Below are 115,343 nucleotides of genomic sequence, written 5' to 3' on the forward strand. Positions count from 1 at the left end.
AACGGCTGTATTTTTTTATACCCTTTTTAGTCAGCCCCAGCAACACAAAAAAAATCCTGTTCAGCATACCGAACAGGATTTCCAATTTTATTTTTTTAAAATAATTATTCGTTTACAACGCCCATTTCGCAGAATTTTTCAATCCGCTGCTCAATCATTTTATCCGTTTTTAATTTACCCAGAGCAGTTAAATCTTTTACAATATACTCTTTCAAGGTTTTGCCCATCAATTCCGGATCCTGGTGCGCACCACCAAGCGGTTCAGGGATAATGCCATCAATCAGTTTGTTGCCAAACATATCATCAGAAGTTAATTTCAGGCACTCAGCAGCTTTCTCTTTAAAATCCCAGCTTCTCCACAAAATAGATGAGCACGATTCTGGAGAGATTACCGAATACCAGGTATGCTCCAGCATATATACTTTATCACCGATACCAATACCTAAAGCACCGCCCGAAGCACCTTCGCCAACAACAATACAGATGATTGGCACACGCAACACCGACATTTCCAGCAGGTTTCTGGCAATTGCCTCACCCTGGCCACGCTCTTCTGCTTCTAAACCCGGGTAAGCACCCATTGTATCGATAAAAGAAATTACAGGTTTGTTAAATTTCTCGGCCAAACGCATCAAACGTAAAGCTTTACGGTAACCCTCAGGGTTGGCCATACCAAAGTTGCGATATTGACGCTCTTTGGTATTTTTTCCTTTCTGGTGACCGATAACCATAACGGTTTGACCGTTAATGGAAGCAAAACCACCAATAATTGCCTTATCATCCTTCACGGTTCTATCGCCATGCATTTCGATGAAATCATCGCAAATCATGTTAATATAGTCAAGAGTTTGCGGGCGATCAGGGTGACGGCTCATCTGAACCTTGTTCCAACCGGTTAATTTTTTATATAAGTTATTGGTAGTTTCTTCTAATTTACCATCAAGCTCATCTAACGTGGCAGACATATCTACCTTTGTTTTTTCGGCAACTTGCTTAACCTTTTCTATCTGCTGAACTAAATCGGCAATAGGTTTTTCAAAATCGAATGATGTTTTTATCTGCTGCATAATTGAACCACAAAAATAAGTAATTATTTTTAGTTTGTAGCGAACAGTTTTTTGTTTGCGTTTTTAGAGGGGATAAATCGCTTTAGCAGGGTTGATAAAAGAGCGTTACAAATACGATTTATTTCTTTTTTTTGGAAAGCAGTTGCAGTGGTTATTGGGCTGGGTTCTGTCCTGCTCTCCCTCCTGCCAATGAAAAATTGGCATCCGTACGATCAGGTTTAAATTGCAATTTTTTGCTATTATCAAGGGCTTTTCTGCTGCCGCCCTTAATTAACCTACCAAACGTTCCTACGGAACGTTAACACCAATTGTACAATTGGCTACCCACGAAGCGTCCCGATGGGACGCACAGGTGATATTAGCGATATGCAGGATTTCAATGCCGCAAGGCCAATATCAAAAAAAAGGGTCCGTGACAACACGAACCCCGGTAATGTTTTTAATATGCCCTAATCTTAAAATCCTTAAATCTTCCTAATCCTGATCAGAACTTAGCCGCCTCGCCTGGTTTTGGCAATGCTTTTTTAATAAATTCACGGATGTGGTTATTAGCCGTTTTCAGGTCATCTTTACGCAGGTACATCATGTGTCCGCTACGATAGCCTTCCCAGCTCATCCTATCCTGTAGTTTACCCGCAGCATCCAGCTGCCACATGCTGTATTTCGCATTAAAATAATCGCAGGCACCATCATAATAGCCTGATTGCACCAATAAATGCAGATATGGGTTTTGTGCCATAGCCTGACGGAGATTATCGCCTGTTTGGTCGCCTGTTTTATCCCAGGGGTATACAGAACCGAACATATTATATTTTAAATCGGTTTTATAATTAAGTTCGTTGCGGATGTACATATTAATAGCCGGCGTAAACGAATGCAGCCACGACGTAAGTTCGGCGTTATAATCTGGTCCTTCGCCTGCGCCCATTTTATCGATACCACGGTAGCGCGAATCTAAACGGCCAACCGTAAAACCTTTATCTCTCAACAATTCTTTCCAGAAGAAATCGGTAGGTACATTGAGGTTGTAATCTAAAATCACTTTTTCTGAAAGGCCTGAGTAACGGGCCATTTTTACGGCAATGGCTTTCTTTTTATCGGCGCTTAACATTCCGCCCTGCGAAATGGCCGGAATTAGTTCGTTGATGGTAAAACTTTCTACTTCGGGCAACATCGCTGTCAAATCTTTGCCCTGTAAATCGGCAGCCAAAGCCTTGTGGTACCATGCGGTAGCTGCAAAATAAGGCAAACGCAGTGCCGCATCAATGGGGCCACTACGCTCAATACCCAGCTCAGTTGGCGATACGAGCACCACACCGTTTAAATACATCCATTGATTGTTCTGCAACTCTAAAGCCAAACCCGAAACGCGGGTGGTACCATAACTTTCGCCAATTAAAAATTTTGGCGAGGCCCAGCGGTTATTCCGCGTGACAAAAGTATTGATCCACTCAGCCAGGTATTTAATATCGGCACGTACGCCAAAAAATTTACTCCCGGGAATATCTTTGCTCACCGCTCTGGAATAACCGGTATTAACGGGATCAATATACACTACATCGGCTACATCTAATATAGAATACGGGTTTTCTTTATAACCGTAAGGCTGAACAGGATAACCTTCATCATCGATATTCAATACCACCGGACCGGTATAGGCAATGTGCATCCAGACTGAAGCAGAACCAGGGCCGCCGTTAAAAGAGATCACCAACGGGCGCTTATCACGGTTCTGCACATCGCTACGTTCGTAATAGGTATAAAATAAACCTGCAATGGGTTTTCCATCTTCATCCCAAACCGGCAGTGTACCCGTGGTAGCTTTATAGGGAACGGTTTTACCATCAATGGTTACCGAATGGTTAGTTACCACCGAGCTTTCTACTTTGATGGTTCTTTCGTTAGCTGCTGATTTCGGTTCGTCTTTAACCGTAACCTGTGTAGTCGTTACTGTTTCTTTCGATTGATTTTTTTTAGGTCCCTGTTGTGCACTTACGAACAAGGTGGCACACAGAAATGTGGTAAGTATAAATCTGAATTTCATTTAAAGTTAGTTTGGTGCATAAATATCAAATTAATGCGGCGTTAATCAAAAACAACAATGTAAATGTTACCATAAAAAAAACCGGTACTGCTTTTGGCTATACCGGTTGCGCAAAAAAACTCCTTCGATTGAAGCAATAGGTTCTTTTATTATAAAGATAATCTTTCCGTTGCCAGATTTTTACAACAAATAATGCGCAAACGTTTGCCCACAATCCGATCACATCAAAAAGCCGACAACGCAGTAATGCATTGTCGGCTGAGTTATAAACCGGGATGATTTATGTGTTATTTATCCCACCACACTTTACCTACCAGCTTATCGCCGCCAGGAACAGCTGCTGAAGCTGCTTTGTAATTGGTTGCGTTAGTAACACCTTCAAATAATGGGTATGGGAACCTGCGTGGAATGGTTCCGTTGGTTGCATTACCACTATAAACTACTGGGGTTAAAGCAGGCAGGCCTGTTCTGCGCCAGTTAGACCATGTTTCGTAAAAATCCAACATGGTAATGGTATGTGCCCAGTATTGGCTAGCAATCATATCCAAACCATTTGCGGGTACATAAGGATGGGCCACCAGATATGCAGCAGCATCAGTAGCACTTACGGCCATTGATGGGTCGTATTGCGATAAATACGTCATTGCCGAAGTTACACCTGCATTGTAATGCGTAGCAGCAGATCCCCCGATATTATAACGCTGTGCAGCCTCTGCCCAAAGCAGCTCTGTTTCAGCGTAGGTTAAAATAAAAGTATTACCATCCTTTTTCAACATACCGGGATTTGGTGATGAATAATCGGTAAAATCGGTGTAAGAAGGATCCTGACGCACATCCCTGCCTGCAATCCCGCTTAAATCTTTGCCATTCGGCATGCCCTTTTGTACTGCAGCCGTTGTAATGAAAGCAGGGTTTTGGTCCTTAGTTCCATCGGTTAAATATAGCTTAGTTACAGCAACCTTACCTAAACGCGGGTCGTTATTTGTTTTTAAATAATTGATAAAGGTGCTGCTCCAACGGGTATAAAAATTCTCTTGTCCACCATCTCCTAAAAGCACCTGCGAATTTCTGTTTTTTGTTACACGGTCGCCACTGGCATCGTGTTTAAAAAATGCATTATCGGCGTCGCTGGTCATGGTTTTGCCTACCGCTTTGTTAATATAGGTTTGTGCCATTGTTGCATCGGCTTTAGTAAGCCTCATGGCCATACGCAACATTAAACTATTGCCAAAACGTTTCCATTTGGCAATGTCTCCTGCAAAAACAAGATCACCCGTAACTTTATCACCACTTGCATTTAATGCTGTGCTGGCTTCATCAACCTCTTTTAACAGATCGGCATAGATAGCCTGTTGCGAATCATATTTTGGATATAAATTTGCAGTATAATAGCCTCTTCCCGCATCAAAGTAAGGTACGTCACCATAAAGATCGGTTAACCTTTCAAAAATTAAGGCTTTCCAGATCCTGCCCATCTGATAAACATTGTTGTACTGTGCTTTCCCTTTGGTAAATTCAACCAGATCAGCAGCATATTTAACCTGATCGGGATAAGCTTTTTCCCAATAAGCCGCAGTGTAACCTTCGTTCAGCAAATATTTATCACCGGCCCAGTAACTGATAACAGACGACATGCCCTGCATCATGGTTGAGGCATAGATTAAATTCCCCCTCCAGGTTTCGTAAGCAAAATCGATGCTCCCGGTATAATTTAACTGGGCAGTAGATAAAAGGAAATTTGGGTTATATTGGTCCTGACTGATAGCTGTTGGATTTGTATTAATTTTTTCAAAGTCTTTTGTACAACCAGTTATCAGGGTTAATCCAGATAATAAAAGTGGTACGTATAATTTTATGATCGTTTTCATTTTCAAATTCGTTTAAAGGATTATAACTTAACACTTAAATTTAAACCATAGGTACGCACTGGTGGCACACCGCCCAACTCCATGCCCGGAATGGTGGCGTTATAACTCGATTCGGGATCGATGTTATCGGTTTTCTTCATGAGGATAAATAAGTTACGCCCAACGAAACTTACATTTAAGCCTTTAATCTTATTATTAAATAGTTTTGCCGGGAAAGTATAACCTAAAATAACCTGACGGAATTTGATAAAACTTGCATCTTGTACAAACTGTTTAGATACATTATTAGCGAAATTACTATAATAAGTTGCCGCATTTGGTTTAGTAGGATCAGCAACTGCTGCTGCATCCAATGCATCACGGTTTTCGAGCGTTGCCTGATGCAAACCAAATACATAACCATAATAATCGGTGGCTGAGAAAATTTTGCCTCCCCATTTACCGTCGATTAAGAATGAAAGATTAACCCCCTTATAGTTGAACTCATTGTTCCAGCCTGCAGTCCATTTATTATATGCCGAACCATAAGGTTTCAGTTCTCCCCTTTCCGGAATCCCGTCTGCACCTTTTACAATATTGCCATTTGCATCGTACTTATAATCGTAAGCCATAACCTGTGCAATAGCCAGTCCTTCGAGGTTTTGCAAAAAGCCTACATTGCTTCTTGAGGTTGCCAATGGCTGCGAGGCGGTACCAGGAGCAAGCGTTAATACTTTATTATCGTTATATGAGCCGTTTAAAGTAGAGGTCCAGCTAAAATCTTTATTCTTTAAAACCACACCGGATATTAAAGCTTCCACACCCTTATTCTGTAACCGACCAATATTTAGAATTGCAGCATTATAACCTGTTGTTGTAGAAGCAGGAACAGCGAGAATTTCATCTTTCGATTTTTTATTGTACCAGGTAAAATCTACACTTAATCTATCGCCAAAGAATTTCATCTCCGTACCAATCTCTAATTCTGTAGCGCTTGATGCTTTTAATGAAGCATTTGGAATTGCGGGATTAACAATATTACCCAATGAATTTCCATTAACGGTTTCACTACGTAAATTATAGTATAGCTGGGTTTGGAACGGATCTGTAGCCTGTCCAACCATTGCATAACCCGCCCTAAGTTTACCAAAACTCAAAAAAGATGGTTTCCATAACTCCGAGAAAACAAATGAACCACTTACAGAAGGATAGATACTATTGAGTTTATTATCTTTACCAGGAGTTGCCAATGTAGAAAACCAGTCGTTACGTACACTTCCGGTTAAATATAAAACATCTTTATAGGTTAACTCCAAAGTACCATATACCGATTGTGTTTCCTGATCTGTTTGATAAATACCAACTGCTTTACCTCCTGTATTGGCTAAATTATAAACGCCAAAAATCTGGAAAGAACCACCTGTATTTGTAGTTCCGGCACCTTTGGTCCGGCGGTAACTGGCACCAAAATTCGGTGTGATTGAAAAATCATCGATTTTAAAAGATTTACCAATTAACGCATCCGCATTAATATCAGAAAACTTACTGATCTGTTCGGTATATCCTCCGTCAGCATCATAAGCAGTTCCTGATGGGGTAATGCCCAGATAATTATCATTATAAGAATCCCTGCCTGCACGTGCCTGTAAAAACAAACCGTTATCAAAGGTATATTTAGCATTTACCGAACTGATTAAACGTTCTCTTTTGGTATTGTGGATAAAATCGTAAGCAGCAAACCAGGGGTTGGTGGCATAGGTATTACCTGCATTATACGACAGTTCAGATCCGTCTGGCTTTTTACCTGGCTTTAAACTTTCAATATTTACACTGGTTGGTAAAAATGCTGCATTGTAATTGGCATTACCGGCACCATCTGAAACCATTGGGCGATTATTTGCCTGTTCTAAAATGTAGTTAACGCGCGCATCAATCACTAAATTTTTAATCGGATCGAAAGTACCCGATAAGGTAAAATTCTGTCTGTTTAAACCCGAATTTGGTACTACCGATCTGTTGGTCAAATCGCTTGCCGATAAACGCATTACTCCACCTGTAAATGATTTATTCAAGGCTAAAGTATTGGTCCAGCTGCCACCTGTACGGTAAAAATCCTCGATGTTATTTTTCTGTGCAGCGTATGGCCTGCTTACTCCATCGAACTGAACCACATTAGATCCGTCTAATTTTGCTCCCCAGCTCGAACCACCTACCTGGGCAGCTGCTGTTGCATCAGCAGGCTTTACACCGTTGGCTCCCTGGCCATAAACATATTGCCAGTTGGTGCGGTCCATTACCTGTTCGGCAACATAGTTACTGCTAAATTCGATGCTGTTCCCTTTTCCGCTTTTAGTGGTAATCAAAATTACACCTGCCTTTGCCCTGTTACCATACAATGCAGAGGCTGCAGCACCTTTTAACACCGAAATACTTTCGATATCATCAGGATTCAGGTTACTGATCGCATCTCCAAGATCTGGAGCATTATCATATTGACCGCCGTTATTTCCAATACCAATTGTACTTCCAAAACCAACGGGAGCGCTTTCCATCGGAATACCATTTACCACATATAATGGCTGTTTTGATGGCCCCATGCTCGATACCCCGCGGATGGTTACGTTTGTTGCGGCACCGGCACCACCAGAAGTACCGGCAATATCCAAACCTGCTACTTTACCCACTAAAGAGTTGGTCACATTATTTTCTCTCGCCTGGGTTAAGGTTTCGCCACCAATCTGCGTAACCGAATAACCTAAAGCCCTTCTTTCTTTTTTAATACCCAAAGCGGTAACCACCACATCGGTAAGTTGTTTGGTATCTTCTGTTAAAACAATGTTAATGCTTGTTTGTGAGCCAATGGCTACTTCTTTGGTCTGAAAACCGGCATAAGAAACCACCAAAGTTGCATTTTCAGGCGCGTTTAAGGCAAATTTCCCGTTTATATCGGTAGAAGTACCAATTCCGGTGCCTTTAACCCTTACACTGGCACCCGGTAAGTTGCCACCCTGGGCATCCTTTACCGTTCCGGAGATCGGAACTTCTTTATTTTTGCTAATGACAATCAAGCCACCATCCGAAACAGAATATTTCAGGTTTGTTCTGTTTAAAATGGCTGCCAAAACATCGGTAACCAAAGTATTGGTTACAGTAATGCTTACATCCTTATTAACAGGAACGTAAGAAGAGCTGTAAACAAAATGGTAACTGCTTTGCTGCTCAATAATCTGTAAAACCCTGGCCAGTTTTGTTTTTTTGACATCTAAAGAAATTTTTTCCTGGGAAAAAACTGATGCGGAAACATTAAGGCAGGTAATGAACACCATAATACAGGCTAGTTTCATTAGCATAATGAATTTTAGGAGCGCTTTATATTTTGGGCGCCCTTGCAGTAAGTAATAATAAATCATATTTTTGTTTTTTTGGTTGCATAAGTTATTGGCAGCAATCTGTTTGCGCATAAACTGCCATTAATTGATCAAAAAAGAAATTGTTAAGGGCGGTGCTCCAACACCGTCCTTTTTTTTCCTACTTTGAGATGATTACCTGTTTTCCCTTTATCTCATATTTAAAATTATTTTCGGTTGCTTTTAAGGCGTGTAATACCTCTTCTATACTTTCGTTGGTAATGGTTGCCGTAAAACGGTATTTTTCTAATGCCGGATCGGTAAAACTAATCTCCACATTGTACCATTTCTCCAATACGTTTTTTATTTCATCAAAATCCTGGTCGTAAATCTCGATGCGGTTTTGCGTCCAGGCTGTTTCTACAATGGTACTATCCTTAATTTTGGTGTAGTGGTTAATGGTTATTTCGGGCTGTGCCGTTGCAGGTTTAAGCAATCTGCTTTTTTGCTGCTGGGGTACCACTTTGTAAAAGGTAACTTTCTGACTTGGCTTTAAAGTAATTACACCACCGTTTCCGTTTACGCCTTCCATGGTAATTAAACCACGGATGAGCGTTGCTTCCGAGCTGGCTTCATCAGGATAAGCTTTTACGTTAAATGCAGTGCCTAACACATTAATGTTAAAATCGCCGGTATGTACCTTAAAAGCTTTATCCTTGTTATGTTTAACATCGAAAAAAGCTTCGCCGGTTAGGGTAACTTCCCTGCATTTATCGTTAAAATCTTTTGCCAGCGATAAAACACTCTTGGCATTTAAAAGTACCGAAGTGCCATCAGGTAAAATTATTTTTTTACGTTCGCCGCTTTTTGTGGCAAACGTGTAAACTATTTGTACTGCCCTATTTTTGCTGTTATTTTTATTGTAGGTATTATAAACCAGAACTGCCCCGAGTACCAAAACTATAGCAGCTGCAATTTTCAGCCATAAATAACGCTGTAGTTTTACCACCCTTTCTGCAGCAACAGGGAACATGTTTTCTTTAAAGTTTTCTACCTGTTTAACCAGCGGACGCTTATTTCCACTTAATATCGTATAGAGTTTTTTTGCTTCTGCTATTACGTCCGCCTGTTCGGGATGTGCATTAATATACTTCTCCCAATATCCAATGCATAGCTTATCTGTTCCGGCGCAATATTGCTGGAAAGTGCTATCGACTAAAAAGTCTTCCGCATTGAATTTACTTCTGTCAACCATTCTCGTTTGCCTTTTATATATCAGTGCCCAAAAGCTTCACTTTTTCCTAAGGAAATTTTAACTTTTTTTTAACATCACCGAATATATACCCTGAAATAGCTTTAAATAGAGAAATTTAATTTGCAGAAAGCGAACTTTCGAAGTCTGAAAGGGTTATTTTGCCGGAAAAACTTCCGAAGCTTAAAAGATATGAGCGCAGGGAACGCTTCGGAAGTTTCTGATTACTTTTTTGACGATTATCCTCGATTCCGCGCAGGGTGACAGGCAATCCCTATCCCACTTAATGAGAAACCTAATTTTTCATGATCTGGAAAGCAAGTGTATCACTTTTCGGTTTCACCCGCCCCGTGCTGCGTTACAAATCCTCGCCCTCATACTTCGGGCTGTGGGTTTTCCACTGCACCCGGGTTTAGCCTGCAGGGTGAGCAGAACTATTAAAGGTTTTTGGCTATCGCACTGGAACAGGACCTTGTTAAATAAACCTGACAGAGCGGGTAGCCCGCAGTAAAGCGCAGCGGAACGAGGACTACAAGCGATGGCAGGACTACAGCACCAATGAAAAACAGACGGTTGTTTTTCAGATAAAAAATATGTCACCATTCTATTAGACGCTGAATAACACAAAAAAAAGATACCACAACTGATCTCTTATAGCTCTCTCTATTCCGCTACGCTCCAATCGAGAGGACGGGGCGATTAGATTTGCAGGAACAGACTGTTGTTAATTAAACCTGACAGAGCGGGTAGCCCGCAGTGAAGCGCAGCGGAACGAGGACTACAAGCGATGGCAGGACTACAGCACCAATGAGAAACAGACCGCTGGTTTTCAGATAAAAAATGTCACCATTTTATTAGACGCTGAATAACACAAAAAAAGATGCCACAACTGATCTCTTATAGCTCTCTCTATTCCGCTATGCTCTAATCGAGATGATGACGGGGCGAATAGATTTACGAAGTCATCCTCTCGCTCAGGCCCCGTTAGACTTCGTAAATGGCACTACGAATTAAATTCCTTCCGAAGAATTTTAAGTGCATCGTAAATGGTATTATAGGCTGTTTTTATCGTTTGGTTGCTCTGCTCGGCAATCTGTTCGTAACTTAAGCCATCAAAAAATTTTAAATGGATCAGTTGTTTCTGCCGAAAGGTTAATTTCTCCAGCGCATTTTTAAGTTGGTGTTTCACCAGTTCATCGCTCTGTACCTTTACAATAAACTCTTCGTAACTCATCTCCATCCAATCGCCATCGGCCCCTGCATTACAAAGCGCATCGTTAATTTTGCGTTTCCGTTCGAGGATGCGCAGCAATTTCCGTTTTAAGAAAGTACGCAGGTAGGCTTCAACATTATCAACGCGGGTTAGGCTTTCATGTTTCTCCCAAATGGTGGTAAAAACCAGATCGGTGGCTTCGCTGGCGGTATCGGCATCGGCACAAACCCTGATCCCGAAATTAACCAAAGGATAATAAAGTGCTGAATACAGGTCAAAAAACGCATCTTTATCGCCAGTCCGTAGTCGTTCCCATAATAAGTGATGCGCTAATTTGTTATCCATTAAGTTGTTAGTTGTTATCACAATATTAACTAAAAACAACAAGATTATTACCTACAGATTTTGATGAAAGTGAATTTCTCGCCCTATTTGTATAAAAAACTTTTAATGCTGTAACATTTTTTGGGAATGGTATACTTATCGGGCAAAAATTAGATTTTGAAAAAGACAGACTTAGAAATAGAATTCGAAACCAAATTAAAAGATTATAAACTTTTGATTTATAAAGTTTGCCGCATGTATGCAAACAGCCACGATGACATTCAGGACCTGTACCAGGATATTATCATCCAGCTTTGGAAATCGTACGCTAAATTTAGGGGCGAGGCCAAATTCAGCACCTGGTTGTACCGTATAGCCATTAATACTGCGCTTACCAATTTCCGCAAACAAAAACGAAACATTCAAACCAGCGATGTGGAGCTGCAAAACATTCAGATACCCTACGAGGAAGACATAGGCTTGAAAGAAGAGCAGCATCAACAACTATATGCCGCTATCCAGCAATTGAACGATGTAGAAAAATCGATCGTAATGTTATACCTCGAAGATAAATCGTACGATGAAATGGAAGAAATCCTGGGTATCAGCAATGCCAACCTAAGGGTAAAAATGAACCGGATAAAAGATAAATTAAGAACCTTTACCAACAATAAATAATATGGAACTAGATCACTTAAAAAATAGCTGGAACAGCATATCTGCTGATTTAAACAGTAACGAATTTGATGTTTTAACAGCAACTAAAAAAGAAATGGAATCGCCGTTAAACGATCTGAAAGCCATGTCGAAAAGACAACTGATTACATTACCCCTGTTAATTATTTTTTTAGCCGTAATGACCACTATATTACCTGATATGAAAAACCAGTTATTGGTTTGGATGGCATTTATTATACTTCCACTAACAACGATTTATTATTATTTCAATCTTAAACTGATCAATAGCCTGGAAAAAAGTGAGGGTGCAGTTAAAAACGATTTTCAAAAAAAGGTAAAACAGCTGATCAGCAATAACAACTTATATCTTAACCTTACAAGAGCCGCAATTTTGATACTCGTTGTGACTACGGAAATACTAATTCAAAATAGCAATATGGGTTTAATACCAGGGATAGAGATGATGAAATCGCTTATGCTGCCATTACGTTTATTGATTTATGCTGGGGTAATAGGCGTACATTATATAGTGAGCAGGTATACCTTTAACCGATATTTCGGCCAGTACTTAAAAAGGTTGAAAGGCTTGCTGGCGGAAATGGAGTAATTTTTAACTTTCGGTTCGTGGCGCCACGAACCGAGGAGAAAAATTTTTGCACTCGTTTCCAAACGAGTGCAAAAATAGCTAAACGATTATATCGTTTGTAAACGATAAACTATTCAACGCTCGTTAAGAAACGAGCGTTAGCGAAAAATCTTAAAGCAAGCTTTAATAGCGATCGTTGTAAGATTGCTTCGTCGGCTGAAAAAGCCTTCTCGCAATGACGACTCCTCGCAGGTTTCGGAAACCTGCGAGGTCTTTTATACAAATTACTTCAAAGCAGTTTTACTAAAAACATGGTATTCTCCGGGAGCTAACGTTCTGGCATAAATACTCGTACTTAAATTAATGCTGGTACCAACAGCATCAACCCAGGCCCCAGCCGATCCGAAATCGATATTAGCAGTTTGGCTAACCACATCAAAATTACCCACCACCACAACGGTATTGCTGCCTTCGGTTAATTTGATGTATTTAATTCCGCCAGCCAGATCATACGTTGAAATAGCTGAATTAAAAATGCTGTTGTTCTTTTTTAACCGGATAAATTTTGCATAGGCATCGTACAATGCCTTGCGGTTAGGATCGCTGTAATAATCCCATTTAATTGGTTTTTCTCCTGTTCTACCATTAAAGTCGATATTGATATCGTAACCCAGCTCTCCAAATTGCCAAACCATTTTAGGTCCGGGGATGCTAAACAGAAACGCAGCTGCAAGTTCTTCCCTTTTTAATGAGGTGGCCAGATTTCCTTTTATAATATAACTGCCAGAAGCATTCCCATAAGTGATGTTCTTAAAGTTTAAACGTTCTTCATCGTGACTTTCGCCATAAGTAACCAAACCGTCAGATTTAGTAAAGCCGTGATTGGCATAAAAGCCCCACTGGAAATTTGAATTATCCAGCCAGCCCATCGTCGCTTCATTCATATTATAATTCAGGTTGTTCCAAAGCATCATACCATCATCGGCCAATACTTTTTCTTCTGATTGTTCTGCAAAATGCTCTAAAATCACGTAAAAATTAGGATCTAAACTTTTGATGTAAGCATTATAGTCTTTCCATATCGCAATGCGGCTGGCATCGTATAACCTGAATTGCGCATCGTCAGTAGATGCTTTCTGGGTAAAACCTTTAGAAAGGTCGAAGCGAAAACCATCAATTTTGTACTGTTGCATCCAGAATTTCATCACATCCTTTGAGAATTTTTTAGTGGCGGCACTTTCGTGATTAAAATCGTAGCTTACGTTAAAAGGATGTTTGGCATCAACATTAAACCACGGACTGTTTGCTGTGGGTTTTAAACCATCAAAATACAATTGTACCATCGGCGATTGTCCGAATGAATGGTTCAGCACCATATCCATAATCACCGCTATACCCCGGCCATGGCATTCATCAATAAAATTCTGTAAAGCGGTTTTGGTTCCGTAATATTTATCGGGTGCAAAATAAAATGAGGGATTATAACCCCAGCTAAGATTGCCTTCAAATTCGCTTACGGGCATTAACTCAATGGCATTTATACCCAGGCCGGTTAAATAATCGAGTTTGGCCAGTGTTGAAGCATAATTATGGTCGCTGGTAAAATCGCGGATCAGCAATTCGTAAATCACCAGGTTATTTCTATCCGGACGGGTAAAACTGCTATTTTTCCAGGTATAGGTGGGCTGATTTGCCTGCATTACACTAACAATACCTGTAGTTTTACCTGTGGGATAAGTTTTTAAATTTGGGTAAGTTGCTGCCGAAATGTACTGATCGTTATCAGGATCGAGCACTTTTTCGCAATATGGATCGGCAACTTTTAAGTTTCCATCCACATAAAACTGATAGGCATATTCGGTAGCAGGATTTAGGTTATCAATCTGCACCCACCAATAATTGCCATCCGTGGTATTTTTCATTGGTGATGCAGTTACAGACCAGTTGTTAAATTCCCCGATCAGTGCAACCGATGTTTTATTCGGTGCATACAAGGTTACAATGGCCGATGTTCCGTTATTGATAAATACTACACCATCTTTTGCACCTGCAGGTAAATCGGCTTTTTGGTTGGTTGGCGTTGGCTCAACACCACCATCTGATGCTTTTTTACAGGCGGTACTAAACGCTGTTATCAATAGCAATAGATAAATGATCGTTTTGGCTCTTTTTGTTTCGTGAAGACACGAAGCAATGCGGTTGATTATTTTTTTCATTTGGTTAAAATTTCAAGATTTAGCTTATACGGGTTCGTGTCGCCACGAACCAGAACGAGTTTTTTACCAGAGAGAACACTGGGTTTTTCACAGCGTGCACTAAAATAAATATGTATGTCATCGGTCTGTGTCGCCACAGGCCGAATATGGGAATGGTCTGTGAGGACACAGACCATGGAGTTAATGTTTTAGACTGATCTATTTTCTTCTACTTCGAGTTTCGAAGCTAAAGCATCATTTGTATTTTTAGTTTCTCTAATAAACACATAACAGATTACAGCGGCAAGAATCATCAAGCCACCTCCTAATTGTACAGCCAAGAGTCTGTCGTTATTGAGCACATTCCGCATTAACCAGCCAAAACCCAGTGAAGCGATAATTTCGGGCAATACAATAAAGAAGTTGAAAATCCCCATGTAAATCCCGATTTTATCTTTGGGCAGCGAACCGCTTAACATGGCATAAGGCATAGAAAGGATGCTGGCCCAAGCAATACCAACCCCCGTCATACAGAGATAAAGCATGTTTTTATCGTGCACCCAGGCTACGCTGATCAAACCGATTGCGCCACAGATTAAACAGAGTGCATGTGTGGTTTTACGTCCCAGCGCATCAGCAATTTTAGGTAAAACCAAAGCGAATAGAAAGGTAATTACACTATAATAAGCAAGGGTTAAACTTCCAAAATCGGCACCATTAGCATACGCTGTGTCTGCTGCATTTTTACCTCCAAAAACATTTACAGCTACAGCTGTGGTATAATAAAACCACATTAAAAACAAACCCGGCCAGGTAAAAAACTGAACCAAAGAAACAATCTGCATCCTTTTCGGCATATTCTTTAAGGCATGAAAAATTTCTCTTGCCCCGCCACCAAAACCTTTGTTACTTTCTTTTACTTTTTCTTTAAAATCTACATCCTGCGGAGGATATTCTTTGGTGGTAAAAACCGTCCATAATACGGCGGCAAAGAAGAAAAATGCGCCGATATAAAAAGAAAATTTAACATTATCCGGGATATTTCCCTGCGTTGCTGTATTAACTTTTCCAAATAATTTATTCATAATAATTGGCAATGAGGAAGCCACACTTCCGCCCAAACCGATCATCATACTCTGCATAATAAAACCACGATTAACCTGACTATCGGGTAATTTATCGGTAACAAAAGCACGGAAAGGTTCCATGGCAATGTTGCCGAAAACATCTAAAATCCAGAGTAATCCCGCAGCCATCCATAAGGCACTGCTATGTGGCATGAAAATGAGCGCGATACTACTCACAATCGCACCGATCATAAAATAAGGCCTTCTTCTACCCCATTTCGGGTGCCAGGTACGGTCGCTCAGATAGCCGATAATGGGCTGAACTAACAATCCGGTTAAAGGTGCAGCCAAAAACAACAAAGGAACCTGATCAGGGTTGGCGCCCAGGTTTTCGTAAATACGCCCCATGTTGGCCCGTTGTAAATCCCAACCGAACTGGATCCCGAAAAACCCCACGCTCATATTGATGATTTGTGCGAGTGTTAATTTGGGGTTCTCGAATATTGTTTTTAAGCTCATTTCGTATAGTTTAAGCGCTTAGCGCTAGGCGCAAGGCATTATAGTTTTGGTTCAATTTAATTGCTAGGCGCATGGCGTTGGGCGTTTAGCGATTAATTTTTCTACCACAGAGATCGCAGAGTTTAACACGGAGTACACTGAGAAATATACTCTGTGTATCTCTGTGAATTTCCCTCGGTGTTCTCTGTGGTTAATATCATATCATTTCGCTCAACGCATATCGCTAGGCGCATAGCCAAGTCGATTAAAACTCAATCACCTGAGCGCTAACCGGCGCCAAGGTTACAGGTATACTTGTTCCTGCAGGGATATTTAATTTTTTATCTGTTAACAGCTCGGTAACCGGCGATGAACTTTTAACCTTTAAAACCTGATCTGGAATTTGTATATCAGCATTTAAAGTTTGCGTTCTATCAAAATTGGCAACCACTAATAAGCGTTGTTTACCAGAGTAACGGACAAAAGCATACATGCGGTTATTCATATTGCCGCTAAGGGGCACTTCATAAATTTCACCATTAACAACGGCATCACTTGTTGAAGTTACTTTTAATAGTTGTTTATAATAAGTCCTCAAACTTTGCTGTGCAGCATTTAATTTATGGCCATCAAACAATCCGCCGTTCATCCATTTCTGATGATTGGGAACACCCCAATAATCGAAAATTGTGGTGCGGTTATCGTCGCCACCAAAACCCTCCTTACCTTTACCCGGTTCGCCAACTTCCTGTCCGAAATAAAGCATTACCGGACCAGCGCCCAATGTTGCCGAAACAACCATTGCAGGTAAAGCCAGTTCAGCTTTACCTGCAAATCCTGCCGATGCGATGCGTTCTTCATCGTGGTTTTCTAAAAAGCGTAACATGTGTTTGCCAAAACCAGCACTCTCTACCTGCCACACGTGTTTAATCGCCCCTACATCTGCAGTTGGTTCATTTCTGATTAATTTTTTAAGGCCATCGTATAAACCTACTTTATCGTACAGGTAATCGAATTTACCCTCTTCTAAATATTGCTGGTATACTTTTGGGTTATAGGCTTCTCCCAGGAAAATCAGGTCAGGGTTTACTTTTTTAACCTGTGGAATTACCCAGTTCCAGAATGCAATAGGTACCATTTCGGCCATATCACACCTAAATCCATCAACGCCTTTACGTGTCCAGTAGGTTAAAATATCCCTCATTTTAAGCCATACCGGCGGAATGGGCTCGAAATAAGTTTTCTCTCCGTTCTGATAATCTACCCCATAATTTAACTTGATGGTTTCGTACCAGTCATCATATTTGGGCTGGGCAGAAAATACATTGTTTCCGGTGGCTTTTGCCGGATTTTCCTCAAACTTTCCGTCCTGAAGTTCGGAAAGTGGTGTTTTTTGTCCATTGGTTGGAACCGTTAAAGCCTGACCGGGGATATAATAAAAGTCGTTTTTAGGACTAAATGCTTTAGTTACCTCATCCTGTGCGCCAAAATCAATAACTCCTGATGGTTTTGAATAAGAATGATAACTCCGTGCTACATGGTTGGGTACAAAATCGATTATCACCTTTAAGTTTTTGGCATGCGTTCTTTTAACCAGTGCCTCAAACTCTTTCATCCTGTTTTTAACATCTACTGCCAGATCGGGATCGACATCATAATAATCGCGGATGGCATAAGGCGAACCCGCCCTGCCCTTTACCACATCGGCATCATCAACTTTAATTCCATAAGCAGAATAATCGGTTAGGCTGGCATGGGCAATGGCCCCAGTATACCAGACATAATTTACATGCAGTTCTTTTATGCCATCAAGTGCTTTATCGGTAATATCATTAAACTTACCGGAACCATTTTGTTCAATGGTTCCGTAGGGGATATTGGTGGTATTTTTATTCCCGAACAAACGGGGCAATAACTGATAAATAACGATCTGTTTATCGTTCATTTTGGGACGTTTTTGTGCAAAGGATGATATGGAGAGTATAATAAAGATAGAAAAAAGCGCTCCTATCCTCCCCCTGCCCCCTCCAAACTGGGACAGACGAAATGTTGAGGAAGTGACATTTTCCATTTTACATTTTACCTCTACAATCATACCAACTCAGCGTTATTTACTTCAAGTTCGGTATTTCCGGCCAATTTATAAAACTGGTTCCTGATGCCGATTTCTAAATCTATAGCTGCATGGTTTTTAATGCTGATTCCGTTTTCAGCGATATTGATTTTCAAAGTTGCTCCCCTGAAACCTATGGTAAACGAAAATGATTTCCATTTGCCAGGCAAAAACGGGTTGAACTGCAGTTTACCATCGCGAACACGCATACCCGCAAAACCTTCTACCACGCTCATCCAGGTACCGGCCATAGAAGTGATGTGCAAACCATCTTCGGTATCGTTGTTATAATCATCGAGATCTAAACGGGCGGTACGTAAATAAAATTCGTAAGCACGGGCCTCATCGTTTAATTTAGCAGCCAAAATACTGTGTACGCAGGGCGATAAAGAACTTTCGTGCACGGTACGCGGCTCGTAGAAATCGAAATTACGTTTCAGCGTTTCGAGGTCGTAATCTTCTTCAAAGAAATATAAGCCCTGTAATACATCGGCCTGTTTAATAAAGTTGGAACGTAAAATCCTGTCCCAACTCCATTTCTGGTTAATCGGGCGTTCGCTGGCAGGTAAATCTTTAACCAGAACCTGTTCTTTATCTAAATAACCATCCTGTTGTAAGAAAATACCTAATTTTTCGTCCTGCGGATAATACATCTTCTCGATGATATCGGCCCAGTCCGCAAATTCCTTTTGCTCGAAATTTAAGCTTTTTAGCAGGCTGTTATATTTTTCTGGTTGTAGTGTTTCTACAATTTTTGCCGCTTCGGTGGCATATTTCATGCACCATGTGGCCAGAATATTGGTGTACCAGTTATTATTTACGTTGTTTTCATATTCATTTGGACCAGTTACGCCAAGCATTACATATTGCTGTTTATCGCTGCTCCAGTTAACGCGCTGTTTCCAGAAACGGGCAATACCAATCAGTACCTCTAGGCCGAAATCAGACAGGTAGCTTTCATCTCCGGTGTAACGGATGTAATTAAAAATGGCAAAAGCAATGGCCCCGTTACGGTGGATTTCCTCGAAGGTAATTTCCCATTCGTTGTGGCATTCTTCGCCGTTCATCGTTACCATCGGATAAAGCGCAGCCCCATCTTTAAAGCCTAATTTTGCTGCATTTTCGATGGCCTTACCCAATTGTTTATGGCGGTAAACCAACAGGTTTTTGCTTACTTCCTGAGGTGCAGTAGCGAGGTAAAAAGGCACACAATAAGCCTCGGTATCCCAATAGGTAGAGCCTCCGTATTTTTCGCCGGTAAAACCTTTTGGGCCAATGTTCAAACGGTCGTCTTTACCTGTATAGGTTTGGAAAAGCTGAAAGATATTGAAACGAATAGCCTGCTGGGCAGAAACATCGCCTTCGATAATGATATCGCTTTCTTCCCATTTGTTTGCCCATGCTTCAGTTTGTTCTTTCAATAAAGTATCGAAACCTTTGGCAGATGCTTTTGCAATTACGGATTTGGTTTCTTTTAAAAGTGATTCTTTTGCATAATTTTCGGAAGATAAATTGGCGGCGATTTTAACCAAAGTAATTTCTTCGTTTGCTTTAACTTCCACAACAAAAGTTTGTCCAACGAATTTCTCCCTACGTACCTCTTCCGGATTAATATCCAGTTTCTGGCCGTTTTTATATAATCCGGTGTTACTTCCGGTGCAAACTTCAAATTCGGTTTTCTTTGTCCTTAATTTGATATAAGCTTCAGTTCCACTGATTTCATCAGATACTTTATCCCAGAATTTTTCATCGTAATTACTATCCTGATTTTTAACATCACCATCAATAAAGGGTGTTAAAGTTAATTTTCCATCAAAATTTAAAGGACTGATGCTATAACGAATGGCCCCAACTTCATCATCGGCTATGCTGCAAAAACGGGTTGATTTTACCTTTAAAGTTTTACCGCTTTTTAATTTTGCCGTAAAGCTACGCTCCAGGTATCCGGCGTGCATGTTCAGTATACGTTTAAAATCGCTTACTTCGGCCGTTGCCAAATCAAGAATTTCATCGCCTATTTTCACTTCAATTCCTATCCAGTTGGCCGCATTTAAAACTTTTGCAAAATATTCGGGATAGCCATTTTTCCACCAGCCCACACGGGTTTTGTCGGGGTAGTAAACGCCTGCAACATAATTACCTGGTAAGGTTTCTCCGGTATAGGTTTCTTCAAAATTGGCACGCTGCCCCATACGGCCGTTGCCCAGGCTGAAAATACTTTCTGAAATTTTATTTAAATGTGGATCAAAGCCTTCTTCGATAATATTCCACTCATCTGCTTTAATGTAATTTTTCATAATATAGTATCAAGTAGGAGTAACTGGTATCAAGTAGTTGGTATCAGGTAATTAGTATCAGGTATCAAGATAAATTCATTGTTGATACTTGATTCTTCATACTTTATTGTTGATACTTGATACTCCTTTACAACTCTTCTAAATCTTTAACTGTTAATTTATCTAATCCGCTTACTACCACATCTGCCTGGGTGAGTATGTTTTTTTCGCCGATACCAATGGCTTTCATGCCACCTCTTTTTGCGGCTTCCACACCTGCAACAGCATCTTCAAAAACCACACATTCATCGGGTTTAAAACCTAGAAGTTCGGCTCCTTTTAAAAATACTTCGGGATCGGGTTTAGATTTGGTAACCATATTGCCGTCTACAATTTCATCGAAGAAATGGGCAAGCTCTGTTTTTTCTAAAATAATTCCGGAGTTTTTACTTGCCGAACCTAAAGCCAGTTTGTAGCCGGCTTTGTGTATTGCGGTTAAAAAATCAACCGTTCCGGGCAAAACTTCTGCAGGTGTCATTTTGGTGATCATATCTACATACCAGCTATTTTTTAAGGTAGCCAATTCTTCTTTTTCTGCATCGGTTTTATCCACTCCGCCCCAGGCCAAAATCTTATTCAAACTTTCTACGCGGCTCACTCCTTTTAACTGTTCGTTCTGCTCTTCTGTAAAATCGAAGCCCATGGTATTGGCCAAACGTTTCCAGGCTTTATAATGATAAACTGCAGTATCAACCAGTACGCCGTCTAAATCGAATAAACAAGCTTTAATGGAAGATGTAGGAGGTAATATGTTAGATGTATTATTTTGCATGTTTTTATAACTAGCCGTCGACTGAAGTCGACGGCAATAAATTAATTTAATTCGAGTACCAATGTTGTTTTTGCAGGTACTTTAATGTTTTTAAAATCGATGTTTTCGCCCAAGATTACATTTTTAGCAGTTGTAATTCCGGTTGTTCTTTCTGCAAAGCGATTGGTATTTAATGTTTTTTCTTTTTCTGTGTTGTTTACAATAACCATTACAGTGCCTTTTGGTTCGGCATTGTAGCGGAAATAAACATAAATATCATCCTGTGGTACAAATTGCATCAGCTTACCAGTTTGCAGGGCTGCGCTGTTTTTACGGAAATTAGCAAGCGTTTTTACAAAGTTGAAAGCCTCGTTTTCTTTATTTGTACGACCATCAGCAACAAATTTGTCTTTTTTATCACCTTCCCATCCGCCCGGAAAATCAGAACGGATTAAACCATCTGGGTTGGAAAAGTTTTTCATCAGGATTTCGGTTCCGTAATACATCTGTGGAATGCCCCGCATGGTTAACAGAATACTCATTCCCATTTTATATTTGTCGAAATCTTCGCCCACCATCGAGTAAAAACGGCTCATATCGTGGTTATCTAGAAAAATGCAGTTGGTATTTGGGTTTTTATACAGAAAATCGTGCGCCAGGGTTGCATACAAGCGGTTAACGCCATCAACCCAGCCGTTTTTACCATTTATGCCCTCGTAAATTGCATCTTTTAAGGTAGCATCGGTAATACCCTGAAGGTGCGTATCAAATCCACGGTTAACCGTATTGCCACCGGTAAAAAAAGCCTGATTGGCCACCGCAGTTACCAATGTTTCGCCAAAAACCGATAAATGCGGAAATTCTGCCTGAACTTTTAAAGCCCAGTCGGCCATGTAAACAGGATCGTTATAACCATAAGTATCTAAACGTAAACCATCAATACCGGCATACTCGATCCACCAGATGTGGTTTTGAGTAAGGTAATTTTGCACGTAAGGATTACGCTGATTTAAATCGGGCATTGAAGGGACGAACCAGCCATCTAGCATCTGTTTGCGGTCGGCTGCAGAAGCATGGATATCCATCACCGCCTGGTCGCGGTAACTGGTCTGTGTATATTTTGGCCATTGGTTTAACCAGCTTTTCATTGGTAAATCTTTATAAAACCAATGTTGGGTACCAATGTGGTTGTGTACAATATCTTTAATTACTTTTAAACCCCTGGCGTGGGCAACCTCTACATATTTTTTGTAAAGTGCATTTGTGCCGTAACGCGGGTCTATTTTGTAGTGATCGGTTACCGCATAACCATGGTAAGAAGCATGTGGCATATCGTTTTCTATCTCCGGGGTCATCCAAACGGTAGTTACGCCTAAATCTTTCAGGTAATCGAGGTGATTGATTACACCCTGAATATCGCCACCATGACGGTAGTACATGCTATCGCGGTTTAATGCGGTTTCAGTTAAACCCTGTACCACATCATTGCTTTTATCGCCGTTCGAAAAACGATCGGGCATTAAAAGGTAAATAAAATCTTTGTTGGTTACGCCCTGATTACGGCCTGCACTTTTATCGCGGTTCTTTAATTCGTAGGTGTAAGTAAATATCTTTTTTCCGTTAACCGAAAAGTTAACAGGGAATTTTCCGGCCCTGGCAGACGGAGCAATAGTTAAATCGAGAAAGAGGTAATTCGGATTTTCAACTTTATTAACTTTTACGAGTTTTACCCCCGGATAAGTTAAAGAAACTGAACTTGAAGCAATGTTTTCGCCATGAACGAGCAACTGCAATTTTGGATTATGCATCCCTGTAAACCAGAACATCGGCTCAATGCGTTCTAATTTTTGAGCAAAGAGATTAATGCCTGACAAAAGCATAATCAGGACGGCTAAAAATGTCCTTTTTAAAAAAGAAGCGTTAGTATGAGCATTAAATGGCAACTGAGAAATTGAAAAGGTATGAGATCTGTTCATGCTAAAACTTTAAGGATTTAAAAAGCCCCGCGGTTAAACCGCAGGGCAGATAATAAGGATTAATTTTTAACCATTGTAGCCTTTTTAGCCGCTACATCCAGGGTAATGGTGTAAGTTCCGGCAGCGGTAACGGCAATATTATCGCCACCATTGGTTAAGGTAGCTAAACTACCACCAAGGTTGGTTCCCCAATCGTGGGCAAACCTAAATTTGAATGCACCGGTAGTTAAAGTTGCTTTTATGGTATAGAAGTTTGATTTACCATCGTTGGTTACCTTCATATCAGTATCGGTTCCCCAGCCACCTGCTGTTGCATCACCAATAATCGACCACTCGCTCGGTGTACCAAAAGTATAGGTACCGGTATTTAAGTTAACAGTTACCTGTTTTACCAAAGCATCCGGAGATTTTAGGTTGTCGCCGGCAGCAGTACTGATTTTACCCGAACCTGCATCACCATAGGCAATATCCCATTTTTTTGCAGGGGTAATTTTAAATTCAAGGTTTCCAGGTGTAAAAGCAATCATACCGGTATAAATACCGTTGCTCGATGCTGATATCAAACTATCGGCTGTTGCTGGATCCCAACCCTGATAAGCACCAGGAACGTAAACCCATGCTGAAGCTAAATAAGGGGTGGCGGTTAATGTGATTACGTTTGAGTAAGTTAAATCGTTAACTGCAGCACCTGATTTTAACCTTACTTCTATCTGTGCCGCTGTTCCAACTTTGCCTCCCAACGCTAAAATCATATTGTTCACTTCGGTTATGGTTGGGGCATAAGTTTTAGCAGTTACGGCAATTTCCCTTACCGGAGAGAAATTAGTTCCTTTTAAACCAAATTGTAAACTGGTATTTACCGGCACCACATATCCTGTTGATGTTGATAAAGGATAACTCAGCGTAAGTGCAGCCTGTGCACCATTAGATTGTACCAGGTTTAACGTTGTTGCAGATGCTGTTAAAGTGCCTGCAGGTGTAATGTTCGAAACGGTTTGGGTTTCGTCTTTTTTACACGACCAAAGCGAGATTGCCATAAGGCCAACTGCCAGGGATTTGAAAAATATTGATTTCATCTCTTATTAAAAATTAAGATTAATAACCTGTGTTTTGAACCAAATTCGGATTGGCAATTAAATCGGCCAAAGGAAGTGGATAGAGATTACGGTAAGCTGGCAATGATGCACCTGCCTGTACGCCACCTTTAAAAGGCCACAAATAAGTTGAACCTGTAAATTTACCGTAACGGATTAAATCAGTACGGCGGTGACCTTCCCAATACAATTCGCGGGCACGCTCATCCAGGTAAAAATCAACTGTTAAAGCTGCAGCAGAAACATTTCCGCTGGCATTTCCGTAAGCACGCTGGCGCAATAAGTTTACGTAAGTTAATGCCTGTGCAACACTACCGCCAGAACCACCACGGGCTACTGCCTCACCATAAATTAAATATTGTTCGGCCAAACGGAACAACGGAAAATCAACAGAGCTAAAGGTTCCGTTAAGCGAACGGCCCATGGCACCGGTAGAAGTTATATTTTTAAATTTGGTTACCCGTAAACCATCTTTAAAAACACCAACCTCATTAACTGTAGCTTTATCACCTACAAATACACCCCTTTTATCTAATTTCCCTAAAGTATCAGGAAATAATGCAGGTAAATTCTGACGGGTTCTGTTTCCAGACCAGCCACCATTTGGCACACCATAATCGGATGGACTTCTGTTCATGTATTTATCGGTAAAACCTACCGCTGCATTGATTAAAAATGTTGTACCACCATAATTGGTTCCATTTATACCATCGTAGTTAATGGTTAAAATGTTTTCGGTATTGTTAAGATCGTTATCAGCTTTAAACAGATCCATGTAGTTATCTTTTAATTTATAACTTGCATTGATCACTTTGCCTGAGTAGGTGATGGCTTCGGTATATTTTGCTGTTCCGGTATAAACCTGTGCATTTAAGTATAACCTGGCTAACAAAGCCCAGTCGGCACCCTTATCGGCACGACCATATTCGTTTGTACGTGCATCGGCTAAATCACCTTCAATTGCTTTCAGTTCAGACTCTACATAAGAAAACAAAGCTGCCCTTTGAATCTGTTTAGGATTTACTTTACCAATTGCATCATCTTCGGTAACAAATGGTGGATTTCCGAAAGCATCCAACAATACCCAGTACTGATAAGCACGTAAAAAACGGGCTTCGGCACGGTACTTTGTAACCGCAGTAGCATCGGCTCCGGTAATATTTCTGCTTGCCAGTTTATCGGCTGTGCTTTCGCGCAGAAACTCATTACACAAAGTGATCTGTAAAATACTCCTTGAATATAAACCACGTAAAAACTGGTTATCAGGGGTTGGCGTGCTGTAATCCAGTTCCGGAATACCCACATCGCCCCAGGCACAGATCGCCTCATCGGTTACCAGCTCCTGCGAAGTCCAGAATAACCTTAAAAAATCTGCAAAACCAGAGTTTAATCCACCCACATCACTGTTATCAGATCCTGTAGAACTGGTTAAAGCGTAAGTTGCGTATAGTTTTACTAAACTGTTTTTGTATCCGGCCGGTGTTGCATAAACACTTTCGGCAGTTACATCATTGGTTGGTTTTAAGTTTAAATCGTCTTTTTTACAAGCATTTAAACCCACAACTAAAAACCCCAATGCCAATATTGTTTTAAATGAATTTTTCATTTTCTCTATTTCTTTGATAGGTATAAAACCTGAAGTTTAATAACCGTTAATTCTTCCTGTTATGTATTAAAAACCAACATTTAAACCCAAAGTATACGTTCTGGGGCGAGGGTAAAGATTATAATCGATACCCGAAACCAGTTCAGGGTCTATGCCTTTGTATTTAGAAATAACAAATACGTTCTGGCAGTTTGCCGATATACGCATTGATGTATTACCCGTTTTAGATAATTTGCCCACATTGTAAGACAGGCCAAGGTTATCCATTTTTACGAACGATGCATTTTTGATAAAATAATCGCTTAAATATTGGTTACCTGAACCGCCCGAGAAATTGGTTACATATAAATCAGTGGTAGAGTTATTTAAAATACCCTGCGTACTTAATACATTGTTTCTGATACCAAAGTTTGAAGAAATGTTATCGTAAATGTAGTTACCGATATTTGCCCTTAAAACCGTACTTGCAGTCCATTTTTTATAGGTGAATGAGGTATTGAAGCCTAAAATAACCACCGGATCAGGTGATTTGTAGAAATACTGATCTGCGGCATTCACTGCTCCATCGCCGTTTAAATCCTGATAAACACCCTCTAATGGTTTTCCATCGGCATTGTAAACCTGTTTATATACATAGAATGAGCCAGGCAGTTCGTTAACAGCATTATACTTTAAGTGGATACCAGTACCACCGGTAATGTCGCCTGCATCGATTTTAAAACCAGAGTTAGGATTTAACGTTAGGTTGGTCACCTTTCTTTTGTTGTAAGCTGCGTTTACACCCAGTTCCCAGCTTGTGTTAGCGGTTTTAATGGCCACATAATTTAAGCTTACCTCTGCACCCCTTACATCCATATTACCAACGTTAGTGGTTAATACATTGGTAAAGTTTGTACCTACCGGGATAGTTACCGTGCTTAATAAATCTTTGGTTTTTTTGTAGTAAACATCAATACTACCGTATAATTTTCCTTTTAAGAAACCGTAATCCAAACCAGCATTATAAGTGGTGGTAGTTTCCCATTTCAGGTCGGGATCGTAACCTGCAGGACTGTAATAGTTGTAAAAATTATTACCGATCTGGTATTGACCGTTATTGCTGTTGGCATAGTATTTTGATAAGTAATCGTAGTTACCGATACCATCTTTATTACCGGTTTCGCCATAACTTAAACGCAATTTCAGATCAGATAGGGTTTCGCTGTTCTTTAAGAAATTCTCTCCGATAATTCTCCAGGTAAAACCAACTGAAGGGAAATAACCCCAGCGGTTATTCTCTGCGAATTTAGAAGAAGCATCAGCACGCATGGTACCCGATAAGATATACTTTTCGTTTAAAGTATAGTTAAAACGGCCATAATAAGAAAGTAACTTATTCTGGTCTACCGAGAAAGGAAAAACCGGAGTAGTTAACAATTCGCCAGTACCTTTGTAGGTAGCAAAGTTGTAGCTGGTAACCGCATCATCGTAATAACCATAACCAGCTGTTACATCAAATTTACTTTTGATACTCTCCACCGTTTTGGCATAACTTAAATAAGCTTCAGAGAATTTGTTCATTTCTGTATTTAACCTGTTCGAGTACGATCCGCTTGTTGAAGCACTCTGGGCTGCATACGTAGGCACAATGGTACGTCCGTATCCTTTCGAATAATCGTAACCAACATTTACCACAGCGTGTAACTCGGGCAGAAAATGGAAAGAATAATCCAGTTTTAAATTACCGAAACTTCTTGCTGCATTACCGCGGTTATCCTGCTGCCTGATTAAGGCAACCGGGTTACGTGGCGCATTAGGATTTGGTAGGCCATTTGAGTTTAACCATTCGGAATAACCACCATAATTATTATTGGCATATACCGGTTGGGTTGGATCGAACTGAATGGCTGCACCAATAGCTCCATCATTAGGATATTGCGATTCGCTTAATGAACCTTTTACGTTCAATTCTAATTTTAGGTGGTCAGAAAATAATTTTGGCGAAAGTGATAAAGCCCCTGTAGCCCTTTTCAGTTTACTGGTAATTACCACACCATCCTGATCTAAATAACCACCAGAAACACGGTAAGGCACCCCTTTAAACGAACCGGAGATGCTTAAGTTATTATCTGTAGAAAATGCCGTTTGGTAAATTTCATCCTGCCAATCGGTACTTGCAGTACCCAATAAAGCCTTTTGGGCTGAAGTACCATTTGCATTAACAAAAGCACGCACCTGATCGCCCGAAAGTACATCTACTTTTTTAGCAACCGTAGCAATTGAATTATTGGTACTGAAATTGATTACCGGCTCGCCAGATGCACCTTTTTTGGTAGTAATTAAAATTACTCCATTTGATGCACGTGATCCATAAATGGCGGTGGCATTCGCATCTTTTAAAACGGTAAAAGTTTCGATATCGTTAGGGTTGATTAGTGAAAGCGGACTTGGCGCATTACCAATGCTGTTACCACTAAATGGCACACCATCTACCACAATTAACGGATCGTTACTGGCATTAAGCGAAGCACCACCACGGATACGGATAGTACTACCACCACCCGGAGCGCCACCACCCGAAACGATATTAACACCGGCAACTTTACCCTGTATTAACTGCTCCGGGGTAGTAATGGTTCCTTTCTGAAAATCTTTTGAATTAACAGTGGTAATAGATCCGGTAAGGTTTTTCTTTTCTGCCGTACCATAACCAATTACAACTACCTCGTTCAGCTTTTGTGCATCAGGCACCAGCTGAAAATTTACAGTTGCGTTTGCTGAAACACTAACTGATTTATCAAGGGTTTGGTAGCCGATAAAACTTGCAGATAAGGTAACCGAACCGTCAGCTAAACCTGCGAGTTTAAAATTACCGTTGCCATCTGTTGATGTACTTCTGGTTGTACCTTTTACAATAACAGAAGCACCGGGTAATGGCAAACCGGTTTCGTCAAGCACCTTACCAGATACCGATCCGGTTTGTGCTTTTACCATTAATGCTGAAAAAACCAACAGCACCAAAAGCCCCTGTTTTAACAGGTAAAATACTCTCATATTTGAAGCTCGTTTAAGTATAAAAATTTGGTTAAATATTATAGTGATTTACACATAGGCCTAATTTACAGCTGTTAATGATATTTCAAAATTTATTTAAAAAATATATTTCAGGAGAAAATTTGCTGTTAAAAATTAGCCAGAATACTGCGTTTTAGACGAATCTAAAAAATCACATTAAATAATTGTTAATTTTATAATTATTTCATTATCAATAATATACAAATGTTAAATTTCAATTTAAAGTGTAATTATTACACTAAGCCTTTTTTGGGGTATTTTTCGGGAACGTTCCCGAAAAAAATAGATCAAAATTCCGTCACATTTCGGGAACGTTCCCGAAAATCAGTCAAAATTCTGCGTATTTTACACTAAGTGATGAAATTTTTTGAAAAATTCTGTCTGAAAATGCAGCCGGTTTTTGAGCTGTTTTTCTAGCTTTTCAGGGTCGAATTCCGCTTGATAATTGCCGACGTTAAAACCACTTCATTTGGCTGGTTTTTATCCGCTTTATCATCCAGTATCGTGAACAATAATTTGGCTGCCTGCTCTCCTATTTCGGTTGCGGGCTGGGTAATGGTGGTGAGTGAAGGATTTAATAAAGGGGCAATTTCCAAACTGGAGAAACTGATTACTTTTAAATCTTTAGGAATATTGATATTGAGGTCGTAACAGGCATAATAGGTGGCAAAAGCCAAACGCTCTACCGAAGTAAAAATGCCATCGGGTTTTAAGTGTGTTAGTGCATCTTTAATAATGATGCTGTTTTCTTCGTAGCTGTTGCTGCAATCAACAATCAGGTTTTCTTCAAAAGGCAGGTTATGTTTTGCCAATGCATCAATATAGCCCTGCATACGGGTTTTACCGATAGAAAGGCTTTTGTTTACCACTAAATAGGCAATTCGTTTACAGCCTTGTTCTATTAAATGTTCTGTGGCCAGAAAACTGCTGTTGTAATCGTTTGTAATTACCCGGGGGGTTTTAATGTCTTCGTAAATCCTGTCGAAAAATACCAGTGGCAATCTTTTCGAACCGAATTTATTGAGGTAATTATGATCGTTGGCTTCGCCCGAAACCGACATTACAATGCCATCGGCCCTGCCATTGTGCAGGTGACGGATAAAGGTTACTTCTTTTTGATAGTCATCGTCGGTTACGTAAATGAGGATGTGATAACCGTTCTCTCTGGCTACGCGCTCAATACCGTGGATGGCCTGCGAAAAATAATTATTGGCCAGCTCAGGCACAATAACCGCTATGGTTTTACTTTTCTGCTCTCTTAAATTACTGGCGTAATGGTTGGGCTGGTAGTTTAATTCTTTCGCTTTGGCCAGTATGCGTGCCTTGGTAGCACCATTAATATCACTATTATCCCTAAAGGCACGCGAAATTGTTGAAGTAGATAGATTTAAAGCTTCTGCTAACTTCTTTATATTGATACTATCCATTTTTGGCTATTAAACCTAATTCGATCTGAATTAACGCTGTAAATATAAAGTATAAATGTACGAATTTGCGCAATGCTGGATAAATTATACCATTTCAACACAATGAGACTAAACAGCTCAGTTTAAAATATTGACATATATCAATATTTGATGGAAAATTCTTTTAATAATTATTCGTTTTTTTTAAAACAAAAAGCATCTTTACGGCATTAATCATTATGCGCTGTTGATCATTTTCTCATCCACATAAGCAAACTGAACTGAATGGAAATAAATTTACAAAATGGGAAATAAAAAAATACTCATTGCAGATGATGACGAGGGCATTGTTGACGCTGTAACGATGATTTTGGAGGTGATGGGCTACGATGTTGACTACACTTATGATGGAGGAGCAGTTATTGAAGCGGTTAAAAACAGGCCAGATTTGATTTTGCTCGATATCTGGATGAGCGGCTACGATGGCAGGGATATCTGTAAACAGTTAAAAAACGACCCGGAATTTAAGGAAATCCCCATTTTAATGATTTCTGCAAGCCGCGATATCAGGCAATCGGCGCTGGATGCAGGAGCTAACGATTTTATGGAAAAACCATTCGAAATGGATTCGCTGCTGGAAAAGGTAGAATTTTTGTTGAATTAAAGGCGTGAGGTTTAGGGTGTAAAGCTCTCGAGAACGATCACTTATTGGTAGTTGAGTTCCACACCACACCGTCATTTCGAGCGTAGCGCAACGTAGCCGAGAAATCTACCTCGAGATAGATCACTCCATTTCGCTTCGCTTCAGTCGAGATGACGACCCATTATTAGTCAAAAATTCTACTGCTCAATCTCCCTAAAATAAATCCTTTCAGGCAGCTGTTTAAAAACGAATTCGGTTACGTTACAAAGCCAGAGTTTATGGTCTTTAAATTCGCCCCTAAAGTTTTCTAACAGGTAATCTCCACCTCCACCCAGGTTTTCTTCGCGGATATAAACCAGGCTCAAAATTTCAGCATTTTCAATCCGTTCATTTGCCATCAGCAATTTGCACTCATTTCTATCTGCAGCAATCCAGTTCAGTAAATCATCTGCCCCTTCTACCATTTGTAAATCTTCAATAGCTCCGCCCCATTCGGGTATATCGGCGTACCATTCGTGTTTGGCATTCTTATAAAAGCGGATTACTCTTTCCATATTTTGTAAAGAAAAATAATCTATTTCAATAATGCTAAAAAAAATAGCGAAATTTAGCTATTTCCAATGTCTGAAGAAACCACCATAGCTTTAAGAAAGATCATCCACATCGATATGGATGCTTTTTATGCGTCGGTAGAGCAACGCGATTTTCCTGAATACCGCGGAAAACCGCTTGTAGTTGGAGGAAAGCCCGATAGTCGCGGGGTAGTATCTACTGCCAGTTACGAAGCAAGGCAGTATGGCATCCGTTCGGCAATGCCATCAAGTAAAGCCTATCAGCTTTGTCCGACAGCTATTTTTGTATATCCCCGCTTTGATGCTTATACTGCTGCTTCAAGGGCCATCAGGGAGATTTTTAGCCGTTACACTGATATTATCGAACCTTTATCGCTCGATGAGGCTTACCTTGATGTTACGGAAGATAAATTGGGCATTGGCTCGGCCATTGATATTGCACAATCGATTAAGGATGCGATTAAGAACGAATTAAATTTAACCGCTTCGGCAGGGGTATCGACCAATAAGTTTGTAGCTAAGGTAGCTTCTGACATGAATAAACCCGATGGTTTAACATTTATTGGCCCGTCGAAGATTAAGGCCTTTATGGAAAAACTCCCGGTAGAGAAGTTTTTTGGCGTGGGCAAAGTTACAGCAGCCAAAATGAAGGCCATGCAGATTAACACCGGAGCTGATCTGAAAAAGCTAACAGAGGCACAGCTTGTTGCCCAGTTCGGTAAATCGGGAATATTTTATTATAAGATTGTTCGCGGAATTGACGACCGGCCGGTAAGGGCCAACCGCGAAGCCAAATCGGTGGGTGCAGAAGATACTTTGGCTGAAGACACTAACGAAGATTCGGTAATGCACGACCTGTTAAAACAGATTAGTGAGATTGTGGCCAACCGGTTAGAAAAACACCAGCTACTCGGAAAAACGGTTACTTTAAAAATAAAATTTGCTGATTTTAAAATTATTACCCGCAGCAGATCTTTTGCTACACCAATTAATAAAGCGGAAGTAATTTATGCAGAAGCAATGAAATTACTGGAAGAAGCCGGCATTGGGTTGAACAAAGTAAGGCTTTTGGGGATCACCTTATCACGGTTTTATGATGATGTTGAAATTGAAAAAACGGAAAACAACCAACTGGAGTTTGAGTTTTAAAATTGCTGGTGCGTGGGGACATGCACGATGGCCACATACCATGGCTATAAATAATGTCGTCATTTCGACTGAAGTGCAGCGAAATGGAGAGATCTATCTCGAGGTAGATTTAGCTTCGCTACCATTGACAGATTCTGAATAAAAACCGTCATCTCGACTGTAACGCAGTGGAATGGAGAGATCTACCTCGAGACAGATTTCTTCGCTGCGGTCGAAATGACGGTAATTGATAAAAAACACCCCGTCTTGCGGGCACCCTCCGAAAAGGATCGGAGCAGGCACTCTAAAAGAGGGGAATAAAGCTCCTGTATTTTTTTTAACCATGTAAGACATATAAGGAACATATAAGCTGGAATTATGTAATCAGGACACATACCACGACATAAAAAAGGCCCTGCATAAATACAGGACCTTTGATTGTTAATTTAAAGGGGTAAGTTCTTATTTGCTGTTTAATTTATCAGCGAGCATTTTCATATAAAAACCGCCAACAACACTACGTGCTTTAAAGTTATCGCGGATACCAGTGTTCGAATCATAAAAATCGTTCAATGGTACTCTCGATTCGGTTTCAATAGCGTGTTTATAAACAGGATGTACCAATGCTTCAAACTCTTTCCGGGTTGGAGCAAAAGTAGCTGTCCATAAAATCCAGTCGTTTTTAGTGTAAGCTTTTCTGCTATCCAATGGAATACCGTACCTGTTTTGTTTAGTAAGGTAATATTTGGTTTCCGTATCGTAGATTTTCTGAGGGAACAGGTTTAAGTTTAAAACTTTATCCCAAACCAGGTTATATTTCTGGCTCCAGGTATCTTTATTATCGAAAGTTAAGGCATAATGATCACCGGCATCGGCCATTTCGATCCATTTTGGCACCATACTTTCAGCAATATCCCTGTATTTTTTAGATACATCATCGTAACCCAGGGTCTTGGCCATTTGGGCATAACAAGCGATGCCTACAATTGCTTTTACCGATAAATTTGCATTACGCGCCAGGTGACCGGCAAAATCATCGGTACATAACTGCGTTTTCGGATCTAAACCTTCTTTGGTTAGGTAATCAACCCAGATGGTTAGGGTTTTCCAGTGCAATTTGGCATACTCAGCATTTCCCTGTGCTTTGGCAATTGCAGTGGTTAAAATAATCATGTTACCCGATTCTTCAACCGGCATTGGTTCGCCATAGGTTTGTCCGTTGGCCAATGGGTAGGTACCTAAATCGTGTGCCGCCCAAGGATGTGGATATTTTCCGCTTTCGCTGAAATAGAAAATACCGTTGAGCATACCCTGCAATAATTGCGGGTTATAAATGAGGTATAACGGAGCTGATGGATAAGTAACATCAACAGTATTGATGAAACCGCCACTGTTGTTTTCTTTTGATAACCATAAAATTTCGCCCTGCTGGCTTTTAACCAAGGTATGCGCTGCAATGCTCTGACGGTAGCCTAAAACACAAAGAGCGGCATATTCTTTACCACCCGATTTTAGGGCATCGGCATATAAGGTTTTGTTAAAAGCTTCACATTTCTGGATTACGGTTTTGTATTCGTTAGCCGCAGCGGTTAATTGATTTTCGATGGTTTCTTTACCCGAAGTATTCCACCATGGCCTTAAATTTTTATTAAAATATTGAACAGAATAAATTTCATCGTAAGCCAGTTCTACATATTTTTCAACCGCAGTTTTACCCACTGCGCCAAAAGGAATAATGGTATTAAGTGCCAACATTTTGCCCTGTTTAGCGGTTGAAGCTGAATTACCTTTTCTAAAAGCATCCGCAGCATCTTTTTCGGAAGTTACAAACTGGATGGCATTGCTGGTTTTTGGAGCAGCTACATAAAAATAGCCCCAATCTATACGCATATCATCGCTGGCTTTTTGCAGGATGGGTTGCTCTACAGTGCCCGTTTTTAACACTGATAATTTAGCTGTTGCATATTTGGTGGCAGTAACTTCCTGCGTAGGACGGTAAACTGCAATATTAGATGAAGCACTTAAATAAACCTTAACCTGATGTGTTTTACCATCGTTGGCTTTAACCTGATAAGAAACATAAGAAACAGGACGTGCAAACAAACCTAAATCGTTCATTAACAAGGGCGAGGTAAAAGTTAATTTCAGGTCTACCTTGCCACAGGTAAAATTATAAATGGTTTGCGTAGCATTGATATCAACACTTTTTTGTTTCGCTATCTGTACTTTTTCGGCATTGTCTTTTAACTTGTCTACCAAACCAAAATCAAGGAAACGGCCACCGGCAGTATTAATCAGGTGGATAGCGATAACATTTGAACCTGCTTTTAAAGCACTTTTATCGCTATTGCTCAGGGCAATGTACTGGAAACTGTTTGTCCAGCCTTCTTTCGTGTAAACCTTTTTCCCGTTCAGGTAAACTTCTATATTATCATCATGGTTTATTTTTAGAAACAGTTCGTTTATTGAAGCTGGGTTAGCCACATTAATGGTTCTTCTTACCCAGATATCGTGCGATTTCCATAATGTTTTTACGTTTTTAGCGTCATCACCAATTGGTGCAGCACCTGTTTGCCAGTTAGAGGCGTTATAATTTTCGGCTTTCCAATCGCCCTGTGGTTCGTTTTCGGTGTACTTTACTTCGTAAGCTTTTTCGTCAGACGCAGGTACAATGGTTTTATAATTTGTGGTTTCTTTACCTAAAAAGCGATAAATACCTCCATCAACACTGATCATCCCCAGAAGAGAATGGTCTGCGCCGGTCCAGTGCTGGGTAGAAGATTCGGTTAATTTATCGGTAGTAGACCAGATACTAAAATAGGTATTGTGTGTAATTAAGGGATATGCGGGAGCCTTTCGATCCTGCGCTTTGAGCAAACTGCCTGCAAACATGCAGCCGAGTATGCCTAAGAATTTAAAAATGTTGGTTTTGTTCATAATTTGTGTGTGTATTGAAATTTGAATATATCCTGGTTAGATTTTAAACGCCGGTTAAACGTTTTACTAAAGTATAAAATATAATTTAGTTTTTGTCAAAAAAGCTAAAATTAATTGTCTGTTTGACATTTAATAAGAAACTATAAAGAAGTCAAGTTTTAAATTTACGTTGTAACCTGAGTTCGATTAATATTTATACATTTAACCGATTTTAGACTCCTTTTCCTAACGCGATCGTCACGCTGTTCCGAATCTTCGGGATCAGCATCTTTCCCGTATAATAGACCCTGAACTAAATTCAGGGTGACGGCAAGTAGTTTAAAAAATCTAAACTTAACTCCAAAGAAGTCAAGTTTTTAAATTTACTTGTATACAATTGGGGTACAAACCTGACTTCTTTCCAAAAAAAATACATGAAGTTTTCAGGCCTCATGTATTCTTCAAATTGTGTGGAGCGAATATGATTAAGGTTGTTTCTTATTGATGGTCCACTCGGCAAGCTGGAACACCCGGCTTCCCCTGTTAGATTTAATATACAAACGGTAAAATTTATAAGCGATATAATTATCAAAGTGGAAAAGCTTGGTTTGCTTTCTGCTCGGCCCTTCGTTTGTGTTTTCCCATGGGCAAGAGGTAACTGTATGCAGATCGGTATATTGAATACCATCTATTGATCCCTGCAAAATCCAGTACCTTGGATCCCGGTCTGCCGCATCATTGCCCGAAGTTAAGGTGTATGCTCCAACTACCTGCGGCGTTTTTAATTCGAAAGTACATTTCTGCGTTCCATCGAAACCAGCCTGCAAAAATTTCGTATTTACATTCTGATCGACCAGTTTTTTAGAGCCCTCATCAGAATCTGGCCCTGGCCCGGCCTCCAGATTTACAGAAAATGTACCTCCTACTGTAACCATATAGTTTTCGCCATATTTAGTAGGATCGAAATTGGGATCAACAACTTTTAAGTTGATCTCTTTTGTTGCCGAATAACCCTGCCCGTTCCTGATGGTAAGCACCACACGGTACGTACCAGGGAATCTATATACATGTTTTGGCGAAACCTCAACCGAAGTACTGTCATCACCAAATTGCCACAGCAAGCTTTTATAATTTTGTAAGCTGGCTGTAAACTGAACCTCCTGGTATTTTACAGGATTCGGAATGGCATAATCAAATGCAACCAATGGTTTTGGTTCTTCAACTTCGGGAATCACCTCTTCGGTTTTATCTTTTTTACATTTTACCGTTAACACAACGATAAGCAGTAAAAGTGAGCAGATGCTCAATAATCTTTTCATATTACTTTTCATCTCTATTGATGTTTAAGGAGTTGGGAATAATTGTGTTCTTGGTACTGCACGTCGGCCGGTAATCCCAGCTGATGGCACTTCATATTCGAGGAAGGCCTGCTGCCCACCCACATTTTCGCGGTGATGTGCTTCAATTTTATATCTGATACCACGTTCTAAATGTATGGTTGCATTCCGTTCGGGCCTATCCCAGGAAGTGGTATAATCGTCGATAATGGCCTTTCCATTAATATATAACCTTGATCCATCATCCCAGCGGGTTTGGTAGAAGATATAATCGCCCCTTACTGGCGCCAAGAATTCGCCTGTCCATTTTGTAGCAAAATTATCCCTGCTTAACGATTCGCCTGCGGCATTTTTAACACCATCAGGCCAGCCATCGCCCGAAAATTCTATGGTTCCATCAACCCGGGTAACAAAAGGTGCACGGCCATCATCGGGTGCGAGTTGAGTATTGGTATAATACCTGGCAATTAAACCGGTTCCGTTACCGATAATTGGCGAATTGTTATCCAGGTTTACATTAGGATCAATAACTACGATTACTTTTCCTTTTGTAGGATGGATTACGTGATTGGTGTTATCACTAAGACTTAAAGCAAAAGCGAATTTTTTATTTGCACTGATATTGGCATCAAATACGGGCCATGGAATAGACAAACGTACCGTGGCACTGCTTGCACCAGTATTAAACCTTACCAGGGTATCGAGACTGAAATCTTTGGCCGCCAGATGAATGGCATTAGCGGGCAATCCACCGTTTGCAACTAAAGTGGCAATGGTATCGATATTATCTTTGATTTTTACATTAAATGCCGTTGTAGGTGTATTATCCAAACTCACGATAAGAGGAATGGTAATGCCCGCCGGGCCCACAATATAATTACCCTGATAAGCTACGTTATAAGTACCACCACCCTGCAAACTCAGATAATGAACATCAGCAGGTTTAAGCAGATCGTCGGTATTGATCACCACCAGGATATTTGATTTACCATTGGCAATTTTATTACCTTTGGCAGGTGTGGTAAGTTTTAGTGCAAATACTACTTTTTTGCCAAGATAACGTTCTAAGGTAGCCCTTCTTACAATAGCTACGCCTTCTGCATTATCGGTACCATAGGCAACATTGATTACTGTTGGATATTCTACTGCTGCAGATGGCATTAAAACCGCATTGGTTAAACCGCCATTGGTTATTAATTGTGTTACGGTGTCGTTATTGAGGGTTAAACCTACCTGAAATGCCTGCTCGGCCATTCCGGAAAGGGAAATTTTGAAAGGCACCCTCACAAACTGGTTATCGAGTGTAACATTGCCAACAACAATTCCCTCTCCTGTTATACTTTTACCGTTGGGATCGGGCAGTTTCAGATCTTCAACCTGCGATTCTTTACAAGAATAGGCACCCATTGCAAGGGTTAAACCTATCAATACTGAATATATAATTCTTTTCATTTTCGATATCTTAAATTATCAGAAACTGTTGTTTATTGATCCAACCAAACCCTGCCATCTAGCGACCAGGTTTGTTTGTTAGCTACTTTTAACCAATTGAGCATCTGGCTGGGTATATCGGTGGTTTGTGGAACCATCATGGCCAATAACTCTGTAGGTGGCGGACAAATTAAGTCGTTAAAATTTTCCCATACATAAGGGCCCTGAAGGTTAAAATCGTGTGCCTGTGAGGACAGATCGACCATTTTATCGCCATTACCATCGGTACCAGGCCAATAACCTACCAGGAAATTATAGGAAGGGTGATTTTGATCGATAGAGGTTTCGCAGGCATAATTACTAATTACGCCATCGGGCACCGGAAGCTTAAAGAACCTGATATCTGAAACATAGTAATCGGGTTCTCCATGTCCCTGTCCGTTTAAGAAGCCCAGTTTAAGTGCATTTGAATTGGCCAATGAACCTGAACCTGTAATTTCGAGTTCGTTGTTAAAAATGCCATTCGTGTAAGTTCGGATGAATCGCTGCTCACCACGTTTTTCTAATTTTACCGAAAGGTTTTCCCATCTTCCCTTTACCAAATCGGCTCCCCTGCATTGACGGTAGTCGCCATCTTTTGTACCTCTCCATTCAAAATACCAGTAACGGTCTTCTAAATAAATCACCCATCCTACGCTCGGGTGGCCACTCGACCATTCGTTACGTTTGCCCAAAATACTTGGATAAAATATCTGCTCCGTATTTTTTTTTACCTTTAGCTCTATAGTCATTTTGGTTGTATCGTCTATATTGTAAGCATCGGCATCTACTCCTGCAATTTCAGCCCTTACCTGTGTACCCTGCATTTTTATGGTTTTGCCGAGATACCTGTTTCCGGTAAAGGGCTTTACCAGGATTCTTTTGGTATATGTTGGACTGTAATAAATGATGAAGGCATTGTTGGCAGGTTTACTAAAAATGGTTTGATCATCGGCATTTGGCGGGAGGGTATATGCACCACCATCGCTCGATGCAATTACGACCAACCAATCTTCGTTGATAAAATTGGCCCTCTTTTTCATGGCTGCTAAAATATCGCCCACGCTGGTATCAAATTTTTCGATGGCAGCTTTGTAGGCACTAAACGAATTATCGTAACCTGAAGCAATACCCGCTTTATCTACATCGGTAAAATGACCAACAATTACAGATGCGGTATCGGTGTTGAGCTGATTAATTACGGCTGCTTTAACCTGATCATCGCCAGCTACCAGATCGTTGATATCTGCAGTAGTGGTTAATGACTTAAACACTGCTGATGATGTGTAAGACGCAATTTTGGTATTTGGCCTGTTTTCTTTTATCCGCTTAAAAATAACAGGATAGTTTTGCAGGTTATTATTGGTTAAATTATCGTCGTTTACCAGATGTTTTTCTTTTTTTACACCGGTAAGCATACTGCCCCAGTTACTGGCATTCTGTGTAGCTTCGGGTTGATTTAAAGCTACCCAGCTGTAAATAGAATGCGGCAGTAAAGCATTAATATTTGGAATGTTTGCAGCAGCTACCGATTGGCCCCTTGCACCATCAACAATGAGGTACAAAACTTTGCGACTTCCATACCTCACTTTTGTAGTATCGGTACCATCTTTATCGGTTAGTTTTCTATCGAAATCCTTATTGCAAGAAAATATGGCCGTTGTAATTATTGCGGCCATCAGACCGATCAATAACTTATATTTTTTCATCGTACTCATCTTAATTTATCTTTGGTTAGGCTTCTTATTCAATGGTTACTCTAATAATATTGTTTACCGGCAGGTTATCAAAACGATAAAACCTACCGATCAGCAAGAGGGCTTTTTTACCATCAGCAGATTTTGTTTCCACTATATCTGTTAAATCTCCTGAAAAAGGACCTGTAGCATTGTAACCGGGTTCGAGTAAACCGGCCGGGTTAAGCACCATAAAGCCATTTCTGGTTACATTATTATATTTTCGATAATAACCGCTTACTATAATCAAGCCGTTCGAAATTTGCCTTGCAAAGGTAGGGTAACCACCTTCGAATGATTTTGCACTAAATGATTCGTCTAAACTTCCATCTTCATTAATCAGGGCTATGCCATTTGCAGGTTTGCCATTGTACCTGGTAAATACTCCAGTAATCAGGTATTTTCTGGTAGTGGCATTATAGGTTAAGGAGTTGATGCCATCATTGGCGCCGCTTCCAGGGTTAAAACTTGGATCAATAGTTCCATTAACGGCCAGCCTTAGTATACGAACTGCAGGTTGACCATCAAACGTAATAAAGTTACCAAAAACCATTAGTTTCTCATTATTAGGGGCATCGGTATGCATATAGGTATCAATAGGTCCATTGGCACTTACGTTACCTTTATTTGTTGTGGTATTAAAACGAAATGTTTTATCCAGTGAGCCATCCAGGTTGAACCTCAAAATCTGGCGGATCTCGGTACTATCCAAAATAACAGTATCTCGGGTAAAATCGTAATTATCTTTATCGTATGTACGTTTTACATAATACCTAAAATTACCCGTAGCCAAAATTTTTCCCTGATGAGGGTAAATTCGGTGGATATAATCGTTAGCTCCGCCATTAAATTTAGGGAACCATTTCTGGGTAACCGTATCGGTAACAGTGGGTTTCTTTTTGGTTTTTATGATAACTGTATCAATGGCACCATTAGGATATAAACTGGTAATGTTACTGATATTTTCGGTACGCTGGTTGTAACCGCTAAAACCTCCGGCTATGATCAGTCTGCCACCAATTTCAATCGCAGTTGAAAGTGAACCATTGGCTCCCCGGCCCGTTCTGAAGGTACGGTCATAATCACCATCTAGGGATGTTCTGGCAATCCTGTTAACAGGTACAATCAATCCCTTATTATCGTAGTTATTAAAACTTCCAATTACCAGAGCCCTTCCGTCAGCCAGCTGATAAAACTGGTTTACATAATCGTTTGTACCAGCAATTGCTTTCCAGGTGATATCGTTTTTGATGATACCCGAAACGGTAAAAGAAGGCCCGAGAATCAGCTGATCGCCAATAGAAATTGATGTAATACCTGTACTACCAGCCTCTGGCACCTTCACTGTAATTTCGCTTTCGGTAACACTTATAACCTGCGCTTTTTCGCCATTAAACATAAAGCTCAACTGATCTTTATAAGGTAGTAATCCTGTTGCTTTTACTACCACTGTAGTACCTACAATACCCTCAGAAGGCACAGGCGGCAAAGTTTGACTTATTGTTATCCCAAGTGGTGATTTTCCTACCCCATAAGGGTCTTCACCCAACTCTTCTTCTTTCTTACAACCCTGAATTACCAGGGCAAGCAGGAAAAATATGCTTAACGTGTATATGATTCTTTTCATCATTCAGTTTTTTTCAATTAATTCCCCGTGTTAATTTGCGCCCTGACTTGGCAATAATCCGGTACTGTATACATCACTAAAAATCTCAGAAATGTTAAACCCCAGGTAACTATCCTGAAAGCGCAGGGTATGCACAACGCCATTGGTTGGTTTAACATCAGACGATGCTACATAACTTGGGTTCCAGCTGTCGTTTGGTTTTGAAATATCCGGAATGTAAGTCATTACCAGTTGCCTATAGCCAATATATTTTACACCGTTGGCATCGTAAAAAACAACCCCTATATTGGATACTTCGTTGTTGTAATCGTAATGAAGTGAACCAGGGTAAATACTTCTCAGATCCATATCAATCTGCGGATAATCCTTTAACCTGTTTATACCTTTAAACATATAGCGTTGAATATACTTTTTCCATATTGCAGGGTTAACCTGATCGAGTGTTTTAATGGTATCTTTTCCTGAGCTGTAAAGCATTTGATTTAAAGAAAGAACCCTGGGCTGACGGCCCTGATCGTAAGAATGTATATCCCCGATGGTTTTTTTGATTACTTCATCATCAAAAGCAAAAAAGGTAAAATCCTCTTTACTAAACTGTTCTTCCATTCCAGCCAGCTTTATAATTTTGGCCACACTATCAAAAGGGACCTTTTTTGCCTGCAGGTACTGGTACATATTGCCCGGATAATCGGGATTTGCCTTGCCACCATCAATATAGTACTCATCACGTTTACACGCATTAAATAAGACCAGGCAGGCTGCGCATATCATCATTAGCTTTTTCATATCTTTTCTTGATCGCTTAATAAAATTAATTACCTCCATTAACCCAGTACTCATTTAATACCATGTATGGATTGTTATATAGTGCATTTGAGCTTAAAGGCCAGGTCCATCCACCACGGTTAAATTTATCGGACGTGAGTACGTTGTACGACCACTGGCTGCTCAAAATCCTTTTGGTGCGTACGAGGTCGAAATAGTGGTGGCCTTCGCCAATAAGCTCCCTTGAACGTTCATAAAAAATAAAATCTTTAAGATTTCCACTTGCTGGTGTATATGGAGTTGCACCGGCACGGCCCCTTACCATATTTAAAAGTTTTACGGCATCGGTATCTTCATTTATATTCGCAAGGGCCTCGGCCGCCAGCAGAATTTCGCCTCCATATCTGAAAATCATAAATGTGTTATCAGGATTCGCATCTTCTTCGCCGGTAGAAAATGAATTCTGCGCAAATTTCAGCATCATAAACTTTCCGTTATCTGCAAAAATATCTTCGTTAAACCAGGCGGTAATACGTTTATCACTACCATCCTGAAAAAGTTTTTGCATGTACTCCCCTCTGTAATAAGCAAAACTTACACGATGGGTATATTCGGGGCGTTTATATGGATAATGCAAAAACATATCGGCAATTGGCGCAACATTTAAGTTAGCATCGCCATAATTGATGCTGCGGTAAAATTCGAACAAACTCTCTTCAGATCGCCCTTTTATTACAGTTGCCCATTCGTTAATTGGCAATAACCTGAAAGCGTTGCTGGCAATGAGTTCCTTACCCAGATCGGCGGTTTCCTCGTAGTATTTTCTGGCATTAGCCGAATCGAAACCTGCATTCCACATATTCATTTCCATCATTAAGGCTACAATACTGCCCCTGCTGGCACGCACCCCTCTTAACGATGGGTCGGTATAAGTCCATGCAATAGAATTTTTATAGTTTTTAAGATCGGCAATACACTTGTTGAGTACAGAAACGAAGTTTTCTCTTGGCAGTGCGGTAGAGTGAAAGGCATCGGTATAATACACTACGTTACCGTATAAACGCACCATGGTGAAGTAGCTAAAAGCGCGGATAAATGCAGCTTCGGCTTTAAACGAATTCTTTTCTGCTTCTGATACGCCGGGGATCCCTTCATCAAGTTTAGCAATTAATATATTGGCCCCCTGAATGGTTTGGTAATACGTAGTCCAATCTGTAATCCTGTCGAAATTGTAATAATCCCATGGTTTACCCCTAGAAATCAGGGTCAGGAGGTTGTTTTTCCCCAAATATTCTACATACTCGCGTGATGGTGCGTTGTCTGACTGGCTTTCGTATAACACTTCACCTGAGCGGTATTCGCCGGTGGCACCAACAAAATGTGTTTCGTTATATTTACCAAAAACCATTCTCGACAGGTTGTAAATGTTGGCCACCACATCTTCTTTTGATTTGAAGAAGTTGTTACCAGTTAACTTATCCAATGGCTGTATATCCAAAAACTTTTTGCAGGCAGGCAAACAAAAAGTTGCTGCCAGGATTATAGTATAAATAATTACTTTTTTCATAACAATATCAATTAGTTGCCTGTAGCAAGTTCTAAGTTTAAACCAATGTTGAAAGTACGTGGTACCGGATAACCTGTTGAAATATCGCGACCTAATGAGGTTACGTTTTCAGGGTTTGGTCCACTGTATTTTGAGAAAGTAACCAGATTATTCGTTGAGGCATAAATTCTTAAATTGCTCAATCCGTACCTTGCAATCGTCTTTTTGTTGAACATGTAAGAAAGGGTTACATTGTTTATTTTTAAATAACTTCCACTCTCCTGCCACAGGGTTTGATCGGCCCTTAAAGGCTGGATCTGATTATAACGGGCATAATCATAAGGATATGGATATTTTGCTACATCACCTGGTGCCCGCCAGATATCGAGGTCGTTTAACGGAACCACTGATTTTAGGGAGAAGGGATCACGCATAATGGCAATTCTATCAGCAAGGGCATTGTTTAAGATGGTCCTGTCGGCAGTATAAACAGCATATACATTCAATCCCCAGTTTTTGTACCTGATGTTAGTTGAGATACCACCGGTTGCCAAAGGCTGCGAATTGCCGGTAACCTCGTAGTCCCTGCCATCTAAAATATAATCGCCGTTTACGTCTTTCATAATCGGATCGCCACCTAAGAAAAACTGACCGTTGCTCTGGTATCTTTTCCCTGTAACCGGATCTACAGGTACATCGGCATCGGTTTTATAAACCCCCTGGTTAATCCTTAAATAATTGGAAAGGGTATTTCTTCCAACACGGTAAACAACGTGCTGTAAATAGCCCGAATTATCGAACTTAATAAACTGGCCATTATATTCTGCCGGAAGTTTTAACAGTACATCGCGGTTAATGGCTCCGTTAAGAGATACCGATATATCCAGATCTTTACTTACCAAAGGCCTAAAGGTTACCATTAACTCGGTACCGTAATTGGCAATACCCAAATCATTACTAGCCAGCTTATTAAAACCTGTTGTATTTGATAAATCCCTATCGAATAACAGGTTATCCACTTTTTTAAAGTAGGTATCGAAGTTTAATGATATGCGATCGTTAAAGAATCCAAGATCCAAACCGAGGTTATACTGTGTTGTAGTAGTTGGTTTTAAATTCGGATTTGGAATAAGATCGTAATCAATGCCAATAGTTGGGTTATTGTTAAAATTACCGTACAGGTTATACTTGCCGTAAATACTTTCGAGATTACCGGTAGGAACAATGTTCTGACCCCATGTTAACCTTAAACTACCATACGACAGCCATTTTTTATCAGTTAACCAGTTTTCTTTATTAAAGTTCCACCTTAAACCTACTGATGGATTTTTAGAATATGGATTTTCCAAACCGCTTGATGAGGTTCCATCCAAACGGTATGAAAACTCGGCAACATATTTTTTGTCGTAATCGTAGGATAACGAACCCGCAAATGACGCAATGGTTGCATTACGGTAATTGCTTAAAACACCACCGCCCCTCGAGTTGTAATCATCGTAACCTACAGGCCCCTGTAACTGATCGTTCGGTAACCTTTCCTGGCGTGTAATACCTGCCTGGGCGCCCTGTTTATAAATTTCGTTAAAGGTGTTTATAAAAATGTTGTGTTTATCGCCGAATGTTTTAGCGTAGGTAATACCGTTACGGTTGTACAACTGGTAGTTACGCCCAACATAATCGTAAAGTTTGGCATACTGGCCATTGGCTGCAGCCGGCGTAAAAGTAGATTCGGTATCGGAAGTATAATCGTAACTTAAAGTAGAGGATACGGCCAAACCTGGGATAAATTCGTAACGGGCTTCTACGTTGGTACGTATGTTACGGGAGTTGTTATCATTTGCGGTTTGCAAAGCTGATAAAACACCGCCCGATGCCTGGTAAAAGGATGGAGGTGGTAATAAGGTAGAGGCCTGTCCGTTTTCTGCCACACCCGACTGAATTAAGCCCACACCATTACCTTTATTCTGCTTACCAACCGAGCCGTTGATGAAACCAAAGAACCTGAATTTTTCGTTTGGTTTAAACTCCATATTCATGTTTAGGTTATAGCGGTCGTAGCCTGTATTTTTAATTACCCCCTTTTCGGTATAATAACCCAGGTTGGCTTTATAGTTAAATTTCGGATCACCACCATCCAATGCCAGGTTATGGCTCTGGTTATAGGTGGTTTGGAAAAATACATCCTGCCAATCGGTAGAATTGTTGTAGTAAGCATTTAAACTATCGGCCAGGAAAGGCGTAAGTGAAATTCTCCTTATATCGGTTACATTCTGCGCATTAAGGATAATCTGCTGTATTTTTAACGAGCGCTCAGAATTCCCGCCCAATGTTTCGCGTAGTTTAGGTGGTGCATTAACAAAGGCATTGGTTACGTACTTAATCCTCGGCACTTTAGAATTACCCCTTTTTGTGGTGATTATAATTACACCATAAGCACCTCTCGAGCCGTACATGGAAGTAGCCTGGGCATCTTTAAGGATCTGGATATTTTCTACATCTTCCTGCGGGATCAGCGAGAGCGGACTTACACCTGGTCCTTGGGTTTGAAAGCCAAACTCAGCAGCTTTATCTGCATCTAATGGTACCCCGTCAATAATGTACAAAGGCGATGTAGGCTGTAAAAACGATTCGTTACCACTGCCCGAAATGCTTAAACTGGAAAGACCACGTACCTGTACCGAGCCCCTAAAACCCGGAGCACCGGTGTTGTTCTGGATATTTAAACCCGGAACCTTACCCTGCAAAAGTTGCTCTACATTGGATACGGGAATATCCTGAACTTCTTTGGCCTGTATCAATACAGCCGAACCGGTGGTGGTTTCCTTATTTCTTTTTTGATAGGCCACAATAATTACATCCTCTAAATCTTTTTTATCTTCTGTAATGGTTACGGTAATGTTGGTGGCCCCGGTAATTTTAGTCCTTTGGGTATTAAAACCTAAAAATTTAAACAGTAAAGTTCCGCCTATGGGTACGTTAACGGTAAACTGGCCTTTACCATTGGTTTGGGTTAAACCTTTATTGGTTTGCTCGAGGATTACGGATACGCCCGGAACCCCCTGTTTTGAATCTTTATCAACCACGGTACCATTCACAATGATGTATTTCTCCTGCGAATGAGCACTCGTGCCGCAAATTATACATACAATAAGTAATGCATAAAAAAGTATATTTCTTCTCATCTTAATAGCTTTAAATCGTTACCTACTCGCTCGCGAATTTTGGATTCTCATTTCTGAAGTGGAAAACGACCTCCCAATCGCCAGCCCTATAAATGGCAAACTCGACACCGAAATTGGCGAATGTTCTTCCACCTCCGAACGAGCCCCTCGAATAGCTCAGGTTTATTTTTGCCCTGGTACCACCCGGTGCATAAAATGTCGGTATTTCGACCAAAGGAATTGGATAGGCAACATCGTATTGCACATACTTTTCGGTTTTTTGCATGTTAAAGCCATGTATCATTTTATCCCAGGCCGTTTCGTTAAATGCTGCAGGATTGATTTCAACTGAATCTTTATTTAAAACTTTAATCCTTAAAGAATGTCCATTGCCACCAGTGAATGGCCTGATATAGATTACCACATTATTGACTTTCAAATTTTTATTTTCTTTATTAATGTCTTCGTTGGTAGTTGCACTGATTACATTGTTTAAATATGGTCTGATGTAATTTTTGTAACGTTTATCAAAAGGATTGTTCGGATCTGGTGCCGGTAAACCAGAATACAGGTTTACATCATCAGCAGGCTCATAGGGGCGCTCGCGCCAGGGCCTGATCTGAAAATCTTTAATCAGCCTTTCTCCACCGGTATTTTTCACCTTCAGATCAAAAAAACGGGTATCCTGTGCAAAATTGGTACTATCTGTTGGCCTTGGGGTAATTAGCTGGTTGTTGGTAGAGGCCCAGAAAATGAATTCGCCCGACGAACGCATTTCGAAAAGTTTATGGGTTTCTATCTTCCTTTTAGCTTCTATCTCTGCCAAACTTTTCTCTAAACCGGTATAAGGCGCGGTCCAAACGTAGGTTGGTGCAGTTTGAAAAATATCAGTTACCGGTCTTCCATCGCCAAAACGTGCATTTACAATTTCGAAAGTAAATGGCGCGGTAGAATTATCAGCGTTAAAACCACCAATAAGATTGTTTCTTCCCAATATTGGTTCAAGAACTTTATTGCTATAGTTTACATTGTTACTTAAATAATCTTTGTCATCGGGCAAATTGTAGAGCTTTTTACAGCCACTTAAAACAACCGGCACAAGCAATACTAAAAGGAGCTCCTTTTTAATTACTGATTTCATAAGTTTTTCTAATTTATTTTTTCCGTAATCCATCACCTATTTCGATTTATTAATTGTCCATTCTGCTAGCTGGAATGTACCTCCACTCCTTAATTCTGTAATATTAATCCGGTAATACTGGTAGGCAACCGTATTGGTACACCGGAAAACTTTTTGCTGGTATCTTTCTTCGAAAAAGAAATTCGAAACCCTATCCAGTTCTGTCCAGGTTTGGCCATCCTGCGAACCTTCGTAAGTCCAGGCTTTCGGATCCCTTTCGTTTGCATCGTTTGCCGATGTTAAAGTATATACCGACGAAACCTCTGGTGTTTTAAGTTTAAACTGCATGGTTAAAAATCCCTGCAAATCGCATAAAAACTTGGTATGGTCGTCGCCATCGATTACTTTTTTAGAGTTTTCGCCACTTGTAGGGCCACCTCCGTTTTCGCGGTTGGTAGAGAAAACACCGCCTATGGTAACCATTAAATTTGGCGGAGGCGGAACAAAGGTTAAGCGGGTAACAAAACCGTCAAAGCCGAAAATATGGTCGGGACTGATTACATGAATAATTCCATTTTTTGTTTTAATGTTATTTGAACCTGTTACACTGGTAGACCAGTTTCTGATGAACTTACTTTTTTTGGTATTGCTGAATTCAATTACTTCGGGACCTGCGCCAACCTCACCTGATGCAGAACCTTTAACTGATTTTGCATGCATCGGGTAAGCCACTTTTACACTGGTTAAGTTTAAGCCATCCTGAAGTTTTAACGAATCTGTCGGTTTTATACCCCTGATAATGTAATATGAAACCATGGTATCTAATTGTACGCCATCAATATTGGAAAGGAACAAAGGATCTTTATCCGATTGTCTGCGCAAAGTATTTAGGTTCCGCAAGGCCAGTTGAAAACTTGGGTTGGTTACCGCAAACAGGGTTACACTGCTATCGGTAAGTGTTTTCTTCAAACCCATTCTATCAATTGCCACCAATAGCGAGTCGTAAACACCCGGTTTACTTTTTAAATATTCATACGTATTACCGGCAAATGGGGCTGTGTTATCGGGCGCATCGTAATAACCTCCGTTTTTTCTACAGGCCGAATACACCAGGGTGAGCAATAAAAGCATAGTTACTGTCCCTATATATTTTACAATTTTTTTCATCTGCTTATGATTATATTTTAGTGGTGATGAAACGATTATGGTGTTGGTTATTGATATCCAGCTTTAAAGGCCATAATGTTTTCATATCTCAATTATTTAGCGCCAGTAAGGATTTTGGGTAAGTAAGCTATTCTGCGACAAGAGCTTACGCGAAATCGGCCAATAAATCCCCCCGGTTTTAATCAGATTCATAAATTTGGGATCGTTTTGCCTGATCTTGTTAAAACGGATCATATCGTACCACCTCTGTCCCTCGCCCATCAGTTCGCGGTGCCTTTCTTCGAAGATCATTTTAAGGATATCATCGTTGTCGAGATTAAAACTTAGTTCGGTAGAACTTACCCGCCTACCGATTACCTGTACCAATTCATTTACGGCACCAAGCTGATCGCCAAGTACTGATAATGCCTCTGCACGTAGTAGTACGATATCCTCTAAACGGGTAAAAATCAATGCGCTGGTAAAATACCTGAAGTTGGGATCGTTACCACCACCCTGGATTACCTTGATTTTGCTGAAAATTGGGTATTTACCATTTAGATTAGTGAAATACCTGTCGAATTTTGACTGACCCAGGGTATCAACCGAGAACCTGTCATCTTTTGGCAGATTGAAATATTTTAAAATCGAATCTTTCGGCAGGTAAATATCAGGGATGGCCTTGGTTATAATGGGTTCTGCAAGGGTTAATTCTTCGATATGGCCGGTTGATGAACCATCTATATGGCCATAATCAGAGTTAAAACCAAACATTTGCCTGAAGTTTTTATTATAGAAAAATCCATTCGAATTAGTTAGGTCTATTGTAGAAGTATAACCTCCACCGCTTCTGCCGTAATTATCTTCCACAAATTTGGCGTATTTGGCCACGTTTGAGTAATCGGCATTCCAGGCTGCCACGTGCGCTAAAACCGCATAAGCTGTAACCTTGGTTGCCAGTGCACCCCCCCAACGGGTCCTGTCTTCATTATAATAATTACTGGGCTGTTGTATATCGCCGGCACTATATATGTATGGCAAATCGGCTGCTGCCCTTAACATTTCACTTTCTACCCAGGCCAGTATTTTTGTCTGGCTCTCTCTTGGTTTGTTTTCAAATACACCTTCGTTAGAAGAAATAATGAAAGGTACATCGCCCCAGATACGCACCATGTAGAAATAGGCAAAAGCCCTTAAAAACCTGGCCTGTGCAATATCTACCGTCATGTTGTTATCCGAATAACGTTTATCGGTAGCTTTAACGTGGGCAACATTTTCGAGAAAAACATTGGCTCCGTTTACAATGGCATAAAACCTGGTCCAATCAGAAAGCGATTCTACCACAGGGTAAGATGCATTTAGGTTATTGCTGATGATGGCTTTTAAATCCTGCCGCTTAGGACTGGTAAATTCGCCTGTTCTTACATCACCGTAAATCCAGTGGCCATTATTATCCGAGAGTGCAGCACGTGTTAGCGCATAAACGCCCATAATACCCGCACGTGCATCCTCCACCGTATTCCACATATTTTTTTCGCCTACAACACGGGTAGAATCGGTTTCCAAAGCTTTATTACAGCCTGATAAAACCACTACAGAGAGCAGAAATGAGTATAATATATTCTTCATCATTGTTGATGTTTTGTTCGTATTTCTTTCCATATTATAATTCCATTTTAACACCCAGAGTATAAGTTCTTGGGATCGGTTGACCATAGCCTGTATCAATACCATCGTAACCCACCAGCTCAGGGTCCTGACCGGTATATTTGGTAATTACAAACACATTATTTACCGAACCGTATAAAAAGATTTTATTGATTTTGATATTTTTTCTCTTCAGGAAACTGCCAAAATCATAGCCAACAGAAACTGATCTTAGTTTTAAGAATGATCCGTTTTCAAGGAATAAATCCTGATCGGTACGGTAAGGGATTACAGTACTCCAGGGGTTGTACAATGGATATTTGCTATAATCGCCCCTTTTTTCCCAGAAAGTGATTTCTTTTACCGATGATACATCAGTATTGCCCTCATGGTTTACAAAATCGAAACGGGCGGCCATTTCCTCATTGATGATCTTTCTGCCCAGGTTGAAATATAAGTTGGTGTTTAAAGTCCAGTTACCATATTTAAAGGAGTTATCAAATCCTCCGGCCAAAACAGGTAATGAATGTCCTTTTAGTACTTTATCTTTTTCATCAATAATATTATCGCCATTTTGATCTTTCCATTTAGGATCGCCGGCTTTTAATGGCGTACCATTGTATTTTACTGGCTGTCCGTTGATTACCGGCACCTGGCTGTTTGCGGTATAAATACCATCATTTTCGAGTAACCAATATTGATCTACCGGTTCTCCAACCTTTAAAAAGCTGTTGCCGATGATAATCTGATCCAATCCCCTTGGTAAGGCTTTTAATTTATTGCTGTTGTGGTTTAGGTTAAGCGAAGAATTCCACGAGAATTTGCTCCTCGAAATAACCAAAGCGCTGATTGATAAATCTACCCCGGTATTCGTCATGTTTAAACCGCTTTCTATCGATTGTTTGTAACCGTATTCGGCATAAGATGGGATACCCAATAACTGGTTTTTTTCTGCCTTGCTGTAAAAATCAACCGATACATGCAAACGGTTTTTAAGCATGGCCACATCTGCACCGATATTTAACTGATCGGAATACGACCATGGCACACCATAACCAACCCAACCGAATGAATATGGCCTGGTTAATACCCCGATTGCATTGTAACCCGGAACGGTTAAATTTCCGGTGTAACCAACGGATGCGGTGTATTGCGGGCCCTGTGCATAATTATCAAAAGTAAATGCCCTGCCCAAACGGCCGGCACTGGCGCGTAATACCAGGTCATCAATAAATTTTTCGTCTTTTAACAGTTCGTTTTTGATATTCCACGCTGCCGAAACGGTTGGCGAATAAAACCAGCGTTTGGTTGGTTGCGCATTTGATGAGCCATCCAGACGTAATACTCCGGACACGAAGTACTTATCGTTATAAGAATAGTTTACCTTACCATATACGGATAACAGGTTATCGGCTGTTTTATCAAGGAAACGATAGGTTAACTCCCTCGGGAAGGCTGTAGGCACCAGATAGTTTGGATTATCGGTTCCATCATCATTTTTGGGTTTAGAATCCAACAAGTTAATCTTGATATAATCGTTGGCGCCTTTATAGGCATAGGCATTGCTATACTTATAAATATCCCACATCATCGATTGACCCAGTTCGAAATGAAAATCGTGAACATTTTTAAGGTTTAAATCGTAAGTTGCTTTATTATCAAGCATTAAACGCTGGTTAAAACCGTAATAGTTAGATGCATAACTATTGCCCTGCAATAAGGTTTTTGCATAAAAAATATCCCTGTAACCTTCGTTGTAATCTACGTTGAACGAAGAGCTTAATTTAAATTTACCCAAATTGGCTACTAACCTGGCAAATCCCTGTATACTGTTGGTTTTATTATCGTCGAACCCCCTGGTATAGTTATTCAGGTAACTCGCATAATAATCTTTGTTCGGGGCCAGTGGAGCGCTTAAATCAGGGAAATAGTTGATCTGGGCAAACCTGTCTCTTAAACTTCTGTTTCTATCTCTGTTTAAGCGGTTACCATTTATCATTGCCGAAAAAAGCAGCCATTTTACCGGTTTCATATTGATGTTGAACATTGCACTGTAGCGATCGATCCCAGTTCCGTCAGCCACACCCTGGCTCTTGGTATTCCCTAACGAAAACCTGAAACTGGCCCTGTCTGATCCACCGGTTAAACCCAGGTTTATCCCATATATAAGTGCGTTTTTATAATATAAATCAGTCCAGTTGGATTTACCGCTATATACATTATTCAACGAATCGCTTAAATACACCGGATAAGCCTCATCATCCGAATATCTGCCGTTTGTAGTATATATATCGTAAAAGCGCTGTCTGAATTCGTTTTCATATTTACCATTAATGGTATTAACAGTAGGTTTTTGCACCATACCTATATAAGAATTGAAACTGATACCGCGCGAAACACCATCAGGAGCTTTTGTTTTGATTACAATTACCCCGTTAACACCCCTTGGACCATAAACTGCTGTACTGGCCAAATCGCTTAGCACCTCTACCGATGCAATATTATTGATATCGATAGTGGTTAATAAATTGGTAGCAGGACCAATCCTGTTAAAATCGTATTGCTGGATATCAAAAGCAAAAGGATGCTCTCCAATCAGGGGAACACCATCCAGCACCACCAATGGCTGAGATGCGTATACATCTTTTTTAGAGAGCAGCGGCATTGGTGCTCCTCTTAAAAACATGTTTTGTATGGTACCCGGTTCGCCCGATGGCTCCTGCACATACAAGCCTGCAAAATTACCCTTTAAATTCTGCTGAAGGGAAATAGCCGGAAAAAGCGACAGTTCTTTCGTGTCTTTCTGAACACCACCAGATAACCTGTTGTAAATTGTTTTTCGCTTGATCTGCTCCAAACTATCTTTCCGCAATGAATCTTTTGCCGGAACGAACTTAATTTTTGTCGTATCCTGAAAGATCAAATAGTTAATTGTTAGGCCTTTATGAAGTTTTTTGCCAGCAGAAAAAACTGGTAAAACGTTTAATGAAAACGCGGCAAAAAAGACAAGGCACGCCCATAAGTATCGCATAGTTAATGGATCTTTAATTGGTAAAAAAATGATTTCTAAAACTTATTTTTTCGGAAACGGCAATAAATGTCCCTGATAAGGGGAATGGGTACTTCTGGAGTAATAGTTAGGGATTCTCATAAAATTTAGCATTTGGTTAAATCAAATATATATATACTAAATCGTTTTAACAACAAATTGTCATTTTTATGAAATTTTTATTAAATCAGATAATAATATTCCATTTTTTATAATAATTGTCAATAAGACATGTAAAAAAATCAAATTTTATTAAAATATATAATCATTTTAACATGCTATAAAACAGCACATAGCAACATTTAAGCAGCCCTGATACAATAAATCAAGGCATTTTATGTTGTAGAAAATAAATCTAGTTAAACGTTTTACTACTAATTGGTTTATTCAGCTTAAAATAGACGGGTTACTTTAAAAATATGGCAATGACTGCAATACCTTAATATAAATTTAATATTAAAGACAACTTCAATCATTAAAGATATTGTGCAACCCGGCATTTTAAATCCTACCTTTCTGTAGCAATGCGGTAAGTGGGATCTTCGATAATATTTACCTGAATAATTTCGTCTGCATTTTTAAGCAGGTGCCTGCAATCATCGCTCAGGTGTTTTAAAAGCAATTTTTTATTGGCCGATCGGTATCGCTCGGTGAGTTTATTGAGTGCATCAATGCCCGACATATCAAAAACACGGCTGTGTTTAAAATCAACCGTTACCGTAGCAGGATCGTCGGCTATATTAAACAGCTCGTTAAAATTGGCAACCGAACCAAAAAACAAAGGACCGAATATTTCATAGTGTTTAATGCCGTCTGCATCGGTGTACCTGTTGGCCCTGATCCGTTTCGAACTCTGCCATGCAAAAACCAGTGCCGAAATAATAACACCAATTAATACCGCCAGCGCAAGGTTATGCAGCCAAACAGTAATTACAGCTACGAGGATACCGATAATAATATCCTGTTTGGGCATTTTATTAATCACCTTAAAGCTCATCCACTCAAAGGTACCAATGGCTACCATCATCATTACCCCAACCAAAGCTGCCATGGGTACACGATCAATCACCGGTGCACCTATTAATATAATCACCAGTATGGTTAATGCAGCAATAATACCCGATAACCTGGCCCTTGCCCCAGCCGAGAGGTTTACCAGGGTTTGCGCAATCATCGGGCATCCGCCCATACCCGTAAAAAAACCGTTTAACATATTGGCAATTCCCTGCGCAATGCTTTCCCTGTTCCGGTTGCCCTTGGTTTCGGTAATTTCATCAACCAGGTTTAAAGTAAGCAATCCTTCGGTTAAGCCCACACCGGCCATAATGAGCGAATAAGGGAAAATGATCTTTAACATTTCTAAGTTAAATGGCACTTTAGGAATATGAAACGGAGGGAAACCACCGCTTACCGAAGATATATTCTTAACCAGTTTGGTATCGATACCAAAGCAAAATACGATCAAAAAAACCACAATAATAGCTACCAATGATGCAGGAACAGCTTTTGTTATTTTGGGCAGGATAATTACAATGGCTACCGTAAGTAAAACAAGACCAAGCATAATATATAAAGGTGTACCACTTAACCAAGCTACCTTGCCGTTAACCAGGGTCTTAAACTGTTCTAGCTGCGACATAAAAATAATCACGGCCAAACCGTTCACAAAACCAAACATTACGGGCTGCGGAACAAGCCTTACAAATTTACCCAGTTTAAATAAACCTACCACTATCTGAATAAGCCCTGCCAGCGCAACCGCAGCAAAAACATATTCAATGCCCTGGGTTTTCATCAATGCAATAAGTACAATTACTGTTGCCCCTGCCCCACCCGATACCAGGCCGGGCCGCCCGCCCAAAACAGCAGTGACCAAACCCATGATAAATGCCGCATACAAACCCGTTAACGGAGGGAAACCGGCAAGGATTGCAAATGATAATGATTCAGGGATCATGGTCATCGCAACCGTTAAGCCTGCAAGGATTTCGGTGTTATAGTTGATTTTTTTTGAAAAATCGAAAAGCTGCAGGTAGGGTTTCATGTTTGGGATAATATTTTGAAGGGGTAAATATCCGATTTTATAACAGAATACAGTTGATAATGTTGGCAATTGCTTAATAATATAAGTTGTAATAAAAACTTCATAAATCTGCTCCCTTTTCTTCGCATGTGTGGGAAACAAAACACGCAATGGCTTTTCGATAAATCAGTAATCAAACGGTTGCGCGGTGTTTTAACAGGCTTTATGGTTTTCCTATTCCAATTAACTGATATTCTAAAGAAAAACGTATTCATTATCCTACTTTAAACGTACTAATTTTTAGTATTTGTAAACAAAACCACAAGCTATTAATTGTCAGTTTTACATTTTATAGTGCTGCTTTGCCATTCTTTCAGGCCACAGTTATGCCCAGCACCATATTTTATAATTACCACAAACGTTTGCGTTGAGTTTGGCCCCCCACTTATTTCAGTCTAGCTGCTATCCTTTCTAAATTACGGCTTTTGCTATTCAGAATGGCATTTAAACAATTAACTAACAAATATCCCAATCCCAAAACCATGAGTAATTTTAAGAAAAGGCAAGTGCTTCTAACCGGCTTGTTTTTAATGTTCTCTTTGTTCGCCTTCTCGCAGGTAAAAATCACCGGCGTTGTAAAGGATAGCGAAGGAGGAACTGTGCCGGGTGCAACTGTAATGATTAAGGGTACTACCAATGCAGTAAGTACCACGCCCGATGGCAAATTTTCGATTAACGCTCCGGCAGATGCCGTATTAACAATCTCTTTTATTGGTTACAATCCGCAGGATGTGCCTGTTAACGGAAAAACCACGTTAAATGTGATACTTACTTCTTCTTCAAAATCGTTGAATGATGTGGTAGTAGTAGGTTACGGTACACAGAAAAAAGTAAACCTCTCGGGTTCGGTAAACACGGTAGATACCAAAAACATTGTTAACCGCCCGGTTACTTCACTTACCAATGCTTTGCAGGGCGCCGTACCTGGTATGGCCATTAAAGCTACACCGGGTGATGTGGGTGGCGATATTGGTACCATCAATGTACGCGGACGAGGTAATTTAGGTACTTCAGAGCCACTTTTCGTGGTAGATGGGGTAATTGTAAATTCGGGTGATTTTGCCCGCATCAATACCAATGATGTAGAAAATATCTCGATCCTGAAAGATGCTTCGGCATCTGCCATTTATGGTTCGAGAGCTGCTTATGGCGTAATACTGATTACCACCAAAAGAGGTAAACAAGGTGCCATGACCATTAATTACAATGCTTATTATGGTATCCAGTCTGCAACGGTTTTACCAAACTGGGTTGGTGCTTATGATTATGCCACATTGCGTAACGAGGCTGCTGCCAATGCGGGTAAGGCTCCGGTTTATTCGGCAAATGATTTAACCAAAATACAGAACCAATCGGATCCCGACCGTTTTCCGGATAACGATTGGTATGCCCTAACTTTAAGGAACACGGCTCCGGTAATGGAACATGCCATTAATATTTCTGGCGGTGATAAAACCAGGTATTATTTAAGTGGGGCTTATTTTAATCAAAACTCCCTTATTCCGGGAAAAGATTTGACACGTTACTCGTTAAGGGCCAATACAGAAACACAGGTAAGCGATAAATTTAAGGTAGGTACTAACATCTCGTTTATCCGCGATGGTTTCGACAATGAAAACGGTACCATAGATTTTACCAGTTTAAACAGGCTTACACCTTTAGTGGTAAATAAACAAACCAACGGTAACTGGGGCAGTATGAACGGGGGTAAAATAGATGGAACCTCGGCTGCAACCAATACCCTCAGAAAACTGGAAGAAGGTGGCCGCAACTCTTACAACACCAACCGTTTTATCGGTAACTTAAACGGAACCTATACACCAATAAAAGGTTTAGAAATCAGTGGTTTGGTTTCGTACAATTTCTATAATACGGTAAACAGTGCGTTTATCAGTACCATTGATCCTATTCTGGATTTTAATACCGGTGCTCCACTTAGCGGAACGGCAGTTAATACCAATCAGCTTACCGAAGAATGGCAAAACATTGGTCGCTTGTTAACCCAGGCAACCGCCAGCTACGAAAAAACTATTGATAAACACTATGCCAAGTTACTGGCAGGTGCATCTTACGAGAACAATAATACCAGGGTGATCAAAACCATCCGCAAGAATTTTGTGAGTAATGATCTTAATGCGATAGATGGCGGCTCAAGTGACCCCCTAAACACTACTTCAACGGGCAGTATCCAGCAAAAAGCTTTCGAATCGGTGTTCGGCAGGTTTAACTATGCTTATAACGATCGTTATTTATTCGAAGCCAGTGTAAGGTTAGATGCATCTTCTCAGTTTGCACCGGGTCATCGCTGGGGGGCATATCCATCATTTTCGGGTGCATGGAGAATCTCACAGGAAGATTTCATGAAAAACATCAGCTGGATATCGGAATTAAAACTCCGTGCATCGTGGGGTAAACTGGGTAATGTAAATAACGTGGGCAATTACGATTATTTTGATGGTTTAAAAACCGGAACCGCAGTTATCCTCGACGAATCTAAACAGGATGGTGTTTTTCCGAATAAAATCTATAATCCAAGATTATCATGGGAAAAAATCGACATGACCAATATTGGTTTGGATGTTAACCTGTTCAAAAAACTAAGTATCCAGGTAGATGCTTTTGACCGTTTAACCAATGATATCTTATTGCCCGACCCAACTATACCAACAGAAGCAGGTTTAGTAAGTGATACTGATCCACTTAAAACCCAATATCCTTCTGTTAACCTTGGTCAGGTGAGAAACAGGGGTTTCGAACTTTCGTTAACATACAACGGACAAATCAACGATTTTAAATATTCAATCGGTGGTAACCTGAGCAAAATCTGGAACAAAGTGGTAAGCCTAGGTGGTGCTTCAGAAACACCTCCAAGCGGGTATTATATCAACAGGGTTGGTCAGCCAATCGGTTCATTTTATATGTGGCAATCCGACGGTTTATTTGCAAGCGATGCGGAAGTTGCCCAGCATGCATTCCAGGCCAACGGAACCAAAGCTGGCGACATTAAATATGTGGATCAGAATGACGACAACAAAATTGATGGCGACGACCGCGTAATTGTAGGTAACGATGTACCTTACCTGATTTACGGACTTAACTTTTCGGCCAATTATAAAAACTTCGATTTTTCGGTATTAGCAAATGGGGTAAGCGATGTTAAGGTATATCTGGAAAACGAAGCATCGCAGGCGTTCTTTAACGGTGCCGGTGCAAAAGAATATGTATTAGACCGATGGACTGCCGCCAATCCTAATCCAAATGCAGCTTACCCAAGGGTTTTGGTATCCGGCGATAATACACAGAACTTAAAACAGTCTGATTTCTGGTTGTTCAATGCTGATTATTTAAGAATTAAATCGTTAACCCTGGGCTACAGCTTACCCAAATCGGTACTGGATAAAATTAAAATCAGGGGATTGAGGATTTATGCTTCGAGCAATAATCCGTTTACCATCCGTGGCGATAAAAGGTTAAAGGATTTCGATCCGGAGGCTGCTTCTCAGCGTGCAGCATATCCGCAATTAAAAACCTATTCGTTTGGTATCAACCTTACCCTTTAACAAAAGCTTTTTATGAAAAAATTAATATATATATCGTGTTTAACTTTTGCCAGCTTTGCGATAAGCAGCTGCAAAAAATCGGCAATCGATTTTGTTCCACAGGATCAGGCTTCGAACACAACCTTCTGGAAATCACAAAAAGATGCCACTTTAGCTCTCAATGGCTGTTATGGTTATTTAAATAATGCTTTTAATAATGCCTATGATGACGGCAGTTCTGATAATGCCTATGCGCAGTATCCATGGGAAAGTAATGCTACCCCTATTGCCGCGGGAAATATAAATGCCACACTCGATCAGGGTTATGGCAGCAGGTATACATACATCCGCCGGTACAACTATTTCCTGGATAATGTGAGCAAAACCCCGATGGGTGCCGATTTAATGAAAAGGTTTATTGCCGAAGCAAGGGTTTTACGGGCATTAACCTATTTCGATCTGGCCCGAACATTCGGTTCAGTGCCATTATTAAAGGTTGCTTATAGTGATCCGCACGAAACCGGAGTAGCACCAACACCAGAGGCCGAAGTGATTAACTTTGCCATTGCTGAAATCCAGAGCGCAGTTACTGATCTTCCGGCAAGTTATCCGGGCGGATCAACAACAGAAACAGGAAGAATTACCAGCGGCGCGGCCTGGGCCATTTTAACCAGGATACAGCTACAGTATGGCAAGTATGCGGAGGCAGTTACCAGTGCGCAGAAAGTAATGGGTGCAGGTTATCAATTGTTCAGGGTAAATACCCTGGCTCCTGCCGATACTCAAGACGACTTTGGCACCTACGTAAATTTTGCAAACGATGCTGAAAAAGAGAAATTTTATAAAGGTTTAGCCAGTTATGAGCAACAGTTTTGGCAAGCGAATGAACAAACCAGTAAAGAAAATATTTTGGTCTCGCAGAACATCACCAACTCATCATACGAATATGGTAACGGTTTAAGAACCCTGTTCCCTCCGGGCAATTTAGGTGGATGGAGTTCTATTACCCCTACACAGGAAATGGTAAATGCTTACTGGGATAAAAACGGTAATCCATTTACTCCGCCCAGCGCAACTACAAGGGCAAGCAATTACAATAACGGTACACCAAATGCAGCTTATGCAGATGAATTTAAAAACCGCGATACCAGGCTTTACGCCAGCATATTGTTTCCGGGCACCCCGTGGAGCCGCTTTGATAGTGGTTATAAATTCTCGTGGGGTAAAGGTGGTGGAAACAACAGCGTAACCGGTTATAACTTTAAAAAACTCGTAGATCCGGCCTTTACACAAAACGATTGGGATGGCGCACAGGATTTCCCCATAATCCGATATGCCGAAATCCTCCTGGCTTATGCGGAAGCAAAAAATGAATTGAGCGGCCCGGATGCAAGTATTTATGCCGCACTTGATGACATCAGGGATAGGGCAGGAATGCCAGCTGTAGTTCAGGCTACTTACAATACAAAAGAAAAGTTAAGAGAACTGATCCATCAGGAACGCCGGATAGAACTTGCGGCAGAAGGTCAGCGTTTCTTCGATATCAGACGCTGGAACATTGCCAAAGATGTAATGAAAACTACTTACGATATTACCAACAGTCCGGTGCAGGAGCGTGTATGGCAATCAAAATTTGTGCTGATGCCTTATCCGCAAGCCGCCCTGGATGGCAACCCGAATTTAAAACCGGCCCAATCGGCCAAAGGTTATTAGCAAAAAAGCGTCCCGAGGTAGAAATCGGGACGCTTTTTTTAGTCCGAAAGTCGGAGGACAGAAGTCCGAAGCCTAGCTTACGGGAAAAAACTACCTCGCTGGTAAAAAATGAAAATAGCCTGAAGTTTAACCTTATCAAAAAACGCCTAAGCTGAAACTTGCTGCTTCCTGTAATCAGATGGATTCTGTTTTGCAGTATTTTTAAAAAATCGGCTAAAATGTGCTGCATCGGTAAAGCCAAGATCATAGGCAATTTCTTTCACCGATAAATTAGTATAACAGAAAAGCCTTTTGGCTTCCATAATAATCCTTTCTTGTATCAGCATGGATGGTGTACAATAATTAAATCCGGTAAAAATGCGCGTTAAAGTTTTAGGCGATTTATTCAGCAGATCTGCATAATAATTTACCTGATGCTGCCTCTTATATTCTTTATCTACCAGTAGGTTAAACTTCCTGATAATGTCGAATTTTTCTTCCTCGTAAACTTTTCCGCTGAGGTATTGCTCTTTCGCAAGTCTGGTAACCAGGATAATCAAACGTTTAAGCAGCATTTGCAGCATATCGGTCTGTATCGTATCAACTGTATTAAATTCTTCGAGGAATAATTGTTGCAAACCACGCAGTTTTTCGCGATAATCATCGTTAAGGCTTAAAAACAGGTTACCTGTAAAGCCTGAGAACAATAAGCCCAGACAACTGATTTCAAAATAATTATCAACCAAACAGTAAAAATCTCTCGAATACTGCCATGCCGTAATAATTTCGGGCTTTTCGAACTTAAAGACCTGTCCCGAGACCAATGGAACAATATGAAATGCAGGAAATTCGTACACCACACCATTAATCGTTACGTTCTGACTTTCCTCGCCATTAAGTACAATGGTTAACATTTGTTCATTGCCCAAATCTACCTTATCAAAATGAACCGAAGCGGGTTCGCGATGCGTGAATATAAGTTTGCCCTTTGTTTTTGGAGCGATATGGGTAAGATGCATAAATGTATTCCCTATTAAAACGTTGATTTTTAGTTACAAATCTACAGCTTTATCGTACACTCCAATAGTCATCCCATTATCAAAATCAGGAAATGGGAAAATTAGTCAAGCGTTTGGGAAAAATGTCCATTTCTTTTAGGACTCAGGCGAAGCACCTTTGTAGTAAGAAATAAGAACATAAAATTATCACAAATGAAAACAATTAAATTTTTAATCCTATCGGTAATGGTACTATTGGGTACTGTTAATGTACATGCTCAAAAAGAAGCAGCAACAAAACCAACTATTATTTTTGTACATGGTATCTGGGCCGACGGCTCATCATGGAACAGCCAGATTTTAGCTTTACAGGCAAAAGGTTATCCCGTAATTTCGGTACAAAACCCGATTACTTCTTTAGCAGATGATGTTGCAGCAACTAAAAGGGCCATCGATCAGGCAAAAGGAGATGTAATACTTGTAGGCCACTCGTGGGGAGGCTTCGTAATTACACAGGCAGGCAACAATCCTAAAGTAACCGGATTGGTTTATGTGGCAGCCCTGGTACCAGATGCAGGCGAAACCTTACCAACACTATCAGCAAAGGGTCCGGCCGTAACACTGAGCAATTATTTCGAGCCGGTTGATGGTTTTATATACCTGTCTAAAGAAGGCGTGAAAAAAGTATTTGCACAGGATTTGCCGGCAAAAGAACAAGATCTTATCCATGCTACCCAAACCCCGGCGGCACAACAGGTATTCGGCGATAAAAGTGGCGAACCTGCATGGAAAACAAAACCAAGCTGGTATATCCTGGCAAAAAGCGACAAAGCCATTAACCCCGAACTGGAACGTTTTATGGCCAAAAGGGCAAATGCCAAAACCACCGAAATAGAGGCCAGCCATGTGGTAATGGTATCACATCCAAAAGAGGTACTTGCCATTATCGAAGAAGCTGCAAATGCTAAAAAATAAGGTAATGACCATTAAATTTATAATTGGTTGGGTATTAATCATCATTGTTTCTACAATCCTGATTTATAATGCCTACTTAAAACTTAGTGCTAATGCCGGAGCAATAACACTATTTACCAGTTTAGGCATGGAGCCTTATGGGCGCATTTTGCTTGGCTTTTTAGAACTAAGCGCGGCATTACTACTCTTGTACCCTGCAACTTTAAAATACGGGGCTACGCTTGGGGCTGTATTAATGGCAGGTGTAATCCTGATCCATATTTTTAAACTGGGAATTGCCTTAAACGGAGATTATAAATTCTTCATCATGGGCGTAACTGCTTTTTTATGCGCTACCCTCCTATTGTGGTTAAGTACACAGAAAACAGTGTAAACTAATTAAGAAAAGCGATCATTTAGCTAATGGTCGCTTTCCTTTTGATGATGTGAAATGGATGATGCGTAAAGTCCGAAAATCGGATGACCGAGGTCCGAAGTTTAGTCCCCAGTCTACAGTCCCTAGTTCAAAGTATAATTTACAATAAAACCTTTCTCAATGTTCCTCCGTGTAAAACTCTGCGCCCTCTGTGGTTAAAATAGTCCGAAAGTCGGAAGACCGGGGTCCGAAGACAGGTAGTCTAAATCAACAAGCAAAAACCTCCTTAATTATCTTAACTCCTTAATTGTAGAATAGTCGGAAGTCCGAAGTTTTGTGTCTTCGTGCCTTCGTGGTAAAAAATTAGTTAAAACACCTCCTCCTTAGCAGACAAACCAAGATTGATATAACTCCCAGTAGACCACTTAATTTCGAGTGGAGCACCGGCATCTTTTACGGTTTCTTTACTCACATCCTTACCCGTTCCGTAATTGATCTGCGAAAAGGGGTTTTTATTAATATTGAGCACCACAAGCAACCTGCTTCCTTTTTGAAGCTGTTTGCTAAACATCCTCGATCGGTAAAAAGGAATAGTCTCTAGTTTTCCGGGCATCAGTAATTTCCTTTTGCCCATATCATTTGCATAACTGGCCCTTCCCAAAAAATAAGAAAGTTGAAAATATTCGCCCTCAGGTGTAATTTCGTATAACGAGAGACCTACATCCATATCCTTTTTGTTGATAATTGCTTTAAGTTCTCCCTGCAGGGTTCCCGATACCGAAACGGCCTGTTTAAATGGTTTGGTAATAAAGAAAAGTCCGTTGGTGGTATCCAGTTCTTTTTTAATAATCGGATTAGGGTAATAATCGTTATAAATTGAGGTTCTATCGGCAAGATTAACCTGCTGGTGTATAAAAGTTTCCTTAGCAGGCCTTTGATCAGACAATACCATTTTTCCTCCTTCAATGCGATCCAGATAAAAACGGATCTGGTTGTTTTCCATTTTTTGCAGATTAGGTGCATGTTTCCACTTATTTGCGCCCATTACCTCAAAATTGATCTTATCTTTTAATAAAACTGGTTTCTTTCCGCCTTTTAAAACATAATCAAGCCATTGGAAGGTGATTTCGCGGGTATTGATCAAAGCATCGGGATCTACCTGATATCCCCTCAATTTTGGTATGCCACCAACCTGCGATCCAGAATGATCATAAGGACCTATAATTAAATAATGTTGTGCCGATGGGTTATATTTATAATGCTCCCTAAAGTATTCGAGTGCCGAAACCTGTCCATCATCGTAATAACCTGTAATACTTAATACCGGAATATTAATTTGTTTATAATCTTGCTGGTAAGGTACCATCGACTGCCAGTATGTATCATAATCGGGATGGGAAAGCCATTTCTGCAACCATGGATTTGGCGTACCGTCAACACTATCGATTTTGTTATAAGCCGCACCGCTTTCCCACCAATTGTTGCGCATGTTGCGCCAACGTGCATTGTCATTATTCAATGCATCGTCGGTATATTTGTTATTGGTAATATAAAATGCCCATTGATAGTTGGCTGCTAAAAAAACATTATTTTCCATAGGCAATCCAAGCCCTGGAATTGCGGCCACATAGGGCACAATTGTTTTAAGGGCCGGATGAAGGTGTTTGGCTGCTGCCCATTGCGCAAAACCAGAATAACTCCCGCCATACATACCAACCCTGCCATCACTCCACGGTTGGTTAATAATCCAATCGATAACCTCATTTACATCCTGTGCTTCGTGCTCATAAGGTTCAATTGGATCGGGACTGAGGCGTTTACCTCTTGCATCAGCAACAATGCCAACATAACCATGATCTGCGGCATATTTTGCTTCCTTCAGGCTCCTATCGGTATTGGAATAAATAAAATAAAAAAGGGCGGCCGGCAGCTTTTGCGTACCTTTTTTTCTTACCACAACTGCCGACAGCGTAATGCCATATTTGGTTTTAATCATCACACTATCGTTAATAATATATTGAGCAGTATCAGGCAAGGTTGATTTCTGCTGTGCAAAAATTGTAGTGCCCATCATGAGGCATAGCATAGCCAGACCTAGTTTTACTAAGTTTTTTTTCATAATCAAAAGTTTTATAATGTTATGTTTTTATGAGGTTCCTTAATTTTATGGCCCGCCGTTCTGATAGCCTGATTAATTCTCCTGTTTTAAGCATTACCAATGTACCTTCATCATCTTTTTTCACCAGGTTAACATAATCGAGGTTAAATAAAACATTTCTGTTTGCCCTGAAAAAGCGACTGCAATCAGGGTTTTCTTCCAGTTTGTTCAATGAGCTTTTAAGCAAAACCTGCTCCTGTCCGAAAAACAGCCTTGCATAATTGTCAACCGATTCGATCAGGTATACATCGTTCCACTTAATAAAGTAATGTTTGCCACGGTCCTTTACAAATATGGAGGCTTGATTGTCGCCATTTATTTTTTCAACTGCTTTATCTATTGCATTTTTAAAGCGTTCTTCACGCACGGGTTTCATCAGGTAATCCATGGCACTCACTTCAAAAGCCTGTACGGCAAAATGATCGAAAGCCGTTACAAAAATTATTTCCGGGAGATGATCCAAACTTTCCAACAGATCAAAGCCCGAGCGGCCAGGCATCTGGATATCCAAAAAAATAAGATCAGGCTTTAACATCTCGATAAGCTGTTCGGCCTCATCTGCATCGTCAGCTTCGGCCAGTACCATAATGTGTGGGTAGTTTTTCAGCATCCTCATCAATTCCTGCCGTGCCCCACGTTCATCATCTATAATCAATGTCCGTATCGTTTTCATCTGATTGGGATTTTGATTTCTGCACAAACTTTTTCTTCTACCTCATACAAACTAAAAACAGACCGCTGCTGATAACTCAAATTTAACCTTTCCTGAAGATTCCGAATGCCTATACCTTTAATAGTTTCACCATGCACCAACCTGCCCGGATTTAATACCCGGATACAGAGAAATCCATCTTCTTCAACAATAATCACATCAATCCTGCCACCCTGTTTTTCTAATGCAACACCGTGTTTAACCGCATTTTCTACCAATGTTTGGATGCATAACCGCGGCACCATCATTCCGGATAAAGACACATCGATATCTAGCTCGTATTGTAAACGTTCCTCCATCCTCAAACCTTCGAGTTCAAGGTAATCCCTCACCATTTCTATTTCTTCCTTTAACCTGATCAACATATCGCGGCCCCTGTAAAGTCCGCTTCTTAAAAGCTCACTTAATAAATCAATCCCCCGCCCTGCACGATCAGGATGCGTATAAGCAAGAGATTTTATCGTATTAAGTGCATTGAATAAAAAATGTGGATTGAGCTGTGCCGAAAGGTTATCCAATTGTGCCTGTTTAAAACTCACTTCTAATTGTGCATTTTGAACCGATAAGCGAATTTCCCTTTTGGCATAATGGTAAAGATGATAAGCCAAAAGCCATATCGCCATTAAGCGGATCCCTGCCATTAAAATACCCGTTCCGTTGAAATCAACAAAATCAGCCAAGGTTTGCGATCTATAGCCTGAAAACAACGGTTGCACCAAATAAAGTTTTGAGATGGTAATTACCGCATAAAAAATACCCATCGCCGGAATGGCAATCAACATCCGCCAGATCAATTTTTCAAGGCTGAGATCCTGCCAACGGTTTCTTTTCGCGAAATTACGGTATAAGTGGGTAATCAAAATATACATGGCTACATCCAGCACAAACTGTATAATGGCTAAATCCAATCTAAACCCTTCGTTATTCCAGCCCTGAAAAGCCCAGTACAGGGCCGCAACCGACCAGCCAATGAGCTGGCATTTCCAATAAAGCGATATGTAGTTTTTCTTTCCCAAAATTATCTGCTTAAAACAAAGCAACGAAAAGTAATTTTAAGATAAAAGATAAAATACAGGAGTGCAGGTTTTTAGGGGATGAGCGTTTTTTTTAATGGAAAATGTGAGATGGGTGATGGGGGAGTCTGAAAAGTCGGAAGACAAATGTCAGAAGTATTGCTTACAATAAAAACTCATCCCGGTAAATGATGGATGTTGGAAAATGTGAAATGGACGATGGAATAGTTGGAAGACCGAGGTCCGAAGATATACAGTAAAAAGCAAACCTCTCTTAACTACCTTAATTTCTTAATGGTCATGAAACTGGGAATTTGGAAGTTTTACTCCATACATTACATTCTTTGCGCTAAAATCTCAGCGCTCTCTGCGGTTAAACACCGCAACTAATTCAACAACTGCTTCTTAAACACATTCGGGCTAATTCCCACTTCTTTTTTAAACAAACGCGAAAAGTACGACAGGTTTTCAAATCCCAGCGCATAAGCAATTTCCGAAACCGATCTGTCTTCGCCTATCAAACGGTTTTTCGCTTCCGATATTAAATAGATATGGATATGTTCCAAAGCCGTTTTTCCACTCTCCTGTTTCAATACATCAGATAAATAACCTGCCGAAATATTCAGTCGTTCGGCCATATACTGTACAGAAGGCAAACCTTTACTCATCAACAATCCATTATTAATGTAGCGGTTAATCTCCTCGTTAAATTTGGTTACCGTTTTGCCCGAAACTTCGGTACGGTTAAGGAACTGCCGTTTGTAAAACCGCTGACTATATTTCAACATGGTATCCACATTGGCCAAAATCAGTTCGCGGCTATATTCATCCTGGTTATTGTTGTACTCAGTTTCTATTTTATGGTACAGCTCCCATACCGTGGTTTCTTCCATCGGCGAGAGGTGTAATGCCTCGTTGGCTTCGTAATCAAAATAGTGGTATTTTTTAATCACATCGTGCAGGATATGCCCGTTCAGGTAATCTTCGTGGATAAAAATCAAAAAACCATCTTCTTCCAGCTCGAGGTTTTTCATTTCAATAAGCTGGTGGGGTTTAAAAAACATCATCGAGCCGCTTTCGTGGTCGTATTTAGTCCGCCCGTAAAGAATGTGCCCAGCCCTTACCTTTTTAAAGCCGATCATATAAAAATCGCTCGTAAACTCCCTATCCCCGATAGAACATTGGTTGTTACACTGATAAATGCTAAACTGCGGGTGTGCAGGCGGCGGAAAGCCGTTGGCAGTATGTAGTTCGATTAAACTTTTATAATGTTTCATTCTTAAAAAAAAGTAATACAAGCTACACAATTACCTGCATAGCTTGTAGTTTAAAGCTTTAATATGATTGATTAATGACCATGCGCATCGGCCGATACGGTTGCCCATTCCTCAAACTCAGCCAAACGTTCTGCATAAACTTTTTTAACACCAGGATAGGCAACTTTACCTAAAAGGAAATGTAAAGGAGGATTTTCGCTGTCGATCAAAGCCAATACCGCAGGTGCTGTGGCTTCTGGTTTACCCCAGGTATCAGGAGTTGCGCCTGCTGCAAAAGCCTGTTTAACCGGTGCATAAACTTCCAAAGCTTCTGTCTGGAAAGCGGAAGCGCCCGACCAGTCGGTTGAGAAACCATTTGGCTCGATTAAACTTACATTGATACCAAAACCTTTTACTTCGGCAGCCAGGGTTTCGCTTAAACCATTAACGGCATATTTAGAGGCATTGTACAAGCCCAGTACCGGCAAGGTTACCAATCCTAAAAAGCTCGATACCTGGATAATATGTCCCGATTTTTGTTCGCGCATTACCGGAACCACCGCCTGTGTTACCCATAGTAAACCAAAAAAGTTGGTTTCCATTTGTGCACGGGCCTGCTCTTCGGTTGTTTCTTCAATTGCACCAAATAAACCAAAGCCGGCATTGTTAATCAACACATCAATACGGCCAAAGTGCTGTTTAACTTTAGCTATTGTTGCAAAGGCAGCATCCTTGTTGGTTACATCCAGTTGAAGGGGAAGTACGGCATCGCCATAAGTTTCAACCAGGTCATTCAAATCATTAATGTTTCTTGCTGTTGCAGCAACTTTATCGCCACGTTCTAAAAGGGCCTTTGCCCAGATTTTACCAAAGCCACGTGAAGCACCGGTAATTAAGATTATTTTCGACATTTTTTCTTTGTTTAAATATTGATAACAAAGGTATTGCAGATGCCGGAGCGCAGTTTATACAGAACACGGAAGTATTAGCACATTTTAAGGATAGTGGCGTAACGAAGGGGGTGATGGAAGATGTAAAACGGACGATGGTATAACATTCTGCGGTGTTCAGCATAATCTGCGGGATATTTTAGCGATTAGATAAATGAATAAGTATAAGGCTTTATTTAACCTGGGATAATAGTGTGATGTAAGAGGTGAAAGGGATGATGGAATAACCTTCTGCGGTATTCAGCATAATCTGCGGGATATTTTAGCAATTGAATAATTATAAGGCTTTATTTAACCTGGGATAATAGTGTAATGGAAGAGGTAAAAGGGATGATGGAATAACATTCTGCGATGTTCAGCGTAATCTGCGGGATATTTTAGCGATTGAATAATTATAATGCTTTATATTTTTTGAAGCGCAGTTGTTGTGCTTATGGGCTGGGTTCCGTCCTGCTGTTTGTTCAATCCTTTTGGAAAGTTCGTTTAAGAAAGAAAAATTATTGTTTCCCAAAAGGGATTTCACTGTCCATCAGGGCTATTTAACCGGGGATAGTAGTTTGATGGAAGAGGTAAAAGGGATGATGGAATAACATTCTGCGGTGTTCACCGTAATCTGCGGGATATTTTAGCGATTAGATAAATGAATAATTATAAGGCTTTATTTAACCTGGGATAGTAGTGTGATGGAAGAGGTAAAATGGATGATGGAATAACCTTCTGCGGTATTCACCGTAATCTGCGGGATATTTTAGCGATTAGATAAATGAATAATTATAAGACTTTATTTAACCTGGGATAATAGTGTGATGGAAGAGGTAAAACGGATGATGGAATAACATTCTGCGGTATTCAGCGTAATCTGCGGGATATTTTAGCGATTAGATAAATGAATAATTATAAGACTTTATTTAACCTGGGATAATAGTGTGATGGAAGAGGTAAAACGGATGATGGAATAACATTCTGCGGTATTCAGCGTAATCTGCGGGATATTTTAGCGATTAGATAAATGAATAATTATAAGGCTTTATTTAACCTGAGATAGTAGTTTGATGGAAGATGTAAAACGGATGATGGAATAACATTCTGCGATGTTCACCGTAATCTGCGGGAAATTTTAGCGCTTACAGTTATACAACCATTTCCTTTAGCACTTTGCTTTCCAGCTCATCCAGGATCTCGTTTTTAAGCCTGGTAAAAATATAATCCTTTGCTTCTGCAAATGAGATATCATAACGGCGTACAGTTTGTTGGAACCGCTCAGGGAATTTGGCCAAAAGGCCATCATAAAATACATCCAGATCAGTATTTCGGGGCATTTCGTATTTGAGCTTCAGCTGGAACCTTCTAACCAGGGCCGGATCGATGATATCGATGTGGTTGGTGGCACAGATCAGCAGTGCATTTTCAGGAAAATAATCGAAGAGCTGAATAATGGTGTTTACCAGTCTCCTCATTTCACCCACATCTTTCGAATCATTTTCGCGGGCCTTCCCAATCTGGTCGAACTCATCCAGAAATAAAACTGCTTTTTCGCGTGCTGCCTTATCAAATACCATTTTAAGGTGCTGCGAGGTTTCGCCAACCCTTGCCGAGATAATATTGCTGAGGTTGAGGATCAGAATAGTTTTATTGAGGGCTTTTGCAATGGCCTTTGCTGTCATCGTTTTACCGCAGCCCGAACTGCCGTACAATAATATTTTATTGTTTACCAGGAGTCCGAATGTTTTCAGTTCATCAACAAAACGGTGTTCGCGGAGCAAGCCTACAACTGTTTCCCTTTCGGAATCATTTAAATGAATGTCGGTTAAGTTTACCTGTTCCTTATCGGTGATTAAGAGGTCGAATACAGTCATGAGTTGATGCGGGATTTATTTTTTCGCAAAATTAACCGGTCTCAACATATTATTGGCATCAGAAAATTATTTTATCATTTAGATTACAAATTTGATATTGTGGAAGGTGGGGCAGAAATGAAACATCAAATTCTTCAGTTAAATATTAATCCCATATAATTCTTTATGCTTTTTGATAAAATCATCCCGGAGATTGCCAAAAGCCTCCTTTTGACTTTCGAAAAGCATATCGTCAGATACGATGGTTTTCATGATGAATATATTACCCTGGCGTTCTCCAAAACAATACCCATCAGTGGTTACACAAACAAAACAATCCGAATCATCTTCAATTTTTTCAAGGCTACGATAAACCGCTTTCATTTCTTTAGTCAGAATAATATACATAAAGCCCCTGTGTACAGTAAAATAATGCTTGATCATATCACTACAAGAAATCAAAAAATCTTTTGAAATCCGTTCTCTATACCGTTTAAAAAAATGTGGTGGATATATTGTTATAGCGTTATTTCCTGTAGCCAGGTGGGCAACATAAATACCTTCTGCACGGGTGTATATGCCGCACACGCCAATAAGAGGATTATTCATATTACCTCTTTTCAGGGCAACAAATGTTAGAATAAAATGATTTTTCTTTATCCGGGAGTAACAATCATAAGTGTATACAAAAGGATACCGGCTGGTTTTTAAAAGCTTCCTCCTGAATTCCTTCTGGCAATAAAGAATTTTATTGGTAAGTGTGGGCAGATCATTGTATAACTCATTATGAATCTCAGTAAAAGTCATTGAATGTACTATCATAAAACATACCTATTTATTTTGACACAGTTTGTTAAATAAATTCGCCAGGGGTCAAAGTAATCCGCCTAAAGGCCTGCTGTTTAAGCTCCAGTACGGATTGTTTAATATCAAAGCTCAATCGCTTAATCCGGGAACCCAATTCTTTAAGCTTGGGGCTTAATCATTTAACCAAATAGCCTGATCGTTTAACCCGGGAACCCAATTTTTTAAGCTCCGGGTTTAATCATTTAACCAAATAGCCTGATCGTTTAGCCCGGGAATCCTATTTTTTAACCTCCCGGCTTAATCATTTAACCAAATAGCTCAATCGTTTAACCCGGAAACCCAATTCTTTAAGCTCCGGGCTTAATCATTTTACCAAATATCCTGATCGTTTAACCAGGACCCCCAAATTTTTAAGCTCCGGGCTTAATCATTTAACCAAATAGCTCAATCGTTTAACCCGGAAACCCAATTCTTTAAGCTCCGGGCTTAATCATTTTACCAAATATCCTGATCGTTTAACCAGGACCCCCAAATTTTTAAGCTCCGGGCTTAATCATTTAACCAAATAGCTCAATCGTTTAACCCGGAAACCCAATTCTTTAAGCTCCGGGCTTAATCATTTAACCAAATAGCCTGATCGTTTAACCAGGACCCCCAAATTTTTAAGCTCCGGGCTTAATCATTTAACCAAATAGCTCAATCGTTTAACCCGGAAACCCAATTCTTTAAGCTCCGGGCTTAATCATTTAACCAAATAGCCTGATCGTTTAACCAGGACCCCCAAATTTTTAAGCTCCGGGCTTAATCATTTAACCAAATAGCTCAATCGTTTAACCCGGAAACCCAATTCTTTAAGCTCCGGGCTTAATCATTTAACCAAATAGCCTGATCATTTAGCCTGGGAGGCCAATTCTTCAAACTCCCGGCTTAATCATTTAACCAAATAGCCTGATCGTTTCCCCCAGGAGCCCTATTTTTTAAGCTCCGGGCTTAATCATTTAACCAAATAGCCTGATCGTTTAGCTTTGGATCCCTATTTTTTAAGCTCCGGGCTTAATCATTTAAGCTAAAAGCGCTGACGCTATATCTTTAAGGTCAAAAAAATATCCACCGGCCAATTTAGCCTGGGGATATTCTTTAATTCATTATTGAATGGGATCAACACGCTTGCCTGATCTTGGAAAGCGCTGTTTCAGGTCATCATGCATGGCCTGTGTGCCTGGCACATTAGAACGGCTTGCCCCTTTAATAGAATGGTAAATAATCAAAGCAGCCTCGTAAGCTTCGCTGCCTGCAACCATGCCAGTATCTTCTATACCCCGTAAAATTGTACTTAACTGCTGGTAAATGGTATAAATATGAGAAGCGAGTTCGTTATCTTTTTTGGCTTCGCTTAAATCGATGTAACCCGGCACCAGTGTTGGATTTTGCGTGGCATACTCAAGTGTTTTTTCTACAAAAGCCAATGTCCTGTCGCCCATTTTAAGGGTCGATATTCTTTCTTCTGCGCTTAAACTGATCACTAAAACTGGCGCTAAGGCTGCTTTTAATGCTTCAATAGCGGCAGAGATAGCTGCTGATTGCCCGGTGGTAATTTCTGTTGAAATCCTGTTACTTAAACTCATGGTAAATGGTTTTTAGTTAAATATTAAGGTTAATTGATAATCCGTTTCAAAACCGCAAGCCTCAACATATAGCTATACCGGCCATTGATGAACTTGTAGTGGTATATAAAATGTGGGACGAATTAACCATTATAACCATGGGACAGCTGGCCAGCTAATGGTACGGCAAATAGGGAAATACCGTGATTTAAATATAAGTAAATGACTGAAAATAAATAAATTTTGTGAAATATTTTTATTTTAACGATTGGCAGTAATCGTGGGCAATTCTGGTGCGTTATGCCCGATGATTCAATTTATTATAGCTTAAATAATGTGGCAACAGGTAGTCGCGTTTCACCCCTTAACTTGTCGTTTTTGCACGTTAGCACCTATAGGTAATGCCTGTATCTTTGAATAAACTAAAAAGAAAAACAAATATGGCAACTCAAATTTTTGTAAACCTGGCTGTTAGCGATCTTAATAAGTCAGTAGAATTTTTCACTAAACTTGGTTATACTTTTAACCCTCAATTTACCGACGAAAAAGCAACCTGTATGATCATCAGCGATACCATTTATGTGATGCTGTTGACCAAAACCTTTTTTCAGACTTTTACCACTAAAGAAATTGTAGATACCAGCAAAGCAATAGAATGTTCCATTGCCTTATCGGCCGATAGTAAGGATGCGGTTAACGAAATGGTAGATAAAGCCGTAGCCGCAGGTGCCACAGTACCAAACCCTGCTACTGATTATGGTTTTATGTACCAGCATAGTTTTGATGACCTGGACGGGCACCACTGGGAATATGTTTGGATGGACCCGAACGGTATGCCTGAGCATCAGGGATAGTTTGGAAATAGATACTATTGGCAAAAACTTATTGATATTAAAAAAAAGGCATGCACGAGAAATTCGTTGCCTGCCTTTTTATTTCCACACGGGCGCTTTAAGCGTTCGGCTACAGCAAGTTGCTGTTATTGTTTTAAATATCCTTTGGCCTTTAGTTTATCTACAACTTTTTGACCTATTTGCTTACCCCACTCCTGACCTGCCATCATAGATTCTTGAGTAATCAATGGCGTTTTTTCAGCAAATTTTTTACCTACAGGTGTTTCATAAAACGCAATTACTCCTTGAAGATCAGCTTCTGTTAAATGTTTCTGATATATTGGCAAAACAAGGTCAACAAGCTGATTGATTACATTTTTATTGAGCTCAACAGTAAACTCATCCCAAAATTCCTGTGGAACATTTGATTGCTGCTGTTTAAACATAACAATCATTTGATTTACGACTCCTTTATAAGCCACTTCTGAGCCTGACACCTGTATCATTTTAGTTAATGAAGATTTGTAGCGGGTATTTTCCTGACAAAAAGAAAATGTTGTTGCAAATGCGAATAGCAAAGTTAAAATAGATAATTTCATGTTGTTTTTTTAGGGTAAAGTTAAAGCTTTAATATCTATGTTAAACTTTTTTAATGACAGATTAATTCCTGTTTTTAACAGCATGTTGTATCTAAGAACGAAAGTATTTATAATCGCTCCAACAATTCCGGCGGACTCCTTTTAATATGTTCATATTTTTTTTCCTGGGATTTTTTTCCAAACCTTTTTTATTAAGAAAAAGCAATTATCCTGTCACATTCCAACTTTTCCTGTGTCTTTTACTGATATGAAGAAAGCCATACTTTTTGCAACCCTTTTATGCGCTTCCATTACTCAAAGTATTTGGGCGCAAAAATCTGTAAACCTGATCACCACAGATATTGACCATTTCTGGCAGGCTTACGATAAAATCATTTCTACAAAAGATACGAGTGCGCAGTATACTTACCTCAACACTTTATTTCTGGAGAAAAGCACAGCAGGCCAGAAAGCAATGATAAATGCCAGAAACTATACCTCAAAAGATTACCTCAGGGTTATCAGCGAGCGACAACCTTATTTTAATTCCATCCGCGCCAATACTTTAAAAGCAAAAGATTATGCAAAGGCCATCGCGATTAAAGTAGAAAAACTAAAGCAACTTTACCCGGCTTTAAAGCCCGCAGAAATCTACTTTACCGTAGGTGCCTTTAGAAGCGGCGGAACCACCACAGGTAAAATGGTTCTGATTGGAAGTGAAATTGCCATGGCTGGCGAGCACCTTGACAACCTGGTTTTTACCAATGTTCACGAATATGTGCATACTCAGCAAAAAACAAATATGGGCGACAATCTATTGGCGCAATGTGTAATGGAAGGGGTTGCCGAATTTGTTTCCGAGAAAGTGATGGCCATTCCTTCTACCCTTCCCGCGCTTACCTATGGAAAAGCACATACCGAAAGTATTAAGCAGGTATTTATACTACAAATGTTCAATACCGGAAATGGTTTTTGGTTATACAGTAATGCTGAAAATCAATTTGGGCTGAGGGATCTCGGCTATTATGTGGGTTATGCCATTGCCGAACAATATTATGCAAAAGCAACAGATAAAGCCAGGGCAATTGCTGAAATGATTGAGCTTGATTACAATAATATGGAAGCTTTATCGGCCTATGTGGATCAGTCGGGTTATTTTAATCAAAAGGTTAAGCAATTACGCGATGAATATGAAAAGAACCGCCCTTTTGTGGTAAGTGCCACACCTGAGAAATTTACAGATTCAGTGGGTTCTTTAAAATATACAGTGAAAATCCTCTTTTCAAAACCTATGGATAAACGCTTAAGAAACTTTGAATACGGGCCATTAGGTAAAGAAAATGCCATGTATGTTAAAAAATTTGTTGGTTTCTCTGTTGACGGCAGCGCTGCTACATTCGAAACGGAATTAGAACCCGGCAGGCAATATCAGCTTGTACTTGGAGAAGGGTTTAAGGATGCGAGTGGTGTAGAGATGAAGCCATACCTGATCGACTTTAAAACCAGAGATAAATAATGTGAAACAATTAAGTGTAAATACTTCTCTGCTGAACCATATAAGATAGACTTATCAGCTTAAATGGGCTTATATTCCTTATGTGGCAAAATATTCACAGCTCGAAGAATTATAAAGGCAAATGGTTAAAACAAATTTGCTCAAGTTTCATTTTGGTTTTGAAGCTCCCTCTGCTGGGCTTCCTGCAAGTGCGGGACCGCACTCCGCAGCGATATTCTGATTAATTCTGCACCTGTGGAATTCTAACCAGTTGCGCAAGTATTCCTGTCAACAGTTCTCCGCTGATAAGTTTTTCTAGCAGCTTTCTACTTTTTTGCTTTTTGATAAACTTTTCAATCCGCATGGCCTCTCCTTCCACCTTGCCACAGGAGAATATAGCCTTTAAAACCCACGGTCGGTATTTTGAAGTATAAGTAACTCTATCTGTAGAATTATGTGCGAGCAGGCGGCTGTGGGGATCATTACTATACCCAACATAATACTTATCAGAAGTGGGTGAATATAAAATATAGAGATAGTACATCATTAAATGTACAAAAAAGCCTCACAATAATATTGTGAGGCTTCAGATGTGCTCCTTCTGCTGGGCTCGAACCAGCGACCCTCTGATTAACAGTCAGATGCTCTAACCAGCTGAGCTAAGAAGGAATATTTATTTATTCTGGTTGTTTCACTATTAATGATCAAAATCCTTTGATCGTTTCCTTTGCCTCTGATTAATCCCGCACCTGCGGGACTCTAACCAGCTGAGCTAAGAAGGAATATTTATTTATTCTGGTTGTTTCACTATTAATGATCAAAATCCTTTGATCGTTTCCTTTGCCTCTGATTAATCCCGCACCTGCGGGACTCTAACCAGCTGAGCTAAGAAGGAATATTTATTTATTCTGGTTATTTCACTATTAATGATCAAAATCCTTTGATCGTTTCCTTTACCTCTGATTAATCCCGCACCTGCGGGACTCTAACCGGCTGAGCTAAGAAGGAATCCGGCTATCCAAAAAACAAGTTTCTTTAAGCTTTAAGGCAAATATCCGCTTGTTTGTTTTGGGAGTGCAATATTAGCGCTTTTAAATTATTTATGCAAAAAATAATTTAAATATTATTTAATAAACTGTTCCTCCGTTTAGTGCGGAGGAACAGTTATTATTTTCAGCACTGAATTTCAGCTAATTACCAATTTCTATTTAACAATCCAGGGCAGTTGGTTAATATCATCTACACCATTGTACTGACGCTGCAAGGCAACTTTAAGGTTATCGCCATTGGTTGTACGCTCAATATCGGGGTACTGAAAACGTTTAGGAATCCTGTTACTGTTACCTACACCGGGACCGACATCAAAAGTTGGCACACCTGTGCGGCGGTACTGATAATAAGCTTCAAAACCCGAATTACGGAAATAAGCAAGATATTTCTGTGTGAGGATCTGTTTTAAACCGTCGGCTGTATTACCCGCATATTTAATTGCAGTTTGTGCATAATAATCGGTTTCGAAATTAAAATTAACGTTGAAGCTTTCAAATTCGCCCAGTTTGCCATCTTTTTTAAGAAAGGTAACCACATTAACACCATCTTTAATGCCATAGAAACCGATAGAGGCCTGGATACCTTTTTTGTACCAGCTTTCAGCGTCGCCGGTTGTCCAGCCACGGTTAATACCCTCTGCCTTGATAAAACACAGCTCCGGATAAGAAATAATGAACGTATTTTCGGCTGTATAACCACTGTAATACCTGAAACGACCGATAAGCGAATACAAGCCTTTCTGTACCTTATCCAGCATCACCCCCTGATCTTCGCCGGTAGGTGCACCCACAAAATTGCGATAATCGGTAATGGCGTAACCATTGGCTTCGGAAATGCCCCTCGCCGGTTCTGCTACCATATAGGCACGCGGATCTTTAAGGCCCGATAAGGTATTTAAATAGGTACCGGCCATGTTGTAACGTAAAGCGTCGTTACCAAAATTATCTTTGTTGTTAGGGTATTTGTTAAAACTTTCGTTATACACAAACTGAAGATTATCGGCCATGCTGTCCATTACCGGGTATTTGGCGGGGTTGGCCAAAACAGCAGCAAACTGTTGTTTAACCTGCAGATCAGCGTCATCAACTTTGTTGCTTAGCTGAATCAAAGTCCGCAATTTAAAAGTATTTACCACTTTTTGCCAGGCGATAAGATCATTTTTAAGGTAAATATCGCCCTTTAGCTCTTTATTACCGGCAGCAATTAAAGTGGTTAAATCATTGTTCGATTCCTCTAACCAGGTTAACGACTGTTTAAAGATATCTTTCTGCGTATCGTACTTAGGCGTTAGGTTAGCAAAACCTTTTAAGGCTTCCGTCATCGGTAAATCGCCTACCTTTAAACTCATTTTCACGAAGAAATAAGCCTTAAAGAATTTGGCCAGGGCCAGGTAAGGTTTACCTACAGCAGCTCCTAAACGGTTGGCTTCTTCTTCCATTTTCACCACATTTTTCAGGGTGGTATAATCTAATGAGGCACCTGTCCAATCGTAATTATTGGTTGCGTAATAAAAATAATTTGCTGCGGTATACTGGTTCCACCTTTCAGAACCCGAAAACGGAGCTTCGTACATGTCGTACAAAATGCCATTCAGCAATAAATTTGGTGGCACAGTTTCGGCCTGGTTGGGGTTTTTAAAGTTTTCTTCGAACTGTTTCTTACATCCGGCACATATTGCAACCACAATGAAGAAAAACAGGATTTTATATATTGATTTCATAATTCTTATTGCTAAAGGTTAAAAAGTAACATTCAGGTTAAAACCTACACTTCTGGTGGTTGGTGTTTGCAGTGTAGAAGTACCTTCTCTGCCTGAATACTGATCTACATCCACATCGTTATATTTCGAGTTGATGAAATACAGCAGGTTACGGCCCACAACCGAAAAGTTGGCCGATTTAATAAAACTACCTTCCAGTAATTTTTTAGGCAACTGGTAACCAAGTGTTACTTCGCGCAGTTTTGCATAGGTACGGCTCATCATGGTATTTTCTTTGGCACCATAAAAAACGCCCAAATAATCCTGCAATAATTGCGGAGTGGTATTCGGCGCAAAAGTAAGGTCGCCATAGTTGGTAATTACGCCGGTAACCGGATCGAAATTAAGTTTACCGTTATTGGCAATTACCACACCATCACCTACCCATGTACCTTTGTAGTTGGGATCGTTTACGTGGATATAATCCTGATATCTGGCCTCGCCCATTTTACCCTGGATGGTTTCGATCTGGCGACCGCCCTGGAACGATTTCAACCTGACATAATCCTGCATTACGCCACCTACTTTACCATCTAACTGGAAGCTGAAGGAGAAATTTCCGTACCTGAATTTATTGCCGATACTCCACACCCAATTCGGATCTGCGTGGCCCAATAACTGGTTAACCGGTAACGAAATCGGGGTTCCACTCGAAGTGTGGATCACCTGCCCACCGGGTGTTTTGGCCAAAACCGAACCATAGATATTATCAATACGGTCGCCGGCTTTGAAGAACTGATCAACCGAAGTTTCGCCCGGAGCCAATTCTTTATAAACCTGTTTGTAAGTAGACCAGTTAATCATCACATCCCAGCTGAATTTATCGGTCATGATTGGTGCACCTGATAAACTTAACTCTACCCCACTGTTCTGCGTTTTACGGCCATTGATGGTATTGGTTTGATAACCCGTTGCCGGAGAAATGTTCTGTTTGATGATTTTTGGCCCATCAATATACCTGAAATAAGTTGCCTCAAAACCTAACCTGTTCTTTAAGAATTTAAGGTCGATACCACCTTCATAATTAGTCCTGCTCTGTGCTTTTACCGCATTCAGATCGATCAGGTTATTGGTGTAATAGGCACCGGTTTGATTGTTATAGGTTGGCCTGATACTGTATGGAGAAGAAAGGCCATAACCCGGACCGCCGTAAGAAGAAGTATATTCGGCACCATAACCCAAAGGATAAGTTTGTAATGGTGTTGCCCCGATATATTCGAGCGTACCCAAACCAGGATCTTTAACGTTGGCATACGATATCCTTGCTTTTGCAAAAGAAATAAAAGCAGGCATTTTTACATAATCAGAAACTACCGAGCTCAATGAAACCGAAGGATAAAATGCCGAGTTATTGCCCGGAGGAAGTGCGGAGTTTTTATCTACACGACCGGTGGTGTTGATATTGAGGTATTTTTTAAAGCTTAAATCAACCGAATAAAAAGCACTTAAAACCAGCATCTGCGAATTAAAATCGAATGCTTTTACCGGATTTTTAGAGTTTGAGAAATTATATACATTCGGAACGTTGAGGTAATCGGTAGTAGTAAAGCTGGAATTATAACTGAAGTTACGGGCATTACCGCCACCAAAAGCGCTGATCTCGAATAAATCGCTAACGTTTTTATTGTATTTTAAAATTAACTGGGTATTGTTTTCGAACATGCTGCGGCGGTCTTCCCTGTAATCGCCCAAACCTTCTTCACGGCCATAAGGGTGTGCCGAAAAAGGCATTTTTTCTGTCCTTAGCTGATCGTAGGTAGAAATCTGCGTTTTCAGCAATACATCCAAACCTTTATCAATGTTATAATTTAATGAGGCATAACCGTTAATGTCGTTCTTTTTGTGTCCGCGCAACCACTCGTACGACATAAAATAAGGGTTATGGTAGCGCTGGTATTCGGCATAAACAGACTGGATGCCTTCTTTGCCTGGCTGCCAGTAGTTTTTCATGTCATCGATATTCCAGTCGGCACCACCCCAAAGCGTCATGTTGTAGATCACACTATTCGGGCCATAGTTTACATCAGGAATATTATCAGAAAACTGACGGCTGTAATTGATATAAGCTTCTGCCCTTAACTTCGGACTGATATTATAAGAACCGCTCACATTAAAATTATTAATATTCAACTGTGTGTTAGGGATAATTCCTTTCTGATAGTTATTTGAAATAGAGACCCTTAAATTGTACTTATCGGTAGCTGAAGATAAAGCAATGTTGTTGGCAGAAAGCAAACCTGTTTCGATAAAACGTTTTAAATTATCCTTTCCACGCGCCACCCATGGGGTACCCTGACGGACACCGTTTACCACAGGGCTATCATATTGAGGAATTAACTGGCCTTCGAATTTCGGTCCCCAGATATCATAATCACCATCATTTAAACCACCGCCTTTACCATCACCGAAAGAATAGGCACTGTGCTCGCCCGGGCCGTATTCGTCCTGGCTTTTTGGCAATGCAATAAACCCTTTGTTAAACTGCGTGCTCGAGTTTAGCTCAACGGTAAAACCTTTATCGCTTAATTTACCTCTTTTGGTGGTAATCAACAAGGCACCGTTATAAGCCTGATAACCGTACAATGCAGCAGCAGCAGGACCTTTTAGCACGGTATAGGTATCGATATCATCGGGGTTGATGTTCCAGGTATCCGAATTGATCGGCACCCCATCTACCACCACCAGGTTTACATCATTACCACGCAGGTAAAGAGACGAACGGCCCAAAAGCTCAGAAGATACACCCACAGTTAAACCTGCAACTTTACCCACCAAACCATTTACAGGGTTGGCTTCCCTTGCTTTTACCAGATCGGCTCCTTTAACTTCCTGAATGGCATAACCAAGGTTTCTTTTCTCCTTGCGGATACCAAGCGCGGTAACCACCACATCGTTCAGGTTTTTAGAATCAGTTTTTAAAGTAACAGAGAGATTGGCACCCGTAACCTGTACTTCCTGACTAATAAAGCCAATAGAACTTACCACTAAGGTTTCGCCAGTTTTGGCATCGAGGGTAAAGCGGCCCGACTGATCGGTAGAGGTTGCTTTTTTAGTTCCTTTTACCAGCACACTTACACCAGGAATGGGTTGCTGTGCATCGTCTTTAACAAGACCGGCTATTTTTGTTTGCGCCCACGTAAAATAAGGCGTTATGCATAGTAACAGCAAGGCTACCATGCACATCTTCATCTTGTAGAGATGTTTCATTTATCTATAATTTTTTTAGGTTTTATAGATGCAATGATAAGATGTGCATGTTAGCTCAACACCAACTTTAAGTTAACAAAAAACCATATTTTTGTTTAGCATTTGTTAACAAAATATTTTCTTAATGCTTTCGGCAGCGTAACCTGCACTTGCTGTCATCCCTTTACCGCCAATGGCCGTACGGATGTGGATGCGATCGTCCAGATCATAAGTTACAATATGTTTTGTGGGGTGTTGCGGGTAAAAACCGGCCCAGGTAGTTTGCAGTTTACGCACATCGAAATCAACAATTCTTGCCGCTTCTTCGAGCATCAGCTCATTAATGTAATGGCTTAAATCGAAGCCCAGCTCATCGAAATGATTTACATCAGCATACACATGCGAATCGCCGATGATAATGCTGTTATCGGCCGCTTTTTTAAACAGGATGTGGATGCCCCATTTTTTAAGTTCCTCGTAATGATCGGGGGTTTTAATGGTTTTGACCGAAGGACAATAATGCTCAAAACTCTCGTAACGGCGGGTAGTTAAACCGGTTAAAATATTGCCTTCGAGTTTTACATCGGGCATGGGGATGCTTCGCATCATCTGTAATTTACTCACTACAATACCGCTTTCGCTAAAAAGTTCGGGGTAAAGCAATTTAAACTCATAACCGTTACAGATAATGGCTTTTTCGGCGGTAAAAAGTTCGGTGTTGTTTCTTAACCCAACTTCTACTCCGGCACCTTTGCTCTCGCAAGCCGTAACGGGACTATTGTATTTTAAGGTATATAATTCAAATTTGGCCTGCATATATTGGTGCAGACGGTGGATCATTAAATCGGGTGCAACGCTGATTTCCTGTGGAAAAAAAATAGCTTCTTTGGCGTAAGAGGGTTTAATGGCCGGATACTTTTTTAAAATAGCAGCCTGATTGAGTAATTCTGTTTCGTAACCAATGGTATCGTAATGTGCTTTTAGCTCATTGATCAAAGTACATTCGTCTTCATCTGATGCAATGTACACACTCCCATTGGCGGCTACCGAAATATCAAATTCTTTTTGGATAGATTTATAGATATCCAGTCCGGCTACTCCATATTCAAACCATTCGGCTTCCATACCAGATGGCACCACCTGGCCGAAGTTGCGCACAGTGGCACCAACGGGGAAATTATCTTTTTCGAGCTGTAATACCGATTTCCCTAAAAGTAAGGTATGGTAGGCATGAAAAGTTCCCAATATGCCACCACCAATTACAATAAGATCGAAATGTTTATTCATGTTTGTTTATTTTTTTTAGATGCTTAAAAAATTACTTACACCATTAATATTTATTATAGTAGCCATTTTTAGTCCCATAACATAACGCGATCGTCATGCTGAACTTGTTTCAGCATCTTTCCTGCCAGATAGACCCTGAAATAAATTCAGGGTGACGACCATATGGTATCATATTTCTTATATAGTAAAAAGACAAAAAAAACTTACCTCTTTCATTCTCCTGTTAAAACCATATCCCCCGTTGCCTGCATTTTTTTATTCGTGGCCAAACTTTTTCTCCTGAAATAAATAAGCGAGAGCACGCCGCACGCTCCGCCTGCTAATGGTACAATATATAAACACTGTTTAAAGAAATGCATCCAGCTGATATGGGTTTCGCCAAATTCGTGCATCATCAATACCGAAAAACTACCCACGTAACCGATTGAATCGGCCACGTACATAATGAACCCAATATTGCTTTTGTAATGGAAATTGGCAATCATCCGCTCAAAGAAAATGGCATTGTAAGGAATGTACGCCATATACAATCCCATACCCAATAAAGCCATCCAACTGACAGGGCTAATGTAACCTTTATCAAAAAAGAAGGTACTTAAACCAATTAATAAACAACCGCCAATAACCATAAGGTGGATTACGGTAAAAGCCTTGAGGTTATCTTTAATCAGGATCAGAAGTCCCATCAGCACCAGCACCACAACCGAAATCAAAGTATCAATTTGTGTGTAAATGTGGTTATTATGAATGCCGAGGCCGTTCCAGATCTCGACTTCAAAATTATCGCGCATATCGCGGATACAGGTAAGCAGTACATAAATGATAATAGTTAAAATAATGCCGGGCAAAAAAGTGGTGATAAAAGCTTTCCGCTGTTTCGCATCCATAGGCACCCTCTTGGTTCTCAGTTCCTGGTCTTCTTTGGATGGCGGCGGAATGACCTCCAACGCAAATACAAAGAGGAACAATGCAGGCAAAAAAACCAATCCGGTGAGAAAAGGCATCCAATAATCGCTTACGGATGCAAACGACATCAGCATCCTGGCCACCGTTTTAACAAAACCGGAAGCAAAAATTAAACTGATAGACATTAATGCGCCCATAAACTCAGTTGTTTTTCTTCCTTCAAGGTAACTGAATACCAAACCCCAAATCATGCCTAAAGGAAAACCATTGAGCAAAAGAAATACGATATTGTAAGGTGCAGGAACCAGTGCAAAACCGAGCAGGGCCAGCCATGAAAAAAGAATCAGAAAAATGATACTCCGGGCACGGTTACTTTTTCCCGATTCGGAAATAAAACGGATGCCATAAAACTTACTGAGGGTATAACCCACCATCTGCGCAATCACCAGCCAAACTTTATAATCTATATGCAGAAACTCCTGGTGATCGAATGTAGCCGAAGCAAAAGCTTTTCTAAAGGCATACATACTGGTATAACAACCGAACGCTGCAACACCACCAAGCACCGTAACCAGCCAGTATGGCCAGTTTAATGCTTTTTTACGGACAATTTGTAGCAAGCTCATCTATTTGGTTCTTATATCCTGTATCCTTACTTTACCAAAGAACACCGGTTTATTATTCTCGTTCCCGCAGATTTTGCCCACGGGACGAAGCATGATCAACTTAATCGTCATAACTGTTAAAATATAAACAATAGTAAACATTGTTTATTATTTATAAACAAACGGTAAGTTATCAAATTGTTAAGTTTAACGAAACGCGACCAGTTTTATTTTGCAAAAGCCTCTGATACAGGTTTACCACGCCAACTCTGAGGTGCCGTTAAGCCCATTAACCATGCAAGTGTTGCTGCTGTATCGTAAGTTATAATCACATCTTTAAGTTCGTGGTTTTTACGTACGCCAGGGCCAGAAATAATCCAGGGGATCTGCACTTCATCAAGCGATTTACCACCATGACCTTTACCGGTTCCACCATGATCGGCCGTAACCAGGATGATGGTTTCATCCGCAATACCTGCATCATTTACCGCCTTTATAATTTTTCCGATACGTTGATCTACCAGTTCCAGTTGTTTATAATATGCAGGGGTGCGGTGGCCAATGGAATGGCCGGTGTTATCAGGTTCATCAAGATGCAGGAAAGTAAAATAAGGCTTTTCGTTTTTGATGATCGCCGCAGCAGTATCCACGCAGAAATCGTCTTTTTCTTTGCCGTCAACAACAATATTTACAGCATCTTTTTCGAACAGATGGCCGATGCCGTTCCAGCTGTAAATAATTGCTGTTTTAGCGGTTTTCTTCTGATCTCTGACCACGCTGAATATACCCGGAAATAAACCATAGCCCGTTTTGGTTACAGAAGGGATTTCGGGCACTTTACTGTTCCATTCGGTATAACCATGTTCAGTTGGTCCGGCGCCCATGAGTAATGAAGCCCAGTTAACAGCACTTGATGACGGCAATACACAGCGTGCTTTATCCGTCCATGAGCCATTGGCCATTAAAGCTTTAAGATTGGGCATATTGGCCTCCTGCAGCGCGTAACCGCCAAAACCATCGCAGCCAATGAGGATTACATGTTTGATTTTTTTTGATTGCGCCTGTGCAACAACAGCCAGGCAAAGCAGCAGGACAGTGCTTTTTAGAAATTTTTTCATATTCATATTTTACCGGTTAAGGTAGGATTGATTTATGAACATGAAGGTAAAAAATTGTTAAGTATAAATAAACTTTGTTTACTAAAATGTTACTCGAAAAAATAAACCACAAGCATTAAGGCTTTGGTATCGCCAATGTTTACCGGGGTATGAGAGAGCCTGCCGTCGAAAAGCATCGAATCACCTTTTTCGAGGATAATTTTCTTTTTCGAAAACTGGTATTCCACCTTACCTTCTATCATGTACTTAAACTCGAAAGCTTCGGTTTTAACCATTGGGCGGTGTGCATTTACTTCCAGCTCCAACAGTACAAAATCGGCGGTAGAAAATTTAATGTTTTTGGTTAAAATACGCGAATAGTTAAAGCCAACAGCCTGTTCTTTTTCAAATTTCTGGTAATTATCTTTTCGTTTTACCAGCACGGGGGCATCTTTTTTATGAAAGTTGATATCTTTAAAAAAGCTGTTTAAATCGATCTCCAGACTTTTGATAATGTCCATTAACACCATTAGCGAAGGGATAGTTCTGCTGTTTTCGATCTGGGAGATTAAACCCTTACTCACTTCTGCCTTATCTGCCAGTTCCTGTACGGTAATACCAAGTTCTTTACGTCTTTCTTTAATTTTTCCGCTGATCTGTAAAAGGATTTCTTCCTGCATGGTTAAATAGATATTAATAGCGCTAATGTATCATTTTATTCCAATAATATAAATGATACATCACATTAGTTACAGCGTAAACAGGCAAAAAATGGCATTCTTTTTACCACAGAGAAAACAGAGAAGGCACGGTGTAAATCCTGCGTTGAGCAGCTCGATCGATGGGAACCAAAGAGCAGAATTTCCCGCGGATTTAAGAAAATTTTCGCAGAGAAATAAAAATGCAGTAATGATTTATAAAATATAACATTATAAAATCGGTCGGTGAGACACCGACCGATAGGAGTTTTAGCGGTAATGGCCCGGTACCCAATGGCGGCCGCCGTAAGGGCCAACATTATAATGTCCGGGTACCCAATGGGCACGGGGCGCACGTGCACTAACTACGCATGCACTAAAATTAAACGCCATAACCAATAAGAGCAACGCATTAACAATCTTTTTCATAACCTAACCTTTTTAAGTGAAAAAATAATTCAAGCTTTACGCTGTGTGTTTAATTTGGACGAATGATGAACAAAAAAGTTTAATTGGTTCATTGGTCATTTGTTCATTGGTCATTGGTCATTTGTTATTGGTTAGCATGGATCAAAAGGTTAATTGGTTAATTACCTGTAATCGATTAAAAACCTGCTTTTTCTGTGTATCGGTGGCTGAATGGTTAGACAAAACTATCCTACGATTCCCTAAGGATGACAGGTTGCGAAATGAAAAGTTTAAATAGTATTGCTTAAAAGACACATCATGCTGAATTTATTTCAGGGTGACGACTATATATAAAACAAAAAACGGCCTGACCTTTTTAAGATCAGACCGTATATATATTAGTTTTAAAAAAAGATTAGAAGCTATATCTCAATCCCAGTTGCATCTGGTAACGTGATGCAAAGAAATCTTTTGAGTAAGAGGTTACATCTTTTTGCGCAAAGGTATATACCGGATATGCCGTTGGTGTACCTGCAGTTTGAACTTTGATACCCATGCTGGCCATAGAGTTATAAGTATTAGGAGAAAAATACTGAACACCCCAATCTTTATTAACCAGATTGGTTAGGTTGATGATATCGTAAGTTAAAGTAAGTACGTGCGGGTGTTTTCCTTTAGCAACCTGTAAATCCTGAGAGAAACGGAAATCTGCCTGAACATTCCATGGCGTACGTGCACCGTTACGTTCTGTAAAATCGCCACGACGGCTGCTCAGGTATTTATCACCGTTGATATAGTTATCAAATGCTGCTGCCTGTGCAATTCCATCAGGTGTATTGGCAAAGAATTTCTGTGTTTCGCCTACCGCCGGCACATACATTAAACTTACTGTTTGTCCGGTTCCATTGATCCTGGTGTTTACTAAACCCAATGAATATGGAGAACCCGACTGACCGCTGAAGAACAACGAGAAGTTAGATACATATTTACCGTTTTTAGCCCAATCTAACCTGTAATTAATGGTTGAGATAATCCTGTTACGGATATCGAAGTTAGAGTAAGCCAAACCTGCATTGTTTGGACTAAGCGACTGGTTTAACTGCCAGTTAGACTCCATCGAGTTACGGATACCGTTGGCAATATCTTTCGATCTTCCGTAGGTATAAGCTACCATCATATCTAAACCGATAGGAAGTGATTTACTTACCTGGGCAGTTAAACTGTATTTATAGCCTTTATCAGTGTTCGATAATAAATAGGCATTAGTATACAATGGATTGATTTTAGCACCTGAATAAATCGGCTGTTGTTTTTGCGTATCGTAAACCATGTAAGTAGGATTATCTACATAGTTGATCTGCTGGAACTGCACATCTTTAATCACCTGACTAAAAATTCCTTCAACCGTAAATTTCCACTGATCGTCTGTTTTATAATCGAAAGCCAAGTTGCTTCTCCATGCTTTTGGCATTTTAAAGTTATTGTCAACTAAATCTACCTGTGTAGCACCGCTTGCATCTTTAACATTAACACCTTGTTTGGTTACATAACCAGCTTCGCCATTACCGGTTAAAGCATCTTTAATCGGATCTGAACCCGCAGCCGGTTTCACGATTTTGCTAGGATCAGCATTTGTATAAACATACGATTTATCAAAAGCACCATAGTTTACACCGTTATTGTAATAAGCATAACCGATCCATGCGAAAGGAACACGGCTGGTAAATAAACCGGTACCGCCACGCATCACCAAACTCTGGTTACCCAATACATCGAAGTTAAAACCGATACGTGGAGAAATCTGGATTTTATTCAGGAATTTTCCTGTGATTGCAGATGGCTGTGTATAGGTATAAGTTGTACCATAGTTTGGATCAACCGGAGAATTGGTTGTTTTTGAACTCAATGATGGCATATTTGGTAAATCGGCCATATCAAAACGTAAACCCGGTGTTAATTTAAAACGGTCGCCAATACGGATTTCATCCTGGCCGTAAACACTGTACATGTTCACATTAAATTCAGCAGTTGGGTTTGCAATAATGTTATCGCGGCTATTGTCGCCATAATTATAGCTGGTACGCACACGGTTAGGTTGGTTGGCTAAGAAATCGGCAATGCTGCTATAAGCTACGCGGCCATTCCATGAGTTTACAAAACCATAATTAATTTTGTAGAACTCGTTGTGTGTACCAACAGTAAAAGTATGGATACCTGAGCTGTAAGTATAGTTATCGGTAAATTCGAAAGTATTCTGTTTCATGTTAAAGATACTCGCTTCACGGTCGGTACCTAAAAACAATGTTCCGCCGTTAGCCGCAATTTCGATCTGCGGTACAGCCGGATTAGAAAGTGGATCACGGTAATCGTGAACGGTAGAATAACCAACAATCAGGTTGTTGGTAGCCGAATTTCCGAAACGGGTTTTCAGATCCGCAACAGTTGAAGTTTGATTGTTGTTTTGTTTGAAATCGATACCACCGAACCTGAAGTTAAACTGATCTCTTTCCAGGTTTGTTGCTTTCGAAATAATGGTGTTATTTCTGATCGTTAACTGGTTATTTTCGTTGATATTCCAATCTAAACGGTTAAAGAATTTGTTCGATTGTGAATAAATGTTGTAATCGCCAAACGAACCCGCATCTATACCATAAGCATTTTTCATGCGGTCAGAAATCTGCTGAGCTTCTGATAAGGTAAGCAGTTTCATATCTGATGAGCCTGCACCTAAAATTACCGGATCCTGACGGCGGGTGATCTCCTCATTGGTAAAGAAGAATAATTTATCCTTAATGATCGGGAAACCTACGCGGAAACCGGTTTGGTAATCGTGGAAAGCAGAAGGCTCTTTGCTGTTATCGCCAGTTTTGTTCCTGCCAATTAATGAAGCGTTACGACCATAACCATAAACCGATCCAACTACTTCGTTTGTACCCCCACGGGTTACGGCATTGATACTTCCACCTAAAAAGTTACCTACTTTAACATCGTAAGGAGAAAGTAAAACGGTAACATCCTGGATGGCATCAAGCGAAACCGGATTGGTACGGGTACTGCTTCCCGGCATGCCCGAACTTCCGCTCTGACCACCTAAAGAAGGACTGAAACCAATGGCATCGTTATTAATTGCACCATCGATAGTTACGTTATTGTACCTGAAGTTGGTACCACCAAAGGTATTATCTTTACTGCCCTGCGGCGTTACGCGGGTAACATCCTGCAAGCTGCGGTTCATGGTAGGCAGGGTTTTAATCTGACCTTCGCCAATGCTGGTACCGGCACCTGATTTTGTTCCGCCTTTCTGGCCTTTAACACTTACTTCGGCCAGTTGATTGCCCTGCTCCTGAAGATCGATATCGAGTTTTACATCGTTACCCAGGGTTAAATAAATGTTTTCTTTTACCACCGGACTATAACCTACAAAGGTTACGGTGATTTTGTATGGTCCGCCCGGGTTTAAGTTGCCAATACGGTAAAGGCCGTTTTCGTTTGAAGAACCTTTAGATACTGTACCAGTTGGCACATGTACCATAACGATGGTTGCCCCGGGGATAGCACCTTTATTATCCTTTACTTTTCCATTAATGCTAGACGTTGTAACCTGCGCCTGGGCAAATGTAACCAGGAGCACGAGGATACTTACTAGGGATAGTATACGTGATTTCATTTTCTGTTATTTTATTTTGGTACAAAACAACAGCACTAATGTTAATTCAATATTAACAGCAGATTAACTTTAACCTTGAATTAACAATAAGAAAATGAGGATTAAATAATAGAAAAACAATTCCTTAACAGCCTTTCTGAAGCCGGAATAATAAGACGAGCGATATGCTCAAATGTCAAACATAAAGATGAAGATTTTATGAAGTTTCCATATATGATGTTGCATGGTATTTTATTGTTATACTGTTTGATTGTTCTATTGTTGTTACCAGCGATTGGTAAAGCAATTTAATAATGTAGCAATCCGGATATAATTATCAATATTCAAATCACAACATTCAAAATCCAGCGATCGGTTTAACAATGCAACAATTCTCTCATTACAATTAACCTGTTAAGCATTCACAACAGTTTTCAATTTGCAGTTAACATTTAACAATCGAACAATTAAGCAATTCTCCTATTAAACGTAATCATTCGCAACAGTTTTCAATTGGCAACTTGCAGTTAACCATTTAACAATCGAACAATTAAGCAATTAACCCCATGAGCGTAGCCGAAAGGTAAACAGTAACCTTTTTGCTCCATGCAAACCAATGAACAAGTGACCAATGAACAAATGACAAATAAACAAATGACCAATGAACGAATGAACCTATTCCCTATCTTTGCACCCATGACAATAAGATTAGCCGTTACAGCAGATATCCCTCAAATTATGCAGCTGGTGAAGAAGGTTGTACCCTTAATGCGTGCCGCCGGGAATTTTCAATGGGGAGATGATTATCCCAATCCGGAAGTTTTTGCGAAAGATATAATCATCGGGCAGTTATGGGTTGCTATATTGGAAGATCAGGTTGTTGGGGTTTCGGCCATTACCAACGATCAGGATGAAGAATATGCGGATGCCGGCTGGGACATTACCGAAAAAGCGATTGTAACACACCGTTTGGCCGTTGATTCCGATTGCCAGGGCAAAGGCATTGCCAAAGCTTTAATGCAACAGGCAGAAGTGGTTGCCGAAGCAACAGGAGTTAAGATTTTAAGGGTAGATACCAATAGTGAAAATAAGGCTACGCAAGCGCTTTTTCCAAAACTTGGCTATACTTTTAGTGGCGAAATCGGTTTAGCTAAACGCCCGGGTTTGCGGTTTTTCTGTTACGAAAAGCTGTTATAGTAATTATACCCTTAATAAACCGCGGAAAGCCCTTGCAGCATAATACGATTGTGCACCATTATGGTAAATAAATACATGGTCGTACCGCCGATCGCCAAAAAGGGCACCGCCCAATTTCCTGATTGCAGGTGGGGTAACCAGCCAGCTTGAGGTTTTCGTATCGAATTTTCCGAATTGCTGTAAGTAACGATATTGCGCTTCAGTCAATAATTCGATGCCCATTGCAGCAGCCATATCAACCGCGTTATTTTCGGGTTGGTGCTCTTTTCTCGATTCAAGCCCTTCGCGGTCGTAGCAAACACTCCTGCGTCCTTTAGGACTTTCGGCCGAGCAATCGTAAAAAATATATTCGCCGGTAGTTCCATCATAATCTACCACATCGGGTTCGCCGCCTGTAACTTCCATTTCATCAAGCACCCACAGTTTTTCTGGTTTGGTTATTAAGCTTTCTTCAACTTTACTCCACACTAAATCTTTATGCAGGTTCATATTTTTTTCAAAACGAACTTTTAAGGTATGGAGTAGCTCTGCCGTTTGTTCGGTGGAAAGTTCTTTTTTATTTATTTTGCTCATAAAGTGATTAATTTATTTTCAAAATATCGTCTCGACCGGAGTGCAACAGTCGAGATGACGTTTTATAGCGGGGCTAAATGGCCAAACCAGCCTTTCATTATTGAGTTACAAGGCGCACAAACCCTTGTTTTTAAACCCGACAGCAGCGACAGCCTCCGATTTTTTTTATCGGAGCTATAGCGAATGGCGGGACTAAAAACCGCCAAGAACCACAAGCCGTTCATTTTCTAATTGTAGTTGTGCAGTCAGATCTTACCATCTGACTATAGATTAATTTAAAAAAAGAACTTCAGTGTAGGATGACAACACCCGACACCACAAATAAATGTAGTGAAAAGGCAAGACTACACAAGAAAAAAAGACCCTTCGACTACGCTCAGGGTGACAAACCGTGTAAAAACTAATCATCCAATCCTTTACCATTCAAAATCTGCGGCATATATTTCTCCACCCTGGCTTCGCGGGTTTTGGGCTGCTTAGCAGACGAAAAATACAAAAGATATCCGCGCTGTCGCCCTGGTGTCAAGGCTTCGAAAGCTACTTTTAAATCCGGAATTTGGTCCAGTTTGGTTTGAAACTCCGCCGGAATTGCATATTCAGTCGTTTTCTTTAATTCAACTTTCAATCCGGCTTTTTCTACCTCAATGGCTTCCAAAATATAGGCTTTTAAAATTGGCTTCATTTCTACAATCTGTAATGCATTGGTAAAGCGGATCTGCCTTGATGATTGAACATTCTCCGTTTGCTGGATCAAGATAGCTTCCTTATCTTTCAATAAAGCGCCTTTAAAAAATAAAAAAGCACAGTATTCTTTAAAATCGTGTATTAAAACGATATTGTTTCCATTAAGCGTGTAACACGGACAGCCCCATTTCAATTCTTCGGTAAGTCCGCAATCGAGGGCAATTGTTCTTAATAAGTTTACTGCCTCCTGCCACTTTTTGGCTTTGTTAAAATAAAAATCAACTTTTGGATTCATCTTATTTACGGATTAGTTGAAACAATTCTTCTTTCAGCAGGTCTGAAATACCACGAAAGTACGGTTAACATCAATAATAACATCGGCCCGAAATATGCCGAAAAACTCTGATCGGCCACCGAAATATGCGAAAAAACAGCACCAGACATGGCAAAGAAAAAACCTGCATAAGCCCATTCTTTGAGTAAAGTAAATTTAGGAATAAGCACAGCAATAACCCCCAGAATTTTCCAAATACCTAATAGCGTGAGAAAATAAACCGGATAACCCAATTGCTTAAAAAGTGCAACTTCTTCTTTCATTTTCAGTAACTGTACAATACCGGTTGATAACATGCCCAGGGAAAGCCAAACGGTGGCGATCCAATAGATAATTTTGTTTCTCTTTGTCATGGTTTTTTATTTTAATTGAGTAACAATATTTTGCAAACGGTTATGCGCCATGTTAATGCCCTGGGCAAAAGGTAACGAGAGAATCTGGTCTCTCAATCCAACCGATTTATATATCACATGCATGGTGAGCTTGCTCCTGTCATTGCTTAGTTTTTCGAAAGTTAAAAATTCAAGCTGCGCGGCAAATGGTGTATTTTCCATTTCGAATGTCCTCGTAATTTTTTCTTCGGGTACAAATTCATGGATTACACCACTGGCCACAAAAGCTACGTTCCCTTTATTATCCGAAGTTTCGAAAGCATAACTGCCGTGTTTTTTATTTTCGAGTTTCAGCACTTTCGTCCCCATCCATTGCGCTACAATTTCGGGTTCTACATAAGCTTTAAAAAGCAATTCAACAGGCAGGTCAAACTCCCTGGTAATCACAATTTCCTGTTTGCCATTTTCAGCATCAATTTTTGTTTTCTGCTCCATTTGGTTTTATTTGCTTGGTTTATAATTTTTCATGATATCTTCCAGTTTGTTAAACCTATCGTCCCACATCTGGCGGAAAGGTTCGATAAAATCAGCTATTTCTTTCATTTTTTTGGCGTTGGTGTGGTAATGCACTTCCCTCCCGTTCTGTTTCTGCTCCAGTAATTCGCACTCGGTCAAAATCTGCAGGTGTTTAGAAACTGTTGGTCTGGCCGTATCGAAATTTGCGGCTATAGCGCCAGCCGTCATCGATTGTGTGGCTACCAACACCAATATGGCCCTGCGGGTGGGGTCGGCAATAGCCTGAAATACATCTCTTCTTAAATTCATTATGTAGTTAAATGACTACAAATATAAGTGTAGTCATTTAACTACGCAAATTTTTAAGGTTTTTTTTTTGCGAAGGTGTGGTGTGCGCAATATGTCGTATACGCACCGTCAGAAAGTCGTTTTTCTCCCTGTTAATTTCACTTTTTAACCTCCATATTTGTTTTAAGCAACAGTGGAGCAGTAAACACTTAAAAAACGGGCGAACCGAAAAGCCACAAGAGTAGGAATAATAAAGATCTATTTTATGTCTGACAATAAAGTTTCATTACACAGGATTATCAAGGCATCACCAGAAAAATTATACCGTGCTTTTACCGACAATACTGCAATTGCGGCATGGTTACCACCTTATGGCTTTCTTTGCACTGTTCACGAACGCAAGGTAGGGTTAGGAATTACTTATAAAATGTCGTTCCAGAATTTTACTACCGGAAACAGCCACGGCTGGACCGGAGAGTTTCTGGAAATAAAGCCCAACGAATTTTTAAAGTATACCGATAAATTTGATGATCCGAACCTTCCGGGCGGAATGATTACTTCTGTATGGTTTAATAAAACCATAGTGGGTACCGAGCTAACGGTAGTACAGGAAAATATACCTGCAGTAATACCGGCCGAAATGTGTTACCTGGGTTGGCAGGAATCTATCGAAAAACTGATTAAACTGGTAGAACCTGAAATGCCTGATGCTTAACCTGCTACAGATAGCTTAATGATTCTCACACTTTTAATAAAGTAAAGTCGTGCATTTTTGCATGGCTTTTTTTTACGGCACTATTTTTTTTGCTCTACTAACACAATGATTATCAACACTAAACAATTTGCCAGCAGTAAACGTCTATATTATAATAACTAAAATTTAATGATATGACCACACAAGAAGTTGCTGACCAATTGGTACAGCTTTGCCGTGAAGGCAAAAACGATCAGGCGATTGAAGAACTCTACGCTGATAACGTGGTGAGCAGGGAGCCGAAGGGATCGGACATGGAACTGACTGAAGGTAAAGCCGCAGTAAAAAACAAAACGTTACGATGGGAAGAGAGCGTGCAGGAAATCCATAATGCATCGCTTTCTGACCCGATTGTTGCCGAGCATCATTTTTCTTTAGTCATGGATATTGATGCCACCTATAAAGAGCATGGAAGAATGAAAATGAGCGAGATCTGCGTTTACGAAGTAAAAGACGGTAAAATCGTCGCCGACGAGTTCTTTTATCGGATGGGATAAAAAGACAGCGCTCCGGATGTTCCGAAGCGCTGCTTTATTGAATGACCTAAAATGCCTTCATTTACTTAAAATCGGGCACAGGGAACAAATACCCGCCAAATAAGATATAGGCCCATAACAACGTCCAGAAGATGTTAAAAATCTGGGCTGTAACAAAAGTAAATGCCGGCCGGCCACCCTGCAGTTTTACCAGTGATGAAAACTTGGCTTCCATACCAATCGAAATAAAAGCAATGGCGAACCAAACGGTACGCAATCCGTTTAAGGTTGGCGCCACACTTTTTGCAGTTGCAGGCGATAATAAGAAAGAAAACACCAGTGATGCAGCAACAAATCCCAATACAAATTTCGGGAAACGTTCCCATACGATTTTAAGTCCCGGACTTTCTGCTTTAACCAAAACCTCACCATTTTCGCCTTTTGGTTTTTTATAAGCCCACCAGATGGCGATAAAAAATGCGGCTACACCGATAAAAACATTTTGCGAGAATTTAGCAATTACCCCGGCTTTAACCGCAATTGGTCCAACCAAATCCCCTGCTGCTGTAACTGTTGCAGTAGTATCTAATGTTCCGCCCAGCCAGGCGCCACCAATTACATCCGGAATGTGGAAATACCTCACGGCCCAGGGCTGGATAATCATCATGGGGATGGCCATAATCAACACCAATGTGGTTACGTAAGATAATTTACGTTTATCGCCGTTAATGGCCCCTGCTGCAACTATTGCTGCTGAAACACCACAAATGGATACTGCAGATGCTAAAATCACACCAAATTCATCATCCACTTTCAGCCTGCGGCTTAACCATAGGGAGAAAAACCATACTGCCGTTACCACGATAACCGCCTGCACAATTCCGGGTAAACCTGCTTTGATTAAATCGGCCGATAAAATGGTGGTTCCTAAAATTACCAGACCGGTTTTAATATAAAATTCAGACCGTACGGCTTCTTTTAACCATTCGGGTAGTTTTATTACGTTCCCTAAAAAGATCCCGATTAGCAAAGCAAAAACCACATATTCCAGTCCGAAATACGATACACTTTTATTGCCGCCAATGATGAAAGAGATAATGGCAAAAAAGTAGATCAGCGAAAAACCTGTGGCAAACCTCGCTACGTTACCACCAGAAAGGCCGATGGCTGTGGATGCAAGTGCCAGAAAAATCACACCAGTTTCTAAAATGAGTAATAAATTTGAACCTGAAAGGATTTTACCAAAAAGATCGTCGGAAGTAGCCCATTTATAAGCAGGTAAAGTAATGGTTGTGCCGTTATTGGTTAAATAAAGTACGGTGGCAATAATAATTGTTCCTAAAATTACCGCCCACCAATCTTCGGTAAGCGATTGTAAAAATGTTTTTTTATCGGATGTTATTCCGGCATCTGTTAAAGCTCCCGTAGTGCCTGAAGCATTGTTTTGTGTTGACATCGTTTTTTCTTTGTGGTTATCTGATTTTTATGTTGAAAATATCTTTTAATACTCTTTTTCCGGCATTGTAGCCGCACATTCCGTGTACGCCACCACCCGGCGGAGTGGATGAAGAGCAGATGTATAATCCTTTAGCCGAGGTTTTATATGGCGACCACCTTAAAGCCGGACGGGTAAATAATTGCCCAAGGTCTAGTATTCCACCATTAATATCGCCGCCGATATAGTTACGGTTATGCGCTTCCATCTGTTCGGTATTCATGGTGTGTTTGGCCAAAATCTGATCTTTAAAACCAGGTGCAAAACGCTCCACCTGATTTTCGATTAGGGTTGTCATATCCTGTTTTGATCCGTTTGGAACATGGCAGTAAGCCCAGGCTGTTTGTTTTCCTTCGGGTGCACGCGATGGGTCGAACAAACTCTGCTGTGCCAAAAGCACATAAGGTTTTTCGGCCTGCTGGCCTTTACTGGTCATGAGTTCACCTGCGGCTATCTCTTCGAAAGTATTGCCCAGATGTATGGTACCCGCCCCCCGGCATTCTTCGGCAATAAATGGAATCGGACCATCCAATGCCCAATCTACCTTAAACACACCCATACCATAACGGTAACGTTCGAGTTGCCATTTGTAAATACTGGAGAATTTATGCCCGGCAATTTGTAATAACTGTTTCGGGGTAACATCAAAAAGCACCGCATGGGCAGAAGGCAATTGATCTAAAGAAGTTACAAAGATTCCGGTTTCGATTTTCCCGCCAAGCGATTTAAAATAACCGGCCAATGCTTCTGCAATAAATTTTGATCCGCCTTTGGGTATCGGCCAGCCTTTAAGGTGTCCACCAGCCAATAATACCAAACCAATGGCTGTAGTGCTTAAATTGCTTAAAGGTTGTATGGCATGTGCCGCCATCCCGCCAAAAAGCCCGCGGGCATGTTTTTCTTTAAAACGTTTAACAAAACCTGTAGCGCTGGTTAATGCTTTTAGGCCAAAACCTGCCATTGCCAATGGGTGTTTGGGGAAATGTAAAGGTCCTAATGCATCTTTATCAATCAACGGCCATGCAGTGGTGATATTTTCCATTAAGGAAGTATAGGTTTTTGCATCGCCACCCAAATAATCAGCTGTTTTATGGATAGAATGATCCAGTATAGCAGCGGTACCATCATCAAAAGGATGTGCCGCAGCCAAAACAGGCTGTAAATATTCCAAGCCAAAATCTGCCAGTGGCAATGTTTTAAAAAACGGCGAAGCCAGTGCCATCGGGTGGATGGCCGAGCATACATCGTGCGTAAAACCGGGCAAAGTGAGTTCGGCCGAGCTCAATCCGCCCCCAATTACATCTTTACCTTCTATAATTAAAACGGAAAGTCCCTGTTGCTGCAAAAGGATGGCCGCAGCCAATCCGTTTGGCCCTGATCCTACTACAATTGCATCATAATCCCGTTTTTCTAGTTTCATCTGGTTATTTTATGGTTTCCGGTTTAAATAAAACGGTCCCGTCATTTTTAATCTGCCATGCAGTGATGGGGTTCATGTGGTATCCGCCCAGGTTTACTCCACGGGCCTCTGCCAATTGTGCCAAAGTTGGCTGTAAATAGCCGGTTTCGTCGGTCACACGGCTTAATATTTCTGTTGCTTCACCCTTCCAGTCCCACAAATACCTGAAATAGGTATGTGCCTTGCTCAATACGGGTTCCTGTAAATTAGCCAGTTGCCATGTTTTGCCGGCATCGGTACTTACTTCTACTTTTTCTACCTTTCCCCTGCCGCTCCAGGCAATTCCACGTATTTCTACCCAGCCCTTATTTACCTTTTGGGGATAAGAAGGATAGGTGATGATGGAACGCGCATCCAACTCAAAGCTAAACATTCTGATTTTATCTTTTACAGGGTAAGTATATTTTGACGTTTCTTCCCTGGTCATGTAAGGTTCTTCAGAAAGTTCGATGCGCCTTAACCACTTGATATTCATATTGCCTTCGAAACCAGGCAAAAGTAACCGGATTGGATAACCCTGCTCAGGCCGTATGGCTTCACCATTCTGGGCATAAACAATCATGGCATCATCCCAGGCTTTTGCGATGGGGATGGTACGGGTCATTATTGCTGCATCCGAACCTTCGGCCAGAAACCATTTTGCCTTATCGCTGATGCCCACTTCATTAAATAGGGTAGAGAGCATTACACCTGTCCACTCGCTCTGACTGGTAAGTCCGAGGATATCCTGTGGAGTCATTTCGGCTTTACCTGTGCGGAAATTACCGGCACATTCGATAAAACAGGTACGGGTAACAGCTGGGAACCTTTTGATATCGGCAAGGGTAAATTTCATCGGGTTATCAACCAATCCGTGAATAAGCAATTCGTGTTTTGCCGGATCGATGGTTGGAACACCGGCATGATGGCGTTCGAAATGCAAATCGGCCGGCGTTATGGTGCTGTGCAAATCCTGCAAAGGAGTACGCGAAGAAATATCGGAAGGTTTGCGTACGGGTTGCTCAAATGGTGAACGTTTCCCCAGCGGACCAGGCCCTGGACCAACAATTTTAGTCGGATCATCTGCAATTTCAGGAAGAACCGGCGTTTCAGGTTGCACTTCATCAGCAAATAACGATTGTACAGGTAAAACTGCCGCAGCAAGTACCCCTCCCAGTAAAGTTCGCCTGCTGATTTTACCAGTCGCTTTTTTCTGATCTTTGTTTCCGCGTTTTTCCATTACTTTATTTCAGGCCCTCCTTTGCGGTCATCCATAATAAACAGTTTTTTAGCCGGCATGACCACTTTATATAGGTTTTTGGCATCGAGTACCACATCTGCTTTGATAATTTTGTTGGCATTGAGCAGGTAGGCTGTTATGCTGTATACTTCATCATTGCTTAAAGAGCCGGGAAGATTGTAGGGCATGGCACGGCGCATATAATCGAACAAAGTGGTGGCATAAGGCCAGTAATTGCCAATGGTTTTGGGCTTGCTGGTAGCCGATGTATCGCCCACCAATGCGTTGCCTGGGAGTTTTACACCAGGCTTTTCGGTACCATCCACACCATGGCACATTGCACATTTTTGAGCGTACAATAACTTTCCTTTTTTTACATCGCCCTGTCCTGCCGGCAATCCTTTCCCATCGGGACGGACATCAATATCCCATGCTGCAATTTCCTGTGCGGTAGCCGGGCGACCAAAACCGAATTTAGCCGGCCGCTTTAAGCTATCCGTTAAAGGCTTTTTTCCTTGTAATGGTATAAATGCCGTTTTAAGCGACATCAATAACAACATTACAGGGCATGCGAGTATGAGTACCGTTTTTTTGTTCATCTCCTTAATATTTACCTGCGCTCAAAGTGCTTTTTGGCAATACATATTGTCGGTCGTAACGATCGAGCACGACGTAAATAGAATCTTTTCGCTCATTGATACCCGAAAGGATAACCCTCGAACCATCGGTGGTATCATACCGCAGTACCATACGATGGCGTTTTACTTCCCTTGGTTTTTCTTCAAATTCGCGGTCTCTGCGGGTAGACCATGCGGCTTTATCGATCATTTTATTTTCATCGCCGATGTGTTGCCAAGCCGTTTTACTGATCCAGTTGTCTTCTTTTGGTTTGGCTTCTTTGGCCTTGTCTGCACCTTTGCGTCCGCCCCTTAAAGCCATCACATTTTTATCCTGCAGGTACAGCACTTTATCTACGGTATCGGCATAATAATGAAATGCCCTTTGGCCACCGGCAACACCGCTGATTTCGAAAGTACGCTGGATATCGCGCATCGGGCTACCCCCTCCGTTTGATGGATCAATGAGTACTGGTCGATTGATTTTGAAGGTTAGCGTGGTCCAGTTTTCGAAAGTAGCTTCCTGCCACCGGGTAGAATCGAGCGGATTAAACGGAATAACTTCTCCGTTAATTTTAAACTCACTTACACGGTAATTTCCCCTTAGTTTTTTAACGCCAGCGGTTGCAGGCTGTTTGTAGGGATCGTATTTAAAGTTAATCACCTCGGTATAGGTAAGCACGCCGAAAAAGATCACAAAAGTGAGCACTTTTAAGGTAATGCGGGTGTATTTAAGCCATGGTTTCCGAAAATCGGGGTATACCCTGAATGGAACGGTATAACGTTCGAGAATGAGCAGGTTGTATAATTTAGGAAAATCGTCGGCAGCGATAAACAGCCCGAGCAACACAAAATAAAATGCGTACACATGTACACCGCCATCGTAAGCATAGTTTACGAAAGTGATATCACCTAGCGCAGCCGCTAAAAGTATAGCGCCAAAAGTGCTGGTTTTCCGGAAGAAAAGCATGGCACCGGCAACAATTTCGACCACACCGCCAAAAACCTGGTACCAGGGCACTACACCAACCGAAAGCCAGTATATTTTTTGTGCGGTAAAATCGCCAAAATTACTGTTGAGCAAACCCAGCGATGGGTATGGCATCTGCGTAGGGAAAAGTTTGGTAAAACCGAAGCCAATAATGCCGATTCCGGCGCGGTAACGCACCACCACCCTGATCCAGTAATAAAGAATGTGATAGGATTTGCGCTTGCGGTCAAAGGCCGTCCAGATTAATGCACCTACGAGTGCAAATACCAGTGCGATGCCCCAATCTACATAATCGGCCAGAAAACTTCTTTTGGGCGGTAAAGCTGCTCCATTTTCGTTTTTGGCTTCTGCTTTTTTGGCGCCAACTTTTTCTGCCTTATTCTTTTTGACACCATCTTTTTTAGACGATTCATCACCTGATGGTGAATCGGTAATATCACGCGAGCGCTGTCCGCCAAAAAGCGATAAAAAGCTGGGCTGGAAACGAGCAATATCGTACAGATCTCGGTAATGCGGTCGCGACCAATCTAAGGTAAATACGTTTTTATACCAATTGGCCGAAAATGGGATAGACATAGCGAGGAAGAAAATAAACAGCACGCGGAAGCCAAATTTCTTTTGCCACGACCATGGCTTTTTAGCTGCGGCCTGTTGCGCTGTTGTTTCGTTTTCTATATCCTGCTGTTTTATTTCAGACATAACATTAGCTTTTTTATAGTTTAAGTGCTTTGCGACGGCTAAGCTTTAAAGGATATTTTTTATCGATTTTGTTCAGCACCACGTAAATTGAATCGCGTTGCTGATTGGTACCCGAAAGGATGATGGTTGCACTATCAGGGCGGCTATAATTTAACCGCAACTGCTCGCCCTTGTAGTGTGGATTTTTGTTATCCAATAACAATACATGGTTTGCCGAATCGACAGTATAACTGTAATAATGCCTTCCGGCGGTACCAGCCAGTTCATAATCGCGGTCTTTATCATTTTTAAATACCTGTTCGTAATTTGCCGAATCAACAATTACTTTCCGATCGGAGCGCACACTGATGGTGGCCCATTTCTCGAATACTACATCTTTCCAACGGATCGAATCTGCGACAGCATAAGGTAACACGCGGCCATTGATCCTGAACTCGCCTACATTGTAAATACCGGCAGTTTTGGTCAAACCTTTGGTGCGTGGAAACTGATAAGGATCGTGATGAAAACCAGAATAGGTTTTAAAACCATAAAGGAAAACAAAAAAGAAAATAACCAGTGTTTTAAGCACCAAACGTAAGGTTTTGGTTTTCCCTACAAAATTTGGTTTAAAACTGTTGGGTGCGGTTGGCCGCTCGAGCGATACCAGGTTATAAATTCGCTGTGCATCGAACCAGAGCACAAAAAGCGCGAAAGTAACCAGGTAAGTGGCATATACAAATTCGCCGCCTTCGTAAGCCAGGTTGGAAATAAATACATTTCCGGTAAATACCAGGATAATTGCTGCACCGATGGTTGCTGTTTTACGGAAGAACAATAATAAACCTGCAAGGATTTCTATTGCGCCTAAAAATGACTCGTAAGATGGCACAATGCCCAAACTCATCGAAAATATTTTCCAGTCGGTAAAATCGCCATAACTGGTATTTAAATTACTGATAGATGGAAAAGGTGCCTGCAAAGGGAAAAATTTGATAAATCCGTAACCGATGATGCCAATGGCCAAACGGTAACGCACTACCACCCTTAACCAGTAATAAAACTGGTCATAATTGATGTCCTTATATTTCGATTTACCCCAAATTACCGCACCAATTATTGCAATTACCGCAACGATGATCCAATTGATAAAACTATCGGCACCGGGCAGAAATTTGGCTGATAAACGGCTAAGGTTAAAAATATCGCCATAGCTGATGTGAAGCCAGTTAAAGCCAAAAACTATTTTAAAAAAATCTACACTTAAAGGAATGGCCTGAAGGATAAAAAAGAGAAAGAAGAACCTGAAAATCAGCTTTTCCCTATTGGTCCATACAGGTGGCGATGGTATGTTGGTATTACTCATTGCTTTAATTTCTAAGGATTAATTTGAAGCGGTATTACCTGATTTCCGTGGTTCTTTAATCACCTGCCTTTTGGCCAGGTCGTATTTCTGGCCTGCACCAAGGAAGAAAAACGGTCCGTTTGAAGCCGTAAAATCTTCGCGGTTATTTAGCACATGTTTTTCGCCACTGTTTACAATGGTATTGTAATCGTAAATGGCCACAAATGAATGTCCGAGCACCTGCAACGTATCACGTTGTACCAAAATGGCGGTTGCCTCGTTCAGGCCAATGCCGATAAAATCAGGGGCTTTACGGATAAAATCAACCAGATCATACTGGCGGTTACGGACCAATAAATGCTGATCGATGGCCGAATATTTAAGAAAACCTAAACCCTGTGTATGGTCGCCTACCAAAACCTGTGCGCCTTTGGTATCGCCCCTCCACAGAAAAGAACCAATAATACTTGCCCCGGCCGAGCTGCCCGCAATTACTCCTCCCCTGTTCAGCACATCGATAAAAGCCTGATGCGTAAGGGTGTTGAGGTAAGAATCGGCAATGCGCCATTGGCGGCCACCTTCAAAATAAACTGCGGTTGCATTTTTTAGCGGAGCGATAAATTTCTCGCTATTGGCTTCTTTGAAATCGCTGGTGTGGAAAAGGGTTACATTTTTGATACCGGTCTGACGTTTTACTTCTTCAACCCCTTTTTTATCATAAGCTGCCGAATCGCCCGATGCGGTGGTAACCACCACCAGTACGGCTTTATCTTTACCGCCGGCCAGTTCAGTAAATTTCTCCCAGATATCGCGTTGCGAACCCACATTGCCCCCAATAATCAGCAGACTGCCTTTTTCTGGTCCATGTCTGGTATCAGATTTTTTTACGGTAATGGGCGATGATTGGGCAAAAGCCGAATAACCGAATGCGGTTAAGGCCAAAAGAAAAATGCTTAGTTTTTTCATAATCAATTTTTTAATAACCAGGGTTACGGTTTGCTCCTGCCAATTGCGGATCAACCAATGTTTCGTTATAAGGAATCGGGAAAAGATACAGGTGTTTATCAGGCAGGGCCAACACGGTTTGTGCACGGTCTGTACGTACCAGGTTAAACCAGCGATCGGCTTCGAAAGGGAACTCTACCTGACGTTCTTTTTCGAGTGCCAGTAAAATCTCACTTAACGTAGCCGCAGTAGTTGCACCAAGTCCGGCACGGCTACGAACCGAATTTAAATCGGTTTGCGCGCTGTTAGCACCAATGAGGTTGCCCTGTTGCGCCCTTGCTTCTGAACGGATCAGGTATAATTCGGCAATGCGGATAACGTAAGCCGGATCGGTACCCAATGGATTACGGTAATATAATTTTCCATACCATAAATTGCCCGGAGGCGCTGTTTGAGCAATTAAAGTATTACGGTTACCCCCAATAGCGGGGTTATTTAACAAAGCAACCAAAGCATCATTCGGCGACCATTCTCTACGTCCGCCCAAAGCAGGTGGCAACCACCAGTTGCTGTGTCCGTTGGTGTTCGAAGTGGTATAAGCCAGCTCCAGTACCGATTCGTTTGTGGTTACAGCATTATTGGCAAAAAAAGCGCTGTAAGGTGCCACAAGTGAATAATTTGCATTATCATTAATTACTGATGTAGCAAATTGCTCGGCCAACACCCAGTTTTTCTGGTAAAGGTAAAACCTGGCTTTAAGCGCCTGCACAGTACGCAAACTTACCCGGTTACGGCTTACGGCTGTTGGCACCAAAGTTTCGGCAGCGTTTAAATCTTTTAATACCTGTGCATAGGTATCGGCCAGGCTGCTGCGTGGAATATTGCTGTTATCTGATGAGTTATTAGTCGGTTTTAAGATCAGCTGTACACCACCCCAACCGCGTGCCAAATCGAAATAAGCCAGAGCACGCACGAAATAAGCTTCGCCAAGGTATTGGTTTTTCAACGTTGTGGTCAATAAAGGATCACTAACAGTTGGCACCTTATCAATGATATAATTGGCCTGAGATATGGTTTTGTAAATAGCCGTCCATGCCGACTGCACATAACCATTGGTAGCAGAAGTAAGGTGTTTAGTAATTTCGTTGGGATCAGACTGCGAGCCCGACCACTGAATATCTCCGGCAGATAAATAAGAAAGTGCCGGGAAGTTTGAGCCATAATAACTGTTGGCCGCCAAAAGGTTAAATAAACCATTTACGGCAGTAGCCGCAGTACCGGCATTGATAATGGCCTGATCCTGATCTACCTGCAACTGGGGCTGTACCTCCAGAAACTTTTTGCAGGAAGTAAACAGGATGATGACTGCGAATATGTATATAACTTTTTTCATGATTGATTATTCGGTTTAAAAGGTAATGTTTGCACCTATCTGGAAAGTACGTGGCACAGGTGGCGTACCTAAATCGTAGCCGAGTACGGTAGCCGATGATGATACATTGATCTCCGGATCGGGACCTTTGTATTTAGTCCACAACCAAAGGTTTGATCCACTTGCATAAATCCTGACAGAATTTATCCTGGCTTTTTTGATAAAGTCTTTCGGCAGGTTATAACCGAGGGTTACATTACTCAGGCGAAGGAAAGATCCGTCCTCAATATTACGACTGGTTGGGCTCAGGGTGTAGTTTTGTCCGTAAGCGGTTAACCTTGGCATATTGGTAATATCGCCAGGTTTCTGCCAGCGGTCTAACTGGTAAACATCCATGGCCCTGTTGGCATCGCGGGTTCCGCCACCTTCAAGAAAATAATTGTTGTTATTGTAAACCTTATTGCCATAAACAAAATTGAAGAACACCGATAAATCGAAGCCTTTATAGCTGAGGTTATTTGTTAAACCCCCGTTAAATTTCGGTAGCGCATTACCCACAGGAACAATATCGTTTGAGTTGATTACGCCATTTTTGTCGGCATCTTCGTACACGGCATTTCCGGTCTGTGGATCAACATAAAGCTGGTTGTACACATAAAAAGTATACATCGATAAACCTTGCACCATACGTTCGGCAGCATAAGCGGCAACCACTGGTGTAGGTAGTTTTTCAATTTTATTGATGTTGCGCGAAATATTAAAATTGGTACTCCATTTAAACGCACCATCGAGGTTAACACTGCTGATATTCAGTTCCAATCCTTTATTGCTCATTTCACCGGCATTGGTAAGGATAGAAGAAAAACCTTTACTCGAGGCCAGCGGCAGATTAAGCAACAGGTTGCTGGTGTATTTATCGTAAACATCACCGCTTAAAGTCAAACGGTCTTTAAAGAAACTCAAATCGAAACCGATATTGGCCTGACGGGTACTTTCCCATTTCAGGTCAGGATTGGCCAATTGCGACGGCACCGTACCCGGATTGTTCTGATAGTTGGCTCCAGCACCCCATAAACCACGCGAGGCAAAATCGTTGATCCCGTTCTGATTTCCGGTTACACCAATACTTCCGCGGAGTTTGAAGTCTGAAATTACGGCAACATCTTTCAGGAAATTTTCCTGTTTAACACGCCAGGCCAAACCTGCAGAAGGGAAATATCCCCATTGATGGTTGGCACCAAAACGCGAAGAACCATCGGCACGGATACTGAAAACTGCATAATATTTTCCACCGTAATTATAATTTAAACGGGCAAAAAATGACGACAGTGTATATTTAGATTCAGATGCAGATGAAGTGGTGTTAGCGGCAGAGGCAATCTGCTGGAACGAATCGTTCGGGAAATTGGTACCCTGCGCCAGGGTCTGGTTGGATACTGATCCCTGTAAGGAATTACCGATCAAAGCACCAAAAGTATGTTTACCGGCAACGTGGTTATAATTTAAGGTTTGCTCGTTTGTCCAGATGGTGTTATTGCTTACACTTGAGGTACCCAGGTTTTTGTTCGCAATACCCAGGTTGGTTAAACTGTTCCAGTACTGGAATTCGTTATATTGGTTATAATCAACACTCCAGCTGGTTTTGAAGGTTAAATCTTTGGTGATATTCACCTCACCATACAGGTTACTGATTAACCTGTTACTGGTGCTGTTCATATTGGTATTGTTTAGCAGCACATCAAGGTTATCAAAACCTGCCCATTTACCCGGGGTTCCATCAGCATTAAATTCTGGCAGATAAGTTGGGGTATGCAAAGCCGACTGTAAAATCCCACCCTGTGGACCATCGCCTACACGTGCATTAGTGCGGTAAGTTTGGGTAAGGATATTACTGGTTCCGATTTTTACGTAATCGTTGATTTTCTGATCGAGGTTCAGTTTAAAACTTCCCCTTCTAAAATCGTTTGTTTTAAGCGTCGCTTCCTGTTTATTTAAACCTCCGCCAATATAATAGGTGGTTTTATCGTTACCACCCGAAACAGAAACATCGTAGTTTTGCAACAGTCCGGTGCGGAAAGCTTTATTTAAACGGTCGTAGGTGTTTTGATCCTGTGGCAAACCACGTGGGGCCGGATTAGCTCTTGGAATATCAGTCAGTGCGCGGAAGGGCTGATGTTTATAAGTGGTATCAGGAGCTGTTCCTCTTGCAGCTGCAGTTGCTAAAGCTTCGGCATAAGAGTTGCGGTAAAATTCGTTAATCAGTTCGGCATGTTGTGGCCCTGTTACCAGATCCCATAATTTAGGCGCTTTTGCCACACCTACGTAAGCACTTAAACTTACTTTTGGTGCCGTATTGTATTTACCGCGCTTGGTGGTAATCAAGATTACCCCGTTTGCTGCACGGGCACCGTAAATGGCTGTTGCATCTGCATCTTTTAAAACGGTAACACTTTCTATATCATCCGGACTGATATCTGATAAAGGGTTATTGGCCTGCCCCTGGGTAGTAATACGTTGTAGCGATCCGCTGTTTACATAAACACCATCAATTACATATAAAGGATCGTTGCTGGCATTGATAGAAGTTGTACCACGGATGCGGATAAACATTCCGTCGCCAGGAACACCGGTGGAAGTGCTTACCTGCAAGCCGGGAGCTTTACCTTGAAGCTGCTCGGCAAAAGTGGCTGTTGGTTTAGCCCTTACTTCATCAACAGCAATGGTAGAAACCGAGCCTGTTAACGATTTTCTGGTCTGGGTACCGTAACCAACTACCACAACATCATTTAACTGGCTGTTTACTTCTTTTAACCGGATGGTAACTGGACTGGTGCCCACTACAATTTCTTTGGTTTCGTAACCTACAGAGCTTAAAATTAAAGTATAAGGCAATTTCTGTCCTGTAATAAAAACAAATTTACCGTCGCCGTCTGTCGAAACTACGTGTGTAACGCCTTTAATTCGCACTACAACGCCAGGCAATGGTTGTTTGGTTAAAGAGTCGATTACTGTACCTGTCAGTTTGGAATTAATCAGTGGCGGAGGCTCAACCTGGGCAAAAATTTTAAGGGGTACGGCCAGCACAGTGAGGAGCAAAATGAGGCTGGCCAATAAGAATGGTTTTTTCTTATGGAGAAATATTTCCATATTTAACGGGTTTTATGTTAATGATTCAATTCATTGGATAAAGCTGAATGGGTATCAGTGCGTGATTGGCGTTACAGAACTGATATTCCGTGATAACCGGCGAGGCTTCCTTGCCGGTTCTTTTTTGGCAATAATTTCAACACATATTTGAGGGGGCTTGGTGGTCAGGTTTTAAGGTATCATAGGTTTAACCTATAACTTTTCGGGGGAAAAATCATAATCAACAACAGCACATATTTCCATGGAAATAGATATTTAAAACAGAGCGTTTAAGATTAATATCAGAGGTAGAGGATGTTTGGGGTATTATTGTTGCATTCATGATCAGCGCAAACATATTGATAAATATTTAATCTACAAAATCCATAGACTAACTATTAATAATGTTACACGAGTTATTTTATTGAATGTTAGGGGATATTTGGTTTCATACCTCGCAGGTTTTAAAAACCTGCGAGGTATGAAGAAAATGGTTCATGACGAAACGAACCATGGCGCGGGTGTCAACGTCTGTGCTACTACCCATTGTAACTAAACCCGATTGAAGTGAACATTCCGATTCTTCATCGGAATAAAACGGAAAGCGGGATTGAAAATCCGATGAAAAGCTGAACCCTCATTTCCAAATAATATTAATCGTTTGTAAACGATAAATTATTCAATGCTCGTTAGCAGGATTTCAGACCTCGCAGGTTTTTGAAACCTGCGAGGTCTATAAAACATGCCGTTTGCGCTCGTTGTAAACGAGTGCGTAAATAGTTAAACGATAAATTATTCAACGCCCGCTAGAAACGAGCGTAGCAAAATTTTGCCTAAATAATCCTGCTGTTAACGGCATAAGAAAGTGCTTCTACCATGTTGCTCACCCTTAAACGGTCAAAAATCCGACGTCTGTAGTATTTCACGGTATCAGGAGCAACAAATATTTTTTCAGCAATCTGGTTAATGGTTAAACCCTGCGCATGTAACCGCAATACTTCTATTTCCCTGTGGCTGAGTTTTGGTTTCTCTGATTTACGCCAGATATTATCTTTGATATCCAGCGCCCATACCTCATCGGTTCCTTGTTTATAAATAAAAATATTGCCCGCTTCCTGGTGGTTCGAAATGGAAACTATACACATCGCTTTCCACATTTTTCCTTCCGGAGATAGAAATAAAGGTGTAAGCCGGTGGTTAATCAGCATGGGCTTACCTTCCTGATTGATCAGATGGAAATCGTAAGAAATACTATATAACTTTTTCTCATTAACAGGTAATTTAGCAAAGAAATCAAAACCAGCTTCATTAATCAGGTTTAATAAAGCGAGATCTTTTTCGGGCACATTTTTGAAATAAAACGCATAGCCCAAATTAAGCACCTCGGCTGGCGAATAGCCACATAAAAACAACGGGTTTTCCGAAACATATTCGAAAGCCATCTTTTCATAATCAATTACATACACACTTTCGTAAGTCAGCCTTGCAAAAGCACTTACAGCTTCCAGATAATCGTGCTGCTGAAAGTATGCTTCATCTGATATTTTCGCGATTTTATTCTTGGTAAGCAGGCTGGAGTTGATATGATCTTTCATGTAAAGGATGGCTTAATCACAAATTTACACTAAAGTGTAGTCACTGAAAATATTTTTGTAGCCACTTTTACAGAAAATAATTTAATAATGAAAAAACCGTCTGAATTAAGATCAAACGAGCTAAATAAACGTAAAGTAACTTTCAGGGATGCCTTAATTGCATTTTTTATAGTGGGTTTATTTATTGTTTTCTCGTTATTTTTTCTTCACACAAAACTTATTTATTTATTCCTGTAGTGGTTTAACACAAATCGAATTGTATGATGTACCCTGATCTCACAAATTGCAGAAACTGCAGCCATACCGTAAACAGCAACTTTTGTGGCCAGTGTGGTCAGCCCGTAAATATTAAAAGGGTCGATTCGCACTATATCCTGCACGAAATACAGCATGTTTTACATTTCGAAAAAGGTATTTTATATACGATAAAAGAATTATTGATCAGGCCCGGACAAAACATTAAAGAATTTATCAGCGATAACCGCAGCAGATTGGTAAAACCCATATTGTTCATTATCATTACTTCTTTAATTTACACCATAATCAATCATTTCTTTCATATCGAAAAAGGATATATAGTGTATACAGGCACCGAAAAATCTGCTGTAGGCTCAATTGTTGATTGGGTGCAGAACCATTATGGTTATGGCAATATTATTATGGGCATATTTATTTCCTTTTGGCTGAAACTGTTTTTTAAAAAGTATAGCTATAACTTTTTTGAGATACTGATCCTCTTGTGCTTTGTAATGGGCGTGGGCATGTTGATTTTTTCTTTTTTTGCCATTATAGAAGGATTAACCAAATACAGCCTGATGAAAGTTTCCGGACCACTAGGAGTAGCCTACTGTACCTGGGCCATGGCCCAGTTCTTTAACAAAAAGAAAGCAGGAAGTTATATAAAAGCATTTATTGCCTATACTTTAGGCATGATTACATTTTCCATTGCTATAGGGATTTTAGGTACGTTAATTGATAATTTCACCAAATAATCAATGCATCTAATTGCTAACAGTTAGATTGAAACATACCTATTTTTTTATTACTGCTGCCATATCATCCCTGCCCCATTGTTCAATTGTTTTGATCAGTGGAAGGAGCGAAAGTCCGTAGGGTGTAATTTTATATTCAACACGTGGCGGTATTTCAGGGAACACAGTACGCGCTATAATGTGGTCTTCTTCCAGTTCTTTAAGCAGGTTTACCAACGTTTGTTTACTAATGGTTGGGATACCTTTTTTCAACAAGCTAAAACGGTTGCAGTTTAGGCTGATGGCATAAATAATCAGCACTTTCCATTTGCCGCCAATTTTATTCAAAAAGTGTGTTACCCCACAATTATTAGGGTTAAAATCTTTGTTCTTTCTTTTATTTGCCATTGGTCTAAAATGATGTACTAAGCACAATATTTACGACTATTCCGGATAGGAACCGAAGGTAGTAAATTTGTTCATACTTAATATACAACCATTTAAAGGATTAAAACTATGACACCAGCAGAAATTAAAGAGCATATTTTAGGAGAATGGATAAGCATCGCATTCGAGATCCGTCCGAGTAGCCTTAAAAACGAAGATGGCTCACTTAAACCTTTTTACCTGAAAAGGAAGTTTAGTTATCTAGCAAACGACAAATTTGAACTCGAAATCATCAATTCGGCAGATCCTTATGGCGAAACACCATTATCTAAAATAGAACTTAAGGGACACATGGTATGGCAGGGAGAACACCCTATTGCTGCCGGCGCCCAAAAGGTAAAGTTTATCGCCGATGAGGGCTACCAGGTTACTGCACTTAATCAGCCCTTTGCCGATCTGCTCAATAAAATTGCACTTAACGGCTACGAACATTGGGAAGTAAATAAAACACAGGATATCCTTAAAAAAACATTTGCACCGTTTGGGTTGGCAGAAGGACAAGTATTTGCCGAATATGATCTGATATACCCATTGGATAATCTTTTGTTCTGGGGTGCAAGAAATGTTGATGGACGAGGTTTTGATACAGAAGAAAACAGGCCAAGCAATCTTCAGATACCTTTGATCAGAAATTAAAATTTCTTTTAATGAAATAGATGCGGATAAAATGGTTATCCGCATTATACTTGTGCCTCATTTCAGGCAATTCTAGCCTATTTACTAAAACGTTTTAAATCCTTGTAAAAGGCTAATTTCAACTATAATAAATCATTAGTTCATGATAATTTTTATATTTTTGATATCAACGATAAACCTTTAACGCTTTCATCAATGGTCAAAAATTTCACTGCAATTCTATCTTTATTTCTTGTATCTGTAATCACATTAACAGCTTGTTCGCAACATAAGCCATCGGTACAGGAAGACATCCGTTTTCTGACAACTGTTGTAAAAACCAATCTCAAACAAAAGTACTTTGATAAAAAGAAAGCCGATAAGCTGGTCAAAAAAGTAACAGAAATGGAGCGCGAAAAGTTATTTGAAAACGTATCGGTACAGGTTGCAGCAAAAATGATTACAGATATGCTCCGTAAAGAAACAAGCGATAAACATTTTAACGTAATTGCGTATACCATCGAGCCTCAAACTGAAACTAAACCACAGTCTCAGCCACAAAAACAACCACCCTTTACGGCAGGTATTACCAGCATTAAGATTTTGAAGAACAATATTGGATACATCAAGTGGGATGCCTGTATTGCCGGAGAAGAAGCATTTAAAAAAATTCGGAGCGCACTGGATTCAGTAGCAGGGTGTAAGCAGATAATCTTCGACATTACCGAAAACCCTGGTGGAGATGGCGCCAGCAGTGCCTTTATCAATCAGTTTTTTTATGAATCAAAAGATTATCAAACGCTTCTGATCAAAAAATGTACGGACGAAACCAACTGGCATCAGAGCGAAGTAATTTTCAATTATTCGCAGGGACCTAAATTCTTTAACACACCTTTGTATATTATTCTCTCTGAAAAAACCTTTTCGGCAGCCGAATATTTTGCTTTTACTGCAAAAGAAATGAAAAGGGCAACTATTTTAGGAAAAACCACTGCCGGGGCAGGAAACCCAGGCAATAGTATGAATGCTTATTTGCCAGGCTCTGATAACGTGGTTTGGATGTTTACACCAAACTGCCAAATCACCACTCGTGCAGGACATTCGTTAGAAGGTGTTGGTGTTAAACCCGATGTAGAACTTACAAGTAACAACTGGGTTGATGAAACAGTTGATTACATATTAAGCAAAGGAAATAAATAGATTTCTTGCTGCTGCCCTCAGGTTGAATTTATGGCCCGGTAAGAAGTATAAAAAAAAAGCTTCCAAAGAATGTCGTAAGGCTTCAATTATGCTCCTTCTGCAGGGCTCCCCGATGTGAAATCGGGATAAACTTCTCGCCCAAAAACAGTCTTTAAACAAAAAACCACAACTTTCGTTGTGGCTTTTGAAGCTCCTTCTGCTGGGCTCCCCGATGTAAAATCGGGATAAACTTCTCGCCCAAAAACAGTCTTTAAACAAAAAACCACAACTTT

The 115,343-nt window shown here is 40.6% G+C and carries 82 protein-coding genes and 1 tRNA gene (1 of these 83 running past the window's edge); 16 read left to right on the forward strand and 67 right to left on the reverse strand.

Annotated features, from left to right (window positions below; genetic code table 11):
* Positions 1–104 precede the first annotated feature (104 nt).
* From DRW42_RS20390 to DRW42_RS20415, 6 genes are all read right to left on the reverse strand, one after another.
* Complete coding sequence (locus DRW42_RS20390; RefSeq protein ID WP_113950682.1) at positions 105–1,067, reverse strand: acetyl-CoA carboxylase carboxyltransferase subunit alpha; 963 nt, start codon at positions 1,065–1,067, stop codon at positions 105–107.
* A gap of 484 nt (positions 1,068–1,551) precedes the next feature.
* Entirely contained in the window at positions 1,552–3,111 is a 1,560-nt protein-coding gene (locus tag DRW42_RS20395) for a S10 family peptidase (protein ID WP_113950683.1), read from the reverse strand.
* A gap of 287 nt (positions 3,112–3,398) precedes the next feature.
* Positions 3,399–4,979, reverse strand: coding sequence for a SusD/RagB family nutrient-binding outer membrane lipoprotein (locus DRW42_RS20400; RefSeq protein ID WP_113950684.1), 1,581 nt, complete (start codon positions 4,977–4,979; stop codon positions 3,399–3,401).
* Positions 4,980–4,999: 20 nt separating this feature from the next.
* Complete coding sequence (locus DRW42_RS20405; RefSeq protein WP_244215334.1) at positions 5,000–8,302, reverse strand: SusC/RagA family TonB-linked outer membrane protein; 3,303 nt, start codon at positions 8,300–8,302, stop codon at positions 5,000–5,002.
* A 184-nt stretch (positions 8,303–8,486) separates the two neighbouring features.
* Positions 8,487–9,560 carry a FecR family protein gene (locus tag DRW42_RS20410; protein ID WP_113950685.1) on the reverse strand — a complete coding sequence of 358 codons (1,074 nt, stop codon included), beginning with the start codon at positions 9,558–9,560 and terminating at the stop codon, positions 8,487–8,489.
* 1,000 nt (positions 9,561–10,560) lie between these two features.
* A complete protein-coding gene (locus DRW42_RS20415; RefSeq protein WP_113950686.1) occupies positions 10,561–11,115 on the reverse strand; it encodes an RNA polymerase sigma factor in 555 nt (184 codons plus the stop codon).
* 156 nt (positions 11,116–11,271) lie between these two features.
* On the opposite strand from DRW42_RS20415, the gene DRW42_RS20420 reads away from it, so the two are divergent.
* The gene (locus DRW42_RS20420; RefSeq protein WP_113950687.1) at positions 11,272–11,772 is read left to right on the forward strand and encodes an RNA polymerase sigma factor; all 501 of its coding nucleotides are present in this window, start codon (positions 11,272–11,274) and stop codon (positions 11,770–11,772) included.
* Position 11,773: 1 nt separating this feature from the next.
* A complete protein-coding gene (locus DRW42_RS20425) occupies positions 11,774–12,379 on the forward strand; it encodes a hypothetical protein (protein ID WP_113950688.1) in 606 nt (201 codons plus the stop codon).
* A 263-nt stretch (positions 12,380–12,642) separates the two neighbouring features.
* Here DRW42_RS20425 and DRW42_RS20430 read toward each other — a convergent pair whose 3' ends face one another.
* From DRW42_RS20430 to DRW42_RS20475, 10 genes are all read right to left on the reverse strand, one after another.
* Positions 12,643–14,574 (reverse strand): alpha-amylase family glycosyl hydrolase, encoded by a 1,932-nt coding sequence (locus DRW42_RS20430; protein ID WP_113950689.1) that lies wholly within the window; start codon positions 14,572–14,574, stop codon positions 12,643–12,645.
* Positions 14,575–14,762: 188 nt separating this feature from the next.
* Positions 14,763–16,139 carry an MFS transporter gene (locus DRW42_RS20435; RefSeq protein WP_113950690.1) on the reverse strand — a complete coding sequence of 459 codons (1,377 nt, stop codon included), beginning with the start codon at positions 16,137–16,139 and terminating at the stop codon, positions 14,763–14,765.
* Positions 16,140–16,383: 244 nt separating this feature from the next.
* On the reverse strand, positions 16,384–18,063 hold the full coding sequence (locus DRW42_RS20440) for an alpha-amylase family glycosyl hydrolase (protein ID WP_244215335.1): 1,680 nt from the start codon (positions 18,061–18,063) through the stop codon (positions 16,384–16,386).
* Between the two features lie 146 nt (positions 18,064–18,209).
* Positions 18,210–20,528, reverse strand: coding sequence for a glycoside hydrolase family 65 protein (locus tag DRW42_RS20445; RefSeq protein WP_113950692.1), 2,319 nt, complete (start codon positions 20,526–20,528; stop codon positions 18,210–18,212).
* A gap of 127 nt (positions 20,529–20,655) precedes the next feature.
* Positions 20,656–21,339, reverse strand: coding sequence for a beta-phosphoglucomutase (pgmB, locus tag DRW42_RS20450; RefSeq protein ID WP_113950693.1), 684 nt, complete (start codon positions 21,337–21,339; stop codon positions 20,656–20,658).
* 41 nt (positions 21,340–21,380) lie between these two features.
* Complete coding sequence (locus DRW42_RS20455) at positions 21,381–23,294, reverse strand: glycoside hydrolase family 13 protein (RefSeq protein WP_113950694.1); 1,914 nt, start codon at positions 23,292–23,294, stop codon at positions 21,381–21,383.
* A 59-nt stretch (positions 23,295–23,353) separates the two neighbouring features.
* A complete protein-coding gene (locus tag DRW42_RS20460) occupies positions 23,354–24,370 on the reverse strand; it encodes a SusE domain-containing protein (RefSeq protein WP_113950695.1) in 1,017 nt (338 codons plus the stop codon).
* A gap of 19 nt (positions 24,371–24,389) precedes the next feature.
* Positions 24,390–25,994: a RagB/SusD family nutrient uptake outer membrane protein gene (locus tag DRW42_RS20465; RefSeq protein ID WP_113950696.1), complete on the reverse strand. Its 1,605-nt coding sequence runs from the start codon at positions 25,992–25,994 to the stop codon at positions 24,390–24,392.
* A 66-nt stretch (positions 25,995–26,060) separates the two neighbouring features.
* Entirely contained in the window at positions 26,061–29,027 is a 2,967-nt protein-coding gene (locus tag DRW42_RS20470; protein WP_113950697.1) for a SusC/RagA family TonB-linked outer membrane protein, read from the reverse strand.
* Positions 29,028–29,461: 434 nt separating this feature from the next.
* The gene (locus tag DRW42_RS20475; protein ID WP_113950698.1) at positions 29,462–30,475 is read right to left on the reverse strand and encodes a LacI family DNA-binding transcriptional regulator; all 1,014 of its coding nucleotides are present in this window, start codon (positions 30,473–30,475) and stop codon (positions 29,462–29,464) included.
* A gap of 283 nt (positions 30,476–30,758) precedes the next feature.
* On the opposite strand from DRW42_RS20475, the gene DRW42_RS20480 reads away from it, so the two are divergent.
* The gene (locus DRW42_RS20480; protein WP_113950699.1) at positions 30,759–31,118 is read left to right on the forward strand and encodes a response regulator; all 360 of its coding nucleotides are present in this window, start codon (positions 30,759–30,761) and stop codon (positions 31,116–31,118) included.
* Positions 31,119–31,294: 176 nt separating this feature from the next.
* On the opposite strand, the gene DRW42_RS20485 is transcribed toward DRW42_RS20480, so the two are convergent.
* The gene (locus DRW42_RS20485) at positions 31,295–31,651 is read right to left on the reverse strand and encodes a DUF6717 family protein (protein ID WP_113950700.1); all 357 of its coding nucleotides are present in this window, start codon (positions 31,649–31,651) and stop codon (positions 31,295–31,297) included.
* 66 nt (positions 31,652–31,717) lie between these two features.
* On the opposite strand from DRW42_RS20485, the gene dinB reads away from it, so the two are divergent.
* Positions 31,718–32,818: a DNA polymerase IV gene (gene dinB, locus DRW42_RS20490; RefSeq protein WP_113950701.1), complete on the forward strand. Its 1,101-nt coding sequence runs from the start codon at positions 31,718–31,720 to the stop codon at positions 32,816–32,818.
* Positions 32,819–33,259: 441 nt separating this feature from the next.
* Here dinB and DRW42_RS20495 read toward each other — a convergent pair whose 3' ends face one another.
* The 13 genes from DRW42_RS20495 to DRW42_RS20555 all read right to left on the reverse strand — a co-directional run bounded on the left by DRW42_RS20495 (position 33,260) and on the right by DRW42_RS20555 (position 56,361).
* Entirely contained in the window at positions 33,260–35,734 is a 2,475-nt protein-coding gene (locus DRW42_RS20495) for a glutaminase family protein (protein WP_113950702.1), read from the reverse strand.
* A 464-nt stretch (positions 35,735–36,198) separates the two neighbouring features.
* The gene (locus tag DRW42_RS20500) at positions 36,199–37,044 is read right to left on the reverse strand and encodes a PKD domain-containing protein (protein ID WP_113950703.1); all 846 of its coding nucleotides are present in this window, start codon (positions 37,042–37,044) and stop codon (positions 36,199–36,201) included.
* A 12-nt stretch (positions 37,045–37,056) separates the two neighbouring features.
* Entirely contained in the window at positions 37,057–38,502 is a 1,446-nt protein-coding gene (locus DRW42_RS20505; RefSeq protein WP_113950704.1) for a PA14 domain-containing protein, read from the reverse strand.
* Between the two features lie 32 nt (positions 38,503–38,534).
* Positions 38,535–40,229, reverse strand: a complete 1,695-nt coding sequence (locus DRW42_RS20510) for a DUF4983 domain-containing protein (protein ID WP_158544374.1) — start codon at positions 40,227–40,229, stop codon at positions 38,535–38,537.
* A gap of 34 nt (positions 40,230–40,263) precedes the next feature.
* Positions 40,264–41,883 (reverse strand): DUF5008 domain-containing protein, encoded by a 1,620-nt coding sequence (locus DRW42_RS20515; protein ID WP_158544375.1) that lies wholly within the window; start codon positions 41,881–41,883, stop codon positions 40,264–40,266.
* A 30-nt stretch (positions 41,884–41,913) separates the two neighbouring features.
* On the reverse strand, positions 41,914–42,669 hold the full coding sequence (locus DRW42_RS20520; RefSeq protein WP_113950707.1) for a hypothetical protein: 756 nt from the start codon (positions 42,667–42,669) through the stop codon (positions 41,914–41,916).
* A gap of 25 nt (positions 42,670–42,694) precedes the next feature.
* Positions 42,695–44,215 carry a RagB/SusD family nutrient uptake outer membrane protein gene (locus DRW42_RS20525; RefSeq protein WP_113950708.1) on the reverse strand — a complete coding sequence of 507 codons (1,521 nt, stop codon included), beginning with the start codon at positions 44,213–44,215 and terminating at the stop codon, positions 42,695–42,697.
* An 11-nt stretch (positions 44,216–44,226) separates the two neighbouring features.
* Positions 44,227–47,376, reverse strand: a complete 3,150-nt coding sequence (locus tag DRW42_RS20530; RefSeq protein ID WP_113950709.1) for a SusC/RagA family TonB-linked outer membrane protein — start codon at positions 47,374–47,376, stop codon at positions 44,227–44,229.
* Positions 47,377–47,398: 22 nt separating this feature from the next.
* The gene (locus DRW42_RS20535) at positions 47,399–48,496 is read right to left on the reverse strand and encodes a DUF5007 domain-containing protein (protein WP_113950778.1); all 1,098 of its coding nucleotides are present in this window, start codon (positions 48,494–48,496) and stop codon (positions 47,399–47,401) included.
* Between the two features lie 36 nt (positions 48,497–48,532).
* Entirely contained in the window at positions 48,533–49,642 is a 1,110-nt protein-coding gene (locus tag DRW42_RS20540) for a fasciclin domain-containing protein (RefSeq protein WP_113950710.1), read from the reverse strand.
* A gap of 96 nt (positions 49,643–49,738) precedes the next feature.
* Complete coding sequence (locus DRW42_RS20545) at positions 49,739–51,253, reverse strand: RagB/SusD family nutrient uptake outer membrane protein (protein ID WP_244215336.1); 1,515 nt, start codon at positions 51,251–51,253, stop codon at positions 49,739–49,741.
* 31 nt (positions 51,254–51,284) lie between these two features.
* A complete protein-coding gene (locus tag DRW42_RS20550; RefSeq protein WP_244215337.1) occupies positions 51,285–54,191 on the reverse strand; it encodes a SusC/RagA family TonB-linked outer membrane protein in 2,907 nt (968 codons plus the stop codon).
* A gap of 634 nt (positions 54,192–54,825) precedes the next feature.
* Complete coding sequence (locus DRW42_RS20555; protein WP_113950779.1) at positions 54,826–56,361, reverse strand: SulP family inorganic anion transporter; 1,536 nt, start codon at positions 56,359–56,361, stop codon at positions 54,826–54,828.
* A 521-nt stretch (positions 56,362–56,882) separates the two neighbouring features.
* Between DRW42_RS20555 and DRW42_RS20560 the strand changes: the two genes are divergently transcribed.
* Together DRW42_RS20560 and DRW42_RS20565 are read left to right on the forward strand one after the other, a co-directional pair.
* Positions 56,883–59,960, forward strand: a complete 3,078-nt coding sequence (locus DRW42_RS20560; protein ID WP_208643606.1) for a SusC/RagA family TonB-linked outer membrane protein — start codon at positions 56,883–56,885, stop codon at positions 59,958–59,960.
* Between the two features lie 12 nt (positions 59,961–59,972).
* Positions 59,973–61,652 (forward strand): RagB/SusD family nutrient uptake outer membrane protein, encoded by a 1,680-nt coding sequence (locus DRW42_RS20565; protein ID WP_113950713.1) that lies wholly within the window; start codon positions 59,973–59,975, stop codon positions 61,650–61,652.
* A 146-nt stretch (positions 61,653–61,798) separates the two neighbouring features.
* Here DRW42_RS20565 and DRW42_RS20570 read toward each other — a convergent pair whose 3' ends face one another.
* Positions 61,799–62,650 (reverse strand): helix-turn-helix domain-containing protein, encoded by an 852-nt coding sequence (locus DRW42_RS20570; protein ID WP_113950714.1) that lies wholly within the window; start codon positions 62,648–62,650, stop codon positions 61,799–61,801.
* A 192-nt stretch (positions 62,651–62,842) separates the two neighbouring features.
* On the opposite strand from DRW42_RS20570, the gene DRW42_RS20575 reads away from it, so the two are divergent.
* Both DRW42_RS20575 and DRW42_RS20580 read left to right on the forward strand, forming a co-directional pair.
* Positions 62,843–63,604 carry an alpha/beta fold hydrolase gene (locus DRW42_RS20575; protein WP_113950715.1) on the forward strand — a complete coding sequence of 254 codons (762 nt, stop codon included), beginning with the start codon at positions 62,843–62,845 and terminating at the stop codon, positions 63,602–63,604.
* Positions 63,605–63,608: 4 nt separating this feature from the next.
* On the forward strand, positions 63,609–63,977 hold the full coding sequence (locus tag DRW42_RS20580; protein WP_147243784.1) for a DoxX family protein: 369 nt from the start codon (positions 63,609–63,611) through the stop codon (positions 63,975–63,977).
* 349 nt (positions 63,978–64,326) lie between these two features.
* Here the strand turns inward: DRW42_RS20580 and DRW42_RS20585 are convergent, their stop codons facing one another.
* The 8 genes from DRW42_RS20585 to DRW42_RS20620 form a co-directional block, all read right to left on the reverse strand.
* Complete coding sequence (locus tag DRW42_RS20585; protein ID WP_113950717.1) at positions 64,327–66,078, reverse strand: CocE/NonD family hydrolase; 1,752 nt, start codon at positions 66,076–66,078, stop codon at positions 64,327–64,329.
* A gap of 19 nt (positions 66,079–66,097) precedes the next feature.
* Positions 66,098–66,790 carry a LytR/AlgR family response regulator transcription factor gene (locus tag DRW42_RS20590; protein ID WP_113950718.1) on the reverse strand — a complete coding sequence of 231 codons (693 nt, stop codon included), beginning with the start codon at positions 66,788–66,790 and terminating at the stop codon, positions 66,098–66,100.
* Positions 66,787–67,845 carry a sensor histidine kinase gene (locus DRW42_RS20595; RefSeq protein ID WP_113950719.1) on the reverse strand — a complete coding sequence of 353 codons (1,059 nt, stop codon included), beginning with the start codon at positions 67,843–67,845 and terminating at the stop codon, positions 66,787–66,789. The genes DRW42_RS20590 and DRW42_RS20595 overlap by 4 nt, the downstream gene beginning before the upstream one ends.
* 383 nt (positions 67,846–68,228) lie before the next feature.
* The gene (locus DRW42_RS20600; RefSeq protein ID WP_113950720.1) at positions 68,229–69,119 is read right to left on the reverse strand and encodes a helix-turn-helix domain-containing protein; all 891 of its coding nucleotides are present in this window, start codon (positions 69,117–69,119) and stop codon (positions 68,229–68,231) included.
* Positions 69,120–69,190: 71 nt separating this feature from the next.
* A complete protein-coding gene (locus DRW42_RS20605) occupies positions 69,191–70,009 on the reverse strand; it encodes an SDR family NAD(P)-dependent oxidoreductase (protein WP_113950721.1) in 819 nt (272 codons plus the stop codon).
* 1,169 nt (positions 70,010–71,178) lie between these two features.
* A complete protein-coding gene (locus tag DRW42_RS20610; RefSeq protein ID WP_113950722.1) occupies positions 71,179–71,904 on the reverse strand; it encodes an AAA family ATPase in 726 nt (241 codons plus the stop codon).
* A 138-nt stretch (positions 71,905–72,042) separates the two neighbouring features.
* A complete protein-coding gene (locus DRW42_RS20615) occupies positions 72,043–72,492 on the reverse strand; it encodes a hypothetical protein (protein ID WP_147243785.1) in 450 nt (149 codons plus the stop codon).
* A gap of 1,343 nt (positions 72,493–73,835) precedes the next feature.
* A complete protein-coding gene (locus DRW42_RS20620; RefSeq protein WP_113950724.1) occupies positions 73,836–74,315 on the reverse strand; it encodes a hypothetical protein in 480 nt (159 codons plus the stop codon).
* A 419-nt stretch (positions 74,316–74,734) separates the two neighbouring features.
* Here DRW42_RS20620 and DRW42_RS20625 point away from each other — a divergent pair, with 419 nt between their 5' ends.
* The gene (locus tag DRW42_RS20625; RefSeq protein WP_113950781.1) at positions 74,735–75,148 is read left to right on the forward strand and encodes a VOC family protein; all 414 of its coding nucleotides are present in this window, start codon (positions 74,735–74,737) and stop codon (positions 75,146–75,148) included.
* Between the two features lie 125 nt (positions 75,149–75,273).
* Here DRW42_RS20625 and DRW42_RS20630 read toward each other — a convergent pair whose 3' ends face one another.
* Positions 75,274–75,726, reverse strand: coding sequence for a DUF2059 domain-containing protein (locus tag DRW42_RS20630; protein ID WP_113950725.1), 453 nt, complete (start codon positions 75,724–75,726; stop codon positions 75,274–75,276).
* A 247-nt stretch (positions 75,727–75,973) separates the two neighbouring features.
* Between DRW42_RS20630 and DRW42_RS20635 the strand changes: the two genes are divergently transcribed.
* The gene (locus tag DRW42_RS20635; protein WP_113950726.1) at positions 75,974–77,221 is read left to right on the forward strand and encodes an Ig-like domain-containing protein; all 1,248 of its coding nucleotides are present in this window, start codon (positions 75,974–75,976) and stop codon (positions 77,219–77,221) included.
* Positions 77,222–77,441: 220 nt separating this feature from the next.
* Here DRW42_RS20635 and DRW42_RS20640 read toward each other — a convergent pair whose 3' ends face one another.
* The 10 genes from DRW42_RS20640 to DRW42_RS20685 form a co-directional block, all read right to left on the reverse strand.
* Positions 77,442–77,747: a GIY-YIG nuclease family protein gene (locus DRW42_RS20640; RefSeq protein WP_113950727.1), complete on the reverse strand. Its 306-nt coding sequence runs from the start codon at positions 77,745–77,747 to the stop codon at positions 77,442–77,444.
* Positions 77,748–77,795: 48 nt separating this feature from the next.
* Positions 77,796–77,869: transfer RNA gene (locus tag DRW42_RS20645), tRNA-Asn, on the reverse strand.
* A 535-nt stretch (positions 77,870–78,404) separates the two neighbouring features.
* Positions 78,405–79,970, reverse strand: a complete 1,566-nt coding sequence (locus tag DRW42_RS20650) for a SusD/RagB family nutrient-binding outer membrane lipoprotein (protein ID WP_113950728.1) — start codon at positions 79,968–79,970, stop codon at positions 78,405–78,407.
* Positions 79,971–79,988: 18 nt separating this feature from the next.
* Positions 79,989–83,216, reverse strand: coding sequence for a SusC/RagA family TonB-linked outer membrane protein (locus DRW42_RS20655; protein ID WP_113950729.1), 3,228 nt, complete (start codon positions 83,214–83,216; stop codon positions 79,989–79,991).
* Between the two features lie 105 nt (positions 83,217–83,321).
* Entirely contained in the window at positions 83,322–84,482 is a 1,161-nt protein-coding gene (locus tag DRW42_RS20660; protein ID WP_113950730.1) for a TIGR03364 family FAD-dependent oxidoreductase, read from the reverse strand.
* Positions 84,483–84,694: 212 nt separating this feature from the next.
* Complete coding sequence (locus DRW42_RS20665) at positions 84,695–86,014, reverse strand: DUF5690 family protein (protein WP_113950731.1); 1,320 nt, start codon at positions 86,012–86,014, stop codon at positions 84,695–84,697.
* Positions 86,015–86,220: 206 nt separating this feature from the next.
* Positions 86,221–87,111: an alkaline phosphatase family protein gene (locus tag DRW42_RS20670; RefSeq protein WP_113950732.1), complete on the reverse strand. Its 891-nt coding sequence runs from the start codon at positions 87,109–87,111 to the stop codon at positions 86,221–86,223.
* Positions 87,112–87,200: 89 nt separating this feature from the next.
* A complete protein-coding gene (locus DRW42_RS20675; protein ID WP_113950733.1) occupies positions 87,201–87,770 on the reverse strand; it encodes a helix-turn-helix domain-containing protein in 570 nt (189 codons plus the stop codon).
* A 288-nt stretch (positions 87,771–88,058) separates the two neighbouring features.
* Positions 88,059–88,217, reverse strand: coding sequence for a hypothetical protein (locus DRW42_RS29020; protein WP_167437822.1), 159 nt, complete (start codon positions 88,215–88,217; stop codon positions 88,059–88,061).
* A 394-nt stretch (positions 88,218–88,611) separates the two neighbouring features.
* On the reverse strand, positions 88,612–91,863 hold the full coding sequence (locus DRW42_RS20685; protein WP_113950735.1) for a TonB-dependent receptor: 3,252 nt from the start codon (positions 91,861–91,863) through the stop codon (positions 88,612–88,614).
* A 675-nt stretch (positions 91,864–92,538) separates the two neighbouring features.
* On the opposite strand from DRW42_RS20685, the gene DRW42_RS20690 reads away from it, so the two are divergent.
* The gene (locus tag DRW42_RS20690; RefSeq protein WP_113950736.1) at positions 92,539–93,039 is read left to right on the forward strand and encodes a GNAT family N-acetyltransferase; all 501 of its coding nucleotides are present in this window, start codon (positions 92,539–92,541) and stop codon (positions 93,037–93,039) included.
* Positions 93,040–93,042: 3 nt separating this feature from the next.
* Here DRW42_RS20690 and DRW42_RS20695 read toward each other — a convergent pair whose 3' ends face one another.
* The 5 genes from DRW42_RS20695 to DRW42_RS20715 form a co-directional block, all read right to left on the reverse strand.
* The gene (locus DRW42_RS20695; RefSeq protein ID WP_113950737.1) at positions 93,043–93,612 is read right to left on the reverse strand and encodes a DUF4256 domain-containing protein; all 570 of its coding nucleotides are present in this window, start codon (positions 93,610–93,612) and stop codon (positions 93,043–93,045) included.
* Positions 93,613–94,012: 400 nt separating this feature from the next.
* Positions 94,013–94,591, reverse strand: coding sequence for a YdeI/OmpD-associated family protein (locus tag DRW42_RS20700; RefSeq protein WP_113950738.1), 579 nt, complete (start codon positions 94,589–94,591; stop codon positions 94,013–94,015).
* Between the two features lie 5 nt (positions 94,592–94,596).
* Entirely contained in the window at positions 94,597–94,983 is a 387-nt protein-coding gene (locus tag DRW42_RS20705) for a DoxX family protein (RefSeq protein WP_113950739.1), read from the reverse strand.
* Positions 94,984–94,989: 6 nt separating this feature from the next.
* Positions 94,990–95,457, reverse strand: coding sequence for an SRPBCC family protein (locus DRW42_RS20710; RefSeq protein ID WP_113950740.1), 468 nt, complete (start codon positions 95,455–95,457; stop codon positions 94,990–94,992).
* 6 nt (positions 95,458–95,463) lie between these two features.
* The gene (locus DRW42_RS20715; protein ID WP_113950741.1) at positions 95,464–95,787 is read right to left on the reverse strand and encodes an ArsR/SmtB family transcription factor; all 324 of its coding nucleotides are present in this window, start codon (positions 95,785–95,787) and stop codon (positions 95,464–95,466) included.
* Positions 95,788–96,031: 244 nt separating this feature from the next.
* Between DRW42_RS20715 and DRW42_RS20720 the strand changes: the two genes are divergently transcribed.
* Both DRW42_RS20720 and DRW42_RS20725 read left to right on the forward strand, forming a co-directional pair.
* Entirely contained in the window at positions 96,032–96,481 is a 450-nt protein-coding gene (locus DRW42_RS20720) for an SRPBCC family protein (RefSeq protein ID WP_113950742.1), read from the forward strand.
* Between the two features lie 173 nt (positions 96,482–96,654).
* Positions 96,655–97,017: a nuclear transport factor 2 family protein gene (locus tag DRW42_RS20725; RefSeq protein WP_113950743.1), complete on the forward strand. Its 363-nt coding sequence runs from the start codon at positions 96,655–96,657 to the stop codon at positions 97,015–97,017.
* 61 nt (positions 97,018–97,078) lie between these two features.
* On the opposite strand, the gene DRW42_RS20730 is transcribed toward DRW42_RS20725, so the two are convergent.
* The 10 genes from DRW42_RS20730 to DRW42_RS20775 all read right to left on the reverse strand — a co-directional run bounded on the left by DRW42_RS20730 (position 97,079) and on the right by DRW42_RS20775 (position 111,838).
* Positions 97,079–98,452 carry a YeiH family protein gene (locus DRW42_RS20730; protein ID WP_113950744.1) on the reverse strand — a complete coding sequence of 458 codons (1,374 nt, stop codon included), beginning with the start codon at positions 98,450–98,452 and terminating at the stop codon, positions 97,079–97,081.
* A 16-nt stretch (positions 98,453–98,468) separates the two neighbouring features.
* The gene (locus tag DRW42_RS20735; protein WP_113950745.1) at positions 98,469–99,911 is read right to left on the reverse strand and encodes a phytoene desaturase family protein; all 1,443 of its coding nucleotides are present in this window, start codon (positions 99,909–99,911) and stop codon (positions 98,469–98,471) included.
* Between the two features lie 4 nt (positions 99,912–99,915).
* A complete protein-coding gene (gene soxC, locus DRW42_RS20740; RefSeq protein WP_113950746.1) occupies positions 99,916–101,169 on the reverse strand; it encodes a sulfite dehydrogenase in 1,254 nt (417 codons plus the stop codon).
* Positions 101,169–101,768 (reverse strand): c-type cytochrome, encoded by a 600-nt coding sequence (locus DRW42_RS20745; RefSeq protein WP_244215338.1) that lies wholly within the window; start codon positions 101,766–101,768, stop codon positions 101,169–101,171. The genes soxC and DRW42_RS20745 overlap by 1 nt, the downstream gene beginning before the upstream one ends.
* A 4-nt stretch (positions 101,769–101,772) precedes the next feature.
* Entirely contained in the window at positions 101,773–103,476 is a 1,704-nt protein-coding gene (locus DRW42_RS20750; protein WP_113950747.1) for an acetate uptake transporter family protein, read from the reverse strand.
* 13 nt (positions 103,477–103,489) lie between these two features.
* Positions 103,490–104,821, reverse strand: coding sequence for a DoxX family protein (locus tag DRW42_RS20755; RefSeq protein ID WP_113950748.1), 1,332 nt, complete (start codon positions 104,819–104,821; stop codon positions 103,490–103,492).
* An 18-nt stretch (positions 104,822–104,839) separates the two neighbouring features.
* Entirely contained in the window at positions 104,840–105,766 is a 927-nt protein-coding gene (locus DRW42_RS20760) for a cyanophycinase (protein ID WP_113950783.1), read from the reverse strand.
* 10 nt (positions 105,767–105,776) lie between these two features.
* Positions 105,777–107,138: a RagB/SusD family nutrient uptake outer membrane protein gene (locus tag DRW42_RS20765; protein WP_113950749.1), complete on the reverse strand. Its 1,362-nt coding sequence runs from the start codon at positions 107,136–107,138 to the stop codon at positions 105,777–105,779.
* A 15-nt stretch (positions 107,139–107,153) separates the two neighbouring features.
* Positions 107,154–110,264: a SusC/RagA family TonB-linked outer membrane protein gene (locus DRW42_RS20770; protein ID WP_113950750.1), complete on the reverse strand. Its 3,111-nt coding sequence runs from the start codon at positions 110,262–110,264 to the stop codon at positions 107,154–107,156.
* An 812-nt stretch (positions 110,265–111,076) separates the two neighbouring features.
* On the reverse strand, positions 111,077–111,838 hold the full coding sequence (locus DRW42_RS20775) for a response regulator transcription factor (RefSeq protein ID WP_113950751.1): 762 nt from the start codon (positions 111,836–111,838) through the stop codon (positions 111,077–111,079).
* Positions 111,839–112,098: 260 nt separating this feature from the next.
* On the opposite strand from DRW42_RS20775, the gene DRW42_RS20780 reads away from it, so the two are divergent.
* Positions 112,099–112,830 carry a DUF3667 domain-containing protein gene (locus DRW42_RS20780; protein ID WP_244215339.1) on the forward strand — a complete coding sequence of 244 codons (732 nt, stop codon included), beginning with the start codon at positions 112,099–112,101 and terminating at the stop codon, positions 112,828–112,830.
* Positions 112,831–112,869: 39 nt separating this feature from the next.
* Here the strand turns inward: DRW42_RS20780 and DRW42_RS20785 are convergent, their stop codons facing one another.
* Positions 112,870–113,217, reverse strand: a complete 348-nt coding sequence (locus tag DRW42_RS20785; protein WP_113950753.1) for a winged helix-turn-helix transcriptional regulator — start codon at positions 113,215–113,217, stop codon at positions 112,870–112,872.
* 108 nt (positions 113,218–113,325) lie between these two features.
* On the opposite strand from DRW42_RS20785, the gene DRW42_RS20790 reads away from it, so the two are divergent.
* Positions 113,326–113,892, forward strand: coding sequence for a hypothetical protein (locus tag DRW42_RS20790; protein WP_113950754.1), 567 nt, complete (start codon positions 113,326–113,328; stop codon positions 113,890–113,892).
* A gap of 195 nt (positions 113,893–114,087) precedes the next feature.
* Positions 114,088–115,071 carry a S41 family peptidase gene (locus DRW42_RS20795; protein WP_113950755.1) on the forward strand — a complete coding sequence of 328 codons (984 nt, stop codon included), beginning with the start codon at positions 114,088–114,090 and terminating at the stop codon, positions 115,069–115,071.
* Positions 115,072–115,157: 86 nt separating this feature from the next.
* On the opposite strand, the gene DRW42_RS20800 is transcribed toward DRW42_RS20795, so the two are convergent.
* Positions 115,158–115,343: the final stretch of a hypothetical protein gene (locus tag DRW42_RS20800; protein WP_113950756.1), read on the reverse strand. It continues 192 nt past the right edge of the window; 186 of the gene's 378 nt are visible here — the last part of the coding sequence; the start codon falls outside the window, past its right edge — the gene reads right to left on this strand; its stop codon occupies positions 115,158–115,160.

The organism is Pedobacter miscanthi (assembly GCF_003315595.1).
In the GTDB taxonomy this organism is placed as follows: Bacteria; Bacteroidota; Bacteroidia; order Sphingobacteriales; family Sphingobacteriaceae; genus Pedobacter; species Pedobacter miscanthi.

Excerpts from the sequence above, each read along its gene's own strand:
- DRW42_RS20730 (WP_113950744.1), bottom strand. The coding sequence starts at position 98,452 with ATGTCAACACAAAACAATGCTTCAGGCACTACGGGAGCTTTAACAGAT.
- DRW42_RS20400 (WP_113950684.1), bottom strand. The coding sequence starts at position 4,979 with ATGAAAACGATCATAAAATTATACGTACCACTTTTATTATCTGGATTA.
- DRW42_RS20745 (WP_244215338.1), bottom strand. The coding sequence starts at position 101,768 with ATGAACAAAAAAACGGTACTCATACTCGCATGCCCTGTAATGTTGTTA.
- DRW42_RS20700 (WP_113950738.1), bottom strand. The coding sequence starts at position 94,591 with ATGAATCCAAAAGTTGATTTTTATTTTAACAAAGCCAAAAAGTGGCAG.
- DRW42_RS20475 (WP_113950698.1), bottom strand. The coding sequence starts at position 30,475 with ATGGATAGTATCAATATAAAGAAGTTAGCAGAAGCTTTAAATCTATCT.
- DRW42_RS20395 (WP_113950683.1), bottom strand. The coding sequence starts at position 3,111 with ATGAAATTCAGATTTATACTTACCACATTTCTGTGTGCCACCTTGTTC.
- DRW42_RS20770 (WP_113950750.1), bottom strand. The coding sequence starts at position 110,264 with ATGGAAATATTTCTCCATAAGAAAAAACCATTCTTATTGGCCAGCCTC.
- DRW42_RS20760 (WP_113950783.1), bottom strand. The coding sequence starts at position 105,766 with ATGAAAAAACTAAGCATTTTTCTTTTGGCCTTAACCGCATTCGGTTAT.
- DRW42_RS20580 (WP_147243784.1), top strand. The coding sequence starts at position 63,609 with ATGACCATTAAATTTATAATTGGTTGGGTATTAATCATCATTGTTTCT.
- DRW42_RS20540 (WP_113950710.1), bottom strand. The coding sequence starts at position 49,642 with ATGAAAAAAATTGTAAAATATATAGGGACAGTAACTATGCTTTTATTG.
- DRW42_RS20785 (WP_113950753.1), bottom strand. The coding sequence starts at position 113,217 with ATGGCAAATAAAAGAAAGAACAAAGATTTTAACCCTAATAATTGTGGG.
- DRW42_RS20795 (WP_113950755.1), top strand. The coding sequence starts at position 114,088 with ATGGTCAAAAATTTCACTGCAATTCTATCTTTATTTCTTGTATCTGTA.
- soxC (WP_113950746.1), bottom strand. The coding sequence starts at position 101,169 with ATGGAAAAACGCGGAAACAAAGATCAGAAAAAAGCGACTGGTAAAATC.
- DRW42_RS20715 (WP_113950741.1), bottom strand. The coding sequence starts at position 95,787 with ATGAATTTAAGAAGAGATGTATTTCAGGCTATTGCCGACCCCACCCGC.
- dinB (WP_113950701.1), top strand. The coding sequence starts at position 31,718 with ATGTCTGAAGAAACCACCATAGCTTTAAGAAAGATCATCCACATCGAT.
- DRW42_RS20410 (WP_113950685.1), bottom strand. The coding sequence starts at position 9,560 with ATGGTTGACAGAAGTAAATTCAATGCGGAAGACTTTTTAGTCGATAGC.
- DRW42_RS20415 (WP_113950686.1), bottom strand. The coding sequence starts at position 11,115 with ATGGATAACAAATTAGCGCATCACTTATTATGGGAACGACTACGGACT.
- DRW42_RS20555 (WP_113950779.1), bottom strand. The coding sequence starts at position 56,361 with ATGAAACCCTACCTGCAGCTTTTCGATTTTTCAAAAAAAATCAACTAT.
- DRW42_RS20470 (WP_113950697.1), bottom strand. The coding sequence starts at position 29,027 with ATGAGAGTATTTTACCTGTTAAAACAGGGGCTTTTGGTGCTGTTGGTT.
- DRW42_RS20635 (WP_113950726.1), top strand. The coding sequence starts at position 75,974 with ATGAAGAAAGCCATACTTTTTGCAACCCTTTTATGCGCTTCCATTACT.
- DRW42_RS20750 (WP_113950747.1), bottom strand. The coding sequence starts at position 103,476 with ATGTCTGAAATAAAACAGCAGGATATAGAAAACGAAACAACAGCGCAA.
- DRW42_RS20440 (WP_244215335.1), bottom strand. The coding sequence starts at position 18,063 with ATGAACGATAAACAGATCGTTATTTATCAGTTATTGCCCCGTTTGTTC.
- DRW42_RS20515 (WP_158544375.1), bottom strand. The coding sequence starts at position 41,883 with ATGAAAAGAATCATATACACGTTAAGCATATTTTTCCTGCTTGCCCTG.
- DRW42_RS20585 (WP_113950717.1), bottom strand. The coding sequence starts at position 66,078 with ATGAAAAAAAACTTAGTAAAACTAGGTCTGGCTATGCTATGCCTCATG.
- DRW42_RS20530 (WP_113950709.1), bottom strand. The coding sequence starts at position 47,376 with ATGAGAAGAAATATACTTTTTTATGCATTACTTATTGTATGTATAATT.
- DRW42_RS20675 (WP_113950733.1), bottom strand. The coding sequence starts at position 87,770 with ATGCAGGAAGAAATCCTTTTACAGATCAGCGGAAAAATTAAAGAAAGA.
- DRW42_RS20625 (WP_113950781.1), top strand. The coding sequence starts at position 74,735 with ATGGCAACTCAAATTTTTGTAAACCTGGCTGTTAGCGATCTTAATAAG.
- DRW42_RS20430 (WP_113950689.1), bottom strand. The coding sequence starts at position 14,574 with ATGAAAAAAATAATCAACCGCATTGCTTCGTGTCTTCACGAAACAAAA.
- DRW42_RS20720 (WP_113950742.1), top strand. The coding sequence starts at position 96,032 with ATGTCTGACAATAAAGTTTCATTACACAGGATTATCAAGGCATCACCA.
- DRW42_RS20690 (WP_113950736.1), top strand. The coding sequence starts at position 92,539 with ATGACAATAAGATTAGCCGTTACAGCAGATATCCCTCAAATTATGCAG.
- DRW42_RS20510 (WP_158544374.1), bottom strand. The coding sequence starts at position 40,229 with ATGAAAAAATATAAGTTATTGATCGGTCTGATGGCCGCAATAATTACA.
- DRW42_RS20465 (WP_113950696.1), bottom strand. The coding sequence starts at position 25,994 with ATGAAAAATTCATTTAAAACAATATTGGCATTGGGGTTTTTAGTTGTG.
- DRW42_RS20665 (WP_113950731.1), bottom strand. The coding sequence starts at position 86,014 with ATGAGCTTGCTACAAATTGTCCGTAAAAAAGCATTAAACTGGCCATAC.
- DRW42_RS29020 (WP_167437822.1), bottom strand. The coding sequence starts at position 88,217 with ATGAAAAAGATTGTTAATGCGTTGCTCTTATTGGTTATGGCGTTTAAT.
- DRW42_RS20780 (WP_244215339.1), top strand. The coding sequence starts at position 112,099 with ATGATGTACCCTGATCTCACAAATTGCAGAAACTGCAGCCATACCGTA.
- DRW42_RS20765 (WP_113950749.1), bottom strand. The coding sequence starts at position 107,138 with ATGAAAAAAGTTATATACATATTCGCAGTCATCATCCTGTTTACTTCC.
- DRW42_RS20620 (WP_113950724.1), bottom strand. The coding sequence starts at position 74,315 with ATGAGTTTAAGTAACAGGATTTCAACAGAAATTACCACCGGGCAATCA.
- DRW42_RS20650 (WP_113950728.1), bottom strand. The coding sequence starts at position 79,970 with ATGAAATCAATATATAAAATCCTGTTTTTCTTCATTGTGGTTGCAATA.
- DRW42_RS20755 (WP_113950748.1), bottom strand. The coding sequence starts at position 104,821 with ATGAGTAATACCAACATACCATCGCCACCTGTATGGACCAATAGGGAA.
- DRW42_RS20790 (WP_113950754.1), top strand. The coding sequence starts at position 113,326 with ATGACACCAGCAGAAATTAAAGAGCATATTTTAGGAGAATGGATAAGC.
- DRW42_RS20725 (WP_113950743.1), top strand. The coding sequence starts at position 96,655 with ATGACCACACAAGAAGTTGCTGACCAATTGGTACAGCTTTGCCGTGAA.
- DRW42_RS20670 (WP_113950732.1), bottom strand. The coding sequence starts at position 87,111 with ATGAAAAAATTTCTAAAAAGCACTGTCCTGCTGCTTTGCCTGGCTGTT.
- DRW42_RS20435 (WP_113950690.1), bottom strand. The coding sequence starts at position 16,139 with ATGAGCTTAAAAACAATATTCGAGAACCCCAAATTAACACTCGCACAA.
- DRW42_RS20735 (WP_113950745.1), bottom strand. The coding sequence starts at position 99,911 with ATGAAACTAGAAAAACGGGATTATGATGCAATTGTAGTAGGATCAGGG.
- DRW42_RS20485 (WP_113950700.1), bottom strand. The coding sequence starts at position 31,651 with ATGGAAAGAGTAATCCGCTTTTATAAGAATGCCAAACACGAATGGTAC.
- DRW42_RS20425 (WP_113950688.1), top strand. The coding sequence starts at position 11,774 with ATGGAACTAGATCACTTAAAAAATAGCTGGAACAGCATATCTGCTGAT.
- DRW42_RS20615 (WP_147243785.1), bottom strand. The coding sequence starts at position 72,492 with ATGAATAATCCTCTTATTGGCGTGTGCGGCATATACACCCGTGCAGAA.
- DRW42_RS20640 (WP_113950727.1), bottom strand. The coding sequence starts at position 77,747 with ATGATGTACTATCTCTATATTTTATATTCACCCACTTCTGATAAGTAT.
- DRW42_RS20695 (WP_113950737.1), bottom strand. The coding sequence starts at position 93,612 with ATGAGCAAAATAAATAAAAAAGAACTTTCCACCGAACAAACGGCAGAG.
- DRW42_RS20600 (WP_113950720.1), bottom strand. The coding sequence starts at position 69,119 with ATGAAACATTATAAAAGTTTAATCGAACTACATACTGCCAACGGCTTT.
- DRW42_RS20455 (WP_113950694.1), bottom strand. The coding sequence starts at position 23,294 with ATGAACAGATCTCATACCTTTTCAATTTCTCAGTTGCCATTTAATGCT.
- DRW42_RS20405 (WP_244215334.1), bottom strand. The coding sequence starts at position 8,302 with ATGAAACTAGCCTGTATTATGGTGTTCATTACCTGCCTTAATGTTTCC.
- DRW42_RS20460 (WP_113950695.1), bottom strand. The coding sequence starts at position 24,370 with ATGAAATCAATATTTTTCAAATCCCTGGCAGTTGGCCTTATGGCAATC.
- DRW42_RS20610 (WP_113950722.1), bottom strand. The coding sequence starts at position 71,904 with ATGACTGTATTCGACCTCTTAATCACCGATAAGGAACAGGTAAACTTA.
- DRW42_RS20565 (WP_113950713.1), top strand. The coding sequence starts at position 59,973 with ATGAAAAAATTAATATATATATCGTGTTTAACTTTTGCCAGCTTTGCG.
- DRW42_RS20560 (WP_208643606.1), top strand. The coding sequence starts at position 56,883 with ATGAGTAATTTTAAGAAAAGGCAAGTGCTTCTAACCGGCTTGTTTTTA.
- DRW42_RS20575 (WP_113950715.1), top strand. The coding sequence starts at position 62,843 with ATGAAAACAATTAAATTTTTAATCCTATCGGTAATGGTACTATTGGGT.
- DRW42_RS20710 (WP_113950740.1), bottom strand. The coding sequence starts at position 95,457 with ATGGAGCAGAAAACAAAAATTGATGCTGAAAATGGCAAACAGGAAATT.
- DRW42_RS20505 (WP_113950704.1), bottom strand. The coding sequence starts at position 38,502 with ATGAAAAGAATTATATATTCAGTATTGATAGGTTTAACCCTTGCAATG.
- DRW42_RS20520 (WP_113950707.1), bottom strand. The coding sequence starts at position 42,669 with ATGAAAAAGCTAATGATGATATGCGCAGCCTGCCTGGTCTTATTTAAT.
- DRW42_RS20500 (WP_113950703.1), bottom strand. The coding sequence starts at position 37,044 with ATGAAAAGTAATATGAAAAGATTATTGAGCATCTGCTCACTTTTACTG.
- DRW42_RS20660 (WP_113950730.1), bottom strand. The coding sequence starts at position 84,482 with ATGAATAAACATTTCGATCTTATTGTAATTGGTGGTGGCATATTGGGA.
- DRW42_RS20525 (WP_113950708.1), bottom strand. The coding sequence starts at position 44,215 with ATGAAAAAAGTAATTATTTATACTATAATCCTGGCAGCAACTTTTTGT.
- DRW42_RS20705 (WP_113950739.1), bottom strand. The coding sequence starts at position 94,983 with ATGACAAAGAGAAACAAAATTATCTATTGGATCGCCACCGTTTGGCTT.
- DRW42_RS20605 (WP_113950721.1), bottom strand. The coding sequence starts at position 70,009 with ATGTCGAAAATAATCTTAATTACCGGTGCTTCACGTGGCTTTGGTAAA.
- DRW42_RS20390 (WP_113950682.1), bottom strand. The coding sequence starts at position 1,067 with ATGCAGCAGATAAAAACATCATTCGATTTTGAAAAACCTATTGCCGAT.
- pgmB (WP_113950693.1), bottom strand. The coding sequence starts at position 21,339 with ATGCAAAATAATACATCTAACATATTACCTCCTACATCTTCCATTAAA.
- DRW42_RS20535 (WP_113950778.1), bottom strand. The coding sequence starts at position 48,496 with ATGAAATCAGTAATTAAAAAGGAGCTCCTTTTAGTATTGCTTGTGCCG.
- DRW42_RS20590 (WP_113950718.1), bottom strand. The coding sequence starts at position 66,790 with ATGAAAACGATACGGACATTGATTATAGATGATGAACGTGGGGCACGG.
- DRW42_RS20570 (WP_113950714.1), bottom strand. The coding sequence starts at position 62,650 with ATGCATCTTACCCATATCGCTCCAAAAACAAAGGGCAAACTTATATTC.
- DRW42_RS20445 (WP_113950692.1), bottom strand. The coding sequence starts at position 20,528 with ATGAAAAATTACATTAAAGCAGATGAGTGGAATATTATCGAAGAAGGC.
- DRW42_RS20495 (WP_113950702.1), bottom strand. The coding sequence starts at position 35,734 with ATGAACAAAACCAACATTTTTAAATTCTTAGGCATACTCGGCTGCATG.
- DRW42_RS20545 (WP_244215336.1), bottom strand. The coding sequence starts at position 51,253 with ATGATGAAGAATATATTATACTCATTTCTGCTCTCTGTAGTGGTTTTA.
- DRW42_RS20685 (WP_113950735.1), bottom strand. The coding sequence starts at position 91,863 with ATGAAATCACGTATACTATCCCTAGTAAGTATCCTCGTGCTCCTGGTT.
- DRW42_RS20655 (WP_113950729.1), bottom strand. The coding sequence starts at position 83,216 with ATGAAACATCTCTACAAGATGAAGATGTGCATGGTAGCCTTGCTGTTA.
- DRW42_RS20630 (WP_113950725.1), bottom strand. The coding sequence starts at position 75,726 with ATGAAATTATCTATTTTAACTTTGCTATTCGCATTTGCAACAACATTT.
- DRW42_RS20480 (WP_113950699.1), top strand. The coding sequence starts at position 30,759 with ATGGGAAATAAAAAAATACTCATTGCAGATGATGACGAGGGCATTGTT.
- DRW42_RS20775 (WP_113950751.1), bottom strand. The coding sequence starts at position 111,838 with ATGAAAGATCATATCAACTCCAGCCTGCTTACCAAGAATAAAATCGCG.